The 114,095-nt window shown below is 63.7% G+C and carries 115 protein-coding genes and 1 tRNA gene (1 of these 116 running past the window's edge); 90 read left to right on the forward strand and 26 right to left on the reverse strand.

Features of this window, described 5'->3' with window-relative positions; translation table 11 throughout:
• Positions 1-56: 56 nt before the first annotated feature.
• From FM101_RS12700 to mshD, 5 genes are all read right to left on the reverse strand, one after another.
• A complete protein-coding gene (locus FM101_RS12700) occupies positions 57-815 on the reverse strand; it encodes a DUF1648 domain-containing protein (protein WP_158225901.1) in 759 nt (252 codons plus the stop codon).
• A gap of 66 nt (positions 816-881) precedes the next feature.
• On the reverse strand, positions 882-1,232 hold the full coding sequence (locus FM101_RS12705) for a GNAT family N-acetyltransferase (RefSeq protein WP_241895303.1): 351 nt from the start codon (positions 1,230-1,232) through the stop codon (positions 882-884).
• Between the two features lie 82 nt (positions 1,233-1,314).
• Entirely contained in the window at positions 1,315-2,325 is a 1,011-nt protein-coding gene (locus FM101_RS12710) for an NUDIX hydrolase (RefSeq protein WP_241895302.1), read from the reverse strand.
• The gene (locus FM101_RS12715; protein WP_087000236.1) at positions 2,283-4,493 is read right to left on the reverse strand and encodes an RNA degradosome polyphosphate kinase; all 2,211 of its coding nucleotides are present in this window, start codon (positions 4,491-4,493) and stop codon (positions 2,283-2,285) included. The genes FM101_RS12710 and FM101_RS12715 overlap by 43 nt, the downstream gene beginning before the upstream one ends.
• A gap of 95 nt (positions 4,494-4,588) precedes the next feature.
• Positions 4,589-5,572, reverse strand: coding sequence for a mycothiol synthase (gene mshD, locus FM101_RS12720; RefSeq protein WP_087000238.1), 984 nt, complete (start codon positions 5,570-5,572; stop codon positions 4,589-4,591).
• A 136-nt stretch (positions 5,573-5,708) separates the two neighbouring features.
• Here mshD and FM101_RS12725 point away from each other — a divergent pair, with 136 nt between their 5' ends.
• From FM101_RS12725 to FM101_RS12735, 3 genes are all read left to right on the forward strand, one after another.
• A complete protein-coding gene (locus FM101_RS12725; RefSeq protein WP_087000241.1) occupies positions 5,709-6,593 on the forward strand; it encodes a hypothetical protein in 885 nt (294 codons plus the stop codon).
• Positions 6,594-6,789: 196 nt separating this feature from the next.
• Positions 6,790-7,389: an FABP family protein gene (locus FM101_RS12730; protein ID WP_087000243.1), complete on the forward strand. Its 600-nt coding sequence runs from the start codon at positions 6,790-6,792 to the stop codon at positions 7,387-7,389.
• A gap of 1 nt (position 7,390) precedes the next feature.
• Positions 7,391-8,464, forward strand: coding sequence for a YgfZ/GcvT domain-containing protein (locus FM101_RS12735; protein ID WP_087000245.1), 1,074 nt, complete (start codon positions 7,391-7,393; stop codon positions 8,462-8,464).
• Positions 8,465-8,494: 30 nt separating this feature from the next.
• Here the strand turns inward: FM101_RS12735 and FM101_RS12740 are convergent, their stop codons facing one another.
• From FM101_RS12740 to FM101_RS12760, 5 genes are all read right to left on the reverse strand, one after another.
• Entirely contained in the window at positions 8,495-9,229 is a 735-nt protein-coding gene (locus FM101_RS12740; RefSeq protein ID WP_143269290.1) for a GNAT family N-acetyltransferase, read from the reverse strand.
• A 42-nt stretch (positions 9,230-9,271) separates the two neighbouring features.
• On the reverse strand, positions 9,272-10,300 hold the full coding sequence (locus FM101_RS12745) for a 6-phosphofructokinase (RefSeq protein ID WP_087000629.1): 1,029 nt from the start codon (positions 10,298-10,300) through the stop codon (positions 9,272-9,274).
• A gap of 174 nt (positions 10,301-10,474) precedes the next feature.
• Positions 10,475-10,723 carry a PspC domain-containing protein gene (locus FM101_RS12750; RefSeq protein ID WP_087000249.1) on the reverse strand — a complete coding sequence of 83 codons (249 nt, stop codon included), beginning with the start codon at positions 10,721-10,723 and terminating at the stop codon, positions 10,475-10,477.
• Positions 10,724-10,763: 40 nt separating this feature from the next.
• The gene (locus tag FM101_RS12755; RefSeq protein ID WP_087000251.1) at positions 10,764-11,135 is read right to left on the reverse strand and encodes a TIGR04086 family membrane protein; all 372 of its coding nucleotides are present in this window, start codon (positions 11,133-11,135) and stop codon (positions 10,764-10,766) included.
• A complete protein-coding gene (locus tag FM101_RS12760; RefSeq protein ID WP_179204323.1) occupies positions 11,132-12,406 on the reverse strand; it encodes a PspC domain-containing protein in 1,275 nt (424 codons plus the stop codon). Before FM101_RS12760 ends, FM101_RS12755 begins: the two co-directional genes overlap by 4 nt.
• Before the next feature lie 124 nt (positions 12,407-12,530).
• Between FM101_RS12760 and FM101_RS12765 the strand changes: the two genes are divergently transcribed.
• The gene (locus FM101_RS12765) at positions 12,531-13,859 is read left to right on the forward strand and encodes an ATP-binding protein (protein WP_087000255.1); all 1,329 of its coding nucleotides are present in this window, start codon (positions 12,531-12,533) and stop codon (positions 13,857-13,859) included.
• Complete coding sequence (locus FM101_RS12770; protein WP_087000257.1) at positions 13,856-14,530, forward strand: LuxR C-terminal-related transcriptional regulator; 675 nt, start codon at positions 13,856-13,858, stop codon at positions 14,528-14,530. The genes FM101_RS12765 and FM101_RS12770 overlap by 4 nt, the downstream gene beginning before the upstream one ends.
• Before the next feature lie 36 nt (positions 14,531-14,566).
• On the opposite strand, the gene FM101_RS12775 is transcribed toward FM101_RS12770, so the two are convergent.
• Positions 14,567-15,766 carry a pyridoxal phosphate-dependent aminotransferase gene (locus FM101_RS12775; protein ID WP_087000258.1) on the reverse strand — a complete coding sequence of 400 codons (1,200 nt, stop codon included), beginning with the start codon at positions 15,764-15,766 and terminating at the stop codon, positions 14,567-14,569.
• A 240-nt stretch (positions 15,767-16,006) separates the two neighbouring features.
• Between FM101_RS12775 and FM101_RS12780 the strand changes: the two genes are divergently transcribed.
• The 10 genes from FM101_RS12780 to FM101_RS12825 all read left to right on the forward strand — a co-directional run bounded on the left by FM101_RS12780 (position 16,007) and on the right by FM101_RS12825 (position 24,458).
• Positions 16,007-16,079: transfer RNA gene (locus FM101_RS12780), tRNA-Trp, on the forward strand.
• Between the two features lie 124 nt (positions 16,080-16,203).
• Positions 16,204-16,470 (forward strand): preprotein translocase subunit SecE, encoded by a 267-nt coding sequence (gene secE, locus FM101_RS12785; RefSeq protein WP_087000260.1) that lies wholly within the window; start codon positions 16,204-16,206, stop codon positions 16,468-16,470.
• Positions 16,471-16,567: 97 nt separating this feature from the next.
• Positions 16,568-17,407 carry a transcription termination/antitermination protein NusG gene (gene nusG, locus FM101_RS12790; protein WP_087000262.1) on the forward strand — a complete coding sequence of 280 codons (840 nt, stop codon included), beginning with the start codon at positions 16,568-16,570 and terminating at the stop codon, positions 17,405-17,407.
• Positions 17,408-17,544: 137 nt separating this feature from the next.
• Positions 17,545-17,979 (forward strand): 50S ribosomal protein L11, encoded by a 435-nt coding sequence (rplK, locus tag FM101_RS12795; RefSeq protein ID WP_087000264.1) that lies wholly within the window; start codon positions 17,545-17,547, stop codon positions 17,977-17,979.
• Between the two features lie 152 nt (positions 17,980-18,131).
• A complete protein-coding gene (gene rplA, locus FM101_RS12800; RefSeq protein ID WP_087000266.1) occupies positions 18,132-18,839 on the forward strand; it encodes a 50S ribosomal protein L1 in 708 nt (235 codons plus the stop codon).
• 207 nt (positions 18,840-19,046) lie between these two features.
• Positions 19,047-20,189, forward strand: coding sequence for a hypothetical protein (locus FM101_RS12805; RefSeq protein WP_087000268.1), 1,143 nt, complete (start codon positions 19,047-19,049; stop codon positions 20,187-20,189).
• A gap of 193 nt (positions 20,190-20,382) precedes the next feature.
• A complete protein-coding gene (locus FM101_RS12810; protein ID WP_087000270.1) occupies positions 20,383-21,672 on the forward strand; it encodes an aromatic amino acid transport family protein in 1,290 nt (429 codons plus the stop codon).
• A 311-nt stretch (positions 21,673-21,983) separates the two neighbouring features.
• Positions 21,984-22,550 carry a 50S ribosomal protein L10 gene (rplJ, locus tag FM101_RS12815; protein ID WP_087000272.1) on the forward strand — a complete coding sequence of 189 codons (567 nt, stop codon included), beginning with the start codon at positions 21,984-21,986 and terminating at the stop codon, positions 22,548-22,550.
• 68 nt (positions 22,551-22,618) lie between these two features.
• Positions 22,619-22,993 carry a 50S ribosomal protein L7/L12 gene (rplL, locus tag FM101_RS12820; protein WP_087000275.1) on the forward strand — a complete coding sequence of 125 codons (375 nt, stop codon included), beginning with the start codon at positions 22,619-22,621 and terminating at the stop codon, positions 22,991-22,993.
• Positions 22,994-23,180: 187 nt separating this feature from the next.
• Positions 23,181-24,458 (forward strand): acyltransferase family protein, encoded by a 1,278-nt coding sequence (locus FM101_RS12825; protein WP_087000278.1) that lies wholly within the window; start codon positions 23,181-23,183, stop codon positions 24,456-24,458.
• A gap of 230 nt (positions 24,459-24,688) precedes the next feature.
• On the opposite strand, the gene FM101_RS12830 is transcribed toward FM101_RS12825, so the two are convergent.
• A complete protein-coding gene (locus FM101_RS12830; protein ID WP_087000280.1) occupies positions 24,689-25,882 on the reverse strand; it encodes an acetyl-CoA C-acetyltransferase in 1,194 nt (397 codons plus the stop codon).
• A 324-nt stretch (positions 25,883-26,206) separates the two neighbouring features.
• Between FM101_RS12830 and FM101_RS12835 the strand changes: the two genes are divergently transcribed.
• The 40 genes from FM101_RS12835 to glmM all read left to right on the forward strand — a co-directional run bounded on the left by FM101_RS12835 (position 26,207) and on the right by glmM (position 63,517).
• Positions 26,207-29,713: a DNA-directed RNA polymerase subunit beta gene (locus tag FM101_RS12835; protein ID WP_087000282.1), complete on the forward strand. Its 3,507-nt coding sequence runs from the start codon at positions 26,207-26,209 to the stop codon at positions 29,711-29,713.
• Between the two features lie 132 nt (positions 29,714-29,845).
• Positions 29,846-33,736, forward strand: a complete 3,891-nt coding sequence (locus FM101_RS12840) for a DNA-directed RNA polymerase subunit beta' (protein ID WP_087000284.1) — start codon at positions 29,846-29,848, stop codon at positions 33,734-33,736.
• A 546-nt stretch (positions 33,737-34,282) separates the two neighbouring features.
• Entirely contained in the window at positions 34,283-34,657 is a 375-nt protein-coding gene (rpsL, locus tag FM101_RS12845; RefSeq protein WP_087000631.1) for a 30S ribosomal protein S12, read from the forward strand.
• Positions 34,657-35,127: a 30S ribosomal protein S7 gene (gene rpsG, locus FM101_RS12850; RefSeq protein WP_087000286.1), complete on the forward strand. Its 471-nt coding sequence runs from the start codon at positions 34,657-34,659 to the stop codon at positions 35,125-35,127. The genes rpsL and rpsG overlap by 1 nt, the downstream gene beginning before the upstream one ends.
• Before the next feature lie 83 nt (positions 35,128-35,210).
• Positions 35,211-37,325 carry an elongation factor G gene (gene fusA, locus FM101_RS12855; RefSeq protein ID WP_087000288.1) on the forward strand — a complete coding sequence of 705 codons (2,115 nt, stop codon included), beginning with the start codon at positions 35,211-35,213 and terminating at the stop codon, positions 37,323-37,325.
• A gap of 232 nt (positions 37,326-37,557) precedes the next feature.
• On the forward strand, positions 37,558-38,748 hold the full coding sequence (gene tuf / locus FM101_RS12860; protein ID WP_087000290.1) for an elongation factor Tu: 1,191 nt from the start codon (positions 37,558-37,560) through the stop codon (positions 38,746-38,748).
• Positions 38,749-39,352: 604 nt separating this feature from the next.
• Positions 39,353-42,955 carry a hypothetical protein gene (locus FM101_RS12870; RefSeq protein ID WP_087000294.1) on the forward strand — a complete coding sequence of 1,201 codons (3,603 nt, stop codon included), beginning with the start codon at positions 39,353-39,355 and terminating at the stop codon, positions 42,953-42,955.
• 415 nt (positions 42,956-43,370) lie between these two features.
• Complete coding sequence (rpsJ, locus tag FM101_RS12875) at positions 43,371-43,679, forward strand: 30S ribosomal protein S10 (protein ID WP_013349689.1); 309 nt, start codon at positions 43,371-43,373, stop codon at positions 43,677-43,679.
• Between the two features lie 18 nt (positions 43,680-43,697).
• On the forward strand, positions 43,698-44,348 hold the full coding sequence (rplC, locus tag FM101_RS12880; protein WP_087000296.1) for a 50S ribosomal protein L3: 651 nt from the start codon (positions 43,698-43,700) through the stop codon (positions 44,346-44,348).
• 4 nt (positions 44,349-44,352) lie between these two features.
• On the forward strand, positions 44,353-44,958 hold the full coding sequence (gene rplD, locus FM101_RS12885) for a 50S ribosomal protein L4 (protein ID WP_087000298.1): 606 nt from the start codon (positions 44,353-44,355) through the stop codon (positions 44,956-44,958).
• The gene (gene rplW / locus FM101_RS12890) at positions 44,955-45,260 is read left to right on the forward strand and encodes a 50S ribosomal protein L23 (RefSeq protein WP_087000299.1); all 306 of its coding nucleotides are present in this window, start codon (positions 44,955-44,957) and stop codon (positions 45,258-45,260) included. Before rplD ends, rplW begins: the two co-directional genes overlap by 4 nt.
• A gap of 29 nt (positions 45,261-45,289) precedes the next feature.
• Positions 45,290-46,129, forward strand: coding sequence for a 50S ribosomal protein L2 (rplB, locus tag FM101_RS12895; protein ID WP_087000301.1), 840 nt, complete (start codon positions 45,290-45,292; stop codon positions 46,127-46,129).
• Between the two features lie 12 nt (positions 46,130-46,141).
• A complete protein-coding gene (rpsS, locus tag FM101_RS12900; protein ID WP_087000303.1) occupies positions 46,142-46,423 on the forward strand; it encodes a 30S ribosomal protein S19 in 282 nt (93 codons plus the stop codon).
• A 56-nt stretch (positions 46,424-46,479) separates the two neighbouring features.
• Complete coding sequence (gene rplV, locus FM101_RS12905) at positions 46,480-46,845, forward strand: 50S ribosomal protein L22 (protein ID WP_087000304.1); 366 nt, start codon at positions 46,480-46,482, stop codon at positions 46,843-46,845.
• On the forward strand, positions 46,846-47,667 hold the full coding sequence (gene rpsC, locus FM101_RS12910; protein WP_087000306.1) for a 30S ribosomal protein S3: 822 nt from the start codon (positions 46,846-46,848) through the stop codon (positions 47,665-47,667). It abuts the gene before it with no gap.
• On the forward strand, positions 47,668-48,084 hold the full coding sequence (gene rplP / locus FM101_RS12915) for a 50S ribosomal protein L16 (protein WP_087000308.1): 417 nt from the start codon (positions 47,668-47,670) through the stop codon (positions 48,082-48,084).
• 2 nt (positions 48,085-48,086) lie between these two features.
• A complete protein-coding gene (rpmC, locus tag FM101_RS12920; protein ID WP_087000310.1) occupies positions 48,087-48,404 on the forward strand; it encodes a 50S ribosomal protein L29 in 318 nt (105 codons plus the stop codon).
• Positions 48,404-48,694, forward strand: a complete 291-nt coding sequence (rpsQ, locus tag FM101_RS12925) for a 30S ribosomal protein S17 (RefSeq protein WP_087000312.1) — start codon at positions 48,404-48,406, stop codon at positions 48,692-48,694. The genes rpmC and rpsQ overlap by 1 nt, the downstream gene beginning before the upstream one ends.
• 397 nt (positions 48,695-49,091) lie before the next feature.
• On the forward strand, positions 49,092-49,460 hold the full coding sequence (gene rplN, locus FM101_RS12930; RefSeq protein WP_087000314.1) for a 50S ribosomal protein L14: 369 nt from the start codon (positions 49,092-49,094) through the stop codon (positions 49,458-49,460).
• A 2-nt stretch (positions 49,461-49,462) separates the two neighbouring features.
• Complete coding sequence (gene rplX / locus FM101_RS12935) at positions 49,463-49,825, forward strand: 50S ribosomal protein L24 (RefSeq protein ID WP_087000316.1); 363 nt, start codon at positions 49,463-49,465, stop codon at positions 49,823-49,825.
• Entirely contained in the window at positions 49,825-50,397 is a 573-nt protein-coding gene (rplE, locus tag FM101_RS12940) for a 50S ribosomal protein L5 (RefSeq protein ID WP_087000318.1), read from the forward strand. Before rplX ends, rplE begins: the two co-directional genes overlap by 1 nt.
• Before the next feature lie 60 nt (positions 50,398-50,457).
• Positions 50,458-50,856, forward strand: coding sequence for a 30S ribosomal protein S8 (gene rpsH, locus FM101_RS12945; protein ID WP_087000320.1), 399 nt, complete (start codon positions 50,458-50,460; stop codon positions 50,854-50,856).
• 18 nt (positions 50,857-50,874) lie between these two features.
• On the forward strand, positions 50,875-51,411 hold the full coding sequence (gene rplF, locus FM101_RS12950) for a 50S ribosomal protein L6 (RefSeq protein WP_087000322.1): 537 nt from the start codon (positions 50,875-50,877) through the stop codon (positions 51,409-51,411).
• A 2-nt stretch (positions 51,412-51,413) separates the two neighbouring features.
• Positions 51,414-51,785, forward strand: a complete 372-nt coding sequence (rplR, locus tag FM101_RS12955) for a 50S ribosomal protein L18 (RefSeq protein ID WP_087000324.1) — start codon at positions 51,414-51,416, stop codon at positions 51,783-51,785.
• Positions 51,782-52,492, forward strand: coding sequence for a 30S ribosomal protein S5 (gene rpsE, locus FM101_RS12960; protein ID WP_087000326.1), 711 nt, complete (start codon positions 51,782-51,784; stop codon positions 52,490-52,492). Before rplR ends, rpsE begins: the two co-directional genes overlap by 4 nt.
• Positions 52,493-52,495: 3 nt before the next feature.
• Positions 52,496-52,702 (forward strand): 50S ribosomal protein L30, encoded by a 207-nt coding sequence (gene rpmD, locus FM101_RS12965; RefSeq protein WP_087000328.1) that lies wholly within the window; start codon positions 52,496-52,498, stop codon positions 52,700-52,702.
• Between the two features lie 2 nt (positions 52,703-52,704).
• Positions 52,705-53,160, forward strand: coding sequence for a 50S ribosomal protein L15 (gene rplO / locus FM101_RS12970; protein ID WP_087000330.1), 456 nt, complete (start codon positions 52,705-52,707; stop codon positions 53,158-53,160).
• Between the two features lie 247 nt (positions 53,161-53,407).
• Positions 53,408-54,712 carry a preprotein translocase subunit SecY gene (gene secY / locus FM101_RS12975; RefSeq protein WP_087000332.1) on the forward strand — a complete coding sequence of 435 codons (1,305 nt, stop codon included), beginning with the start codon at positions 53,408-53,410 and terminating at the stop codon, positions 54,710-54,712.
• Positions 54,709-55,284 carry an adenylate kinase gene (locus tag FM101_RS12980; RefSeq protein WP_087000334.1) on the forward strand — a complete coding sequence of 192 codons (576 nt, stop codon included), beginning with the start codon at positions 54,709-54,711 and terminating at the stop codon, positions 55,282-55,284. The genes secY and FM101_RS12980 overlap by 4 nt, the downstream gene beginning before the upstream one ends.
• Positions 55,285-55,407: 123 nt before the next feature.
• Complete coding sequence (gene map, locus FM101_RS12985; protein ID WP_087000335.1) at positions 55,408-56,238, forward strand: type I methionyl aminopeptidase; 831 nt, start codon at positions 55,408-55,410, stop codon at positions 56,236-56,238.
• A 239-nt stretch (positions 56,239-56,477) separates the two neighbouring features.
• Positions 56,478-56,699 carry a translation initiation factor IF-1 gene (gene infA / locus FM101_RS12990; protein ID WP_007271050.1) on the forward strand — a complete coding sequence of 74 codons (222 nt, stop codon included), beginning with the start codon at positions 56,478-56,480 and terminating at the stop codon, positions 56,697-56,699.
• 79 nt (positions 56,700-56,778) lie between these two features.
• Entirely contained in the window at positions 56,779-56,892 is a 114-nt protein-coding gene (gene rpmJ, locus FM101_RS12995) for a 50S ribosomal protein L36 (protein ID WP_087000337.1), read from the forward strand.
• A gap of 157 nt (positions 56,893-57,049) precedes the next feature.
• Positions 57,050-57,424, forward strand: a complete 375-nt coding sequence (gene rpsM, locus FM101_RS13000; protein ID WP_087000339.1) for a 30S ribosomal protein S13 — start codon at positions 57,050-57,052, stop codon at positions 57,422-57,424.
• A gap of 37 nt (positions 57,425-57,461) precedes the next feature.
• Entirely contained in the window at positions 57,462-57,863 is a 402-nt protein-coding gene (rpsK, locus tag FM101_RS13005) for a 30S ribosomal protein S11 (RefSeq protein WP_087000341.1), read from the forward strand.
• A 173-nt stretch (positions 57,864-58,036) separates the two neighbouring features.
• A complete protein-coding gene (locus FM101_RS13010; RefSeq protein WP_087000343.1) occupies positions 58,037-59,047 on the forward strand; it encodes a DNA-directed RNA polymerase subunit alpha in 1,011 nt (336 codons plus the stop codon).
• Between the two features lie 81 nt (positions 59,048-59,128).
• Positions 59,129-59,629 (forward strand): 50S ribosomal protein L17, encoded by a 501-nt coding sequence (gene rplQ / locus FM101_RS13015; RefSeq protein WP_087000345.1) that lies wholly within the window; start codon positions 59,129-59,131, stop codon positions 59,627-59,629.
• Between the two features lie 132 nt (positions 59,630-59,761).
• The gene (locus FM101_RS13020) at positions 59,762-60,700 is read left to right on the forward strand and encodes a tRNA pseudouridine synthase A (RefSeq protein ID WP_087000347.1); all 939 of its coding nucleotides are present in this window, start codon (positions 59,762-59,764) and stop codon (positions 60,698-60,700) included.
• Positions 60,701-61,025: 325 nt separating this feature from the next.
• Positions 61,026-61,469 (forward strand): 50S ribosomal protein L13, encoded by a 444-nt coding sequence (rplM, locus tag FM101_RS13025; protein WP_087000349.1) that lies wholly within the window; start codon positions 61,026-61,028, stop codon positions 61,467-61,469.
• A gap of 41 nt (positions 61,470-61,510) precedes the next feature.
• The gene (gene rpsI, locus FM101_RS13030) at positions 61,511-62,014 is read left to right on the forward strand and encodes a 30S ribosomal protein S9 (RefSeq protein ID WP_087000351.1); all 504 of its coding nucleotides are present in this window, start codon (positions 61,511-61,513) and stop codon (positions 62,012-62,014) included.
• A gap of 156 nt (positions 62,015-62,170) precedes the next feature.
• Positions 62,171-63,517, forward strand: a complete 1,347-nt coding sequence (gene glmM, locus FM101_RS13035; protein WP_087000353.1) for a phosphoglucosamine mutase — start codon at positions 62,171-62,173, stop codon at positions 63,515-63,517.
• 117 nt (positions 63,518-63,634) lie between these two features.
• On the opposite strand, the gene mscL is transcribed toward glmM, so the two are convergent.
• The gene (mscL, locus tag FM101_RS13040; RefSeq protein WP_087000355.1) at positions 63,635-64,024 is read right to left on the reverse strand and encodes a large conductance mechanosensitive channel protein MscL; all 390 of its coding nucleotides are present in this window, start codon (positions 64,022-64,024) and stop codon (positions 63,635-63,637) included.
• 72 nt (positions 64,025-64,096) lie between these two features.
• Positions 64,097-65,056 carry a type I pantothenate kinase gene (gene coaA, locus FM101_RS13045; protein ID WP_087000633.1) on the reverse strand — a complete coding sequence of 320 codons (960 nt, stop codon included), beginning with the start codon at positions 65,054-65,056 and terminating at the stop codon, positions 64,097-64,099.
• 126 nt (positions 65,057-65,182) lie between these two features.
• On the opposite strand from coaA, the gene glmS reads away from it, so the two are divergent.
• Positions 65,183-67,057, forward strand: coding sequence for a glutamine--fructose-6-phosphate transaminase (isomerizing) (gene glmS / locus FM101_RS13050; RefSeq protein WP_087000357.1), 1,875 nt, complete (start codon positions 65,183-65,185; stop codon positions 67,055-67,057).
• Between the two features lie 62 nt (positions 67,058-67,119).
• Here the strand turns inward: glmS and FM101_RS13055 are convergent, their stop codons facing one another.
• Entirely contained in the window at positions 67,120-67,695 is a 576-nt protein-coding gene (locus tag FM101_RS13055; protein WP_087000360.1) for a mycothiol transferase, read from the reverse strand.
• A gap of 147 nt (positions 67,696-67,842) precedes the next feature.
• Here FM101_RS13055 and FM101_RS13060 point away from each other — a divergent pair, with 147 nt between their 5' ends.
• On the forward strand, positions 67,843-68,193 hold the full coding sequence (locus FM101_RS13060) for a holo-ACP synthase (RefSeq protein ID WP_087000362.1): 351 nt from the start codon (positions 67,843-67,845) through the stop codon (positions 68,191-68,193).
• Positions 68,194-68,196: 3 nt separating this feature from the next.
• On the forward strand, positions 68,197-69,678 hold the full coding sequence (locus tag FM101_RS13065; RefSeq protein WP_087000364.1) for an NAD(P)H-hydrate dehydratase: 1,482 nt from the start codon (positions 68,197-68,199) through the stop codon (positions 69,676-69,678).
• On the opposite strand, the gene FM101_RS13070 is transcribed toward FM101_RS13065, so the two are convergent.
• From FM101_RS13070 to rfbB, 3 genes are all read right to left on the reverse strand, one after another.
• Positions 69,675-71,018, reverse strand: a complete 1,344-nt coding sequence (locus FM101_RS13070; RefSeq protein ID WP_087000366.1) for a UDP-glucose dehydrogenase family protein — start codon at positions 71,016-71,018, stop codon at positions 69,675-69,677. The genes FM101_RS13065 and FM101_RS13070 overlap by 4 nt on opposite strands.
• Positions 71,019-71,155: 137 nt before the next feature.
• The gene (locus FM101_RS13075) at positions 71,156-72,592 is read right to left on the reverse strand and encodes a sugar nucleotide-binding protein (protein ID WP_087000368.1); all 1,437 of its coding nucleotides are present in this window, start codon (positions 72,590-72,592) and stop codon (positions 71,156-71,158) included.
• Position 72,593: 1 nt separating this feature from the next.
• A complete protein-coding gene (gene rfbB / locus FM101_RS13080) occupies positions 72,594-73,592 on the reverse strand; it encodes a dTDP-glucose 4,6-dehydratase (protein ID WP_087000370.1) in 999 nt (332 codons plus the stop codon).
• A 74-nt stretch (positions 73,593-73,666) separates the two neighbouring features.
• Here rfbB and rfbA point away from each other — a divergent pair, with 74 nt between their 5' ends.
• The 6 genes from rfbA to rimI all read left to right on the forward strand — a co-directional run bounded on the left by rfbA (position 73,667) and on the right by rimI (position 78,091).
• On the forward strand, positions 73,667-74,527 hold the full coding sequence (gene rfbA / locus FM101_RS13085; protein ID WP_087000372.1) for a glucose-1-phosphate thymidylyltransferase RfbA: 861 nt from the start codon (positions 73,667-73,669) through the stop codon (positions 74,525-74,527).
• 48 nt (positions 74,528-74,575) lie between these two features.
• Positions 74,576-75,778 (forward strand): alanine racemase, encoded by a 1,203-nt coding sequence (alr, locus tag FM101_RS13090; RefSeq protein WP_087000374.1) that lies wholly within the window; start codon positions 74,576-74,578, stop codon positions 75,776-75,778.
• Complete coding sequence (gene tsaE / locus FM101_RS13095) at positions 75,771-76,319, forward strand: tRNA (adenosine(37)-N6)-threonylcarbamoyltransferase complex ATPase subunit type 1 TsaE (protein WP_087000376.1); 549 nt, start codon at positions 75,771-75,773, stop codon at positions 76,317-76,319. The genes alr and tsaE overlap by 8 nt, the downstream gene beginning before the upstream one ends.
• Positions 76,320-76,398: 79 nt before the next feature.
• Positions 76,399-76,896 (forward strand): hypothetical protein, encoded by a 498-nt coding sequence (locus FM101_RS13100; RefSeq protein ID WP_087000378.1) that lies wholly within the window; start codon positions 76,399-76,401, stop codon positions 76,894-76,896.
• 44 nt (positions 76,897-76,940) lie between these two features.
• Positions 76,941-77,651, forward strand: a complete 711-nt coding sequence (tsaB, locus tag FM101_RS13105; protein ID WP_087000635.1) for a tRNA (adenosine(37)-N6)-threonylcarbamoyltransferase complex dimerization subunit type 1 TsaB — start codon at positions 76,941-76,943, stop codon at positions 77,649-77,651.
• Positions 77,648-78,091, forward strand: coding sequence for a ribosomal protein S18-alanine N-acetyltransferase (gene rimI, locus FM101_RS13110; protein WP_087000380.1), 444 nt, complete (start codon positions 77,648-77,650; stop codon positions 78,089-78,091). Before tsaB ends, rimI begins: the two co-directional genes overlap by 4 nt.
• 17 nt (positions 78,092-78,108) lie before the next feature.
• Here rimI and FM101_RS13115 read toward each other — a convergent pair whose 3' ends face one another.
• The gene (locus FM101_RS13115; RefSeq protein WP_087000382.1) at positions 78,109-78,528 is read right to left on the reverse strand and encodes an Hpt domain-containing protein; all 420 of its coding nucleotides are present in this window, start codon (positions 78,526-78,528) and stop codon (positions 78,109-78,111) included.
• A gap of 197 nt (positions 78,529-78,725) precedes the next feature.
• Here FM101_RS13115 and FM101_RS13120 point away from each other — a divergent pair, with 197 nt between their 5' ends.
• The 4 genes from FM101_RS13120 to FM101_RS13135 all read left to right on the forward strand — a co-directional run bounded on the left by FM101_RS13120 (position 78,726) and on the right by FM101_RS13135 (position 81,197).
• On the forward strand, positions 78,726-79,268 hold the full coding sequence (locus FM101_RS13120) for an alternate-type signal peptide domain-containing protein (RefSeq protein WP_087000384.1): 543 nt from the start codon (positions 78,726-78,728) through the stop codon (positions 79,266-79,268).
• A gap of 61 nt (positions 79,269-79,329) precedes the next feature.
• The gene (locus FM101_RS13125) at positions 79,330-79,872 is read left to right on the forward strand and encodes a hypothetical protein (RefSeq protein ID WP_087000386.1); all 543 of its coding nucleotides are present in this window, start codon (positions 79,330-79,332) and stop codon (positions 79,870-79,872) included.
• 45 nt (positions 79,873-79,917) lie between these two features.
• The gene (locus FM101_RS13130) at positions 79,918-80,682 is read left to right on the forward strand and encodes a signal peptidase I (RefSeq protein WP_087000637.1); all 765 of its coding nucleotides are present in this window, start codon (positions 79,918-79,920) and stop codon (positions 80,680-80,682) included.
• Entirely contained in the window at positions 80,679-81,197 is a 519-nt protein-coding gene (locus tag FM101_RS13135) for a hypothetical protein (protein WP_087000388.1), read from the forward strand. The genes FM101_RS13130 and FM101_RS13135 overlap by 4 nt, the downstream gene beginning before the upstream one ends.
• Positions 81,198-81,225: 28 nt before the next feature.
• On the opposite strand, the gene FM101_RS13140 is transcribed toward FM101_RS13135, so the two are convergent.
• Positions 81,226-82,920 (reverse strand): sensor histidine kinase, encoded by a 1,695-nt coding sequence (locus FM101_RS13140; protein WP_143269291.1) that lies wholly within the window; start codon positions 82,918-82,920, stop codon positions 81,226-81,228.
• 102 nt (positions 82,921-83,022) lie between these two features.
• Between FM101_RS13140 and FM101_RS13145 the strand changes: the two genes are divergently transcribed.
• A complete protein-coding gene (locus FM101_RS13145) occupies positions 83,023-83,850 on the forward strand; it encodes a response regulator transcription factor (protein ID WP_179204325.1) in 828 nt (275 codons plus the stop codon).
• Between the two features lie 28 nt (positions 83,851-83,878).
• Entirely contained in the window at positions 83,879-84,946 is a 1,068-nt protein-coding gene (gene tsaD, locus FM101_RS13150; RefSeq protein WP_087000392.1) for a tRNA (adenosine(37)-N6)-threonylcarbamoyltransferase complex transferase subunit TsaD, read from the forward strand.
• An 8-nt stretch (positions 84,947-84,954) separates the two neighbouring features.
• On the opposite strand, the gene FM101_RS13155 is transcribed toward tsaD, so the two are convergent.
• Complete coding sequence (locus FM101_RS13155) at positions 84,955-86,097, reverse strand: glutamate--cysteine ligase (RefSeq protein WP_087000394.1); 1,143 nt, start codon at positions 86,095-86,097, stop codon at positions 84,955-84,957.
• Positions 86,098-86,173: 76 nt separating this feature from the next.
• Positions 86,174-87,418 (reverse strand): class I SAM-dependent methyltransferase, encoded by a 1,245-nt coding sequence (locus FM101_RS13160; protein WP_087000396.1) that lies wholly within the window; start codon positions 87,416-87,418, stop codon positions 86,174-86,176.
• A gap of 210 nt (positions 87,419-87,628) precedes the next feature.
• Here FM101_RS13160 and FM101_RS13165 point away from each other — a divergent pair, with 210 nt between their 5' ends.
• The 14 genes from FM101_RS13165 (at position 87,629) to ilvA (ending at position 103,615) form a co-directional block, all read left to right on the forward strand.
• Positions 87,629-87,988: a DUF6507 family protein gene (locus tag FM101_RS13165; RefSeq protein WP_087000398.1), complete on the forward strand. Its 360-nt coding sequence runs from the start codon at positions 87,629-87,631 to the stop codon at positions 87,986-87,988.
• A gap of 213 nt (positions 87,989-88,201) precedes the next feature.
• A complete protein-coding gene (locus FM101_RS13170; protein WP_087000399.1) occupies positions 88,202-89,320 on the forward strand; it encodes a hypothetical protein in 1,119 nt (372 codons plus the stop codon).
• A gap of 93 nt (positions 89,321-89,413) precedes the next feature.
• Positions 89,414-89,890 (forward strand): hypothetical protein, encoded by a 477-nt coding sequence (locus tag FM101_RS13175; RefSeq protein ID WP_087000401.1) that lies wholly within the window; start codon positions 89,414-89,416, stop codon positions 89,888-89,890.
• Positions 89,887-91,188 (forward strand): hypothetical protein, encoded by a 1,302-nt coding sequence (locus FM101_RS13180; RefSeq protein ID WP_087000403.1) that lies wholly within the window; start codon positions 89,887-89,889, stop codon positions 91,186-91,188. The genes FM101_RS13175 and FM101_RS13180 overlap by 4 nt, the downstream gene beginning before the upstream one ends.
• A gap of 124 nt (positions 91,189-91,312) precedes the next feature.
• The gene (locus FM101_RS13185; RefSeq protein WP_087000405.1) at positions 91,313-91,768 is read left to right on the forward strand and encodes a hypothetical protein; all 456 of its coding nucleotides are present in this window, start codon (positions 91,313-91,315) and stop codon (positions 91,766-91,768) included.
• Positions 91,769-91,936: 168 nt separating this feature from the next.
• Positions 91,937-92,233: a co-chaperone GroES gene (gene groES, locus FM101_RS13190; RefSeq protein ID WP_087000407.1), complete on the forward strand. Its 297-nt coding sequence runs from the start codon at positions 91,937-91,939 to the stop codon at positions 92,231-92,233.
• A 64-nt stretch (positions 92,234-92,297) separates the two neighbouring features.
• The gene (groL, locus tag FM101_RS13195) at positions 92,298-93,905 is read left to right on the forward strand and encodes a chaperonin GroEL (protein WP_087000409.1); all 1,608 of its coding nucleotides are present in this window, start codon (positions 92,298-92,300) and stop codon (positions 93,903-93,905) included.
• Positions 93,906-94,123: 218 nt separating this feature from the next.
• Complete coding sequence (locus tag FM101_RS13200) at positions 94,124-96,226, forward strand: acyltransferase family protein (protein WP_087000412.1); 2,103 nt, start codon at positions 94,124-94,126, stop codon at positions 96,224-96,226.
• Between the two features lie 113 nt (positions 96,227-96,339).
• A complete protein-coding gene (gene guaB / locus FM101_RS13205; RefSeq protein WP_087000413.1) occupies positions 96,340-97,845 on the forward strand; it encodes an IMP dehydrogenase in 1,506 nt (501 codons plus the stop codon).
• Between the two features lie 4 nt (positions 97,846-97,849).
• Positions 97,850-99,136 carry a BtrH N-terminal domain-containing protein gene (locus tag FM101_RS13210; protein ID WP_087000415.1) on the forward strand — a complete coding sequence of 429 codons (1,287 nt, stop codon included), beginning with the start codon at positions 97,850-97,852 and terminating at the stop codon, positions 99,134-99,136.
• A 132-nt stretch (positions 99,137-99,268) separates the two neighbouring features.
• Entirely contained in the window at positions 99,269-100,078 is an 810-nt protein-coding gene (locus FM101_RS13215) for a Bax inhibitor-1/YccA family protein (RefSeq protein ID WP_087000417.1), read from the forward strand.
• A 119-nt stretch (positions 100,079-100,197) separates the two neighbouring features.
• Positions 100,198-101,115 (forward strand): aldose 1-epimerase family protein, encoded by a 918-nt coding sequence (locus tag FM101_RS13220; RefSeq protein ID WP_087000419.1) that lies wholly within the window; start codon positions 100,198-100,200, stop codon positions 101,113-101,115.
• Complete coding sequence (locus tag FM101_RS13225) at positions 101,106-102,317, forward strand: AI-2E family transporter (protein ID WP_087000421.1); 1,212 nt, start codon at positions 101,106-101,108, stop codon at positions 102,315-102,317. Before FM101_RS13220 ends, FM101_RS13225 begins: the two co-directional genes overlap by 10 nt.
• Positions 102,318-102,343: 26 nt before the next feature.
• Positions 102,344-103,615 carry a threonine ammonia-lyase gene (ilvA, locus tag FM101_RS13230; protein ID WP_087000640.1) on the forward strand — a complete coding sequence of 424 codons (1,272 nt, stop codon included), beginning with the start codon at positions 102,344-102,346 and terminating at the stop codon, positions 103,613-103,615.
• Positions 103,616-103,686: 71 nt separating this feature from the next.
• Here ilvA and greA read toward each other — a convergent pair whose 3' ends face one another.
• Together greA and FM101_RS13240 are read right to left on the reverse strand one after the other, a co-directional pair.
• Complete coding sequence (greA, locus tag FM101_RS13235) at positions 103,687-104,178, reverse strand: transcription elongation factor GreA (protein WP_087000423.1); 492 nt, start codon at positions 104,176-104,178, stop codon at positions 103,687-103,689.
• A 215-nt stretch (positions 104,179-104,393) separates the two neighbouring features.
• Positions 104,394-104,837 (reverse strand): DUF4307 domain-containing protein, encoded by a 444-nt coding sequence (locus FM101_RS13240; RefSeq protein WP_087000426.1) that lies wholly within the window; start codon positions 104,835-104,837, stop codon positions 104,394-104,396.
• Between the two features lie 70 nt (positions 104,838-104,907).
• Between FM101_RS13240 and mca the strand changes: the two genes are divergently transcribed.
• From mca to FM101_RS13255, 3 genes are all read left to right on the forward strand, one after another.
• Complete coding sequence (gene mca / locus FM101_RS13245) at positions 104,908-105,825, forward strand: mycothiol conjugate amidase Mca (RefSeq protein WP_087000427.1); 918 nt, start codon at positions 104,908-104,910, stop codon at positions 105,823-105,825.
• An 82-nt stretch (positions 105,826-105,907) separates the two neighbouring features.
• Entirely contained in the window at positions 105,908-106,237 is a 330-nt protein-coding gene (locus FM101_RS13250) for a hypothetical protein (RefSeq protein ID WP_143269292.1), read from the forward strand.
• Between the two features lie 181 nt (positions 106,238-106,418).
• Positions 106,419-107,699: a dicarboxylate/amino acid:cation symporter gene (locus FM101_RS13255; RefSeq protein WP_087000642.1), complete on the forward strand. Its 1,281-nt coding sequence runs from the start codon at positions 106,419-106,421 to the stop codon at positions 107,697-107,699.
• A 130-nt stretch (positions 107,700-107,829) separates the two neighbouring features.
• Here the strand turns inward: FM101_RS13255 and FM101_RS16155 are convergent, their stop codons facing one another.
• Positions 107,830-108,567, reverse strand: a complete 738-nt coding sequence (locus FM101_RS16155) for a DUF2249 domain-containing protein (RefSeq protein WP_342744403.1) — start codon at positions 108,565-108,567, stop codon at positions 107,830-107,832.
• A gap of 65 nt (positions 108,568-108,632) precedes the next feature.
• Between FM101_RS16155 and FM101_RS13265 the strand changes: the two genes are divergently transcribed.
• Genes FM101_RS13265 through FM101_RS13275 form a run of 3 tightly spaced genes read left to right on the forward strand, consistent with a single transcriptional unit; the run spans position 108,633 to position 113,238 of the window.
• Positions 108,633-109,358, forward strand: a complete 726-nt coding sequence (locus FM101_RS13265; RefSeq protein WP_143269293.1) for a helix-turn-helix transcriptional regulator — start codon at positions 108,633-108,635, stop codon at positions 109,356-109,358.
• Positions 109,355-110,518 carry a hypothetical protein gene (locus FM101_RS13270; RefSeq protein WP_179204326.1) on the forward strand — a complete coding sequence of 388 codons (1,164 nt, stop codon included), beginning with the start codon at positions 109,355-109,357 and terminating at the stop codon, positions 110,516-110,518. Before FM101_RS13265 ends, FM101_RS13270 begins: the two co-directional genes overlap by 4 nt.
• On the forward strand, positions 110,515-113,238 hold the full coding sequence (locus tag FM101_RS13275) for a multicopper oxidase domain-containing protein (RefSeq protein ID WP_087000436.1): 2,724 nt from the start codon (positions 110,515-110,517) through the stop codon (positions 113,236-113,238). Before FM101_RS13270 ends, FM101_RS13275 begins: the two co-directional genes overlap by 4 nt.
• A gap of 35 nt (positions 113,239-113,273) precedes the next feature.
• Here the strand turns inward: FM101_RS13275 and FM101_RS13280 are convergent, their stop codons facing one another.
• A protein-coding gene (locus FM101_RS13280; RefSeq protein ID WP_087000438.1) for an MFS transporter crosses the window boundary here: on the reverse strand, positions 113,274-114,095 show its 3' portion. It continues 630 nt past the right edge of the window; the window shows 822 of its 1,452 coding nt (coding positions 631-1,452); its start codon lies off the right edge, out of view; the stop codon is at positions 113,274-113,276.

Raw genomic sequence — 114,095 nt, forward strand, 5'->3', positions numbered from 1 at the left:
AGGTCTTCCCTATTTCAACTACCCCGGAGCGTTACCAACGTCCGTGGTCAATACACCTAGGCGGTGCCCGCCGCGATGCCCAGTGACATGGCGATGGGCAGGCCGAGGATCACGAGCAGGAAGATCACGATGGCCCATTTTCCCTTCGGATTGCCGATGTTGATGGTCAACCCCGTCCCCGTTCCCTCCCGTTTGGGGACCAGGATCTGCGGGTCGACCGGATCGTTGTAGAACAGCCCGCCGGCGACCCAGCGGCGTTCCTCGGCGGCTTCGTCCTCATCCGGGTGGATGCCCAGTTCGACGACGCGGCGTTGGCCCCAGCGCGAACCCCGCCACATGGCCCAGCCGATGGGAACGAGCAGGATCGGCGCGAGGAAGACGGCAAACCAACCGCCCACGTGCTCCGGTCTGAGCCAGCCTTGAAGGGCCAGGCTGGAGAACACGGCAGCGAGGGCGATCGAGGCCACGCCCAAGGCGTTCATGGTTCCCCGGATCATCCCCTCGCGACGAACGCGGCGATATTCGGAGGCCCGGGTACGAGCCGGTGACATCGCAGGGACCACTGCGGCGATGAAAGCCAGCACGACGATGACCCCCGCGCCGATCCACAACATGCCAAAAACGGCGCCGGGGGATTTATCCGCAAAGGCGTCCGGGGCGCCGGAGGGTCCCCAGTGGGTGGGGACCGTTTCGGGCAACCCCGCATACAGGCTCAAGCCGTACAGCTGGGTGGCGAGGAGAAGCAGCAGCCCCACCAGATAGGTCAGCCAAATTCCTCCACGACCGCGGGTCAACTCTTTGTCAGTGATCGTCATCCCCATGCCTTCGATCCTAGGGGGTCCGGCGTTGGCTGCCCGCCTGCTGACGTCGTTCTGATTCGGTTATTCGAGGACCAGGTCCTGATATTCGGGGTAGCGATCCAGATAGTCCTGGATGTAGCTGCATTCGACGATGACTCGGCGCCGTGCCGCACGTAGCTCGTCCAGCACCAGGGTGACCAGGGCCCGGGCATACCCATGGCGGCCATGGGCCTCATCGATGATGGTGTGCTGCAGCGTCACGATCCCGCTCTGCGGGTCGGTGCTGTAGCCGAGGAAGCCGATGAATTCCTCGCCCTGCCAGAGCGCATACCGGCCGCGGTCCGCGTCATGTTCCAGACGCAGACCCTCATGGACGATCTTTTCCGGACGCCAGCCCGGCACTGCGGGCTGTTGCTCGTGGTCGGCGGTCACATTACCTCCTGGAACGGCGGATAGCTGTTCACCGAGCCTACTCGGCGCCCCGCCCGGGCACTACCTGCCCAACGGCCGGGTATCAGTCATCGAAGGTTTCAAAGACCTCAACGGATACCGGTTTACGGAGTTTCGTCACCGGCAGATGCAACACAACCATGGCACCGGGGCGCAGATAAGGGTCTGCGGCCGGCAGGAAACGGGCCAAGGGCCCGGGGAGCCGCTCGGCCAACGCGTCGAACACGAGGGGCAAGACCGGGCGGTGGGTGCACACGGCCTGCGGGACACCCTTATTGAGCAGCTTCAACACTGCCTTGCGTGCCGTGGACGGTCGGCGTTTGGCCTCATGCTCGGTCAACGCAGGAACCAGCTTCACGCCCAGGTCGTGGCGTTTCAAATACGGGGAGACGGTCTGGATGCATCGTGTCCAGGGGCTGCTGGCGACCCGTTCGGGGCGCCAGGAGGACAGGAGTGCGTCCACTTCCAATGCCTGTCGCTTACCGGTGGCGGCGAGCGGGCGTTTGCCTTCTTCCTTCGTCCAGCTCGACCTCGGCTTCGCCTTGGCATGGCGGACCACGATGAAGGGGACCGTGGCCAGACGGCCATTGATATAGGCGCCCTCGAGGGTATCCAGTGGGTCGATATCCGAAGGGTTCGTCAGCTGGCGCCTTGCCTCGGCGCAGGAAACCCAGCGTGCGGCATCGACTTCGTGGCCATCGGGCGCGAAGTGCTCGCTGGGGACGTGGGCCGCCCAGTAGTAGACGACCTTCTGTCCGGCTTTCACGGGGTAGCGGATCGCCGGAAGCGGGATGCCCAGGGTGATCCGGAGGCCCACTTCCTCCTGCACTTCCCGGACGGCGCACTGCGGGAGGGTTTCACCATCGTCGAGCTTGCCCTTGGGCCAGGACCAGTCGTCGTACTTCTCCCGGTGAATCAGGAGAACCTCGAGGTTTCCCTCGGAGATCCGCCAGGGGATCGCCCCGCCCGCGAGCACCTTGACGGTCCCGCCGGTGACGAGGGGGTCATCGGAAGAGCGCAGTACCAGTGACATCAGCGGCGGGCCGTCCAGCGCTGGCGGGATTCCAGCAGCCACGACTGCACGTCGGAGAGCGGTTCCCCGTCCGGGCCGAGGTGGTGGCGGGTCCAATCACCGTCCGAGTCAAGATGCCAACTGGCGGTCCCCTCGTCCAGATACCGGTCCAGGATGCGCTGCAACTCTGCGACGTCCTCCTGATTGGAGATTCTGACCAGGGCCTCTACCCGGCGGTCCAGGTTGCGGTGCATCATATCTGCAGAGCCGATGTAGATCACCGGGTCCGCATCATTATGGAAGGCAAAGACCCGTGAATGCTCCAGGAAACGGCCCAAGATGGAGCGGACCCTGATGTTTTCGCTCAGCCCGGGTACCCCGGGGCGCAGCGAACAGATGCCCCGGACGATCACATCGACCTTCACATCGGCCTGGCTGGCCCGGTAGAGGGCATCGATGATGGCCTCGTCGACCATGGAGTTGACCTTGATGACCACCCGGGCCTCACGCCCCGCCTCGCGGTGCTGAATCTCCTGGTCGATGCGGTCGATCAGTCCGGAACGAAGTGATCGGGGAGCCACCAGCAGGCGTTTGAAGGTCGAACGCGGAGCATAGCCAGAGAGCTGATTAAACAGCCGGGAGAGATCCTCTCCGACCTGCTCATCGGTGGTCAATAGGCCGAGATCCTCGTAGTACCTGGCCGTGCGCGGGTGGTAGTTGCCGGTGCCGATATGGCAATAGCGACGCAGCCGGTCACCTTCACGACGGATGACCAGGGACAGCTTGGAATGGGTTTTTAGGCCCACGATCCCGTACACCACATGGACGCCCGCCTCTTCGAGCTTCCGGGCCCACGAGATATTTGCCTGTTCGTCGAACCTGGCCTTGATCTCCACCAGGGCCAAGACCTGCTTGCCCGCCTCGGCGGCGTCGATGAGGGCATCGACGATCGGGGAGTCCCCCGAGGTGCGGTACAGGGTCTGTTTGATGGCCTGGACCTTCGGGTCGGAGGCTGCCTGTTCGAGGAAGGCCTGCACCGAGGTCGAGAATGAATCGTAGGGGTGGTGCAGCAGGATGTCCCGGCGGCGCATCGCAGCAAACACATTGGCGGCCTTCGAGGTCTCCGACGGGTTCAAATCGCGGCTGGTGTGGGCCAACTGCTTGGGGTAGTGCAGGTCGGCGCGATCAATGTTGGCAATCACCGAAAGACCACGCAGGTCCAAAGGCGCGGGTACCTCGAAGACCTCGTCCTCCTCGACCCCGAGCTCCCGCACCAGCAAGTCCCGGATGGTGGGGTTGATGTCGCTGGCGACTTCGAGGCGGACCGGAGGGCCGAAGCGACGGCGCAGCAGTTCCTTCTCGAGGGCCTGCAACAGGTTTTCTGCGTCGTCCTCCTCGACTTCAAGGTCCTCGTTTCGGGTCACCCTGAACGTGTGGTGTTCGACGACCTCCATCCCCGGGAAGAGGTATTCCAGGTGTTGGGCGATGACATCTTCGAGGGGGATGAACCGGGCCAGTCGTCCTGCAGTGTTCCCGGCGCGGGGCCCGTCCACCGAAATCAGCCGCGGCAGCATATCGGGGACCTTCAGCCGGGCGAAGAGCTCCTTGCTGCTGACCGGGTTGCGCACGATCACCGCAAGGTTCAACGACAACCCCGAAATATAGGGGAACGGGTGGGCCGGATCCACGGCCAGGGGAGTCAAAATCGGGAAGACTTGGGCGACGAACCACCGCCGCATCTCCTCTTGTGCCGGCTGGTCCAGCTGGTTCCAGCGGGTGATCTCGATCTGTTCGGCGGCCAGCGCAGGACGCAGCGTCTCGGCGAAGACCCGGGCATGACGCAACTGCAGATCCTTGGCCATCACCAGGATCTCCTCGAGCTGGTCGATGGGGCTCACCCCGGCGGCCGAGGGGACCGCCAAACCGGTCGCGATCCGGCGTTTGAGGCCGGCGACGCGGACCATGAAGAACTCGTCGAGGTTGGAGGCGAAAATCGACAGGAAGCTGATGCGCTCCAGCAGGTACAGGTCGGGATCCTCCGCGAGCTCGAGTACGCGGGCATTGAAATCCAGCCAGCTGACCTCACGGTCCAGGAAACGGTCGAGAGTGAAATCCCCCTCAGGACCCAGCGGCGGATCGAAGAGCGGTAGTTCGATGCGGTCCTGGGTCGCCCGGGCCGATGGCACATCACCGTCGCCAAAGCTCGCTGCGGCTACGGAGGTGCTGTCCATCGGGTCCGTCCTAACGTACAAATGTGTGGAGTTGCGACAAGCTCCGGGGCGCCCACGATTCCGGCGCAGGCGCGACGGTGCGTTCCTGCTTTACTTTACCCGGCGGCCGTCGTGCCGTGCGCGTACATCACGTCCACGTCCCAACGGGTGAAACCGAGCTTGTTATAGAGCCCGACGGCGGCGGTGTTGTCGGCATCGACGTAAAGCATGACGGCCTGGAGGCCACGAGAGCGCAAATGCTCGATGCCGGCAATGGTCAGGGCCCTGCCCAACCCGGTGCCCTGGGCTGCGGGGACCACACCGACCACATAGACCTCCCCCAGGCTCTGGTGCGCTCCGGTGGCACTGTCCTTCAACGGCGGGTGGACCTTGGTCCAATGGAAGCCGGCGATCGAACCGTCCCCAGCCTCGGCGAGCAGGAAGCCCTCGGGGTCGAACCAGTCCTCGTCCATCCGGGCCAGCAGGTCAGCCCGGGTCATCGAACCCTGCTCCGCATGGTCCACGAATGCCGCGGCATTGGCCGCCAACCAGGCTTCCTCGTCCTGTCCGGGAACGAACCGGCGCAGCCGGTACCCGGGAGGCATCGCGGCGGCCGGAAGCCCTGCGTCGTGCATCAAACGCATACGCCATAGCTCACGAATGGGCACGAACCCGTGGCGCTGCGCCAGACGGGACGCAGCAGCATGGTTGCCGTGCGACCACGCCTGCATCGCCTTCAAGGGGGAACGGGCATCGAGGGAGGCCAGCAGTGCGGCACCGATCCCATCGTTACGGTATTCGGGGTGGACCACCAGCTCAAGGGTCCCGGGGGTCGGATCGTCGGTGGAAACAGCCACGGCGACGCCCACCAACTCCCCGGAAACCGCGCCATCGTCGTCGCAGAGCCAAGCGGTGACAACCATGAGGCCCTCGGAGGCCTCCCCGGTCCGCAGTTCCACGATCGTCTGGTCGCTCAGCGGCGGATTACCGTCGCTGTCCTCGGCCTCCGCCGCTAGGGCGGTGATCCGCCGCAGCAGGTCCTGATCAGGCCTGCCGTTGGCAAGGGTGATGGTCCAATCGGTGTTCTGGGTCGCGCTCATGCACCCAACATATCCCCGCTGGACCTGCTTGTGCAGTCCGCGACCCCTGTCGGGGCGCGTCGTGGTTCGACGTCACCTCGGAGGCCAGCACACCGTGCTGGCCACGACCGGGCTCATATAGGGCAGGATATAAGGCGTGAGAACCAAAACCTTTGCCGCAGCGTCGCTCGTGGCGGTCGCCGCACTTGTCGCCTCCAGCTACATCGGCCCGGACCGAGCCGGTAGCTGGGCCATCTGGGCGGTGGTCTGTGCGTGCATCCTCGTGTTTGCGTGGGGATATCCCCGTCTGGTCGGGATGCCCGCCCCGCTGCCCGTGAGCACGGTGATCGCGCTCGCCGGCATCGGAGCGGCAACGGCGGCCACCGTGGCCCCGATGCCCTCTCCGCTGCAGTGGATGGGGGCCTTCGGCGCCGTCGGGGTGATCTTGGTCTTCGTGACCCAACTAGTACGCGGGACGGGCCAGCGGCAACGCCTCGAATCGACCCTGGGCGGCTGCGCGGGCGTCCTCGTGGTGGTCTTCGGCAGCGGATGGGTCGCCGCCGACCGGCTGACCCCCAACGCCACCAACGGTTCCATGATGCTGCTCTCGGGACTGAGTATTGCCTCCGCCGTCCTGGTCAGCGCGATTCCGTGGCCCGAGCGACTCACGGCGCCGCTGGGCCTGCTGGCCGCCATCCTGGTCGGTGGGGTCGCCAGTGTTCTGGTCGCTGATGTTCCCGTGATCCCTGCCGTGGTGGTGGGGGCCGTGGTGGGTTCGGTCGTCGTCTGCTTCCACGTGCTCGTGGTTTCGGAGGCCCAGGTGCTGCGGGCAGGCTCCTTCTCAACCGTGGCCCCGGGGGTCCCCGGTGCCCCTGCCGGGGCACCCGATGAAGCCGCCGGCACTCCGGGTTCTTCGCCGATGGGCGCGACGCTGGCGCCCTCCGGCGTCCTGGGTATCTGGGGGGCCATTGCCGTGGGCGTGGCCTCGGTCATCGCCTCGGGGTCGCTGGTCTACTACGTGGAGCGTCTGCTCCTGCACTAAGTGGCGACCCGCGTGCCGGACACCGAATCCCTTTCGTGCCGACACGGCGTTAGGATGGTGGCATGGAATCGAATTACATGGCACTAGAGATCTTCTTCATCACCCTGCTGGTGGTTGCCGGGCTGGGGATGGCCGGCTTTGCCGGTCTGGTCGTCACGCGCCTGTTCAAGGGCCAGAGGTAGCAGGACCACGCTGCATGCCCATTGAGCTACCTACCGACCTGACCCCCGAGCTCGTCCCGCTCTCCTGGCTGATTGGCACCTGGGAAGGTGCCGGTCGACTGGGCGAAGGCGAGGGCGAGGACGCCCACTTTGTGCAGCGTGTCGAGTTCACCCACGACTCCACGCCCTATTTGTCCTACCGGGCCGAGAGCTGGCTGAGCGACGAAAAGGGCAATAAGCTGCGCCCGCTGGCCACCGAACAGGGCTATTGGGGGCTGGACCGCCCGCTGGAGGACTCCGACGGCGGTCCCGGCCTGATCCCCGGCGATATCGTTCCCACCCTGCGCACCGCCGACGACGTCGAGGCGCTCCGCGCGCCCGAGGGCGGGTTCAATATCGTGGTGAACATCGCCCACCCGCGTGGAGTGTGTGAGCTGTACTACGGCAGCATCAACGGGCCGCGCATCGAGTTGGCCACGGATATGGTGGTCCGCGGTTCGAACTCCAAGGAGTTTTCTGCGGCCACGCGGATGTTCGGTTTGGTCAACGGACAGCTGTTCTGGCGTTGGGATGTCGCGGCCGGCGGTACTGCCTTGGCGGCGCATGCTTCTGCAGCCCTGACGAAAGAGGCATGACATGACGTGGAAATCGCCGTTGCTCGGACGTGACGGGGCCATCGAAGGCACGGGAATCGACGCAGGTGTCGCCGCCCATTATGGCGAACCGCTGCCCGAACAACGCCGACTCGACGAGGGCGACGCCGTCGTCGATCTGTCACATCACGGGGTCGTCACCGTCGCCGGTGTCGACAGGCTCTCGTGGCTGAACACCCTCTCGAGTCAGCTGCTGCTGGGCCTGGCTCCGGGAGAAGGCGCCGAAACACTGCTGCTCACCGTGCAGGGACGCATCGAGTACGCCTGCCACGTCGTCGACGATGGCGAGACCGCCTGGCTCTTGGTGGAGGCTGCCGATGCCGCTCCACTGGCCGCATGGCTGGACTCCATGCGCTTCACCTTGCGCGTCGAAGTCCACGATGCCACGGCCGATTGGGCTGTTGTCGGCGCGGGGGCCCCCATCGAGTCGTTGGCCGGTTTCACCGCCTGGCATGACCCCTGGCCCGGTATCAGCGCCGGCGGCTACGCCTACTCGACCCCCGACCATCCGGCGGCCGGCCGGGTATGGATCGAATATCTGGTTCCGCGGGTCGAACTGGAAGTCGCCGTCGGTCAGCTCCGGCTGTCCGGGACGATGGCAGCCGAAGCGCTTCGCGTGGCGGCATGGCGCCCGCGGGTGGCCGTGGACGCCGACGAAAAGACGATTCCCCACGAACTGGATCTGCTGCGCACCGCGGTCCATATGGATAAGGGCTGCTATAAGGGCCAGGAGACGATCGCCCGGGTTCACAACCTCGGCCGTCCACCGCGGCGTGTGGTCTTCCTCCATCTGGACGGCAGCATGCACTCCCATCCTGCCGCCGGGAGCGAGGTGAAGCTGGGGGAGAAGACCGTCGGCAAGGTCACTTCCGTCGCCTGGCACTACGAAGCCGGGCCGGTCGCCCTGGCCGTCGTACGCCGCAATACCGACCCCGAAGCGGTCTTGACCGTGCTGGACGGTGAAGAGGAGTACCCGGTGAACCAGGAAACCATCGTGACTCCGGACGCCGGTCAAGTAGTGGGCCGGGCTACCGGTTTCCTTCGCCCGCGCCGCTAGGCCTTCCGCGGCGCTCCGTCGTCGTCCGTGTCATTCCCCGCCCAGGCTCGCCCGGGTGAGGGAACCGGAAAGCACGAGGCCCAACGCATCGGCCAGCCGCTGGGCACCCTTATGGTTCACATCGGCGGAGAACTGGGCGACGAACCCCTCACTGAGGGCATCGTCGGCGGCCACCGCTGCGATATAGGTCCCCAATCCGTGCCGGCGCAGGGAGGGCGCCGTGAGGACCGCCAGATCTGCGATGAGACCCTCCCACACCGAATACCCGGCGCCTGCTAGTGGGGCTTGGCCCTCTTCGGAGACGAGGGTGAAGGATTTGTCCTGGTGGGAGAGACGCACCCCGGCGAGATCGTCACGGGGGCACAACTCCTCGAGCTCGACGGCGGTGGATACCTCATCGGAGACGAGGGTCGTGGTTGATTCCACGATTTCCGGCGGCTGGTCGGCATGGTACAGCAGCGATTCGCCCAACCCCCTGGCCGACACATCGCCGTGGTCGCGCAGCAGGCCCAGCAGGACCGCTTCGGCCGCCAGCTCCTCATCCGAGGTCTCGGCGGCGGCCCGGAGTAGCCAGTCGGGACCGCAGAGCACCGACCCGGCACCGAAGCGCAGGAACGTCACCGTTGAGGATTCTTCGTCGAGGTGGTTGATGCGCAGCGGGGTGTCACCGCCCATCGCCACGGAGGCGAGGGCGGAGTCCTCCATGTTCAGTCGTCGGGCCCACGCCAACGCGATGATGGCCAGCGTTCCGGTCTCCAGTTCCATGATCACCACATTACTGATCGCCGGGCCTTCAGTCCCATTGGGCTAGCCGAAAAGCAGCGAGGCCTCGTCGTAGCGTTGTTGCGGAACCCGTTTGAGGTTGTTCAGGGCGGCCTGGAAGGGAACCCGGTGGATGTTGGTGCCGCGCAGGGCCACCATGTTCCCCCAAGCCTTCTCCTCCACGGCGTCCACCGAGGCCATGCCCAGCCGGGTGGCCAGAACCCTGTCGAAGGCGCTGGGAACGCCACCCCGTTGGATATGTCCGAGGACGGTAGCCCGGGTTTCGATGCCGGTGTCTGCTTCGATGCGGTAGGCCAACTGGTCGCCGATCCCGCCCAGCCGGGGGCGGCCGACGGAATCGTGGCCGCGATCCGAGTAGGCCTCTTCAGAGCCTTCGGGGACGAATCCCTCGGCGACGACGACCAGCGGAGCACGCCCGCGGTCCCGGGCCTCGAGGACCCAGGCGTTGATCTGCTCCATGGTGGTGTGCTGTTCGGGGATGAGGATCGCATGGGCACCAGCGGCCATGCCACAGTGCAGGGCGATCCAGCCCACATGCCGTCCCATGACCTCGGCCACCATGCAGCGGTGATGGGATTCTCCGGTGGTCCGCAGCCGGTCAATGGCCTCGGTGGCGATGGCGACGGCGGTGTCGAAGCCGAAGGTGTAGTCCGTGGCGTCGAGGTCGTTGTCGATGGTCTTGGGGACCCCCACGATGTTCAGCCCGGCATCGGTCAGTCGTTTGGCCCCGGCCAGTGTTCCTTCACCGCCGATGGCGATCACTGCGTCAATACCGAGCCGGTCCAGGGTCTGCTGGATCCTCTCGGGTCCACCATTTTCCCCATCGAAGGGGTTGGTGCGTGAGGTGCCCAGGATGGTGCCGCCCTGTTTGGAGATGCCACGAACGCGTTCGCGCGGCAAATCGACCACATCACCTTCGACGACTCCGCGCCAGCCGTCGAGGAAACCGACGAATTCGTGGTGGTGGCTCTTGATGCCGTTCAGGACCGCCCCGCGGATGACGGCGTTCAGCCCCGGGCAGTCTCCGCCGCTAGTCAGGATTCCGATGCGCATGGTGATGTGTGTGCTTTCGTCGGGTTCTCGTCCCACTGTGGGACCTTCAGGGGAGCGCGACGTTGAGCTCAACACCTCGATGCTAGCAACTGGCCCATGAGACGGCCACCACAGCGATGTCGGAACACGTCATACTGCCCTGCCCCGTTCAGCGGGGCAGGGCAGCCGGCGACGCTACGAGCGGGCCGTTTTGATGATGCGCTCCAGTGGGATGCTGTCGTCGTGGAAGGGCAGGATGAGCCACAGCACGAGATACAGCGGCACCCCGATGAACGGGAGCAGGAAACTGAGCAGGATGGCGATCCTGACGATCGTCACATCCCAGCCGGTGGCCTGGGCGATTCCGCCGGCGATGCCGCCGGCCATCCGCTTCGGTCCGCGGCGGAAGCGGATGGCCCGGAGGGACTGATAAACGGATTCCATGGGGATTCCTTTCGAGGTGTGCTGCTGGACTGTGACGGTATCAGGAGCGGGTGGGGTGTGTCCGGGAGGAACGGCGTGCGGCCACCAGGCCTCCGCCGATCAACACCAGACCAGCACCGAGGAACAGGATGATGGCCACCGTACTTCCGCTCAGGGTGATGTTGTAGAAGACCGAAACCAGGATCAACAGTCCGATGGCCATGACCACGAGCCCGAAGACGAACGTCCCCAACGGCATGCCGTGGTTCTCTGGGGCCATCGGCGGTGCTTCTTCGGCAGGGACGCCCAGCGGCCCGGTACTGCCGATCGGTGTCGTCGGATGTTCAGGGGGGCCGATGGGACGGGTCGGCTGCTCCGGCTGAGATTCTTCCGGGCCCTGTTCGGGCTCATGTCCGGTACTGGGATCGCTCATGGTGTGACCTCCTTGGAGGTGATGTCGATGGAATTGAAGGCCCCGTCGATGTCGAGGTGCAGGACCGGGCCATCGGCTTCTGGGTTGATGTTGATGGTGTCTCCACTGGCAATCCCCGAGTATTTTCGGACCCCCTCGCCGTCAGGTACCTGCAGCGAGTAGAAGGCTGAGTCGGCGGTGATTTTCACCGGGAGGTTGTCCGGAACGATGACCTTCAGGCTGCTGAAGACGTTGTTCACCTTCAGTTTCGTGTCCTCCGTCATGTCCTGCCCGTACCGACTCAGGTCAAGGGTTCCGTTGTTGAAGACGTAGGTGTATTCGTTGCCGGAGCGCTGCACGACTGGTCCAGGCCAGCTGGTGCTCGGAGCGTATTGGGTGCCGATTCCGCCGACCAGGAGGGTGGGGACGAGCAGCGCGATCGTGAATCCGGTCAGGGCCCCGCCACGCAACGAGCGCAGGGCGGCGCCGACCAGGCCGGCGCCTAGTACCGTCAGTGCGGCAGCCAGAGCCACTGTGACCTCGCGGCCGCCGTAGTCCAAGATCCCCTCCATCGCGGTGAGGATGATGGCCCCGGCCACCAGAACGGCCACGCCCAGCAAGATCGCGACATGGTGACCCGGAATGGCTGGGCGGACCCGGGATGGCCGGGGCTGGCGGTTCTTGGCCGTGGGGGCCTTTCCCGGGTGGGTGATGCCCGTATTCATTTCGGAGTCCGCACCCGCGCCAGCCTGAGGAGTCGCAGCGGACCTGGAGGGGCCCTGGGTGGGGTCCGTACCGGGCGCAGGCTGGCCCGGGACGCCGTCGGCCGGGAGGCCCTGATGATCCAGACGCTTCTGTCGACGCGACGACCGTGTGGAGAAGAACCAGATGATGGCCCCCACCCAAACGGCGGTCCAGATGAGGCTGCTCCACCACGAATCGCTGGTGTCGAAGCGCCATCCGCCCAAGAAGGAGGGCCCGTTGACCAGTCCGATGACCACGAAGATCAGCGCTCCGGTCATCCCGCTGCTCCACTGCCCGCGTCCTGCCTGCTGGAGGTGGATACCTCCATCGGGGCCCGGCAGCAGGGCCCACGCCAACCCATATAGCAGGAGCCCGACTCCGGAGAAGATGACGACGATCAGCAGCAGGCCGCGGGCCAGGGCTGGGTCGATGCCGAAGCGCCGCGCCAGGCCCGAGGAGACGCCACCAATCCAGTGATGTTCACCGCGCTCGACGCCCAGCCCCCGGAGCCAACGGAAGAAGGAATTTTCTACAGGTGCGTGATTCATGTTTTCATCCTTGCCTGTTAGGGCTCCTGCCACCATCGGGGTCTGCCCTGAACGGCCCCTGATCCTTCCCCCGATTCCCCTGAGTGGGACCAGCGAACGGTCCGGGGCATGTTTGTATGGGGTCATGACCGAAACGCGCAGCCGCCCGCCCCTGTTGCGTGCTGAACCTCGCGTGCTGGGCGGAGTCTGCGCCGGATTGGCGGTCCACCTGGAGTACCCGGTGCGCAATATCCGGTTCGGGATGGCTCTGCTGACCCTCTTCGCGGGTGCCGGGATTGTCCTGTATGGCTGGCTGTGGGTCATGGTCCCCTCACGGGAGGACGCCCTCGAGGATGCCGAACGCTCCCGTGCCGGGGCGCCGATCTCGTTGGCCACCGACACCGGGGGCTTCCTCGGGACCGGGGCAGGAGGGGAACAGCAGGCTACCGGCGATCCTGGCACCCCGCAGGGGACCGGTGCCTGGCTGCACTGGCGTCTAGGCGGCCTGGCAGGCCGCCAGGTCCTGGCCGGGGCCGGGCTGCTGTTGCTGAGCCTGTTGCTCTTCGCCCAGATGCAGGGCCTGCCGGTGGCGTGGGGGCTCATCTGGCCTGCCGTGCTGATTATCGCCGGTGCCGTTCTGGCCTGGCTGCAGCTCGACGGAGTCCGCCGGCAAGGTTTACGCAAGGCCGCCGGGGCCGAGCGGGCAGCAGGAGTGGTGCGCTTGGTGGGCGGTGTTGCCCTCGTCGTGCTGGGACTGATCTTCCTGGTCTCCGGCGCCGTCAGCCTGGACGCGTTGTGGAACGGGGTCTTCGTCGCGGTCATCGTCCTGGCTGGGGTGTTGCTGGTCCTCGCCCCGTGGGGCCTGAGGTTCTGGAGGGACTATGAATCCGAACGGGCGAGTCGGGTCCGAATCGGGGAACGAGCAGAAATTGCCGCACATCTCCACGATTCGGTCCTGCAAACCCTGGCCCTGATCCAGATGCGCGCCGGAGACGAGGCCCAAGTACTCCGGCTAGCCAGGGCCCAGGAACGGGAGTTGCGTCAATGGCTCTACCGGGACACCCCGCGGGCGGAGGGCGGTATCTGTGAGGACATCCGCGTCGAAGCTGCCCGGCTAGAGGAGTCCCATGACGCGGTGATCGACGTCGTCGCCGTGGGGGACCTCGAAGGTCTCGAAGGGCACGATGCCGTGGTGCAAGCGGCACGCGAGGCCATGCTCAATGCTGCCAAACATGCCGGGGGGACGGTTGCCGTCTATGTGGAGGCCTCGCCGAGAAGGGTCGATGTCTTCATCCGTGATCGCGGACCCGGCTTCGATCCAGAGGATCTGGAACAGGACCGGCTGGGGGTGCGGGAATCAATTATCGGCCGGATGCAACGCAACGGAGGTACCGCCACGATTTCCAGCACGACCGGGGGCACCGAAGTGCACCTGGCCATAAAGCACGAACCGATGGAGGAGCAGAACCGGTGAATACCCTCGAACCGACAGCGGCAGCTCGGCAGATCAGTGTCGTGGTGGTCGATGACCACGCGATCTTCCGTTCCGGGTTGAAATCCGATCTGGACGATCGGCTGCGGGTGGTCGGCGAGGCCGCCACCGTGGAAGAGGCCATCCGGACCGTCAGCGAGCGACGTCCAGACGTCGTCCTCCTCGATGTGCACCTGCCCGGCGGCCGTGGGGGCGGAGGTGCGGAAGTCTTGGCGGGATGCTCAGAACTACTCGGCGACGTGCGTTTCCTGGCCCTCAGCGTCTCCGATGCGGCCGAAGACGTCGTGACCGTCATCCGGGCAGGGGCCCGCGGCTACGTGACCAAATCGATTTCCGGTGCCGAGATCTCCGACGCCGTGATCCGGGTTTCGGCAGGAGACGCGGTGTTCTCCCCGCGACTGGCTGGCTTCGTTCTGGACGCCTTCGGCACCCAGGCCGGCGTCAGCGCCGAGGACGAACTGGACCTGCTGTCCGACCGGGAGCTGGAGGTGATGCGACTCATCGCCCGGGGATACACCTATAAGGAAGTGGCCAAGGAACTATTCATCTCCGTGAAGACCGTGGAAACCCACGTCTCCAAGGTCCTGCGGAAGCTGCAGTTGTCCAACCGTCACGAACTCACCCGATGGGCCGTGGACCGCCGGATTCTCTGATCCTGGGCTCCACGGCCCGCCCGGGGACCGGTGCACCTAGGCGGCGCGGCCCAGGAGGGTGGCGATCCGACCGATGCCTTCGGCCAGATCGTCATCACCGAGCGCGTAGGACAAGCGCAGGAAACCCGAGGGACCAAAGGCCTCGCCGGGGACCACGGCCACCTCGGCCTTTTCCAGGATCAAGGCGGCCAACTCGGCAGATGTCTGCGGGCGGACGCCGTCAATCTCCCGGCCCAAAAGACCGCGGACATCGGCGTAGACGTAGAAGGCGCCCTTCGGGGTGGGGCATTCCACCCCGTCGATGGCATTCAGCCCAGCAACGATGGCCTTGCGCCGACGGTCGAAGGCAGTCCGCATCTCATCCACGGCATCCAACGGGCCAGCGACGGCAGCCAAAGCTGCCATCTGGGGGACGTTGGCGACGTTCGACGTCGCATGGGACTGCAGGTTGGTGGCCGCCTTGATGACATCCGAGGGGCCGATCATCCAGCCCACCCGCCAACCGGTCATCGCATAGGTCTTGGCCACGCCGTTGAGGATGACGACCCGGTCACCTAATTCCGGGGCTGCGGTGGCGATCGAGGTGAACTTCGCGTCGTCGTAGGTCAGATGTTCGTAGATCTCGTCGGTGACGACCCATAGGCCCTTCGCCGCGGCCCACCGGCCGATTTCGGCGACCATCTCCGGAGGGTAGACGGCGCCGGTCGGGTTGGAGGGGGAAACGAAGACCAGGATCTTGGTGCGCTCGGTCAGCGCTGCCTCGAGCTGCTCGGTTGTCACCAAGTACCCCTGCTCGGGACCTGCGAAGACCTCCACCGGCACGCCGCCCGCCAAGCGGATCGCCTCGGGGTAGGTCGTCCAATAGGGGGTGGGGACGATGACTTCGTCGCCAGGATCCAACAGGGTCGCAAACGTGTTGTACACCGCCTGCTTGCCACCATTGGTGACCAAGACCTGGGAGTCCTCCACGGCATAGCCCGAATCCCGCAGGGTTTTGGCTGCTATGGCTGCCTTCAATTCCGGCAGGCCCGAGGCGGGGGAATAGCGGTGGAATCGTGGGTTGCGGGCCGCTTCGATCGCGGCCTCCACAACATAGTCGGGCGTCGGGAAATCGGGTTCGCCGGCACCGAACCCGATGACGGGACGCCCGGCGGCCTTAAGCGCCTTGGCCTTGGCGTCCACGGCGAGCGTGGCTGATTCGGCGATCGATCCGATGCGTCGGGAAATGCGTGACATGGGTTCGCTTCCTGGGGTCGAGGGCGTGGGGCCTAGCTGATTCCAGCTTAGCCGCGCTCCGCCGGGCGGCACAGAATGCGTCAGCAGGCCCATGGAAGTCAGGCCAAGACAGTCGGTCCGCGACGTCGATCCGGTTCGACTTGTGGGTGGTCAATGCGTAGACTGTTCCCTCGGTGTTGGATTACGCCTCGACGCGGTGTGCTTGAAGGGCAACCACGGCGGGACGGACGACCAATCCGAAGGGTAGTGGCGCAATTGGTAGCGCAGCGGTCTCCAAAACCGCAGGTTGCAGGTTCGAGTCCTGTCTGCCCTGCGCAGTGGCAACCCACATCTTGGATGTGGGGGGTCGGCGAAATCCACGTCACGGTGTGTTGCGGCCGACAGGCCGCGGTACACCGTGATTGTTTCAAGATGCGAAGAACTCGAATCGAGGCACAGTGACCGAAGCAACAACGGGACGCTCCACGGGCTCCCCCCGAGGCGGCAAGCCCGCCAAGGGCGGTTTCTTTGCGCGTATCGCCTTGTTCTTCCGCCAGGTCATTTCCGAGCTGAAGAAGGTCGTCACCCCGACCCGTAGCGAGTTGGTGAACTACACGCTGACCGTTCTGGGTTTCGTGATCCTGGTGATGCTGATCGTTAGCGGGCTGGACCTGTTGTTCGGAAACGGCGCGATCCTGGTCTTCACCAACCCACCGGAGCAGTAGCGGCTGCCGACGCCCCCGAAGAGGGCGATGTCGGTATCCCTCGGCCCAGCCACGATGAAATGTTCTGGTTTACCAGTCAAAGAAAGCAGGAACCGCAGTGTCCGAGCAGGAACTCGAACCGCAGGCCAACGACGACGCCGTTGAGCAGGCAACCGAGGCCGACGCCGTAGAGGCGCCGGTCGATTCCGTCGTTTCGGAACAGACCCCGGCCGCCGAGGCGTCCGAGGAAACCGCGGACGACGCCTCCAACGCCGATGAATCCACCGCCACGGGCGAGGACGAAGCAGCAGGGGCTCCCGAACTGTCCCCCGAGGAGGCCGTTGCGGCCGCCAAGGAGGAATACCGGACCAAGCTGCGCCGCCAGCCCGGTGACTGGTACGTCATCCACTCCTACGCCGGTTATGAGAACCGTGTGAAGGTGAACCTGGAGACCCGCGCCCAGACCCTGGGCATGGAGGATTTCATCTATGAAATCCAGGTCCCCATGGAAGAGGTCGTGGAAATCAAGAACACGACCCGGAAGATCGTTCGCCGCGTGCGCATCCCCGGCTACGTCCTGGTGCGCATGGAGCTGACCGACGAATCGTGGGGCACCGTACGTCACACCCCCGGTGTCACAGGTTTCGTGGGCAACGCCCATGACCCGACACCGCTGAGCCTCGACGAGGTGTTCTCCATGCTCGAGCACACCATCGTGACCGAGGAACCCGCACAGGAAGGCGGCTCCTCGAAGCCGGGGCGCGCCCCGATCACCGAGGTCAATGTCGACTTCACCGTGGGGGAGTCCGTGACCGTCAACGATGGTCCGTTCGAAACCCTCCCGGCAACGATCAGCGAGATCAAGCTCGAATCCCAGCAACTCGTGGTCCTCGTGTCGATCTTCGAACGCGAGACCCCGGTGACGCTGTCGTTCAGCCAGGTCACGAAGATCCAGTAGGGATCACCGAAGACTTCGTTCCCAGCGCGGCCGCTTTCCGCAGCTGGAAACGACCAAGGCCGTCGCGCCACGGCGGCCACCACCCCGGAACACGCTCCTGTGTTCCGCGGGAAACGCAATGAGAAGAAGGTCCCGATATGGCCCCGAAGAAGAAAAAGGTTTCCGGCCTCATCAAGCTGCAGATCCAGGCAGGTGCCGCCAACCCGGCCCCGCCGATCGGTCCGGCACTTGGTCAGCACGGCGTGAACATCATGGAGTTCTGCAAGGCGTACAACGCCGCCACGGAATCCCAGCGCGGCAACGTCATCCCGGTGGAGATCACGGTCTACGAAGACCGTTCCTTCACCTTCATCACCAAGACGCCGCCGGCTGCTGAGCTCATCAAGAAGGCCGCGGGCGTTGCCAAGGGCTCGTCCACGCCGCATACCGATAAGGTCGGCAAGCTCTCCGCCGCACAGGTCGAGGAGATCGCCAACACCAAAATGGAGGACCTGAACGCCAACGACGTCCAGGCCGCCGCAAAGATCGTCGCCGGCACCGCCCGCTCCATGGGCATCACCGTCGAAGGCTAAGACCGCCTCACCGTTTCCGCCCCGGCGGAAACACCCACCAAACATCAAAGAACGACGTCGGAAGCCTCCAACCGGTGGCAGCCACCGGCGTCCTAGTGGCAGGGTCCAGCGCGATCCACGAATGACCACGACTGCATAAGGAGAACAAGCAGATGGCAAAGCGCAGCAAAGCATTCCAGGCAGCTGTCGCCAAGATTGATGGCGACAACCTGTACTCCCCGACCGAGGCCATTGCCTTGGCCAAGGAAACCGGCTCCGCGAAGACGGATTCGACCGTAGAGGTCGCCTTCCGCCTGGGCGTCGATCCCCGTAAGGCCGATCAGATGGTCCGCGGTACGGTCAACCTGCCCCACGGCACCGGCAAGACCGCCCGCGTGCTGGTCTTCGCCAACGGCGATAAGGCCGAAGCGGCCATCGCCGCCGGCGCCGACTTTGTTGGCTCCGACGACCTGATTGAAAAGATCCAGGGCGGCTGGACCGACTTCGACGCCGCCGTGGCCACCCCTGACCTCATGGGCAAGGTTGGACGTCTGGGCAAGGTCTTGGGTCCGCGTAACCTGATGCCGAACCCGAAGACCGGCACGGTGACCATGGACGTCGCCAAGGCCGTCAACGACATCAAGGGTGGCAAGATCGACTTCCGCGTCGACAAGCACTCCAACCTGCACTTCATCATCGGCAAGGTGTCCTTCGACGCCGATAAGCTGGCGGAGAACTACGCAGCAGCGCTCGAAGAGGTTCTGCGCCTGAAGCCTTCGGCTTCCAAGGGCCGCTACATCTCGAAGGCGACCGTGGCCACCACCTTCGGCCCCGGCATCCCGGTGGACCCGAACGTGACCAAGGTCATCGCCGACGCCTAATTGGCAGAGGCTCCCCGATCAGGGGAAACCGCAGGAACCCCCGCACCTCACGGTGCGGGGGTTTTTGGGTTAACCCGTGCGAGCGCAAAGTGGATCGGCTGGCCCCTTTACCCGGGAGGGCCGGACTCGCTAGACTATTGATTGAGAAGTACCAATCAGTGGTTTGATGTAGCTGTCTGCCGCTCTCACCACCAGCGGAAGGCCGCCATGCCAGAACAACTCACGCTTCGAGAGCTGCCCATTCCGGCCACCCTGCAAGGGCCCGGCGGCGCCGAGTTCTCGGCCATCCGCAGCCTCTTCCGCCAGTCGGGAATTGAAGAGCTCGGACACGATGACCTGGTCACCGGGGACGCCGTCGAAATCGCCCGTATCCAACCCAGCGCCTACGGCAGGCATATGATCCACATGATTGGTGACGGGGAGGAGCCGGGAGCGGACATTATTGCTGCGGCCATCGTTTTCCTGCCGCTGGCCGAAAACCGCCAGTCGGCCGACATCGATCTCGTCGTGGCTGGGCCGAGGCGGTGCCACGGACTGGGCAGCCGGCTCCTTCGGCGGGTTGCCGACCTCTGCCTGGAAGACAACCGCACCGTACTGAACCTCTATACCGGAGTCTCGCTGGAAAACGGCGGCGAGGGGGTGGCCGCGGACCCTGCGGAGGGAATCCTGAGGCCGGATTCGGGGGCCGGATGGATCAGCACCGCGGCGCCGGGGCCCGCCTTTGCCCACCGGCACGGCTTCACGCTGGGCCTGGTGGACCGCGGCAGCCGAGTGGGGATCAGCGCATCAGACGGTGCTTCGTTGGTGCGCCTGGAAAAGCAAGCTGCCGTCGCCGGGCCCGGGTACGCTCTCGAATCCTGGACGGGACCGGTTCCCGAGGCCCACGTGGCAGATTACTGCAGGATTATTGAGCGAATGGATATCGACCCTCCAGCAGGTGGACTGAGCTTCGAGCCCTCGCGCTGGGACGGCGATCGGCTGCGCACGATGGAGGCGAGGCGACGGAAGCAGGGAACCACCTCCGTGGTCACGGTCGCCCGGGACCTCGCCAGTGGGCAACTCGTGGCCTATACGGAGCTGGTGGTCTTCGACGGGCAGGAACGGATCGCCTTCCAAGAGGGGACACTCGTTCTTCCGGAACATCGGGGCCACCGCCTCGGTTTACGGGTCAAGGCGGCCAACCATCGGCGGATCCTGGACGCCTTGCCCCGGGTCGAGCGCATCTATACCTGGAATGCTGCGGAGAATTCCTACATGCTCCACGTCAATGAGGCCCTCGGGTTCGCCGCCTGCATGGTCGAAGGCGAATGGACCCGGACCTCGGGGGTGCCCCTGCCCCGCAACGGCTAAATGGCGTTCAAGGCCCGTTCTGGGGGAAGATGACAGCGGAGCCTTCTGCGACCCAATGCTGCGGCATCGGTCAGATCCCGAGGTCCCACACCACCGGCAGATGAAAGTCCCCTTGCTGCCCAGGCCCAACACTCTGTTGGTCTTCGGGGCTCCATGCCAAATGTTGAAGAACCGCCAACGGAGGAGTTCTCCCATGTCAACGAGCCAACCACCCGTCCCTCCCGAGAAGACGGTTTCCACCAGGCGGGCCGTCGTTCCGGCCTGGAACCGGTTCGACACCAGCTGGACTCTGGGCCTGTTCGGTACCGCGGTCGGCGCAGGCATTCTCTTCCTGCCCATGAACGCCGGGTTGGGAGGGTTATGGCCGCTACTCATCGCTACAGTGTTGATCTGGCCGATGACGTACTACTCCCACCGGGCGCTATCCCGTATCGTTTGCGCCTCGCCAAACCCGGACCAGGACATCACCGGGGTAGTGCGGACCTACTTCGGGGAGAACGCCGGCCGCGTGGTCACGTTCTTGTACTTCCTGGCGATCTACCCCATTGTGCTGATCTATGGGGTGGGCATCACCAATACCGTCGAAAGCCTGATGGTTAATCAGCTCGGGATGGACCCGTGGCCTCGCTGGCTCTTGGCCGGGCTGCTCATCCTCCTGCTGTCCTCGGTGATGGTCGCCGGTCAGAAAGTCATGCTGGTCGTCACCCAATGGCTGGTCTACCCGCTCATCGCCGTGCTCTTGGCGGTCACGCTCCTGCTCATCCCGTCCTGGTCCTTCGAAGGGTTCGGTGCGTTTCCCGCAGTTGGCGACTTCGCGATGTCGCTGTGGCTGATGATTCCTGTCCTGGTCTTCTCCTTCAACCATTCCCCGGCCATCTCCCAGTTTTCCGTGTCTTTACGCGAACGCTACGGCGTCGGGTCGGTGGATAAGGCGTCATCGATCCTGCGCGGCGTCGCAACCCTGCTGGTCGTCTTCACGATGGGCTTCGTATGGTCATGCGTCCTGGCCCTCGGCCCGGCGGGGCTACAGGATGCCAAGGATGCGAATCTGCCGGTCCTTTCCCACTTGGCCAATGTCATGGACCTGCCGATCATTGCCTGGCTGGGCCCAGCGGTGGCCATTGCCGCCATCGCCTCGTCCTTCTTCGGCCATTGGCTAGGTGCCGCCGAAGGAGCCACGGCGATCGTCCGGACCATGGTGGACCCGCAACAGAAGCGCATCAGCGACCGTGCCCTGAAAATCGGGGTGAGCACCTTCCTTATCGTCACGACCTGGGTAGCGGGCATCCTCAATCCGAGCATCCTGTCGCTGATCGAATCGTTGGCTGGCCCCGTGATCGCCGCTGTGCTCTACCTGATGCCCATGTACGCCATCCACAAGGTTCCCGCCCTGGCCCGGTTCCGGGGGAGGGCCTCCAACGTCTTCGTGGTCATTGCAGGCATCGTCGCCGTCGGCGGCATCCTCATTAGCCTGCTGCGCTGATGGATGGGGTGGCGCCCGCGGAACCTCGACGGCGCCACCCAGGCCCGATTTGGTACTCGGGTACGTCTACAGATAAACTAAACGGACCAAAGACCGTCGGTCGGTGGTAACCCGTGCCAGCATGGGAAACCATCCGAAAGTCCCAGCTTCTGGGCGGCCTACGCAGGTGAACGAAGCCTTTCTTTTTCTGGTCGGTTACCCGTCGGAAAAAGCCAAGCCCCGTGCATCTGCGCGGGGCGTTTTTTATGCCAGCCCTTCCGGGCTCGTGGACCGGTCAGACCGACTCATAAACAATCCCCGGAAGGAGGGTTATGGCAACGCAAATCAAGATTTCAGCAGTTCAGGAAATCATCAACGACTTCAAGGAGTCGAGCGCCGCTGTCCTGACCGAATACCGTGGGCTCAGCGTTGCACAGCTCCAGGAGTTGCGCCGTGCGCTTGGTGCAGACACCAAGTTCTCGGTTGTGAAGAACACCCTGACGGGCATCGCAGCCAAGGAAGCCGGCATCGATTCGTTCGATGGCCAGCTGGCCGGCCCGACCGCCATCGCCTTCATCAAGGGCGATGCAGTGGCCGCGACCAAGAGCCTGACGGATTTCGCGAAGTCCAACGAAAAGCTGATCGTCAAGTCCGGCTACTTCGAGGGTGCGTCCATGGACGCCGCTCAGGTGGTCGCCTTCGGTGCGCTTGAGTCCCGCGAACACCAGTTGGCCCGCATCGCCGGTGTCCTGCAGGCTCCGACTTCCGCCGCAGTCCGCACCATCGATGCACTGCGCGCCAAGCGCGAAGAAGGTGGTGCAGCGTCGGCTCCGGCCGAAGCTTCTGCCGCCGAGGCCGAGGAAGCACCTGCTGCCGACGCTGCCACCGAAGAAGCCTAAAGGCTCTTCAAACCACCAAAAATCTCGTGGCACCATAGCGTGCCGCCCCACTGAAAGGACGCCACATCATGGCGAAGCTCAGCACAGAAGAGCTCCTTGAGGCCTTCAAGGAAATGACCATCGTCGAGCTCTCCGAGTTCGTTAAGACCTTCGAAGAGACCTTCGACGTCACCGCTGCAGCCGTTGCTGTTGCCGGCCCGGCCGGCGGTGCCGCTGAGGCAGCCGAGGAGCAGAGCGAATTCGACGTCATCCTCGAAGGCCCCGGCGACAAGAAGATCGCAGTCATCAAGGAGGTCCGCGCACTGACCTCACTGGGTCTGAAGGAAGCCAAGGACCTCGTTGACGGCGCCCCGAAGGCCGTCCTGGAAGGCGCATCCAAGGATGCTGCCGACAAGGCCAAGGAAGCCCTCGAGGCCGCCGGCGCTAGCGTTACTCTCAAGTAACCAGCAAGCAACATGAGCGTTGCCCCGTCCACCGACCAGGTGGGCGGGGCAACGCTGTTTAACCGGTGGCCAGAAGGAGCCAGCCCTCGTGACGCCCGTCATATTGTTGAAGAAGTTCTACTCCGCTTTGCTAGCGTGACATGTAACGACTTGATAACGTAGACGGAGAGCGACAGGAGTGGGCGGCATGGACTACGGCACGGCAACACTCCAAAAGCAGGCCCCCACCGGGGTTGTCACCACGGCAGCCGAGGCTGGCAGTACTCCGCCGGATCCGGGGCAAGCTCCCCGCGGCAAACCTCGTATGGCTTTGCTTGACGGGCTACGTCTCGTAGCCGCCGTGGGAGTGATCCTCTACCACTACACCGCATGGCACCATGGCTACTGGGGCGTCGAGCCGGCCAAGACCGCCTGGCCAAATCTCTCCCGTCTGTCAGTATTCGGGAACATGGGAGTCCAGCTGTTCTTCGTCATCAGCGGCTTCGTCATCCTGCTCTCGGCCTATGGGAAGCGGCCGGCACAATTTATCGGTTCACGTGTCGGCCGGCTCTTTCCCGCCTACTGGGTGGCGGTGCTCGCCACCGGGGTGCTCATCTTCTTCATCTGGCCAGTGATGGGCAAGCGGCTTTCCTTCTCCGACTGGGCCGTGAACCTGACGATGATGCAGCGCGGCTTCAACGTCCCGTATGTCGACGGCGTCTACTGGACCCTTTGGGCCGAAATGCGCTTCTACGGGCTGGTCCTGTTGTTGATGATGTTGGGCTGGGTGACCTGTCGTCGGATTCTGGCGTTTGCCGTGATCTGGCCGCTGGTCGGCCTCCTAGCTCCACTGATTCCCAGCAACTTTGTTCGGCAGGCGCTGATCCCCGAACATGCTGCTCTTTTTGCTGGCGGCATTTGCCTCTTCCTCATCTACCGGTTCGGCCACACGCCGATGCGATGGGCTGCCTTGGGGGTGAATGTGGTCCAAGCTGCGGTGCTGACCGGTCAGAAGGGGGCGGAGGAAGCCGCCAGCCTTGTCGGATACCAGATCCCGGAACAGGCCTACTGGGCTATCGTCGTCGGCATCTTCGCCCTGATCGCCCTGCTGACGTTGACGCCCTTGAGTCGGGTCAATCTTCCTGGACTCGCGTTGGCGGGGGCGCTGACGTATCCCATCTATTTGCTGCACGAGATCTGGGGTTGGTGGATCATCGACCAGCTCAGCGGATACCTCCCGCGGCCGGTGGTCCTGATGATCGCCATGGGGGCCGCGGCGGTGGCCGCCTATCTGGTGTATCGGTTCGTCGAGCAGACACTGGGCCGGCGCCTCGGCAAAGCCGTCACCGCGCGGGTCGATGACCTGACAGTCTTGCTGGACAGGGGGAGGGGACTCGCCGAACGGGTCAATCGAGCCGACGCCCGGCGCCAGTCGGCCGCCCGCGCGGTTCCCCATACCCAAGGAGGAGTCACTCGGGGCCTTTAGGCGGAGTGGTGATGCGGAAAGGGGTAACGGCGCAAGGCGTTCACCCCGGCAGCGTTCCGCCACCGCATCGAGCCGGACCAGCCGAGGCCGGACTGGAAGGTTGGCGGTCCCGGGGTGCCGTGGCCATGCACCGGCCGGGGAGGCCAGGAACTGAAAAGAAACTGAAAGCGGTCCGCGACAACCAGCCGCGGACCGCTCCCTGACGCCCGAAGGCGGAATGCTCCTACAAATCAGGCATCACGGAAGAGCAGCAGTGCCTCGCCCTGGCCTCCGCCGCCGCAGAGGCTAACAGCTGCCTTGCCCGCACCTCGGCGTTGCAGCTCGAGTGCTGCATGCAAGGCCAGCCGGGCACCCGAGGCGCCGATCGGGTGGCCCAAGGCGATGGCGCCACCGTGGAGGTTGGTCTTCTCCAGTGGGTAGTCCAGATCCTTGAGCGACTGGCAGGCGACCGAACCGAAGGCCTCGTTGATTTCAATGAAGTCCAGGTCCGATACCGTCCAGCCGGCCTTGCCCAGGGCCGCAGTGATGGCATTGGAAGGTTGTGAGTGCAAGGACGTATCCGGGCCGGCAACCTGTCCCGGAGCGCCGATGACCGCCAAGATCTCTAGGCCATGTTTTTCCGCGTATTCGCGCGATGCCACCACCACTGCCGCGGCACCATCGGAGAGCGGGGAGGAATTTCCGGCAGTAATGGTGCCTTCCTTGGCGAAAGCCGAGCGCAGGCCACCGAGCTTCTCGGCCGTGGTGTCCGGCCGGATACCCTCGTCGGAGTCGACCGTGAGCGGATCGCCCTTGCGTTGCGGAACGGAGAGCGACAGGATCTCTTCGTCGAAGATACCGGCTTCACGGGCAGCTGCTGCCCGGGTGTGGGACGCGGCGGCGACCTCATCCTGTGAGGCCCGATCGATGCCGAGTTCGCCGTTCCGGGTCTCGGTGCTGACGCCCATGGACTGGCCGTCGAAGGCGTCGGTGAGCCCATCGTGATCGACGGAGTCAATGGCCGTGAAACTTCCGTAGTTCCACCCCTTGCGGCTGCCGGGCAGAATATGCGGGGCATTGGTCATGGATTCCTGACCGCCGGCCACAACGACGTCTGCTTCACCCAGGCGGACCATGCGGGCGGCGTCGGTGATCGCGGCCAGGCCCGAAAGGCAGACCTTGTTGATGGTCACGGTGGGCACATCCCATCCAATGCCTGCCTTGATGGCCGACTGCCGGGCAGGGTTTTGTCCGCAGCCGGCCTGGACGACATGGCCCATGATGACCGACTGCACATCGGCGGCCGGAACGCCGGCCTTCTCCAGGGCGCCGGTGATGGCGGCAGCGCCGAGCTCCACGGCGCTAAAGCCCGCAAGCTGGCCCTTGAGGCGGGTAAAGGGGGTCCGGGCTCCTGAAACGAGGACTGCCTCACGTGGATCGGACATGGTGGTGCTCGCTTTCGCTGGGGGAACTACTTCATGTTCAATTATCGTGACGTGGAGCATAAAGACCAAAGCGGGCTGCTTCGCTCAGAGATGGCGCAGACTGAAGGTGGGGTCGAAAATTATTTTTCCGGCCTACGGGCATTTTTTGCGAGCATCTAGTATGGTAGACAGATTCTCTACGGACGTGTACTGTGGATCTTTGCGTCTTCCCTCTTTCCAATCGGCCTTCATATAGCGGTGGGCCCGATGTTCGGTGGTGTTCCGGGTTCCTCATCCCGGGCGGGGTTGGCGCCGGAAACCTGACGGTCTGTGGAAGGATCCCTCTTGGTCGCCTCGAGCACCTCAAATCATCAAACCGCTAGTTCGGCTCGTACCGCTGAAGCGGCTGGCCGAATTTCATTCGCAAAGATCCACGAACCTCTGGATGTGCCGAACCTGCTGGCATTGCAGGTCGAGAGCTTCGATTGGCTCGTCGGCAACGACAACTGGAAGGCCCGTCTGGAGACGGCGCGTGCCGAGGGCATCACCAGTGTCGCCGACACGTCCGGTCTGGCAGAGATCTTCGAAGAGATCTCCCCGATCGAGGACTTCCAGGGCACCATGTCCCTGAGCTTCTCGGAACCGGAGTTCGCGGACCCGAAGTACACCGAAGCCGAGTGCAAGGACCGCGACGCCACGTTCGCCGCGCCATTGTACGTCAAGGCAGAGTTCATGAACAACAACACGGGCGAAATCAAGCAGCAGACCGTGTTCATGGGTGACTTCCCGCTGATGACCGGCAAGGGCACCTTCATCATCAACGGCACCGAGCGTGTCGTGGTCTCCCAGCTGGTGCGGTCCCCGGGCGCCTACTTCGAGCGCACCCCGGACAAGACCAGTGACAAGGACATCTTCACGGCGAAGATCATCCCGTCCCGTGGTGCTTGGTTCGAACTCGAAATCGACAAGCGCGATCAGGTCGGCGTGCGTCTGGACCGCAAGCGCAAGCAGTCAGTGACCGTACTGCTGAAGGCCCTCGGCTGGACCGAAGGCCGCATCCTCGAGGAGTTCGGCCAGTACGACTCCATCCGCGCGACCCTGGAAAAGGACGCGACGGAAACCAAGGAGGAGGCGCTGCTGGACATCTACCGCAAGCTGCGTCCGGGTGAGCCGCCGACGGTCGATGCCGCTGAAGCGCTGCTCGACAACCTCTACTTCAACTCCAAGCGTTACGACCTGGCCAAGGTTGGTCGCTATAAGATCAACCACAAGCTCGGCGTGGAGACCGCGCTGGACGCTGCTGACGCATCGGTGCTGAACATCGACGACATCGTCGCGATGATCAAGTTCCTCGTTGCTCTGCACGCCGGTGAACCCACCGTTCCTGGCGTCCGCAAGGGCGTAAAGGCGGATATCCGGGTCGAGGTCGATGACATCGACCACTTCGGCAACCGTCGCATCCGCGCCGTCGGCGAACTCATCGAGAACCAGGTCCGGACCGGCCTGTCCCGCATGGAGCGCGTCGTCCGTGAACGGATGACCACCCAGGACGTCGAGGCCATCACGCCGCAGACGCTGATCAACATCCGACCCGTGGTCGCTGCGATCAAGGAGTTCTTCGGAACCTCACAGCTTTCGCAGTTCATGGACCAGAACAACCCCCTCGCCGGACTGACGCATAAGCGTCGGCTGTCCGCGCTGGGCCCGGGTGGTCTATCCCGTGACCGCGCCGGCATGGAAGTCCGTGACGTGCACCCGTCGCACTACGGCCGCATGTGCCCCATCGAAACCCCCGAAGGCCCGAACATCGGCCTGATCGGTTCGCTGGCTACCTACGCCCGCATCAACAACTTCGGCTTCATCGAGTCCCCGTACCGCAAGGTCGTCAACGGCCAGGTCACCGACCAGGTCGACTACCTGACCGCCGACGAGGAACTCGAAAGCATTATCGCCCAGGCGAATGCACCGATGACCGATGACCTGCGCTTCGCCGAGGACCTGGTCCTCTGCCGTGAGCGTGGCGGCGGCGGCGAGCCCGTGCTCGTCGAACCGGCCGAAATCGACTACATGGACGTCTCCCCGCGCCAGATGGTCTCCGCGGCCACCGCGCTGATCCCGTTCCTGGAGCACGACGACGCCAACCGCGCCCTCATGGGTGCGAACATGCAGCGCCAGGCCGTGCCGCTGTTGGCTTCGGAAGCCCCGTTGGTGGGTACCGGCATGGAGAAGTACGTGGCGGTCGACGCCGGCGACTCCATCACCGCTGCCAAGCCGGGTGTGGTCACCGAGGTGTCCGCCGATCTGGTCACCGTCATGAACGACGACGGAACCGATTCCGCCTACCCGATCATGAAGTTCGCCCGTTCAAACCACGGCAACGCCTACAACCAGCGGGTGCGGGTCTCCGAGGGTGAGCGTCTGGAATACCAGTCGATCATCGCCGACGGACCCTCCACCGATAACGGTGAGTTGGCCCTGGGCAAGAACCTGCTGGTGGCCTTCATGTCCTGGGAAGGACATAACTTCGAGGACGCCATCATCCTGTCTCAGCGGATGGTCTCCGACGATGTCATGACCTCCATCCACATCGAAGAGCACGAGGTCGATGCCCGCGACACCAAGCTTGGTGCCGAGGAAATCACCCGCGACATCCCGAACGTCTCCGAGGAGATCCTGGGCCAGCTCGACGAACGTGGCATCATCCACATCGGTGCCGAGGTCGAGGCCGGGGACATCCTGGTCGGCCGTGTCACCCCCAAGGGTGAAACGGAATTGACCCCGGAAGAGCGCCTGCTGCGGGCCATCTTCGGCGAGAAGTCACGCGAAGTGCGTGACACCTCTCTGAAGGTTCCCCACGGCGAATCCGGCACCGTCATTGGTGTTCGGATCTTCGAACGCGACAACGACGACGAACTGCCCCCGGGCGTGAACCAGTTGGTCCGCGTCTACGTGGCCCAGAAGCGCAAGATCGCCGACGGTGACAAGCTGGCCGGGCGTCACGGCAACAAGGGCGTCATCTCCAAGATCCTGCCGGTTGAGGACATGCCGTTCCTGGAGGACGGCACCCCGGTCGACGTCGTCTTGAACCCGTTGGGTGTTCCTGGCCGTATGAACGTCGGACAGGTCCTGGAAATCCACCTTGGCTGGGCAGCGAAGCAGGGTTGGAAGATCGAGGGTGAGCCGGACTGGGTGAAGGAACTGCCCAACCTGCCCCGCGAATCAGGCCCCACGACCGTCGCCACTCCGGTGTTCGACGGTGCAGAGGAAGACGAGATCCGCGGACTGCTGGACCACACCAATGTCACCCGGGATGGCGATCGCCTGATCGGCAACTCCGGCAAGGCCAAGCTGTTTGACGGCCGTTCCGGACAGCCCTTCCCGGACCAGGTGTCCGTGGGCTACATGTACATCCTGAAGCTGCACCACCTGGTCGACGACAAGATCCACGCTCGTTCGACCGGACCGTACTCCATGATCACGCAGCAGCCGCTGGGTGGTAAGGCACAGTTCGGTGGCCAGCGCTTCGGTGAGATGGAAGTCTGGGCCCTCGAGGCCTATGGTGCGGCGTACACGCTGCAGGAACTGCTGACCATCAAGTCCGATGACATCCACGGCCGCGTGAAGGTTTACGAGGCCATCGTGAAGGGCGAGAACATCCCGGAACCGGGTGTTCCGGAGTCCTTCAAGGTGCTCATCAAGGAAATGCAGTCACTCTGCCTCAACGTGGAGGTCCTCTCCACCGATGGCAATCCCATTGAGATGCGGGACTCGGACGAAGAAGTGTTCCGGGCTGCGGAAGAGCTGGGCATCGACCTTTCCCGGGCCGAGCCAAGCTCCGTCGACGAGGTTTAGCACGACGGGTGGGGGCCCGGCATCCATGCCGGGCGTCCGCCGTCGACCGCTTTCCTTTTCCCCACCCCAGCGGGCCTAGTGCCCGCCGCGGAACATTAGACTTCTTCAGAACAAGAGAGAGACAGGGACCATATGTCCAGCGAATCCTCATTTGGAAATATGCGCATTGGCCTGGCCACCGCGGAAGAGATCCGCGATTGGAGCTACGGCGAGGTCAAGAAGCCGGAAACCATCAACTACCGCACCCTGAAGCCGGAAAAGGACGGTCTTTTCTGCGAAAAGATCTTCGGTCCTTCCCGCGACTGGGAATGCTCATGCGGCAAGTACAAGCGTGTTCGTTTCAAGGGCATCATCTGTGAGCGCTGCGGCGTCGAGGTGACCCGTGCCAAGGTGCGTCGTGAGCGGATGGGTCACATCGGACTCGCCGCCCCGGTCACCCACATCTGGTACTTCAAGGGCGTGCCCTCGCGTTTGGGCTACCTGTTGGACCTGGCACCGAAGGATCTTGAGAAGATCATCTACTTCGCCGCCTACATGATCACCTCGGTTGACGAGGAGCGTCGTCACGCTGAGCTGCCGAACCTGCAGGCCCAGCACGACGTCGAGCGCAAGCAGCTCGTGGACAACCGGGACTCCGATATCGCGGCCATCGCCCGCGACCTGGAGAACGATCTCGCGCGGCTTGAAACCGAAGGTGCCAAGGCTGCCGAGAAGAAGAAGGTCCGGGACCTCGCCGATAAGACCATGGCCCAGGTGCGCAAGCGCGCCGACGCCGAGATCGAGCGTCTCGAGCAGGTCTGGGACCGCTTCAAGAACCTCAAGGTCGCCGACCTTGAAGGCGATGAAGGGCTGTTCCGTGTCCTGCGCGAGAAGTACGGCCTGTTCTTCGAAGGGTGCATGGGTGCCGAGGCGATCCAGAAGCGTCTGGCCTCCTTCGACATGGAAGCCGAAGCCGAACTGCTGCGCGACATCATCAAGAACGGCAAGGGGCAGCGCAAGACCCGCGCCTTGAAGCGTTTGAAGGTCGTCAACGCGTTCCTGACCACGACCAACAGCCCCATGGGCATGGTCCTGGACGCCGTCCCGGTGATTCCGCCGGAGCTGCGCCCGATGGTCCAGTTGGACGGTGGCCGTTTCGCGACCTCCGACCTGAACGACCTGTACCGTCGCGTGATCAACCGCAACAACCGCCTGAAGCGACTGCTGGATCTCGGTGCTCCCGAGATCATCGTGAACAACGAAAAGCGCATGCTCCAGGAAGCTGTTGACTCGCTGTTCGACAACGGCCGTCGCGGTCGCCCGGTCACTGGACCGGGCAACCGTCCGCTGAAGTCGCTCTCCGACATGCTCAAGGGCAAGCAGGGACGCTTCCGCCAGAACCTTCTCGGCAAGCGTGTCGACTACTCCGGCCGTTCGGTCATCGTGGTCGGCCCGCAGCTGAAGCTGCATCAGTGTGGTCTGCCCAAGCAGATGGCATTGGAGCTCTTCAAGCCGTTCGTGATGAAGCGCCTGGTGGATCTGAACCACGCTCAGAACATCAAGAGCGCCAAGCGCATGGTCGAGCGGTACCGCCCGCAGGTCTGGGACGTGCTCGAAGAAATCATCACCGAACACCCGGTGTTGCTCAACCGTGCACCCACCCTGCACCGTCTGGGTATCCAGGCCTTCGAGCCGATGCTGGTGGAGGGCAAGGCCCTGCAGCTGCACCCGCTGGTTTGTGCCGCGTTCAACGCCGACTTCGACGGTGACCAGATGGCAGTGCACCTGCCGCTGAGCCCCGAGGCCCAGGCCGAGGCACGGATTTTGATGCTCTCGAGCAACAACATCCTCAAGCCCTCCGATGGACGCCCCGTGGCACTGCCGTCGCAGGACATGATCATTGGACTCCACCACCTGACGACCAAGCGTCCCGGGGAAGCCGGCGAAGGCCATGCCTTCAGCTCGGTGGCTGAAGCGATCATGGCCATGGACCGTGGAGACCTTCACCTGAACGCCCTGGTCAAGATGCGCGTGGATGGCTTCGTGCCTTCTTCCGAGCAGCCGGCCCCGGAAGGTTGGGAAGAAGGCACCCCGGCACTGATCGAGACCTCCCTCGGACAGGTTCTGTTCAACGAGACGCTCCCCGCCGACTACCCCTGGGTTGCCCAGGTCACCGGCAAGGATGTGCTCTCGGAGATCGTCAACGATCTAGCCGAGCGGTACCCGAAGAACGTCGCTGCGGAAACGCTGGACAATCTCAAGGACTCCGGCTTCAACTGGGCGACCCGCTCGGGGATCACCGTGGCCATCTCTGACATCACCTCGAACATGGACAAGAAGTCCATCCTCGCCCCGTACGAGGAGCAGGCGCTGAAGGTCCAGTCGCAGTATGACAAAGGTCTGATCGCCGATGACGAGCGTCGCTCGGAGCTGATCGATGTCTGGACCAAGGCCACCGACGAGGTAGCCGAGGCCATGCAGGCCGGCATGGAGGAACTGAACACCATCAACCGCATGGTGACCTCGAAGGCTCGTGGTAACTGGCTGCAGCTGCGCCAGATCGCAGGTATTCGTGGACTGGTGTCGAACCCGAAGGGTGAGATCATCCCGCGGCCGATTAAGTCCTCCTACCGTGAGGGTCTGTCGGTTCTCGAGTACTTCATCGCTACCCACGGTGCCCGTAAGGGGCTCGCGGATACCGCGCTGAAGACCGCTAACTCGGGCTACCTGACGCGTCGTCTGGTGGACGTCTCGCAGGATGTCATCGTCCGTGAAGCGGACTGTGGCACCGAACGCGGCCTCAATGTGCCGATTGCCTACGTCGACGAGATCGGTACCGTGCGTATGCACGAGACCGTTGAGAACTCGGCTTACACCCGCACCTTGGCCGTCGACGTTGTTGGCGACGATGGCAAGGTGCTGGCAGCGTCCGGCGCTGATGTGGGCGATATCCTCATCGACGAACTCTTTGCTGCGGGCGTCCAGGAGATCAAGGTCCGTTCGGTTCTGACCTGCGAATCTGCCGTCGGCACCTGTGCCCTGTGCTACGGCCGTTCGTTGGCCACCGGCAAGACCGTGGATATCGGCGAAGCGGTGGGCATCATTGCCGCACAGTCGATTGGTGAGCCGGGCACCCAGCTGACCATGCGTACCTTCCACACCGGTGGTGTCGCCTCCGCGGATGACATCACCCAGGGTCTGCCCCGTATTCAGGAACTCTTCGAAGCACGGACCCCCAAGGGTGTCGCGCCCATCGCTGAAGTTGCTGGTCGAGTCACCATCGAGGACGCCGAGAAGCAGCTGCGGATCGTCATCACCCCCGATGACGGCTCCGAGGAAAGCGCCTACCCGGTGCTTCGGCGTTCACGTATGCTCGTGGCCGACGGAGATTCGGTGGCGGTGGGCCAGCAGTTGGTGGCCGGCGCCATCGACCCGAAGCAGGTGCTGCGTGTCCTCGGACCCCGCGAGGCCCAGAAGTTCCTGGTCCGCGAAGTCCAGGAGGTCTACCAGTCCCAGGGTGTGGGCATCCACGATAAGCACGTGGAAGTCATCGTGCGCCAGATGCTTCGCCGCATCACGGTCATCGAATCCGGCGACACCGGGCTGCTGCCGGGCGAGTTGGCAGACCGTGCCCGCTTCACCAGCGAAAACCGCAAGGCGGTTTCCGAAGGGAAGGCTCCGGCATCGGGTCGTGACGAGCTCATGGGCATCACCAAGGCCTCGTTGGCCACGGATTCCTGGCTCTCGGCTGCTTCCTTCCAGGAGACGACGCGTGTTCTGACTCAGGCCGCGATGGAAGGCAAGAGCGACCCGCTGTTGGGCCTGAAGGAAAACGTGATCATCGGTAAGCTGATCCCGGCCGGTACCGGCTTGGAACGCTACACGCAGGTCTCGGTGGAACCGACGGAGGAAGCCAAGGCCAACCTCTTCACGGGTCCGAGCGCCTTCACGGGCTTCGATTATGAAGGTGTCGAGCCGGGTATGAGCCCGGAGTTCCACGCCATCCCGATGGATGACTACGATCTCGGCAACGATTTCCGCTAGGCACCATCTGATCAGCTGATCGGCATCATGGCCGGCATCCCTCGCGGGGTGCCGGCCATAGTCGTTTGTGGGTGCGGGGAGGAAACTGTCCCGGGTTCCGAGCCTTCCACGTACCGGGACCCTGGCAGCGGCCTGGACGCGGTGCCGAGCGAACAGCTACCTGCGAATCACAACACATCGCATGGATAGGGGAGTAGTCCACTGGATGTAAAGAAGACTACTCATCATCAACGTCACGAAGGGCGGTGGATGATGAATGAAATGCGACCCGTGATGGTGATGGTGCCCAGCGGCGGCCGTGATCGAGGCCTCGTGATTGCTGGTTACGGTCGGGCTGGACGGCGTGATAAGCTATGACTAATTGTTTTTATGTGTGGCAAATGGACACGGTCCGGGTTGCGGGGAACTTGCGCAACAAATGCCACACTTTTGCACGCCTACGGTCGACTCCGCAAGCGCTGCGATGAAACGACCAAAAGCGCAGTGTCCGGAACGCCGCATGTGGGCGTCGGGCGCAGCAGAACCAAGAAACCGGAGGACACGAAAGTGCCTACTATTCAGCAGCTGGTCCGGAAGGGCCGCTCGCCGAAGGTCAACAAGACCAAGGCCCCTGCCCTGAAGGGCAACCCGATGCGTCGTGGCGTGTGCACCCGCGTGTACACCACCACCCCGAAAAAGCCGAACTCCGCACTGCGTAAGGTTGCCCGTGTGCGCCTGGCCGGCGGCGTGGAAGTCAGCGCGTACATTCCCGGTGTCGGCCACAACCTGCAGGAGCACTCCATCGTGCTCGTTCGCGGCGGTCGCGTGAAGGACCTCCCGGGTGTCCGTTACAAGATCGTCCGCGGCGCGCTCGACACGCAGGGCGTGAAGAACCGTCAGCAGGCTCGTTCCCGCTACGGCGCCAAGAAGGAGAAGAAGTAATGCCTCGTAAGGGTCCGGCGTTCAAGCGCCCCCTCGTTTCCGATCCCGTCCACGGATCACCGCTCGTCACCCAGCTGATCAACAAGGTCCTGGTCGATGGCAAGAAGTCCACCGCCGAGCGCATCGTCTACGGCGCCCTCGAAGGCGTGCAGGCCAAGACCAATGCCGATCCGGTGGTTGCCCTGAAGAAGGCCATGGACAACGTCCGTCCTTCCATTGAGGTCAAGTCCCGTCGCGTTGGTGGCGCAACCTACCAGGTGCCGATCGAGGTCAAGCCGGGCCGCGCGACGGCTCTGGCGTTGCGCTGGCTCGTTGGCTACTCCAAGGCCCGCCGCGAGAAGACGATGGTAGAGCGTCTCATGAATGAGATCCTGGACGCCTCGAATGGTCTCGGTGCCGCTGTTAAGCGCCGCGAAGACACTCACAAGATGGCTGAATCCAACAAGGCATTCGCCCACTACCGCTGGTAAATCGCCTCTTGTACGACGGCGAGGCGAGGCACCCCGGTGCCTCGCCGCCGTGTGACTCGAAACCATAGACAAAGGGAGACAACGTGGCACAGGACGTGCTCACCGACCTCACGAAGGTCCGCAACATCGGCATCATGGCGCACATCGATGCCGGTAAGACCACTACTACGGAACGCATCCTGTTTTACACGGGTGTGAACCACAAGATCGGCGAAACGCACGACGGTGCATCGACGACTGACTGGATGGAGCAGGAGAAGGAACGCGGTATCACGATCACGTCTGCCGCCGTGACTTCTTTCTGGGACGACAACCAGATCAACATCATCGACACCCCTGGCCACGTTGACTTCACGGTCGAGGTCGAGCGCGCTCTGCGTGTACTCGATGGCGCCGTTGCCGTCTTCGATGGCAAGGAAGGCGTCGAGCCGCAGTCAGAGACCGTCTGGCGCCAGGCCGATAAGTACGTCGTTCCGCGCATCTGCTTCGTCAACAAGATGGACAAGCTGGGCGCTGACTTCTACTACACGGTCGACACCATCGTTAAGCGTTTGGGTGCCAAGCCGCTGGTCATGCAGCTGCCGATCGGCTCCGAAAGCGACTTCATCGGTGTCGTTGACCTGATCAAGATGAAGGCACTCGTGTGGCCTGGCGACTCCAAGGGTGATGTCACCATGGGTGCCGCCTACGAGACCCGCGAGATCCCCGAGGACCTGCAGGAGCGGGCCCAGGAGTACCGGGCCAAGCTGATTGAGGATGTTTCCGAGTCCTCCGATGAGCTCATGGAGAAGTACCTCGAAGGTGTGGAAATCACCAACGAGGAACTGGTGGCCGGCATCCGTAAGATGACTGTCAACTCAGAGGCCTACCCGGTCTTCTGCGGTTCAGCATTCAAGAACCGTGGCGTCCAGCCGATGCTCGATGCCGTCATCTCCTACCTGCCGTCACCGATCGACGTGCCGCCGATGATCGGGCACGATCCTCGCAACGAGGAAATCCCGATGACGCGCAAGCCGAGCGAAACCGAGCCGTTCTCGGCGTTGGCGTTCAAGATCGCAGCGCACCCGTTCTTCGGTCAGCTGACGTTCATCCGCGTCTACTCCGGCAAGGCATCCCCGGGTGTTCAGGTCATGAACACCACCAAGGGCAAGAAGGAGCGCATCGGAAAGCTTTTCCAGATGCACGCCAACAAGGAAAACCCGGTCGAGGAAGCACATGCCGGGCACATCTACGCAGCCATTGGCCTCAAGGACACCACTACCGGTGATACCTTGTCGGCCCTGGATGCGCCGATCGTGCTTGAGTCGATGTCCTTCCCGGACCCGGTGATCTTCGTGGCCATCGAACCGAAGACCAAGGGTGACCAGGAGAAGCTCTCCACCGCCATCCAGAAGCTCTCGGCCGAGGACCCCACGTTCACCGTTTCCTTGAACGAAGACACCGGCCAGACGGAAATCGGCGGCATGGGAGAACTCCACCTGGATATCCTGGTGGACCGCATGAAGCGCGAGTTCCGTGTGGAAGCCAACGTGGGCAAGCCCCAGGTTGCCTACCGCGAAACGATCAAGTCTTCGGTCGCGAAGGTCGACTTCACCCACAAGAAGCAGACCGGTGGTTCCGGCCAGTTCGCTAAGGTCCAGATGGCTTTCGAGCCCTTGGACACCAGCGACGGGACCTTCTACGAGTTCAAGAACGCTGTCACCGGTGGACGTATCCCTCGCGAATACATCCCCTCGGTTGACGCAGGCATCCAGGACGCCATGCAGTTCGGCATCCTGGCCGGCTACCCGATGGTCGGGGTCAAGGCAACGCTTCTCGATGGTGCCTTCCACGACGTTGACTCGTCGGAGATGGCCTTCAAGATCGCCGGATCCCAGGTATTCAAGGAGGGCGCACGTCGTGCCAACCCGATCATCCTGGAACCGCTGATGGCCGTTGAGGTCCGCACTCCTGAGGAGTACATGGGTGACGTCATTGGTGACTTGAACTCCCGTCGTGGCTCCATCCAGTCGATGGAAGACGCATCGGGCGTAAAGGTCATCAAGGCCGGCGTTCCGCTCTCGGAGATGTTCGGCTACATTGGCGACCTGCGGTCCAAGACCCAAGGTCGTGCCGTGTACTCGATGAAGTTCGAGAGCTACGCAGAGGTCCCCAAGGCAGTTGCCGAGGAGATCATCCAGAAGTCCCGCGGCGAGTAATCACCCCAGGGAACTAAACTAGTCGCAGGCCGAAAGGTGAGCGACACCGGGTTTGCCAGCCGGGCAGCAATGTCCGGCTGGCCTCCCCAAGGCGAACGAAGGGTTCCCATAGCGGGGCCGGACGGAAACCGCAATTTCAAAAAGTAAACAAGCCCCCAGTAGACTTTATTAAGTTTCGCCTGCGAACCGCGCAGGCGGGGTAAGTCTTCTGAAAACGTTCTAGGAGGAACCTGTGGCGAAGGCAAAGTTCGAGCGGACTAAGCCGCACGTTAACATCGGCACCATTGGTCACGTTGACCACGGTAAGACGACGTTGACGGCTGCCATTTCGAAGGTGCTTGCTGACAAGTACCCCGATCTCAACGACCAGCGTGATTTCACGGCGATTGACTCCGCCCCGGAAGAGCGCCAGCGCGGCATTACGATCAACATCTCGCACATCGAATACCAGACGGAAGCGCGTCACTACGCACACGTCGATGCGCCGGGTCACGCTGACTACATCAAGAACATGATCACCGGTGCCGCCCAGATGGATGGTGCGATCCTCGTGGTTGCAGCAACCGACGGCCCGATGGCTCAGACCCGCGAACACGTTCTGCTGGCCCGCCAGGTTGGTGTCCCCACCCTGCTGGTCGCGCTGAACAAGTCCGACATGGTCGAGGACGAGGAGCTGTTGGACCTCGTGGAGATGGAAGTTCGCGAACTTCTGTCCTCGCAGGAGTTCGACGGCGACAACGCCCCGGTCCTGCGTGTCTCCGCGCTGAAGGCTCTTGAAGGCGACCCGCAGTGGGTCAAGTCCGTCGAGGACCTGATGCAGGCAGTGGACGAGTACATCCCGGACCCGGTCCGCGATAAGGACAAGCCGTTCCTGATGCCGGTTGAAGACGTCTTCACCATCACGGGTCGTGGCACGGTCGTCACCGGCCGCGCCGAGCGTGGCACGCTGAAGATCAACTCCGACATCGAGATCGTCGGTATCCGTCCGATCCAGAAGACCACGGTCACCGGTATCGAGATGTTCCACAAGCAGCTCGACGAAGCATGGGCCGGCGAGAACTGTGGCCTGCTGCTCCGCGGCATCAAGCGCGACGATGTCGAGCGTGGACAGGTTATCGTCAAGCCGGGCTCGATCACTCCCCACACGGAGTTCGAGGCCAACGTCTACATCCTTTCCAAGGATGAAGGCGGACGTCACAACCCGTTCTATTCGAACTACCGCCCGCAGTTCTACTTCCGCACCACGGACGTCACCGGTGTCATCACCCTGCCCGAGGGCACGGAAATGGTTATGCCTGGCGACAACACCGAAATGAGCGTTGTGCTGATCCAGCCCATCGCCATGGAAGACGGCCTCGGCTTCGCCATCCGTGAGGGTGGCCGCACCGTTGGCTCAGGCCGCGTCACGAAGATCACCAAGTAGTCACTACCTAATGATCTGACCATCGGTCAGAAAAGGCCCCGCTGTTTCGACAGCGGGGCCTTTTCGTGTCTGTGTGCCTGACCATCTTGAACAGGGCCCATCCGTGGCCGGGGCGCTGTCCTCCGGTATCCCCACGAGTCAAGGTAGGGTTTCACTAGTCTTGTGAATAAATATCTTCGACGGCGTGGGAGTCTGCGTGGGATCCGTTCTGGTTTTGGTGGCCTTAGTGGCCTTAGTGGCCTGTGGCTTCGTTGGATGGCTGTTGGGTTCCCGGCATGGCAAAGCGCAGGTCACCTCCGGCGGCAGCCAGCCGTCTGCACTGGCGCAAGCCTGGCAAGAGGGACGCGACTCCGCTCTCCGTGAAGAGGCCTCCGCGTCTTTGCCGACTGCAGACACAGGTGCCCCCGGCGACCTCACACCAGCCACCGCCCTGGCCAAAGATGGCGACTTCCTTCCCGTCCTTCCGCGCCCAATAGAAGACGGGCCAGAACCGGTGCACGCTATGGCGAACGTCGACGGAATTGCTGCTCAGCGGTATCAGACCCATCCGTCTCCCCTAGCTCCGAGCCATCATCGTGTTCCCGCGCCTGGACACACGCCTCCCATGGTGGGCGTTCGGCAGCCACCTCCACCGCGGTCCGCGCAAGAACGTGAGAGGGCCACGCTGCGCAACATCAACATCACTCTCTACGCGGCCTCTCTGCTGTTGGTGGCAGCAGCCTCGCTCTTCATCGGTCTGGCCATGCCGCCGTTGGCGAAGTTCGGCGGGCTGGTCGCCGTAACCACCATGTTCTATGTCGGAGGACTACTGATCCACGCGTTCAGTGAGCGGCTTCGCCCCGCAGGCATGGCCTTCGCCGGGACGGGTCTGGCCTTGATTCCCGTGAGCGGTCTGGCACTTTCTGCCCTGGTGGTGCATGACCCGGTGACGGCGTGGTGGGTCACGTCGCTCGTGGGGACCGCCGCGTTCGTTTATGCTGCCGCCAGACTGGACAGCCGCGTCGTGGCCTATCTCAGCCTCACCTTCTTGGTCTCCTCGGCATGGTCGGGTGGTGCGGTGCTGAACCGGGGGCTGTTCTGGTATTTCATGTTCTCCATGGTGCTGGCCGCGGTTGGCACGGCGTTGGCCTACGGGCGCCCGGGCTGGCTGGGCAACTTGTATCTCAGGGCCTTCACCGAGACCCATCGCTTCCTCGCACCTGCCACCCTGCTCGCCGCAATTCTTCTGGGGCAGACGCTCGGCGCCGAGGACCTGAGCCTGCTCCTGATCGCGGGCACCATATACTACGTGGCGGTGACCATTTTCGGCCCGGCCGCAGAACGCGCCCTGAATCTGGTCGCTGGACGGGTCTGTGCCACCGGAGCCATCGTGCTGCTCGCATACGTGTTTGGTGCTGGCCCCTGGGGGATGGCACGTACCCTGGGGATCGTCCTCCTGCTCCAAGCCGTCGCCGTGCACTATGCGGGGGAGCGGTACCGGCGCTTCGTGGCCCCGCAAGTTCGCGCGCTGGTTGGCATCGAAATCCAAGGGTTGCTCGCCGGGGCAGCGGCATTGGTGCTCGTGCTGAACGAAGCATTCAACGGCGGTGGTTCCACCGGCTGGGCCTCGATCAACTACTTGCTCCTCTTGGTGGCGCTGAGCTCGGCGGCACTGAGCGTGCGGGGCAGAAAATTCCTTCCATGGATTGCCCTGTCCATGGGGCTGGCAGGCCTTCTGGAACCCGGCGTTGTGCTCTCACCGTGGCGCCAGGTGGCATTCTTGGTGGTGGGGCTGGCCTGCGCGGTCCCCGGTCTCCGGCTGGCCGTTGGCCGCCATTTCCTCAGGCTTCGTCGTGGAATCCTCGCCGTCCTGCCGATCGGGCTCGCAGCGATCGGCGCCTGGGCCGCCAGCGGATTCCTCGTCACGACCTCAACATCGGGACCGAGCCTGACTGCCTGGTTCTTCGGTGACCCCAGCCGGTGGGCCGAAGGGGGAACTGAGACCCGAGACCTCATGATCATCGCCATCCTCATCTTTGTGATCTCGTGGATGGCCCTCGCCGCACTGGCGGCCTGGACGTTGGAAGCTGGCTTCATGTTGAGCAGCTTGGTCGTGGTGGTCGTCACCGAAGTCCGACTGAGCTCGCTGGAGTCCGGCAGTGACCCGTGGACGACAGCCGTGGCCCTGGCCGCTCTGGTGCTGTCCGTCCTCGGCTCCAACACCCTTTTGGAAACACTCTCCAGGGGGAGAGGACGTGCCGCGCGACGCAAGAGCCTCATCGCCCAGGGCATGGCACCACTGGTCATCGTCGGCACCTGGTTGGCAAGCTTCGAGATCGAGAACCGGTGGCTGGTTCTTGCCGTGTGTCTGACAGCACTGTCTCACGCTGCCTGGCGTTTGTTCCGAGCCGTCGGGGCGACGGAACGACTGGCTTATGCCGTGACGGCGCAGCTGTTCTTCTCCCTCTCGATCCTCGAACTGTCCTACCAATTACATGCTGACGCACACGTACGGTGGGCTGTATTTGCCATCAGCCTAGCCGTGGGGCAGACGGCACGGCTCTGGATGCGTCGGCGGGGCGATGGGACCCCGTCGACCTACGGCTCGACGATTTCGAACGCGACCCTCGTGCTGCTGTTCCTGGGGCCTCTGGTGTACTTCGGAATCCATGGTGGCCAGGGATCCGGGGTGGATATGGTCTCGCTTCTGGTGCAGTACTTCTGTCTGCTGTCCGTGGGGCTGCTGAAGTGGCGCACCGATGTGGCGGCGCCGAACACCGCCTCGAGCATGTGGCGGGCCGTCACCAGGATGCAGATCCTGGTGGTTGCCTATGCGTGGGTCTGGCTGCTGCTCATTCCCTCGGGCCTGATTTCCTTACGCCAAGGTGGTTGGTTGACGGAGGCGCTGTGGAACACAAAGGTATTGCTGGTCTTGCTGCTCATGTTCTCCGTGCTCATGATGGGTTTCGAAGCGCTGGCTCCCGATACTGCCCTACGCCGACGTGTCACCTCGCTCCTGGCAGGAAGGGAAGGGGCTGGATTGCTGGGCCGATCCGGCCCCGGCCCCGAGAACAGCGCCCATCCGATGGCGAGGGCTATTGCCGTGGCCGGCTATTTGGGCTTCGCCGCCGCAGTCGTCCTCGGCGGCTCAAACACCTCTGAAGGTTCCAACCCGGCAACGGTTCCGGGGGGCGACCTCTGGTTTGCGGCGATCTTGTTGGCCGCAACCGCCGGTTGTGTGGTCTTCGCGGTGACGAGGGGACTGCCGTTGCTGCTCTCGGGGGCCATCGTGTTCCTGCCGTGGGCGGTATCCTTGGCCTTGGCCCAGTGGGCCGGGGATCCCGAAAGTAGGGTGGTCCTGTCGAAGGTGTACATGATCTCGGCGGTGTCATCGGCCGTCCTGCTTTATGCCGCCGGATGGTTACAGCGTCCACAGACGCGGGATGAATCGGGTCTCATCACCGCACCGCGCAGCTGGTCCTGGTTACATGCTCGTTTCTTGACGGGCGGGGCGATCGTTGTGTTGCTCATTGACGGTTTCGAAGCCAACGTGATGCAGTCCCGTGAGGGCCCCGTAGGACCAGCAACGACACTGGCCTACATCGGGACCTTCATGATTGCCGTTGCCGCAGTCGCTACCGTCGCGGAATTCCCCCGCAGGCACCGTGAACGAAGCGGCGAGGTCGCCGCCCTGGTGATTGCCGGTTGTGCCCAACATGCCTGGCATCTGGCCTACGGGCAACCCGGCTGGTTCTGGATGACACAGTATTGGGTCATCCTGTTCGCTCTGCTTGCGGCCTACGAAATCAGGGCCGGTCGACGCAAGGACGCCGACTACCCACTGATCGCCTCGGCGGTATTGCTCTCCGGCTCGGCACCCTTCGGTCTGGCTCTGGAACAAGGGTGGGGACAGGCCTGGCTTCTCTTGGCTCATGTCCTGCTGCTGGCAGCCGGACTCCTGCTCAACCGACGGTTGTATGTGGTGTGGGGTGCCGTTGCCGCTGCACTGATGATCCTGTGGTTCCTGCGTGGATTCACGATCCTGCTGCTCGCGTTCCTGGCTGCCGGGTTGATTGCGCTGGCTATCTGGCGACTCCAACGGCTGGGGAAGGACAAGGAAGTGCCGCAGGCTCCCGTCCCGGAACCGGAGGGACCGGATTCGGTGCCACCGGCTCCCACGCAGGAAAAACAAACGGGCGTGCCGGCCCCGGAGCAGCAGAAGAGGTAGACGGCCGCCAGACGAAGAGCTAGACCCCCAACGTCGCCTGATTGGTAAATCCAGCGAACTTCTGACACACTGGATAAGTTGTTCAAGCGCCTCTTTGTGCCTTGTGCTCGCCGATCGGTTCGCCGATACCGGGGCAGGGGCCGGTTTCGACCGAGATTGCGTCCCGTCCGGGATAATGCCCGGAGCAGGGGCGGATACGACGGAAACATCGAGGACCAAATATGACCCGCCCCCATTCCTGTGGAGCGTGAAGCCAAATCTAGGCGACACGCCCGACCGCGGGGGTCGGAGCTTCGGCGGGGTGAGGAACCCGGGTCTACCCGGATTCAGCCCGTGCGAGGTGTGCCGGTCCGCAAGGGCCCGTTAGTGCACAGTAACTGTACAGAGAGTGCTACTTAGAAAGAGGCATGACGCCATGGCGGGACAAAAAATCCGCATCCGGCTGAAGTCGTATGACCACGAGGTCATTGACGTTTCTGCCCGGAAGATCGTTGAGACGGTCACGCGCGCAGGCGCAACCGTAGTCGGCCCAGTGCCGCTGCCGACGGAGAAGAACGTGTACTGCGTGATCCGTTCGCCCCACAAGTACAAGGACAGCCGTGAGCACTTCGAAATGCGCACGCATAAGCGTCTGATCGACATTGTCGATCCGACCCCGAAGGCTGTTGATTCGCTGATGCGTCTCGACCTGCCGGCGGACGTCAACATCGAAATCAAGCTTTAGGGGAGGTGCTGAGAAACTATGACCGCAACCCGTAATGTAAAGGGCCTGCTGGGCACGAAGCTCGGCATGACCCAGGTCTGGGATGAGAGCCACAACCTCATCCCCGTCACTGTCGTGCAGGTAGATTCCAACGTCGTCACCCAGCTCCGCAATGCGGAACGGGATGGCTACTCAGCGGTTCAGATCGGCTACGGCCAGATCGACCCGCGTAAGGTCACCAAGCCGTTGGCCGGCCACTTCGAGGCCGCAGGGGTCACCCCGCGTCGCCACGTTGTTGAGCTGCGCACCGCGGATGCCGATACGTACAGCCTGGGCCAGGAACTGGCCGTGGACGTCTTCGAATCCGGCCAGAAGGTCGACGTCGTGGGCACCTCCAAGGGCAAGGGCTTCGCCGGCGTCATGAAGCGCCACGGTTTCCACGGTGCCAGTGCCTCGCACGGTGCACATAAGAACCACCGCAAGCCCGGTTCCATCGGCGGGGCATCCACGCCCGGCCGCGTTTTCCAGGGACAGCGCATGGCTGGCCGCATGGGCAACGAGCGCGTGACCACGATGAACCTCACGGTTCACGGAGTCGACGCCGAGAAGAACCTCCTGTTGATCAAGGGTGCCGTTCCCGGCGCCCGCGGCCGGGTCGTCCTCGTGCGCACCGCCGTGAAGGGAGCATAAGCAAATGGCTAACACAGCACTCAAGGTCGAGCTCCCGGGCAAGATCTTCGATGTCCAGACCAACATTCCGCTGCTGCACCAAGTCGTCGTAGGTCAGCTTGCTGCCGCCCGTCAGGGTACGCACAAGACCAAGACCCGCGCCGAGGTTTCAGGTGCAGGTCGGAAGCCGTTCAAGCAGAAGGGCACCGGCCGGGCTCGTCAGGGCTCCATCCGTGCACCTCAGATGACCGGTGGTGGCATCGTCCACGGACCGACGCCTCGCGATTACTCGCAGCGCACCCCCAAGAAGATGAAGGTCGCCGCCCTGCGCGGAGCCCTCTCGGACCGTGCCCGTCACGATCGCGTTCACGTGATCGAGAACTTGGTTGCCGGCACCACGCCGTCCACCAAGGAAGCACTGGCCACCCTGCGCGCTCTCACCGAGCGCAAGAACCTGCTCGTAGTCATCGACCGCGCCAATGATGTTGCAGCACTCTCCGTGCGCAACCTCGTGGACGTCCACGCTCTCTACGTCGACCAGTTGAACACTTACGATGTTCTGGTTGCCGATGACGTGGTATTCACTAAGGCCGCATTCGATGCCCTGGTCAACAAGGAGGACGCCAAGTGAGCGCCACCTTCTCCAAGTCCCCGCACGACGTCATCCTGGCGCCGGTCGTTTCGGAAAAGAGCTACGGCCTGATCGACGAAGGCAAATACACCTTCTTGGTCGACCCGCGCTCGAATAAGACGGAAATCAAGCTGGCGGTGGAGAGCATCTTCTCCGTCAAGGTTGACTCCGTCAACACCATCAACCGTGCAGGTAAGCGCAAGCGCACCCGCTTCGGATGGGGAGCCCGCAAAGCTACCAAGCGAGCGATCATCTCCCTTAAAGAAGGCACGATCGACATCTTCGGCGGTCCGCTTTCATAAGCGGAGACCACTTTAACGAGGAATAAAACATGGCAATCCGTAAATACAAGCCGACTACCCCGGGCCAGCGTGGCTCGAGCGTGGCCGACTTCGCAGAAATTACCCGGACTACCCCGGAAAAGTCGCTGCTCCGCCCGCTCACCAAGACCGGTGGACGCAACAGTTCCGGCAAGATCACTACCCGTCATAAGGGTGGTGGACATAAGCGCCAATACCGTCTGATCGACTTCCGTCGTCATGACAAGGACGGCGTGCCGGCCAAGGTCGCTCATATCGAGTACGACCCGAACCGCACCGCCCGCATTGCGCTGCTGCACTACATTGATGGAACCAAGCGGTACATCATCGCTCCGAATAAGCTCTCCCAGGGAGACTCGGTTGAAGCCGGCCCGAACGCCGACATCAAGCCGGGCAACAACCTGCCGCTGCGCAACGTTCCGGTCGGTACCGTGCTCCACGCAGTGGAGTTGCGTCCAGGCGGGGGTGCCAAGATGGCACGTTCGGCTGGCGCTTCGGTCCAGCTGGTTGCCCGTGAGGGCCGCTTCGCGCAGCTCCGCCTGCCTTCCGGCGAAATCCGGAACGTGGACGTTCGCTGCCGTGCGACGGTCGGCTATGTCGGCAACGCCGAACAGTCGAACATCAACTGGGGCAAGGCCGGCCGCATGCGCTGGAAGGGAGTTCGCCCGACCGTGCGTGGTGTGGTTATGAACCCGATCGACCACCCGCACGGTGGTGGTGAGGGCAAGACCAGTGGCGGTCGTCACCCGGTCAACCCGAACGGCAAGCCGGAAGGCCGTACCCGCCGTCCGAACAAGGAAAGCGACAAGCTCATTGTGCGTCGTCGTCGTACTGGCAAGAACAAGCGATAGGAGCCTGGAGACATGCCACGCAGCCTGAAGAAAGGCCCCTTCGTCGATCAGCACCTTTTTGTGAAGGTAGCTGCTGAGAACGAAAAGGGCACCAAGAACGTCATCAAGACGTGGTCCCGCCGTTCGATGATCATCCCCGACATGCTCGGGCACACGATCGCCGTACACGACGGACGCAAGCACATTCCCGTGTTTGTCACTGAGTCGATGGTCGGGCACAAGCTCGGCGAATTCGCCTCGACGCGGACATTCCGCAGCCACGTAAAGGACGACAGGAAGGGTAAGCGCCGCTAACCCGCAAGGGTTATTGAGCGCTGAGCATCCCTTTGATAGACGAGAGAAGGAAAGCAATGGAAGCCAAGGCAATTGCGCGCCATATCCGCGTAACGCCTATGAAGGCCCGGCGCGTCGTCGACCTTGTTCGTGGCAAGCAGGCGAATGAGGCTCTGGCGATTCTGAAGTTTGCCCAGCAGGGTGCTTCGGAGCCGGTACTCAAGGTAGTTGCGTCGGCCGTGGCAAACGCCCGTGTCGCCGCCGACCGTGATGGTGTTGCGTTCAACGAGGACGAGCTGTTCATCAGCGAAGCCTTCGTTGACGAAGGTGCGACGATGAAGCGGTTCCAGCCGCGGGCCCAGGGCCGCGCCTACCGCATCAACAAGCGCACCAGCCACATCACCGTGGTTGTTTCAAGCCCGGAGAAGGGTGGGGAAAAGTAAATGGGACAGAAGATCAACCCAAACGGGTTCCGTCTCGGCATCACCACGGACCACGTGTCGCACTGGTTCGCCGACGGTAACAAGCCGGGTCAGCGCTACAAGGATTTCGTCCGCGAGGACGTCAAGATCCGCGAGCTCATGACCACCGGCATGGACCGTGCCGGCATCGCCAAGGTGGAGATCGAGCGCACCCGCGATCGTGTCCGCGTTGACATCCACACCGCCCGCCCGGGCATCGTCATCGGCCGCCGCGGCGCCGAAGCCGATCGCATCCGCGGCGAGCTGGAGAAGCTCACCGGCAAGCAGGTTCAGCTGAACATCCTCGAGGTCAAGAACCCCGAGATCGAAGCTCAGCTGGTTGCCCAGGGCATCGCCGAACAGCTTGCTTCACGCGTGGCTTTCCGCCGTGCGATGAAGAAGGCCATGCAGTCCGCCATGCGGTCAGGCGCCAAGGGCATCCGTGTCCAGTGCGCTGGCCGTCTGGGCGGTGCGGAAATGTCCCGCAAGGAGTTCTACCGCGAAGGTCGTGTGCCGCTGCACACCCTGCGCGCGAACATCGACTACGGCAAGTTCGAAGCGAAGACCACCTTCGGCCGCATTGGCGTGAAGGTCTGGATCTACAAGGGCGACCTGACCAGCAAGGAACTTGCTGCACAGAACGCTGCTGCCCCGGCCCGTGGCCGTGGCGAGCGTGGCGGTGGACGTCCGGGTGGACCGGGTGGAGATCGCCGTCGTCGTAACGACCGCAATACCGGCGCTCCGGCAACCGAAGCTGCTCCGGCGGCTCAGGCTCCGGCGTCCGCAGAAGGAGGACAGGCTTAAATGCTGATCCCACGCCGAGTAAAGTTCCGCAAGCAGCACCACCCGGATCGTTCGGGCATGGCTAGCGGCGGCACCACGGTCTCCTTCGGTGACTACGGAATCCAGGCCTTAACACCGGCCTACGTGACCAACCGTCAGATCGAAGCTGCCCGTATTGCCATGACCCGTCACATCAAGCGTGGCGGTAAGGTCTGGATCAACATTTATCCGGACCGCCCGCTGACCAAGAAGCCTGCCGAAACCCGTATGGGTTCCGGTAAGGGTTCACCTGAGTGGTGGGTTGCAAACGTCAAGCCGGGACGGGTTCTCTTCGAACTCTCCGGTGTTACCGATGAGGTAGCTCGCGAGGCCCTGCGCCTGGCGATCCACAAGCTGCCGCTGAAGGCACGCATCGTGCGTCGTGAGGGTGGTGAATAGGTATGGCAATCGGATCCAAGGATCTCGCCACCGAACAGCTGGATGGCTACGATAACGCCCGTCTGGTCGAGGAACTGAAAAAGGCGAAGGAAGAGTTGTTCAACCTTCGTTTCCAGTCCGCCACCGGTCAGCTCGAGTCGCATGGTCGTCTGAAGTCGGTCAAGCGCGATATCGCACGCATCTACACCGTGATGCGCGAGCGTGAGCTCGGAATTCGTGCGGAGGTTTCGACCCCCGTCGAGGAAGTCAAGGCCGATAAGAAGGCCAAGAAGTCCTCGAAGACGGCCGAGCCGGCCGATGCACCTGAGGAAGCCAAGTAATGAGCGAGAAGGAGAACGCAGTGGCTGAAGCAGCAGAAGCTCGCGGTTACCGCAAAACCCTCCGCGGGTACGTGGTTTCCGACAAGATGCAGAAGACCATCGTCGTTGACGTCGAGGACCGTGTGAAGCACGCCTTGTACGGCAAGGTCATGCGTCGTAATAAGAAGATCAAGGCTCACGACGAAGCCAACACCGCCGGCATCGGCGACTTGGTGATCATCGCTGAGACCCGCCCCTTGTCCAAGGACAAGAACTGGCGCCTGGTCGAGATCGTGGAGAAGGCCAAGTAGCCTCCTCCCGGTCCGCAGGGATCTAAAGCACGACGCCGGTGAGCGCCCCGAGAGGGGAGCGCACCGGCGTCGTGCTTTTGTTAAGAGGCCGCTTGCGTGGCCCCCATATCACGGGTTTGGTCCTCAGTGCACCTCTGGCGTAGACTCGACAGCCTGTGCGCTCTGTTGCGAGGACTATCCACCTTCATGGCAGGCATTCGTGCGCGGCCCGGTCTGATCCGGGCTCGGTGCGCGGCACGGCTCTGCGGCATTTCGCCTCGGCCCGATTTCCCCAGCAGCATCGGATTCCCCGTGAATCCTGCCTGTGTTGGAGATGGGGGTAAGCGAGCGTCGCAGATGGACCATATCCGTTCCGCAAGGCTCCCTAGGAGAACCGGCGAGACGACAGGAGTTGAAAGTGATTCAGCAGGAGTCGCGACTCAAGGTGGCTGACAACACCGGTGCTAAGGAAATCCTTACCATCCGTGTTCTCGGTGGATCCGGACGTCGCTACGCAGGCATCGGCGACACTATTGTCGCCACCGTCAAGGATGCAATCCCTGGCGGCAACGTCAAGAAGGGCGATGTGGTTAAGGCCGTCATCGTCCGCACGAAGAAGGAACGTCGCCGCGTCGACGGTTCGTACATCAAGTTCGACGAGAACGCAGCGGTCATCCTCAAGGCGGACACCGAGCCGCGGGGTACCCGTATCTTCGGTCCCGTCGGGCGTGAACTTCGCGATAAGAAGTTCATGAAGATCGTTTCGCTGGCTCCGGAGGTGCTGTAACCATGGGCGCAAAAATCAAGAAGGGTGACCTGGTTCAGGTCATCACCGGCGCCAAGGCCGATCGCGGTGGAGACCGCGGCAAGCAGGGCAAGGTCCTGAAGGTGTTCCCCGAGGCGAACCGCGTGCTCGTCGAGGGCATCAACCGCGTCACCAAGCACACTCGGGCCGGCCAGACCGAAAGCGGCGCCTCCACGGGCGGCATTGAGGTCGTTGAGGCTCCCCTCCACGTTTCGAACGTCGCGGTCATTGACCCCGAGTCGAAGAAGCCGACCCGCGTTGGCTTCCGCGAAGAAACCGTGGAAACGAATGGCGTGAAGAAGACTGTGCGTGTTCGTTACGCCAAGGCTTCCGGAAAGGCACTCTAATGACTGAAACAGCAGTAAAGGTTCAGCCGCGCCTGAAGGCGAAGTACCGCTCCGAGGTCCGCGAAGCTCTGCAGACCGAGTTCAGCTACACGAACGTGATGCAGGTCCCGAACCTGGTCAAGGTCGTTGTGAACATGGGTGTCGGCGAGGCAGCCAAGGATTCCAAGCTCATCGAAGGCGCTGTTCGCGACCTGACGGCCATCACCGGCCAGAAGCCGCTCGTGACCAAGGCCCGCAAGTCGATCGCACAGTTCAAGCTGCGCGAGGGAATGCCGATTGGCACCCACGCCACGCTGCGCAACGATCGCATGTGGGAATTCGTTGACCGCCTGGTCACCTTGGCTCTGCCGCGTATCCGCGACTTCCGCGGTCTGAACGGCAAGCAGTTCGACGGAAACGGCAACTACACCTTCGGTCTCACGGAACAGGCAATGTTCCACGAAATCGACCAGGACAAGGTTGACCGGGTCCGCGGCATGGACATCACTGTGGTGACCACCGCCAAGACCGACGAAGAAGGCCGCGCGCTCCTCAAGGCGTTGGGCTTCCCGTTCAGGACCGACGATAACTAGATCAACTACGTTGCAGGTCCGCGGGAGCGGAAACCGTAGCGAGGAAGGGCCTCAGCCCAAATGACAATGACAGATCCTGTCGCAGACATGCTGACTCGTCTGCGCAACGCGAACTCGGCATACCACGACACCGTGTCCATGCCGTCTTCAAAACTGAAGGTGCGCGTTGCCCAGATCCTCAAGGCGGAAGGCTACATCGGCGACTTCGTCGAAGAGGCCGCCGAGGTAGGCAAAAACCTGACCATCAACCTGAAGTTCGGTCCGAGCCGTGAGCGTTCCATCGCTGGCGTCCGCCGTATTTCCAAGCCGGGCCTCCGCGTTTACGCGAAGTCCACCAACTTGCCGCATGTCCTTGGTGGACTCGGCATCGCCATTCTGTCCACGTCCTCGGGTCTCCTGACGGACCGCCAGGCAGCCAAGAAGGGTGTAGGTGGGGAAGTCCTCGCCTACGTCTGGTAACGGGAAGGGAGAAGCACCATGTCACGTATTGGACGACTTCCAATCACTATCCCTGCCGGCGTCGACCTGAAGGTCAACGGATCCGAGATTGCCGTCAAGGGCGCCAAGGGCGAGCTCAACTTCACCGTTGTCTCCCCGATCACGGTTGCCCTGGAGGACAATGTCCTCACGGTGTCGCGTCCGGATAACGAGCGCGAATCGCGTTCGTTGCATGGCCTGACCCGCACGATGATCTCCAACATGATCACCGGGGTCACCGACGGCTACTCCAAGAAGCTGGAAATCCACGGCACCGGTTACCGCGTGCTGGCCAAGGGCAGCAACCTGGAGTTCGCTCTGGGTTTCTCGCACCCGGTCCCCGTTGAAGCTCCGGAGGGCATCACGCTCGCCGTTGAGGGCAACAACAAGGTGATTGTCTCCGGCATCAACAAGCAGCAGGTTGGCGAAGTTGCAGCCAACATCCGCAAGCTCCGTCGGCCGGATCCCTATAAGGGCAAGGGCATCCGCTATGAAGGCGAAGTTATCCGCCGCAAGGTCGGAAAGGCTGGTAAGTAAACATGGCTCTTTCAATTAAGGGTAAGAGCAAGGCCGCAGCTCGCAGCCGTCGCCATCTGCGCGTCCGCAAGCGCGTCACCGGTTCGGGCCTGCGCCCGCGCCTGGTGGTCAACCGTTCGGCTCGCCACATCTTCGTCCAGGTTGTCGATGACAGCCAGGGCGTCACGATGGCATCCGGGTCCACCATGGAAGCGGACCTTCGTTCCTTCGACGGTGACAAAACCGCCAAGGCCAAGCGCGTCGGCGAACTGATCGCTGAGCGTGCCAAGGCCGCAGGCATCGATACCGTGGTCTTTGACCGCGGAGGCAATAGGTACCACGGCCGAGTGGCCGCGGTAGCGGACGGCGCGCGGGAAGGTGGGCTGGCACTGTGAGCGAAGCTACTAACGAGAAGGAAACTCAGGTGTCGGAAACCACTGAGGCAGCTACGACCACGACGGAGAACACCTCCGCCGGTCGTCGCAACGAAAAGAGCGGCGAAAAGGGCGGTCGTGGCGAAAGCCGTGGCCGTGGCGAGGGACGTGGCCGCGGCCGCGATTCCAAGGACAGCCGCAACGATGACAAGGACAAGTTCCTTGAGCGCGTGGTAGCTATCAACCGCGTGTCCAAGGTCGTCAAGGGCGGCCGCCGCTTCAGCTTCACCGCACTTGTTGTGGTGGGCGACGGCAACGGCATGGTCGGCGTCGGATACGGCAAGGCCAAGGAAGTTCCCGCGGCCATCGCCAAGGGCGTTGAAGAAGCCAAGAAGTCGTTCTTCCGCGTTCCCCGCGTCGGCACCACCATCCCGCACCTGGTGCTGGGTGAAGCCGCCGCTGGCGTTGTGCTCTTGCGTCCGGCTGCTCCGGGTACCGGCGTTATCGCCGGTGGTCCGGTGCGTGCCGTGCTCGAGTGCGCTGGTATCCATGACGTTCTGTCGAAGTCCATGGGCTCCGCCAACCAGATCAACATTGTTCGCGGCACCGTCGCGGCGTTGAAGGCCCTGGAGGAGCCGGCCGCAGTTGCTGCGCGCCGTGGACTGCCGATGGACGAAGTCGTGCCGGCCCAGATGCTGCGCACGCTCAACCAGAAGGCAGGTGCGTAAGCTGTGGCGAAGAACATTGTCGCGAGCAACGCGAAGCTGGTAATCACCCAGACCAAGTCCGTCATTGGCGGCAAGCAGAACCAGCGTGACACCTTGCGGTCACTCGGCCTGAAGCGTATGCACCACACAGTGGTGCGTGACGCCGATGCCGTGACCGTCGGTATGGTCAACAAGGTTCAGCACCTCGTAACGGTTGAGGAGGCGAAGTAATCATGGCCAGTAACGAAAAGTCACTGAAGGTACACCACCTGCGTCCCGCCGAAGGCGCTAAGACCAGCAAGACCCGTGTGGGTCGCGGTGAAGCGTCCAAGGGCAAGACCGCAGGCCGTGGCATGAAGGGCACCAAGGCCCGCTACCAGGTCAAGGCTGGCTTCGCAGGCGGGCAGCTGCCGCTGCATATGCGCCTGCCGAAGCTGCGCGGCTTCAAGAACCCGTTCCGTATCGAGTACCAGGTCGTGAACCTGGACAAGATCTCGGAGCTGTTCCCCGAAGGCGGCGACATCACCGTCGACAACCTGGTCGAGAAGGGTGCGGTTCGTAAGAACCAGCCCGTCAAGGTCCTGGGTTCCGGCGACATCACCGTCAAGGTGAACGTCAAGGCCGACGCCTTCTCGGCGTCAGCCGCGGACAAGATCGCTGCCGCCGGCGGCTCGGTGACCTCGCTCTAAGGTCCCGATGAAAGCACGGCACAGCTGAAAGGTCCCCAACGCCCGGGCAGGTCCCGGCGCGCTGGGGACCTTTCGCATCCCGCCCCACGGAACGATGGGAGAACCCCACCACCTGCCGGGCACCTAGTTCCGGGGCCACTTCACGGTGGCACCGGCCGTCCCACTGCTTCGAACAGTCCCGAGAACCGGTAGACTCTCAGAAGTCCATTACGGCATCAGGCCGAAACCACACCTTTCAGGAGGACGCTTGCTCAGCGCCATTGCCCGGGTCTTCCGGACGCCTGACCTGCGACGTAAGTTGCTGTTCACGCTCAGCATCATTGCCATCTACCGTCTCGGCGTCTACATTCCCGCGCCAGGGGTCGACTACGGCAACGTCCAACAATGCCTTGAAATGGGCGATACTTCCGGTGGGCTCTACCAGTTCGTCAACCTCTTCAGTGGCGGCGCCCTGTTGCAGGTCTCGATCTTCGCCCTCGGGATCATGCCCTACATCACCGCTTCCATCATCGTGCAGCTGCTGCGCGTGGTCATTCCCCGGTTCGAAGACCTTCATAAGGAAGGCGCGGCCGGTCAAGCGACCCTGACGCAGTACACCCGCTATCTCACGATCGCCCTCGGACTCCTGCAGGCCACCACCCTGGTGTCGTTGGCCCGCAGCGGAAACCTCTTCCAAGGCTGCCAGTTGCCGATCATTCCCGATCAGAGCATTGTGCACATCCTGCTCATGGTGATCGTCTTGACCGCCGGCACAGGCATGATCATGTGGCTCGGCGAACTCGTCACCGAAAAGGGTGTTGGCAACGGCATGTCCATCCTGATCTTCGTGTCGATCGCTTCGGGCTTCCCCTCCTCGATGGGCTCCATCGCCAGCACCCAGGGGTGGGGCGTCTTCACCGGAGTCATCATCATCGGGCTGTGCGTCGTGGCCTTGGTCGTCTTCGTCGAGCTGTCCCAGCGTCGTGTGCCGGTGCAGTATGCCAAGCGCATGGTGGGTCGACGCACCGTCGGGGGCAGCTCCACCTACATCCCGATCAAGGTCAACATGGCCGGCGTGATCCCGGTGATCTTCTCGTCATCAATGTTGGCGCTGCCGCAGATGCTCATCCAGTTCAATATGAACCCCGATGGTTCGCTGCCCGGCTGGGCCGCCTGGATCCAAACCAACTTCAGCGGTAGCAGCCCGTTGTACATGCTCGTCTACCTGCTGCTGACCATATTCTTCACCTACTTCTACGTCGCGATCACGTTCAACCCGATCGAGGTCTCGGACAATATGAAGAAGTACGGTGGATTCATTCCGGGTATCCGTGCCGGCAAGCCCACGGCGGACTACCTGTCCTACGTGCTCAGCCGCATCACGTTCCCCGGAGCCATCTATCTTGGCCTGATCGCACTGACGCCATTGATCGCCTTCGTCCTGATCAAGGCCGATCAGAACTTCCCGTTCGGCGGCGTCTCGGTCCTCATCATGGTTGGTGTGGGACTGGAAACGGTTAAGCAAATCAACGCCCAGATGCAACAGCGACACTACGAAGGACTTCTGCGATGACCAGACTTTTGATCATTGGCCCGCCTGGTTCGGGCAAAGGAACGCAGGCAGCACGTATTACGGAGCAGCTGGGGATCGTTGCGATCTCCACGGGCTACATCTTCCGTGCCAACGTCAAGGGCGGAACCCCGTTGGGGATCGAAGCCAAGCAATACATGGACGCCGGAGACTATGTCCCCGATTCGGTCACCAACCGCATGGTGCGTGACCGTCTCAAGCAGGATGACGTGGCCGAAGGTTTCCTCTTGGACGGTTACCCGCGCACCTCGGCCCAGGTCGACGAACTCGACGCGATCCTAGAGGAAAACAAGACCTCGTTGGATATCGTCCTGCAGTTGACCGCCGACTCCGATGAGCTGGTGGCCCGCTTGCTCAAGCGAGCCGAGGTCGAAGGCCGGGCAGACGACACCGAGGAAGTCATCCGGCACCGCCTAGATGTCTACGAAAAGCAGACCCAGGTCGTCGTGGACCGTTACCTCGAACGGGGTATCGTCCGCCACGTCGACGGGCTGGGCGACATCGACGAGGTCACCCACCGTGTGATGAGCGCCCTCGAAGGCGACGCGTCCTAACGTCACCGGCCTGAACCGACGGCCGCTCCACGTGATCTCTCGCGTGGGGCGGCCGTCGCGGCATTTCAGGGGTGTTTACCGAGAAGCACCCCGCAGATGAACAACGAAACAAAGGAACACCGCATGGCATTCGGCCAGCCCAAGATCGAGTACAAGTCCAACGCACAGATCCGTAAAATGAGAGAAGCCGGACTGGTGCTGGCCGAAGCGTTGGACACCGTGGTTGACGCCGCACGTATCGGGACCACGACGGCAGAACTCGATGCGCTCTTCGAAGGGGTGCTGGAACGTCACGGGGCCACCTCGAACTTCAAGGGCTACTATGGGTTCCCTGCCACGATCTGCGCTTCGGTGAACGATCAGGTCGTTCACGGGTTCCCCTCCGACTACGTACTCGCCGATGGGGACGTTCTGAAAATTGATGGTGGGGCCATCATCGATGGCTGGCATTCAGACTCCGCGCGGACCATTTTGGTGGGTACTCCTGACCCCGCCGACCAGCGGCTCTCCGATGTCACCGAGCAAGCCATGTGGCGGGGAATCGCCGCCCTGGCCAACGCACGATTCGTTGGCGCCATCGGAGAAGCCATCGACGACTACGTCAGTTCCGTCGAAGGTGAGCCGTTGGGGATTCTGGAGGATTATGTCGGCCACGGCATTGGCACGGAGATGCACCAGGCCCCGGACGTGCTCAACTACCGGTCCGGGGACCGCGGCGCACGGGTAAAGCCGGGCATGTGCCTGGCCATTGAGCCGATGTTGGTCCGCGGGGGCATCGAAACCCGCACGTTGGATGATGACTGGACGGTCGTGACCACCGACGGGTCGAGAGCCTCGCAGTGGGAGCATTCGGTGGCGGTACACCTGGGAGGGATCTGGGTACTATCGGCGCACGACGGCGGTGCGGCCGGCCTGGCACCCTTCGGGATCACCCCGGCACCGCTCCAGGACTAGGTGCCGCGGCAGAAGAAGGGTCCCCGTCGAGGGGCACTATCACTCTTCCGGCAGGTGCGCGGTGATCAAACCGGGGATTTCGCATATTGGGTTCCAGAGCGTAGGATTATTTGTTGGTTGTCTCTACGTTTGTGCCCAAAAAACACGCGGTCTTATGCTGCTGTCGGGCACGGGCGCTCGTCAGCCACGAACATACACGTCGGAAGCGTCAGCGACCGGCACAAACGTTAGCGGAGGATATGGCCAAGAAAGAGGGTGTCATCGAGGTAGAAGGCGCCGTGTCAGAAGCACTGCCCAACGCGATGTTCCGCGTTGAGCTGCCGAATGGACACGTGGTACTTGCCACTATCTCGGGAAAGATGCGTCAGCACTACATTCGAATCCTTCCTGAGGATCGCGTAGTGGTGGAACTCAGCCCGTACGACCTCAATCGCGGACGCATCGTCTACCGCTACAAGTAGGGACTTCCGTCCTCCCGGTCTTCCGGGGGAGCGAAGGTCGTTATCGTTCCACTGAAACCGCAACCGCAAAGGAAATACCGTGAAGGTTCACCCTAGCGTGAAGCCGATCTGCGAGCAGTGCAAGGTGATTCGCCGTAATGGGCGGGTCATGGTGATCTGCGCAAATCCACGCCACAAGCAGCGTCAGGGCTAAGTCTCCTTCGGGAATCTCAACCTGCGCGTAGTAATCGAATATCGGCAGTACGGCGTCCATTACGCGGGACGCATACCCCCGGGCACGGAGGCCGGGGACCTGGAAACGGGATGTGCTGCCTCCAGACCTCCGAAAATCATGTAAGGAAGACACCAATATGGCTCGTCTTGCAGGCGTAGACATCCCGCGCGAAAAGCGTGTTGTCATTGCGCTGACATACATCTACGGCGTGGGTAGAACCCGTGCAGAACAAACTATTGCCGAGACCGGGATCACCCCGGAAACTCGTGTGAAGGACCTCAGTGACGACCAGCTCCTGCAGCTGCGCGACTACGTTGAGGGCAACTTCAAGGTCGAGGGCGATCTCCGCCGCGAAGTTTCGGCCGACATCCGCCGCAAGGTAGAGATCGGCTCCTACGAGGGCATTCGCCACCGCAAGGGCCTGCCGGTCCGCGGACAGCGCACCAAGACCAACGCTCGCACCCGCAAGGGCCCGAAGCGCACCGTCGCCGGTAAGAAGAAGACCCGCTAAACAGCGGTCCCAGCCAAATACTTCGTAGGAGTTAGCAATGCCCCCAAAGACTCGTGGAGCGGTCCGCAAGCCGCGTCGCAAGGACAAGAAGAACATCGCGCTTGGTCAGGCGCACATCAAGAGCACCTTCAACAACACCATCGTGTCCATCACGGACCCGACCGGTGCCGTCATCTCGTGGGCCTCGGCCGGAGAGGTCGGATTCAAGGGTTCACGCAAGTCGACCCCGTACGCCGCGCAGATGGCAGCCGAGTCGGCCGCCAAGCGTGCCCAGGAACACGGCATGAAGAAGGTCGACGTGTTCGTAAAGGGACCGGGTTCGGGTCGCGAAACCGCCATCCGCTCACTGCAGGCCACCGGCCTCGAAGTGGGATCCATCCAGGATGTTTCCCCGAGCGCCCATAACGGTTGCCGCCCGTCGAAGCGCCGCCGCGTCTAGTTTGACCCAGTTATAGGCCTGTGCCGCCGTCGTCTCCGTATATTCCGGGGACGACGGCGGCGCGCGCCAACTGCGGATCATTCGCCCGATCTAGACGGACGCCTGACGGCAGACGTCGTTTCCACCCACATGTGTTGCGTCATATAGCGGATGCTCGCTGAAAGGAAATGTAAGTGCTTATTGCACAGCGCCCCACCCTTACCGAAGAAGTAGTTGCCCCGAACCGTTCACGGTTCACGATTGAGCCCTTGGAGCCGGGTTTCGGCTACACCCTGGGCAACTCGCTGCGCCGCACGCTGCTGTCCTCGATCCCTGGTGCAGCTGTCACCAGTGTTCGCATCGACGGCGTGCTGCACGAGTTCACCACCGTTCAGGGTGTGAAGGAAGACGTCACCGAACTGATCCTGAACATCAAGAACCTTGCTGTGTCCTCAGAGCATGACGAACCAGTCGTCGCCTACCTGCGCAAGCAGGGCCCCGGCGTCGTCACGGCCGCGGATATCACCCCGCCGGCCGGCGTCGAGTTCCACAACCCGGATCTGCACATCGCGACGTTGAACGCGAAGGGCAAGTTCGATATGGAACTCACGATCGAGCGTGGCCGCGGCTACGTTTCGGCGGCTCAGAACAAGAGCCTTGATGCCGAGATCGGCCGTATTCCGGTCGACTCCATCTACTCACCCGTTCTGAAGGTGACCTTCCGTGTGGAGGCCACTCGTGTCGAGCAGCGCACCGACTTCGACAAGCTCATTGTCGACGTCGAGACCAAGGACTCCATCCTGCCCCGCGACGCCGTCGCTTCGGCAGGTACGACCCTGGTTGAACTGTTCGGACTCGCCCGCGAGCTGAACTCGGCCGCCGAAGGCATCGAGATCGGCCCGTCCCCGACGGACGCCGCACTCGCCGCCGACATGGCTCTGCCGATCGAAGATCTCGAGCTGACCGTCCGGTCGTACAACTGCCTCAAGCGCGAGGGAATCCACACGGTAGGCGAGCTGGTTGCTCGCTCCGAGGCCGACCTGATGGACATCCGGAACTTCGGTGCCAAGTCCATCGACGAGGTCAAGGCCAAGCTGATCGAGCTGGGTCTGTCCCTGAAGGATTCACCTCCAGGGTTTGATCTGGCCGCGCGTGTAGCCGCCAGTGACGAGGACGACGCCGAATTCGGTGACGAAGAGGCCTAAGGCCGCCTTCAAAGTAATGTACTTTGCCCCAAGGCCCGCGCCGTTGCGCGGGGCGGCGGGCTCCATCTAGGAGAAAAAACAATGCCTACCCCACCTAAGGGAAAGCGCCTCGGAGGCGGAGCAGCCCACGAGCGCCTCATGCTGGCGAACCTGTCGACCCAGCTCTTCGAGCACAAGTCGGTCACGACGACGGTGACGAAGGCCAAGCGCCTGCGTCCCTACGCCGAGCGCCTGATCACCTTCGCGAAGCGCGGAGACCTGTCCTCGCGTCGTCGCGTCCAGGCGGCTATTGCCTCGCGCAACCGGACCAACAAGTCAGTGGTGCACGAGCTGTTCACCAACATCGCCCCGGCCATGGCCGAGCGTGAAGGTGGCTACACCCGCATCACCAAGATCGGCAACCGCAAGGGCGACAACGCCCCCATGGCTGTCATCGAACTGGTACTCGAGCCCGTTTCCCCGAAGCAGGCCGTCGTGAAGGAAGCCACCAAGGCTGCCGAGACGTCCGCTCCGGTTGCCGAGCCCGAGGTCGCCGAGACCGAGGCTCCGGCGGAAGCCACCGAGGCATCCGACGATAAGTAAGGTTAGGCCCTAAGCCGACTCCTCTTCAGAAGGGGCCGGGACCATCCCACGGGATGGTCCCGGCCCCTTCGTCGTGAGCGGCGTGCCCCACCCAAATGGCGCCACAGCGTGCACCGCTTCTAGACTCGGTTCATGGACTTCCCCCTCGACACCGCCAGCGGACGTGTGCCCGACGCTGGAAGCGGCGTGGCCGGGGCCAACACCGTGGAACCCGCGACCGTGCGCATCCGCCTGCGCTTGGCCTATGACGGCTCTGGTTTCTCCGGCTGGGCCACCCAACCGGGGCGGCGTACGGTCCAGGGGAGCCTTGAGGAGGCTCTGGGGCTGCTCTTTCGGCGTGCCGTCCGCACCACGGTCGCCGGCCGGACGGATGCGGGAGTCCACGCCAGGGGACAAGTCGCCCATTTTGATCTGACCGAAGCCGAATACCGGGCCCTGCCCCGCGGAAAGAACCTGACCGAAGACGAGGCGCTGCTGCGACGCGTCCGCGGTGTCACGTCCCGCATCGGGGGAGAGGTCTTCGTCCACGAGGCGAGGGCCGCAGCCGATGGTTTTGACGCCCGATTCTCCGCACTGTGGCGCCGATACAGCTACCGCATCGCCGACGGGCAGCATCGGTGGGATCCACTCACCCGGTCCACGACGTTATGGCATCCGCGGGAGCTGGACCCGGGGCTCCTGAACGCCGAGGCGCAGGTTGCCCTCGGCCGACATGATTTCCTGTCCTATTGCCGGCCCAAGAACTTCGCCACCACCATTCGGACCCTGGAAGCATTTACCTTTACCCGGGCCGAGGACGGCACATTAGTGGCCAGCCTCCAAGCCGACGCGTTCTGCCACAACATGGTGCGCACCCTCATCGGCGCGGTCCTGCGGGTCGGCGATGGGGAGGAAGCTCCGGGATGGGTGGAACGTCGGATCGCGGAGCCGATCCGAGACCATCGGACCCGCATGGCCGCACCGCACCCGCTGGTGTTGGAACAGGTGGCCTACCCGGAAGACGACCAGCTGGGCCTGCGTGCCGAAACCACCCGCGCGCGGCGTCGTCCCGAAGACCTGCAGAGATCCTGAGGCGCCTGGGCGCCTGGGGGCCCAGGACAGGGGAGCAGTAAAGGCCCGGTATCGCGGCTTTTGGTGCCGGGCCGCGCATACGGTAAAGTAGGCTGCTGTTGTGCATGTCCTATGCCTGACACAACTTTTTCCGCGTGACGGCCCAGTTGCAGGGCCCTGGTCTGTGGAGACTGCAGGCAGCTGATGGATGGCCGGTTAGATTCAGACCTCACCTGAAGAACTGGTACAGCGCATCGATAACACAGTGCTCTTCCCTGCTGGTGGATCTCACAGCTACCGCAGGTGGAACGCTTGACCAGTATCCAAGGAAACGAAGGCAATAAACGTGCGTACGTACACTCCGAAGCCCGGCGACGCAGATCGCCAGTGGCACGTCATCGACGCCACTGACATCGTGCTGGGCCGACTCGCCAGCCAGACCGCAACCCTGCTGCGCGGCAAGCACAAGGCCACCTATGCAGCTCATATGGACATGGGTGACTTCGTCGTCATCATCAACGCCGAGAAGGTTGCCCTCACCGGCGCCAAGCTCGAAAAGAAGCGCGCCTACCGCCACTCCGGTTTCCCGGGTGGTCTGAGGTCCGTCAGCTACGCCGAACTGTTGGAAAAGAACCCGGTTCAGGCAGTTGAGAAGGCCATCAGGGGCATGCTTCCCAAGAACTCCCTGGCTGCTCAGCAGCTGGGCAAGCTCAAGGTCTACCGCGGAGCCGAGCACCCGCATGCTGCCCAGCAGCCCAAGACCTTCGAAATCACCCAGGTCGCGCAGTAGCGCTGGGCCCCGAAACAAGAGACTAGTTTTCAAGGAGAATCGTGGCTCAGAACACTGAAGAGCTGAATGAAACCGAGGGTGCGGCTCCGTCCGCTTACACCTCCGAGTCGTCCCCGGCGGCCGAAGAGACCGTCGTCAAGGAACGTCCGGCACTGACTGTCGGTGGCTCCGCCGTCGGCCGTCGCAAGCAGGCTATCGCCCGCGTTCGGTTGTCCCCGGGCACCGGCCAGTGGACCGTCAACGGTCGCACGCTGGAGGAGTACTTCCCGAATAAGCTGCACCAGCAGGAAGTCAACGATCCGTTCAAGCTCCTGGAGCTCGACGGTGCGTATGATGTGATCGCCAACATCCACGGTGGCGGGCCTTCCGGCCAGTCCGGCGCACTGCGCCTGGGTGTTGCTCGCTCATTGAACGAGATTGACCGCGAGAACAACCGTCCGGCCCTGAAGAAGGCCGGCTTCCTGACTCGTGACGCCCGCGTCATCGAGCGCAAGAAGGCTGGCCTCAAGAAGGCACGCAAGGCCTCGCAGTACTCGAAGCGTTAATCTGCTTCCCTGGAACCCCAGGGTTCCCACCGAGGGCCCCACGGCATATGCCGTGGGGCCCTCGGCCGCTTAATGGGGCCGTGTGAGGGTGAAAGTGTGGCCGGATCGTTGCCAGTCGCCTCATTTTTATCGTTTCCGGGCGATAAGATGGGCTGGATGGCTAGATTATTTGGCACCGATGGTGTGCGTGGAAAAGCAAACGAACTGATCACCCCGGCACTCGCCATGAACTTGGCGCAGGCAGCAGCAGTGGTGCTTGGTCTGCGAACTGTTGCCGAGGGAACCCGCCCGGTGGCCGTGATCGCACGTGACCCTCGAATCAGTGGTGATTTCATTTCCGCAGCCATCGAAGCTGGTTTCGCCTCCGTGGGGGTCGACGTCTTCGATGCCGGCGTCCTGCCGACTCCGGCGGCCGCCTACCTCATCGCCGATATCGAAGCGGACTTCGGTGTTGTGATCTCCGCTTCGCATAACCCGGCACCCGATAATGGCATCAAATTCTTGGCCCGCGGAGGCCAGAAGCTCTCCGACGCTCAAGAAGATGCCATCGAAGCCGAGCTGGATCGGGAGTCCCCCCGGCCGCTCGGCGCGGACGTGGGCCGGATTCAACGCTTCGCGGATGCGGAGGACCGCTATGTGGTCCATCTGCTCAAGACCATGCCGCACCGTCTTGAAGGGCTGAAGATCGTCTTGGATTGTGCCCATGGCGCGGCTAGCGGTTGCTCGCCGGATGCCTTCGCCGCCGCTGGGGCAGAGGTGGTGGTGATCGGGGCGAATCCCGATGGAAACAACATCAACGACGGTTGCGGCTCGACCCATTTGGAGATGCTTCAGGCGAAGGTCCTGTCTGAGGGGGCCGACCTGGGTATTGCCCACGATGGGGACGCCGACCGGTGCCTGGCCGTTGACAACGAAGGCAGCGTCGTGGATGGGGACCAGATCATGGCCATCATGGCCGTGGCGTTCAAGGAGGCCGGCAAGCTCAAGGATGACACGCTCGTGGCCACGGTCATGAGTAACCTGGGGTTGAAGATGGCCATGGAAGCCGCGGGCATCACCATCGCCGAAACAGGGGTGGGGGACCGCTACGTTCTGGAGGGCATGCGCGACGGCGGGTTCACCCTCGGTGGCGAACAGTCAGGGCACGTGATCTTCTCCGACTTCGCCACGACCGGTGATGGCGTACTGACCGGTTTGCAAATCGCCGCGCGCGTGGCAGCCACGGGGAAGACCCTGAAGGAATTGGCGGCCGTCATGGAGGTCCTTCCACAGGTGCTGATCAACGTGAAGGGCGTGGACAAGCACGCCGCGCACTCCAACGCAGCGGTCTCATTGGCCGTCCAAGGCGCGGAAAACGAATTAGGCGGTGCCGGACGGGTTTTGCTGCGTCCCTCCGGTACCGAGCCGGTCGTCCGGGTGATGGTCGAGGCGACCGACCACCTCGTCGCCGACGATGTGGCCAGCCGGTTGGCCGGTGTCGTCAAGAACGAATTGGCGCTCTGACCACAGAGACCGGCAGGTCGAACAGAGCCTAGCCATGAAAATCGAGCGGGCCCCGTCCTGAGACGGGGCCCGCTGGGTTTATCCGGTTGCAGGTAGCAGCCGGTCCTTCAAAGAAGACTAAGTACGCGGCTGGAGGGAGTCGCGGATTTCGGTGAGCAGGAGGACTTGTGGATCGATTTCCTCCTCTTCGGGAAGAATGCCCAGACGGGCGTTGCGGCGTTCAATCATCTTGTTCATGGGCATGACCACGACGAAGTAGATTGCCGCAGCGACGAGCAAGAAGTTGACGACTGCGGTGAGCAGGACGCCGATCTTGATCGCGTGCTCCGGGCCGACGGCCAGGAAGTTATCGAAGTTCGGGGTGCCGACGAGCACCGAGATCAACGGCATCAGAACGCTGTTGACTAACGCATCGATCACTGTGGCGAAGGCGCCACCAATGACGACGGCGACGGCAAGGTCAACGACGTTGCCCTTCATGATGAATTCCTTGAATCCCTGTAACATGCGAACAACTATACAGATGTCTGCCGGGCACGTGGGGATTTAGATCCAATGGTTTTATTGATGACCTGTTGGTCAGATTTTGCGCAGCAGCATGCGCCGGATTGAATGATCGCTGTCCTTGGTGAGCACCAACTGGGCGCGGCCACGGGTGGGAAGGACATTCTCCCGGAGGTTTGGTTCGTTGATCCGGCGCCAGATCCCCAAAGCGGTTTCGCGGGCTTCATCGTCGGACAGGCTGGAGTACCGGTGGAAGTACGAGGCAGGATCCGCGAAGGCGCCGCTGCGCAGTTTCATGAACCGCTTGACGTACCAGTTCTCGATCGCCTGGGTCTGGGCGTCAACGTAGACGGAGAAATCGAAAAAGTCGCTGAGCGCCAAACCGGCCGTCCCATCGCTTCTGACCTGGGCCGGGGCCAGCACGTTCAGTCCCTCCACGATGAGCACGTCGGGGCGGTGAACGACGACTTCCTTGCCGGGGACGATGTCGTACGTCAGATGTGAGTACCAGGGGGCACGAACCTCCTCGGCACCGGACTTCACCGCCGAAACGAAACGGAGCAAGGCCCGCCGGTCGTAGGCCTCAGGAAACCCCTTGCGATGCATCAGCCCGCGGCGTTCCAACACTTCGTTGGAGTGCAGGAACCCGTCGGTGGTCACCAACTCGACATTGGGGGTATCCGGCCACCGGCGCAACATCTCCTGGAGTACGCGGGCCGTTGTGGACTTCCCGACGGCCACGGAACCGGCAACGCCGATGACGAAGGGGGTGCGGCGGGTCGATTCGCCCAAAAAGGTGTTCGTGGCTTGATGTAACTGTCCGGCTGCCTGCACATAGAGGTTCAGTAGGCGGGAAAGGGGAAGGTAGACGTCCTTGATCTCCTTGAGATCAAGTTTTTCACCCAACCCACTGAGCCTGATCAGATCCCCCTCGTCGAGCGGTTGGGTGATCTCGTTGGACAGTCGTGCCCAGGTCTGCCGGTCCAGTTCCACAAAAGGGGAGACTCCGGCGTCGTGGTCTCGGGGGGCGCTCACCACTGAATTGTGCCAAGCAGGTCCTCGTATTCCCAAACCGGAGCGCAGTTACCAGCCGTGGCGGCCACTCGTTTCGGGGGCCGGAAATGATCAATATCGGTTCTTCGGCGCGGTATTCTTGTGCGCATGTGTGGAATTGTTGGCTATGTAGGCCGTCCAGAAAAAACGACCGGTAACCATGGGGCCCTTGACGTGGTTCTGGAGGGGCTGCGCCGGTTGGAATACCGTGGCTACGATTCCGCAGGGATCGCGGTGATCGGAGAAGCAGGGCTCGAATCGCGCAAGAAGGCCGGCAAGCTGGCCAATCTGATCGGCGAACTCGAAGCCCGTCCGCTGCCGCCGTCGCTGACCGGCATCGGCCACACCCGGTGGGCCACCCATGGTGGACCCTCTGACGTCAATGCTCACCCGCATCTGGCTGACGGCGGGAAGCTGGCCGTCATCCACAATGGCATCATCGAAAATTTTGCAGATTTGCGCGCTGAACTCCTCGCCGCTGGCCATGTCTTCGACTCGGAAACCGACACCGAGGTTGCCGCCGTGCTGCTGGGCGATATCTACGCTCACGCCGGCGGCGGGGATCTGGCCCGCTCCATGCAGCTGGCCTGCCAGCGGCTCGAAGGCGCGTTCACTCTGTTGGCCATCCATGAAAGCCAGCCCGGCGTGGTCGTGGCCGCACGACGGAACTCGCCGCTGGTCCTCGGGCTCGGGGAGGGCGAGAACTTCCTGGGCTCCGACGTCTCCGGCTTCATTGACTTCACCCGGCGTGCGGTGGAACTGGGGCAGGACCAGGTGGTCACCATCACCCCGGATCATCACGTCATCACCGACTTTGAAGGCAACCCTGCCGAAGGCACCGAATTCCATGTTGATTGGGACGCGGCAGCCGCGGAAAAGGGTGGATTCGATTCCTTTATGGAGAAGGAGATCTTCGACCAGCCGGCCGCCGTCGCCGATACCCTCCTGGGCCGGTACGACGCCGAGGGCCGGATGACCCTCGACGAATTGCGGATCGATTCCGCGGAGCTGGCCGATATTTCCAAGATCATCGTGCTGGCCTGCGGAACCTCCGCCTATGCCGGCTCCGTCGCCAAGTACGCGATCGAACATTGGTGCCGTATCCCCGTGGAGGTCGAACTCAGCCACGAGTTCAGGTATCGGGACCCGATCGTGAACGCCAACACCCTGATTGTCTCCATCTCCCAGTCGGGGGAGACCATGGATACGTTGATGGCCGTGCGCTATGCGCGCGAACAAGGGGCCAAGACGCTGTCGATCTGCAATACCAACGGTTCCACGATCCCGCGCGAGTCAGACGCCGTGCTGTACACGCACGCAGGCCCCGAGATCGCCGTGGCCTCGACCAAGGCCTTCCTGGCGCAGATCACCGCCACCTACGTGCTGGGACTCTATCTGGCCCAGTTGCGCGGCAACCTGTTCACCGGCCAAATCAAGGACATCCTGGCCGACCTGCAGGACATCCCCGCCAAGATCCAGGACATCCTTGACCGGGCGGAGGAGATCAAGACGCTGGCCCGGTCGATGTCAGAGGCCAGCTCGGTGCTGTTCCTGGGACGCCATGTCGGTTACCCGGTAGCCATGGAAGGGGCCTTGAAGCTCAAGGAGATCGCCTACATCCATGCCGAAGGTTTCGCCGCGGGCGAGCTGAAGCACGGGCCTATCGCGCTGATCGATGACGGCCAGCCGGTATTCGTCGTCGTGCCCTCCCCGCGGGGACGGCATTCACTGCATTCGAAGGTCGTCTCTAATATCCAGGAGGTCAGGGCGCGAGGAGCCAAGACCTTGGTGATCGCCGAATCCGGGGACGAAGCAGTCAGGGACTACGCCGAATTTGTCTTCTACGTTCCGGAGACTCCGACGTTGTTGATGCCGCTGCTGGCCACCGTGCCGCTGCAGCTCTTTGCCTGTGAACTGGCCAGTTCCAAGGGCTTTGACGTCGACCAGCCCCGCAACCTGGCGAAGTCCGTCACGGTCGAGTAGGCAGATCCGCACCCGCTGAAGGAGCCCGACGTGTTCATGCACCGGGCTCCTTCGCTGATCACCTACCCCAACGCCCGTTCGGCGAGTCCGCGCACATAGGCTGCCTGACCGGCATGCTGGGTGGTGTCGTTGAGAACACTCACCCAACGGGAGGCGGCCGTCACCGGAGGCTCCCACCGCGTATCGACGATCCGTTCGAAGTCCCCGCTACCGAGGGACTCGAGGATCTGCAGGGTGCGGTCGTGGACCGCCTGATGGTAGGCGGAGAGAAGGCCCGAATCGCCGTTGTCGAAGGCCCGGACTTGCTCGGCGTCATGTCCGAACCCGGTGTCCGACTCCTCATAGGGCAGCGCCAGACGGTGCGCCCAGCCATGTTCGAGCCATAATTGCCCCGCTGGGATGTGCTGTGCCGCACCGGGGGAGGAAGCCTCTGCACCGCCGAGCACGGCAGCGAGGTCCGCCATATGGTCGTCCTGCACACGGGTCAGATGCCAGATCAGCCACGCGGCATGATTCGACTGGGGGTCGGGCTGATACAGCAGAACGCTGGCATCGGTACCGCTGGTGACCGAACGGACGGTCTGCGCCACACGATCGAATCCGTCGCGTAGAAGTTCCCGGGCAATATTCGCGCTCATCGGTGGTCCTTTCATGGGCTGCTCTTCCGGCACGATGGCGGCCGGCAGGTATGTCAGCGACGCTACGCCTGGAACCGGTTCAGCGATAGCGCGCGTCACCTGCGCATGAGCACCATATGAGGACTCCGAAACCGATAGGCTGGGGGAATGATTGTGGGCATTGGAGTGGACGTCGTGCAGGTTTCCCGTTTCACGACGCAATTGGAACGAACCCCGGCGTTATGTGAGCGACTTTTTGTGCCGGCAGAGCGCGCGCTGAACATGCGGTCGTTGGCGGCACGCTTCGCAGCGAAGGAAGCGGTCGCCAAAGCTCTCGGTGCTCCGGCCGGCATGAACTGGCAGCATTGCCAGGTCGTCATGGACGCCGCAGGTGCCCCACAAGTGAAGATCGACGGCACGGTGGCCGAGGTCGCTGAAGCCAAGGGTGTCCGTCATTGGCACTTATCCCTCAGCCACGATGGAGACCTGGCCACGGCCATGGTCATTGCGGAGCGTTAGAACATGATTAATGCCTATACCGGAACCCAGATCCGTGCTGCCGAGGCCGGGCTCCTCCAAGGGCAGGACGGGGCATCCCTGATGCGTCGGGCGGCCCACGGGCTGGCCCACCACATCATGGCCCTGCTGCGTGCCCGCTACGGGGGCGTCTACGGTGCCCATGTCGCCGCCCTGATCGGCACCGGCAACAACGGTGGCGACGGCCTCTACGCGATGGCACGGCTGGCCGGGCGGGGAGTGGCCTGCACCGCCATCCTCTTGGGCGGGCACGCCCACCCTGAGGGCCTGGAGGCCTTCACCCGTTCCGGGGGCCGGGTCGTATCCGGCGGGGGGACCCCCGATTCGAGCGCCCGAGCTCAGGCGCGCCGCTTCCGCGAAGCCAGTGAGGCGTTGGCCGACGTGGACCTGGTCATTGACGCTGTTCTGGGCACCGGAGCCCGGGGTGCCATCGCACTGCCGGAGATCCCCGCAGATGTACCTGTGGTCGCCTGCGACCTGCCCTCGGGGGTCGACGCCGATACCGGTGCCGCCTCCGACGGGGTCCTTGCCGCCGACCTGACGGTCACCTTCGGTGCCCTGAAAACCGGGCTCTGCGTCGGGGCAGGTCGACGATTGGCAGGAAACATCGAGGTCGTCGACATCGGTCTTGAAGACCTCCTGGGCCAACCCGACCTGCGGGTTCTCACCTCAACGGACGCCGAGGCCGCCACACCGCGGCCAACATCCCAAGACCATAAGTATTCGCGCGGAGTGCTGGGGCTGATCGCCGGGTCGCCATGCTACCCGGGGGCCGCCGTCCTGGCGGCCACCGCTGCGGTGAACACCTCGGTGGGGATGTTGCGCACGCTGGCCCCCGAACGTGCCGCCGAGCTCATCACCCAGGCGGTGCCCGAAGCCGTGCCGGCAGACGGAGCCGATGTCCGGGTCGATGCCTGGGCCATGGGACCAGGGATCGATGACGACCCAGCCCAGCTCGCCGCCGTCGAGCAGGTGCTCGGGGCGGGACTTCCTGCCATCGTCGACGCGAGCGCCCTCCGGACCTTGCAGCCGGGCCAGGGCCATGCCCGGCTCATCCTCACCCCACACGTCGGGGAACTGGAAGACCTGCTGGTTCGGGTCGGTGTCCGGGTCACCGCGGCAGATATCAGCGAGGATCCTGTCCGGTGGGCCCGCTGGGCGGCTGTCGGCTACTCCTCGGTGGTGTTGCTCAAGGGGCATACGACGATCTGTGTGGCCCCCGACGGCTACACCATCATCAACCTCAACGGGCCGGCGCCATTGGCCACCGCAGGCAGTGGTGACGTCCTCACCGGAATGCTGGGGGCCATGTTGGCCACCTCCCATGCCGGCGGGGGAACCCGGGCACTGGTCGAACTGGCCGCCACGGCCGCCTACCGTCACGGGGACGCGGCTCGGGTGGCCGGCCAGCACGGGGGATTCGGGGCCGGACAGTTGGCGCGGGTCGCCGGGCAGGGCAGCTTCTAGAGTTGCCCTGCGGGGTCCGGGAACATCCTGCCCAAGGCGGCTACGGTCCAGCCGGCCTCCGTCCACTGCCCATGGTCTAGGACATTGCGTCCGTCGATCAGCCGCATGCCGCGGACCCTGGGGCGAAGATCAGCGGGCGTCAGCTCCTTGAATTCCTTCCATTCGGTGAGCAGAAGGACCAGGTCGGCATCCTGGGTTGCCTCGGCAACGGAGTCCGCGTATCCCAGCCGGGGGAACCGGCGTCGGGCATTTTCATTGCCCTGCGGGTCGTAGACGATGACCTCGGCGCCGTCGTTGAAGAGTCGGCCGGCCACATCCAGCGCGGGGGAGTCCCGGACATCGTCGCTATCGGGTTTGAAGGCCACACCCAAGACGGCAATCCGTCGCCCAACCACCTCATGATCGAGGATCTGATGTGCCAAGGAGACGACTCGATCGCGGCGGCGCAGATTGATGTCGTCGACGTTATGCAGGAAATCCATGGTGTGGTTCAGCCCGAGTTCGCTGACCCGGGTCTGGAGGGCGCGGATGTCCTTGGGCAGGCAGCCCCCACCGAAACCGATCCCGGCGTTGAGGAACTTGCGGCCGATGCGCTCGTCGTAGCCCAAGGCGTCGGCCAAGGTGCGGATGTCTCCGCCCACGGTTTCGGTGACCTCGGAGAAGGCGTTGATGAAGGAGATCTTGGTGGCCAGGAACGCGTTGGCAGCGACCTTGACCAGCTCGGCGGTCTCGAAGTCGGTGACGATCAGTGGAGTGTCCTGGCCCAGCGCCTGGGCGTAGACCTCACACAGCTGGTCAGTGGCCTTTGCGGATTCGACGCCGAACACCAGCCGCCCCGGAGCCAACGTATCCTTCACCGCAAAACCCTCACGCAAGAATTCGGGGTTCCACGCCACCTCGAGCTCGACACCTTCGCGGGATTCCTTGGCGAGCAGTTCGGCCAGCCGGCGGGCGGTGCCGACAGGAACGGTGGACTTGCCCACCACGAGCGCGTCTCGGGTGATGTGCTGTGCCAACGACCGGGCGGCGGCATCGACGAAACTGATGTCCGCCCCGCCATCGGCGATCCGCTCAGGAGTGCCGACACCGATGAAATGAACATCGGCCCATCCCCCGACCTCGGCATAGTCGGTCGTGAAACGTAAACGCCCCGATTGGACATGTTTGACCAGCAGCTCCGGCAGACCGGGCTCATGGAAGGGCAGATCGCCAACGGAGAGACGCTCGATCTTCTGCGGGTCCACATCCACGCCGATGACGTCGAAACCGAGCTCGGCCATGCACGCGGCATGGGTTGCGCCGAGGTATCCGGTACCGATCACTGAAATCTTGAGCGTCATTTGCGCCTAACTGTTGGGGCCGTACCTTGAGGGGCTTTGACCATGCTAACGACACCTGACGGAAAGCCGTTGAAACGACGTGCTGTGCGACGGGTGCTGTCGACACGTGACCGTGGCCGACTGGGTGGGTCGAGGACTTAGCGGGGCTCGTCCACGGTGGGGTCCAGATAGCTGCGCAGGGCTGCGAAGTGGTCCCCGGGACTGAAACCGGTGGCCCGGATCCGGCCCAGGTCCAGCAGGGAATTCAGCGGTCGGGGGGCCGCCTCCTTGCCGGCGAAGTATTCGGCGGTACTGACCCCGGTCACGGCGCCACGCTCGCGCCCGGCAACGGCGAAGACTTCGGAGGCGATATCGGCCCAACTAGCTGACGGCCCGCCATTTGTCAGGTTATAGGTGCCGTACTCGGCCCCACTGTCGAGCAGGTGGGCGATACCATCGGCGATGGTCTCGGTGAAGGTCAGCCGCCCGTACTGGTCGTTGACCACCGCTGGTTCGATACCTCGTCTGGCCAGGGAGAGCATGGTCTTCACGAAGTTGTTGCCCTCGCCGATCACCCAGCTGGTGCGAATCAGATAATGGCGCGGAACCGTGGATGCTGCTAGATCTCCGGCGGCCTTCGATTGTCCGTACACCCCCAACGGAGCCAACGGGGCCTGCTCGTCATAGGCACCGGCTGCTGTCCCGTCGAAGACATAGTCGCTGGAGAGGTGCACCAGGGTCAGGGAATTCTCGGTGCAGATCCGGGCCAGGGCGGCGACGCCAGTGGCGTTGGCTGCCCAGGCCTCTACCCTTCCGGCAGCGGTTTCGGCTTCGTCGACGCGGGTGTAGGCGCCGGCATTGATGACCGTGGAGTAGCCCGACCAGTCGTGGCCTGCCAGAGCTGTGGCATCGGTGAGGTCGAGTTCGGTGCGGGTGGCGAAGTCCACGTCGTCTCGGCCGGTGAATCGTTGCCGTAAGGCAGTCCCCAGCTGACCTCCCGCCCCGAGGACCAGCATCTTCAGGGGGGTGACCGCGGTGACGTCGGCCAAACGGGGATGCTTGCGGTCCTTCTCGGAAAGCTCGGCTTGCTCCAGTGCGATCGGCCAGTCGATGGCTGCCGTTTCATCAGCGAGGTTCACGAACGCGTACTTCTCGAGGGCTGCGGCCGACCAGTGGTCGTTGACCAGGTAGGTGTAGGCGGTATCGGGTTCGAGGGTCTGGAAGGCGTTGCCGACCCCGCGGGGCACGAAGACTGCTGTGGAGGAATCCACCTCCAGGGTGAAGACCTTCCCGAAGGATTCCCCGGCGCGTAGATCCACCCACGCACCAAAAATCTTGCCGGTGGCGACGGAAACGTATTTATCCCAGGGCTCGGCATGGATGCCGCGGGTGGTGCCCACGGCGGCGTTGAAGGAAATGTTGTTCTGGACGGGCCCGAAGTCAGGTAGTCCCAGGGCGACCAGCTTCGCCCGCTGCCAGTTCTCCTTGAACCAGCCGCGGTTGTCCCCGTGAACTGGCAGGCGGACCACCAACAGGCCGGGAATCGTCTCCGAAGCGGTGACCAGTGGGGCCGTCGGGGGTTGAGGCGTCGTCATCTCAGTGCCCGGCTGCCCGATAGGTGGCTTCGGTGGCGGCCTTCTGGGGGCGCCACCAGGATTCGTTGTTGCGGTACCAGTCCACGGTGTCCGCCAAACCTGAGTCGAAATCCGCGTGGGCGGGGGTCCACCCCAGTTCGGTGCGCAGTTTGGTGTAGTCGATGGCATAGCGCAGGTCGTGGCCGGCACGATCGGTGACGTGGTCGAAGTCGTCGGGATCCCGGCCCATGATGTCCAGGAGCGACTGCACCACCTGAAGGTTATTGCGTTCCCCGTCGGCACCGATGAGGTAGGTTTCCCCGATCCGGCCTGCGGTCAGGATTCTCCACACGGCGCTGGAATGGTCGTTGGCATGGATCCAGTCGCGTACGTTCTCCCCGCTGCCATAAAGCCGCGGGCGGACCCCGTCGATGAGGTTGGTGATCTGGCGTGGGATGAACTTCTCCACGTGCTGGTAGGGCCCGTAGTTATTCGAACAGTTGCTCAGGGTGGCCCGCACCCCGAAGGAACGCACCCACGCCCGGACCAGCAGATCCGAGCCCGCCTTGGTCGAGGAGTAGGGGCTGGAGGGGTTATAGGGGGTGTGCTCGGTGAACCGTTGGGGCTCATCGAGGGCCAGATCCCCGTACACCTCGTCGGTGGAGATGTGGTGGTAGCGCACATCATGGGTGCGGGCGGCCTCCAGCAGCGTGTAGGTGCCGATGATGTTCGTGTCCAGGAAGGGGCGCGGGTCGCGTAAGGAATTGTCGTTATGCGATTCCGCCGCATAGTGCACGACGGCGTCCGCCTCACCCACCAGCTGGTTCACCAGGGCCGCATCGCAGATATCGCCCTCGACCAGCCGAAAGCGTTGGGGGTCCAGCCCCTGCAGTGAGGCCCAGTTGCCGGCATACGTCATCTTGTCCAACACGGTGATCTGGGTATCCGTGTTCTCCATCAGATAGTGCACGAAGTTCGAACCAATGAAACCGGCGCCACCGGTGACCACAAGTTTGTCCATGAGATTCAGGTTACCCGGTGGCGCCGGCGTCGTGCTCTTCCGCATTCGCCTCGTGGCAACGTAGCGTAAGGCCCATGAGGGGAATTATTCTGGCCGGTGGTACGGGGTCGCGGCTGCACCCGATCACCCAGGGCATCAGCAAACAACTCGTTCCGGTCTATGACAAGCCGATGATCTACTACCCGCTGGCGACCCTGATGTTGGCCGGTATCAAGGACATTCTGTTGATCACCACACCCCAGGACGTGGAGCAGTTCCGCAGGCTGCTGGGGGACGGGTCGCAATGGGGGATCACCCTGGATTTCGCCGTCCAGGAATCCCCTGACGGCCTGGCCCAGGCCTTCCTGATCGGGGAAGAACATATCAACGGCGGCAACGTGGCGCTTGTCTTGGGCGATAACATCTTCTACGGCTCCGGCATGGGCACCCAGCTGCAGAAGCTCGCCGATCTGGAAGGCGCTGCCATCTTCGGGTACCAGGTGGCCGATCCGACCGCCTACGGTGTCGTCGAATTCGATACCACGGGCCGGGCCGTCTCGCTGGAGGAGAAACCCGAGAAACCGCGCAGCAAATATGCGATCCCGGGACTGTATTTCTATGACCACCAGGTCGTGGAGATCGCTCGGGGGCTGAAACCATCGCCGCGCGGGGAACTGGAGATCACCGACGTCAACCGACGCTACCTGGAGATGGGCCAGCTGCAGGTTTCCGTGCTGGCCCGCGGTACGGCGTGGCTAGATACCGGGACCTTCGAATCACTGAACGATGCGTCGAACTACATTCGCACGGTGGATGCCCGGCAGGGGCTGAAGATCAGCGCCCCGGAAGAGATCGCATGGCGGCAGGGGTTCATTTCCGATGCCGAGCTCGAAGCGCTGGCCCGCCCGCTTCTCAAGAGCGGATACGGGGCCTACCTGCTGGAATTGCTGCACTGAGACGCCTCGCTGAGCCCGCGGCCGCAGGCCAAGTGCGAGAATGGAACCGTGACTGCGAACCTTGACCCCCTCACCGGGCCCGGCGTTGCCGGAAGTCCCGGGACTGCCCCCGGCTTCGAACGCCGCGCCGAAATCGACCTCTCGGCCATCCGAGACAACGTCAAGCGGGTGATCGAATTGGCGGCGCCGGCCACCGTGATGGCGGTGGTGAAAGCCGATGCCTACGGCCACGGAACGATCCCCGTCGTCCAGGCTGCCCTGCAGGCAGGAGCCGGGTGGATCGGGGCCGCCCACATCAGTGAGGCGCTACCCATCCGCGCTGCCGGCGTGACGGCGCCGCTGTTGGCGTGGCTGCACACCGTCGACTCTCCGTTCGCCGAAGCCATCACCGCCAATATCGACCTGGGAGTTTCCAGCGGCTGGGAACTGGAATACATCGCTGCGGCAGCCCAACAGGCCGAGCTGCCCGCCCGGGTGCACCTGAAAATCGATACCGGTCTGGGCCGCAACGGTTGCCCGCCGGACCGCTGGGATGAACTACTCGGCGCCGCAAATGCCTACCAGGAGGAAGGCTTGCTGCGCGTGGTGGGGGTCTTCACCCACCTGGCCGTTGCCGATGAACCTGACCGCGAAGAGACCGATGAACAACTGGCGGCCTTCCGTGAGTCCGTCAGCCTGGCAGAAGACGCAGGTTTCGACCTCGAGGTCAGGCATGCGGCGAACACCCCGGCCATTCTGTCCCGTCCGGATGCGCACTTCGACCTGGTCCGCCTGGGCTTGGGCATGTACGGGCTGAGCCCCTTCGCTGACCAGAGTTCGGCTGAGTTGGGGTTGCGCCCTGCCATGCGTTTGGTCGCCCGGGTGACGAACGTGAAGAAGGTGCCGAAGGGCCAGGGGGTGTCCTACGGGCTGACCTACCGCACGGGGGAAGCCACGACGCTGGGGCTCATCCCGCTCGGTTACGGTGACGGGGTGCCGCGTTCAGCGGTGGAGGCGCCGGTGCTGGTGGACGGACGAGTCTTACCCAGCCGCGGCAGGATCGCCATGGACCAGTTCGTTGTTGACCTGGGTCCCCTCGAGGATCCTGAATCCCTGGTGGGAACCGAAGCCGTCTTGTTCGGCGGTGACGGGCCAGCAGCCGATGCCTGGGCCACCGCGGCGGGCACCATCAACTACGAGATCGTCACTCGGGTCTCCCAACGCGTCCCGCGGGTCTACGTTGAGGGCTCATGGGGGCCAGCCGATGGCTGAACCGGCAGTGGGGACCCTCCCGGTCTGGACCGTCGAGCTGACCGCCCAGTCGGCGACGGCGACCCAAGAACTGGCAGCCAGCTTGGGAGAACAGCTGGAAGCCGGGGACCTGATCCTGCTCAACGGTGAACTCGGTGCCGGGAAAACGACGTTCACCCAAGGACTGGGTGCCGGTTTGGGGGTGCGGTCGGGGATCATTTCGCCGACCTTTGTGCTCTCACGGATCCACCCGTCCACCCGTGGCGGCCCCGATCTGGTCCACGTGGACGCCTACCGCCTCGGAACGGCCGCCGAACTCGACGACTTGGACCTGGACCAGGGCCTGGAATCGGCGGTCACCGTGATCGAATGGGGCGCCGGTAAAGCCGAGCAGCTCAGCGACTCACGCCTGGAGATCGCCCTGCTGCGTGCCACCGGCGAAACCATGGCCGAACCGGGCGGCGAACTCGTGCTGGACTACTCCGAAACAGAGGACGAGGATCCGCGGACCCTGACCATTGCCGCCTTCGGGCCCCGGTGGGCGGACCACCGACTGTTCTGAAGCCACCGGATGGGGAGTTCTCCCCATCGCGGGTTCCGGGCCGCCGCCCTAGGGTGGATCGGATGGAAGCCGGACGGAAATGTTGAAGGTCAGCGCGCAGCTGCCAGCGGGCTGGCAGCAGATCGAGACCGCAGGATGCCGCTTTCTGGCTTTTCATACCGGAGCCCCGCCGCCAGCGGAACACACCCAACTGTTCGTGGGCAGCGACGCTGTGCCGGTCACCGTCCACGGGCTGGACATCATGGACTCGATCAGCAGGGAGCTCGATTCCCGACGCCCCGAATCCACGGCACTGCCCAGCACGATCATCGCCGTCGAATACCCCTCCCGGGACCTGCTGGAGGGGATCGAGGGGCTGCACATCATCGAGGAGGCCGCCTCCACCATGGCCGGCCAGCAGGCGTGGAGGATGGATCTCACCCACAGGCATCGCGGGGTGGCCCTGTTCACCCGGCGGTGGGTCATCGACGCCGGGGCGACCACACTGGAAATTGCGGCGACCTGCACGCTGGATCATTTCAGCCACTTCATCGGCGACTTCGATGCACTGGAAGAGCGGATGGTGTGGGCCGCCTGAGAGCCCGGCTGACACGTGGGGCCGGACCGGCATACGATGGACCGGTGCTCATTCTGGCCATAGATACGTCCGCAGCTGCCTCCGCGGCAGTGCTCTCGCAACCTTCCACCGACTGTCCCTCCGAGGTGCTCGCCTCCTTCGAAACCACGGAAACGAACACCCACTCCGAGGTCCTGGCCCCCGGCATCGACTCCTTGCTGACCGAGGCGGGGATTGCCGGCACCGAACTGGATGGCATCGTCGTCGGTGTCGGCCCCGGGCCCTTCACGGGGTTGCGTGTGGGCATTGCCACCGCCCGCACCCTGGGTTTCGTCTGGGGAATACCCGTCCACGGGGTCATGAGTCTGGACGCGATCGCCTGGGACGTGATGTCCGAAAGGGTACGTGGTGGCCGGGCCGCATCAGGTGACGGCGGATTCTGTGTCGCCATCGACGCCCGGCGCAAGGAACTGTATTGGGCCCGTTACACAGCAGCTGGCGAACTGGTTGATGGGCCACAGGTCGGAACCGCGGAGACTCTGCCGGCACTGCCGATGCACGGTGCCGGAGCCGGGCTGTATGCGGAACGGTTGGAAGCCGTCGGGGCGAGGGTGGATCCTGGCTTCGCCGAGCGCCGGCCCGCGGCAGCCTCGCTGGGCGCCTGGGCCATCCGGGTCCTGGGCCGGGGCCAGGAGCTGCTGTCCACCACCCCCTTGTACCTGCGCGAATCCGATGCCAAGGTGCCGCGGCAGATGAAGGGGACCCCCGCCTCATGAAGTTCCGCGAGATGACCGAAGCAGATATCCCGGCCGTGTGGGAGATGGAACGAGAGCTCTTCCCCGAGGACGCCTGGCCGTTGCGCATGTTCCATGAGGAGTTGAGACAGACCGGAACCCGACGCTACTGGGTGGCGGAGGACGAAGGGCGAATAGTGGCTTACTGCGGCATGATGTGCGTGCTGCCCTTGGCCGATGTCCAGACCATTGCCGTCCTTCCCGCCTACGAGGGGCGCGGGATCGGAGCCACGCTGCTGCGTGGACTCATCTTCGAGGCCACCGAACGTGGAGCGAAGGATGTCCTGTTGGAGGTGCGTGCCGATAATCCTCGCGCCCAGGGACTCTACGAACATTTAGGGTTCGAGCACATCCACACCCGGCGCGGATACTATCCCGGCGGTGTGGACGCCAGGATCATGAAACTGGGCCTGAGTGGCTGAGCCTGTCCGGCCGTTGATCAGCCGTGGCCTTTTTCGTCGGCGGACATGAGGCTCCGACGCAGCCGGTCGATGTCGGAGATCGTCTCGTTGCCCAACTGATCGAGCTCGTCCAACATAGCCGCCACATCCCGCCACGCACCTGGGGTGTTTGCCGAGGAAATCCCCTCATGCAGGCGCGAAGCGAGAGCCCCCAAGCTGCTGGCTCCCGCCATGGAGGCGGCGGTGCTCAGTGAAAGCGCCGCATCCAGTCCTGCTTCGGCGTCGTGCTGATTCACCGCCCGGTGCAGGCGGTGGCACCGCTGGGGCCACAGTCCGATGAACCGGTCCATGAAGGCCGCGGCTTCGCCCTCGCCCACCTGATCGGCCAAGGCCCAGAGCACTGACGGGCAGACCCGCCCGCTGGGCCCCGAGCGCTCCGGACGGTGGTTGTCGGTCATGCTCCCATGTTGGGCCTCGCTCCTACCGAAACCGCTCAAGCAATGCTCAAGATCTGCTCAAGATCAGGCACGACAGGACAGCGCTGATCTTGTGTAAAACTTTTGTCAATTCAGGGGCTGTTCTTGATGCACCCCGATGATGCTGGTTCCAACAGCCGGGGAAACAGGTCGCCGGTAGCGGTTATGAGGGAGACACCATGAACAAGATGAGCAAGGGTGCACTGGCCACCGGACTCGGCGTTGCACTATTGATCGGTGGAGGTGGATCGCTGGCCGTGTGGAACACCAGCGCCCAGGCAAACGCCGGAACGATCGTCTCCGGGGACATGGGACTGAAGGCCGAAGCGGCCTCCTGGACGAACTCTGCCGGAACCAACGTCACCGCCAAGGTCAAGGACGGAACCTACAAGATCGTTCCGGGGGACTCGCTGAAGTTCACTCAGCCGGTCGAAGTCACTCTGACGGGGGCCCTGCTGAAGGCACAGCTCAGCGTCACAGATACCGCGCTGACCGGGGACCGAACCTTCAACGCTGCGAACTACACCGTCAGTGCCGTGGACATCAAGGACTCTTCTAGCAAGAGCGTGATCGGCCAGGAGCTGACCCAGGACGGCCGCTACACCGCCTCGGTGACCTTCGACTTCAAGGCCAGCACCTCTGGCCTGAGCGACACGAACGCGAAGTACGACTTCAGCAAGGTCGGCTACAAGCTGGACCAGATCGCCTCCTCCAGCGACTAGGACCGCGTCGCGGCCCATCACACCGAAGCACGCCACACCACCGAAGGTCCGGGAGGATCACATGAGAACGACGTCGGCGCTGAAGACAGCAGCACTGCTCATTGTCTCCGTCGTTCTTGCCCTCGGCAGCGTGCAGGGAAGCCTTGCCGTGTGGAACACCGCTACCGGGTCGGGGGCTGGGACGGTCCAGGCTGCGGACTTCGCGGTCTTGGTCAAGACCGCCTCGGGGAACGAGCAACGCCTATCCGCCAACGGCGTGCCAGCGACGGTCACCCTTCCGGCAGTCACCAACCTGCAACCAGGGGAGACCCGCACTCTGCCGGTTGCTGTCACGAATGCGACCAACGCCGGCAGTGGCGCGTTCAGGATTCGGCTCACGGCTTCGCCAGCCGTCGTTTCCGGGGCGAAGACCCCCGGATTGGCGGCAACGGCCGGGATTTCCACGACGGGCAACTGCTCCGGGCAGACCAGTGCCACCGTTGACTTGGCGCAAAATGGCCAAGCCACCCTGTGCGTGAAGGTGACCTTGCAGGACAAAGTCCCGGCAACGTCGGGCGGGCAGACGAACAGTGTCAGCGTCAAGCTCGCAGCCACCCAACTCTGAGCCCCACCCACTCGTTCCCCGTTGGACCCCACAGTGAAGGACACCATGGCACAGCACGCAGCTTCGAAAACCACGAACCACGGCTCCCCGACCTCCCTGCTGGGCAGCGCATTGAGTCTTGTCGCGCTGGTTCTTGCTGTCTTCGCTGCGGCGGTACTGATTATCGTGCCGATGGCGACCGGCTCGCAGACCTACTCCGTACTGACCAACTCGATGCGGCCTCATCTTCCCCCAGGGACCTTGCTGATCTCCCGGCCGGCGGCGTTCGGAGACCTCTCGGTGGGGGATGTGATCACCTACCAGCTCGAATCCGGGCAAGCCGACGTGATCACCCACCGCATCGTTTCGACCAGTGCCGACCAGCAGGGAAATACCTTGTTGATCACCCAGGGGGACAACAACTCCCTGCCCGACGAGGAACCTGTTCGTGAGGTCCAGGTCCGCGGGAAACTCTTCTACGCCGTGCCCTACGCAGGGTTTCTGGCGAACTGGCTGGGCAACCAGGACCGCGGTCTGGGCGCACAGATCGCCGCCCTGGCCCTCATCGGCTACGGCGGGTGGAACGTGGTTGGCGGAATCCTGACCCGGCGGCGGAAGTCCAGCAAACCGGCAGAGGCGGCCGGCGAGCAGATCCTGGCTGAGAACGAAGCCATGGCGAACCCGGATGTTGCTGCCGAAGCCGCTGTTTCACTCGGCCACTCGTGGCCTGAACTCGAAACACCACCGGTGGTCCGTTCAACCCGCACCGTCCATTCAATAGATGGGCCGCGTCCGCGTGGACGCAGCCGCCACGAAAGGGTCTCCCGATGAGCTGCAAGCAGGCCTCCGCGACCGTCACGGAAACCACCCGCAAGTCCTCACGAGTACGTCTGGCAGCCATCGTGTATGCCGTTGTCGTCGTCATGGGTATTACCGGGACCGGTGCACATGCCCTGTGGAGCCAAAACGGCACGGCAGTCACCAGCGTGACTACCGGCGTATGGGCACCGCAATTGATGGCAGGCGCATCAGTGAAGTGTTCTCCTGACTTTAGTTGGCCGAAGAGCGAAGGCATCCTGAATGTCGCCTTCACCCCTCCCGTGGATGCAGATCTAGTAGAAGTGACCATCATTGATGTGGCGCAGACAGTTCATACCGAAAAGGTGAAAGTCAACAAAGGCGGACAAGCGACCGCCAAGCTCCCCGTGACTAGTGAGTGGTTGAAAACGACCAGCTTCTCCCTTTCCCTGACTCCCTCATATCTGGGGATCGCCACCGAACCAGTCCAGAAGACAGTCACGGTAGATATGCGATTCTTGGGCAATATCAAGGCTTCTTGTGGTTAGGGACCAAAAATCATCTCGTGACGGCGTTCTAAGTTTGAATATCTAGGTCGGGGAACTGCACCTTGAACGTGCTGCCGATCCCCGGCTCGCTGCTGACGCTGATTGATCCGCCGTGTTCTTCCACCAGTTCCTTGGTGATCGACAGTCCCAGACCGGCCCCCGGGATGGCGGACCTCCGGACCGTGTCGGTCCGGTAGAAACGGGTAAAAAGGCGTTCCAACTCGTCCATGGTCATGCCCTGGCCCGTATCCGTAACCTCCAGTATCGGATCACCGGTCACGGAGCGATACGTCGAGACGTTGACGGAGCCGCCTGCAGGGGTGTATTTGAGTGCGTTGGAGAGCAGATTATCCACGATCTGTCCGAGCCGACGCTCGTCGCCGAGCAGATCAAGTCGGTTCGTCACCTTGGCGCTCAAACTGACAGCCAGCCGTTCAGCACGCGCGCTATGCGTGGGCAGGCAACCCTCGAGCACTTCCGTGAGATCCACCGGTTTCCTCGAGATCTCCACTTTGCCGGCGGCGGCATCGAGCAAATCCCCCACGAGGGCCAGTAAGCGTTCGGCATTGCGTTCGGCCACTCGCAGGTACACCTTCACCGCTGGGTCAAGATCCGCGGACTCGGAGGCCATCTCCAAGTATCCGACGATGGAGGTCAGCGGGGTACGCAGTTCGTGGTTCACCGTGGCCAGGAATTGGTCTTTGGCAGCGAGGGCCTCCAGAAGGTCGGTGACGTCGTGGAAGGCGATCACCGCTCCATGGTGTTGGCCATCGAGGAGCATCTGGCTGGCGGAGGCGTTGAACGCGCGCATTGCCTCTGGTCGGCCTCCCCAGACCAGTTGGCCCGAGTAGTCCTCTCCGAGGACTGCGCGGCGGACCGGGCGCTGGTCCGCCGGTAGCGGTGTGGTCCGGTCGGCACCGAAGATCAACAGCCCCGCCTCATTCGGATCACTATCGTCCTCGGGGATGAGGGAGTCGTGGATGGTTCGCTGGGTGTCGTTCATCATCAGATCGTGGCCGCCTTCGTCGACCACGACGACGCCGACGTTGGCTGTATTGAGGACCGTGTTGACTAGCACCGCGTGTCTTTCCGCCTTCTCCAGCGCGCGGCGAGCGCTCCTTTGGGCCCGGGCGACGGCCAGGGACATGACGGCAATGGTCATCGTGAAGGCAAAGAGAACGACGGGGACTAGCAGCGGTTTGATGAGGGCCTTTGTTGAAAGCTCCGAACCCGCGAGGATCGTCTGGCCCCAGACCACGCCGAGTGGCAGGAGGAAAGAGACCGCCAGAACGAGGCCGGTCCGATAACGGGACCACGCCAACCAGAACAACGGCAGGGCCATCAGAATCGAAATACCGGTCAAGGTCTTAAAGCCAGCGAGCGACATCACGAAGAAGGCCAGCATGTCCATCAGCGGTACGAGGAGCACGACTGGCTCGGGCCAGCGCGTCCACGGCAGCACGGATGCGGCGACGGTAGCAGCAGCTATGGCGACAAAGCCGATCCACACACCGGGGGCCGAGAGCGCCGCCTGAGTATCGGCCACCAAAAAGAGGACGATGACGATGAGTGCGGCAATCGCCGAGGGGAGCTGGTTCACCGAGGCGAGCCCCCGGGCTCCCATTGCGGGAAGAGGTTCACGGAGGAAGCCGATGCGCAGAACGCGTCGGAGGCGAGCGGCAGGGGAGAGGGGACGGGCTGGTGCATCAACGCGTTCGTTCACCCAATCAGCCTACGGGGTACCGGAGCCCGATCTGTGCCGCAGGGCACAGGCTCCGACGATAGACTGAAGGCTCGCATCGCCGTCGATACTGGGGAGTTCGTTGTGCAGGAAAATCGCGTGGCCGTCGTTGTCGAGGATGACGAAGATATCCGGGGACTTTTGGAGGCCGTGCTGTCGCAATCCGGATTCGTTGTTCACGCCACGGCATTGGGAAACGACGGCGTGGAACTGGTGAAACGGAATGCACCCGATCTGGTCACGTTGGACCTGGGCCTGCCCGATATCGACGGTTTCGAAGTGGCTCGCAGGATCCGGTACAGTTCAGATGCCCATATCGTCATGCTGACCGCCCGAACGGATGAGATCGACACGATTTTGGGGCTAGAGACAGGAGCGGATGACTTCCTGACCAAGCCCTTCAGCCCCCGGGAACTGAGGGCCCGGGTCGAAGCCATCATGCGCCGTCGAGAACGTCACCGGGTATACGGTGAAACCTCGGCAACGACGGGCGCACCAGCCGCGCCAGCTGTCGCCGAACCACTATCGGGCCAGCAAGTGGCCGCAAGAGAACCGGAGGCGTCGACAACGTCTGTGGGCCTCAATGGATTGGTGCTGGATTCTGCCTCCTACTGCATTGAAGCGGAGGGCACGGAGATCGCAGTGACCCCTACCGAGTTCGCCTTGCTCCAAGCCATTCTGGTTGGCGGGCGCACGGTACGGACCAAGACTTCACTGGTTAGAAGACTGCGTGATGAGGATGCCGACGCCGGTACGTTCGTCTCCGAAGCAGACGAGCGCAGCGTGGAAGTCCACATCGGGAACCTTCGGCGCAAGCTCGCGGACAACGCGAAGGCGCCCCGCTGGATCGAAACGGTCCGTGGCATCGGCTACCGTGCCGCCCGGCCCCGCCAGTCCGCAGGAGGGGCATGATCCCAGTTCAAGACACTAAACTGGAGCCATGACTTCCGTGGCACCCCTGGTTCTGGGCATTGAATCCTCCTGCGACGAAACCGGCATCGGGATCGTCCGGGGCGCCGAACTACTGGCCAACACGGTCTCCTCCTCCATGGACGAACACGTCCGCTTTGGCGGTGTCATCCCCGAAATCGCCTCCCGGGCCCACCTGGAGGCCTTCGTGCCGACACTGGAGGAAGCCCTCTCCACTGCCGGCGTGCGCCTGGCCGACGTCGACGCGCTCGCCGTCACCTCGGGCCCCGGTCTCTCCGGGGCGCTCATGGTCGGAGTGGCCGCAGCAAAAGCCTTGGCCCTGGCCTCGGGGAAACCGCTGTATGCCATCAACCATTTGGTAGCCCATGTGGGGGTGGGGGTGCTCGACGGCGGGGCTCTGCCCGACCGGCTGGGTGCCTTGCTGGTCTCCGGGGGACATACCGAGATCCTGCGGGTGAATTCGCTGGCCTCCGATGTGGAGCTGCTCGGGGCCACCATCGATGATGCTGCCGGAGAAGCGTACGACAAGGTGGCCCGACTCCTGGGGTTGGGCTATCCGGGCGGACCTGTCATCGACACGATCGCCCGTGAGGGCGACCCGAAAGCCATCCGCTTCCCCCGCGGGCTTTCGCTGCCGAAATTCACCGGTACCGCCGAATCCCCGGGAAAACACCGCTACGATTTTTCGTTCTCGGGACTCAAGACCGCGGTGGCCCGTTGCGTGGAGCAGTACCGGGCCCGCGGCGTAGAACTCCCGGTGGCGGACATCGCCGCCTCCTTCCAGGAAGCGGTGGTCGACGTGGTGACCAAAAAAGCCATCATGGCCTGCACCGAACACGGGCTGGACAACCTTCTGCTCGGTGGTGGCGTCGCGGCGAACTCGCGCCTGCGTGAACTACTTGCCGCCCGGTGCACCTCTGCCGGCATCACATTGAGGGTTCCGCGGATCGGGTTATGCACCGACAACGGGGCGATGGTGGCGGCGCTGGCCTCACAACTGGTGATGGAGGGGGTCGAGCCCACCGGCCTAGAATTCTCCGCCGATTCCGGCCAACCGGTGTCGGCCATCAGCCTGTAGCCCGCTGCTCAGGCGATGTGCATTCTGGCGATGTTGTCTTTCACCACGGCGCGCAGGTCCCCTGAGTTGGCGGCAGCGATCTTGCGTTGCCACTGGTAGCCGGCTCCACCCCGGATGATGCGTTCGACGTCGGCGAGTTCATCACTGCACCCCAGTTTGCGGGCCACCGGCTCCAACCGGTTCAGCTCTCGCATCAGGTGGTCGGTGACCAGCATTTCATCACCGGCGGCATTGAGGATGATGATCGCGTCCATGCCATAGCGGGCGGCCCGCCACTTATTTTCCGTGCGATGCCAGGGAGGCATCACGTCGATGCTGCCGCCGTGATCCAAAGTAGTGGACATGTCATCCACCAGGCACTGGGTGAGGGCGGCAATGGCGCCGATGTCCTGCAGCGAGGACAAGCCATCGCAGATCCGCATCTCCACGGTTCCGAACCGGGGGACCGGGCGGACATCCCAGCGGATTTCGGAGATGTCGTCGATGACGCCGGTGTGCAGCATGTCAGCGACGTAGCCTTCGAATTGCGACCAGGTCTCGAAATGGTAGGGCAGTCCCGCGGTGGGCAACTGCTGGAACATCAGGGCCCGGTGGGAAGCGTAGCCGGTGTCTTCCCCGCCCCAGAACGGGCTGGAGGCCGAAAGGGCTTGGAAGTGGGGCTGGTAGTTGATCAGGCCATCGACCACGGGTAGAGCCTTCTCCCGACGATCCAGACCGACGTGGACATGCACCCCGTAGATCACCATCTGCTGGCCCCACCACTGAGTGCGATCGATGAGCTTGGCGTAGCGCTCCTGGTCGGTGACCGGTTGCAGCTTGGGGGAGGCGAAGGGGTGTGAGCCGGCGCTATAGAGGTCGATCCCCAGGGGGTCGGTGACCTCGCGGATGACCCCGAGGTTCTCGTGGAGCTGGGTCTTGGCCTCGCTGACCGTTTCACAGACTCCGGTCACGATCTCGACCGTGTTCAACAGGAGCTCCTGCTTCACATGCGGGTGCTCCTCATCGGGATCCAACCCGCCATGGGCAGCATGAATGCCCTCCAACACCTGTTGGGCTACCGATCGCAGGTCCCCACTCTCGTGGTCCACGAGCGCAACTTCCCACTCGACGCCGAGCGTTGATTGCCGGGAGTCGGCGAAATCGATCTGCATCCGCGTTCCTGACGTCGGTGGGTATGAGTACCGGCTCAGTCTAGCTGTGGGGGACCGGCCGCTGGGGACAACCAGCTCACAGCGGTGTGACCTCGATGGCCACACGGCGATCGCCGATCCGAGTGAGGACCAGCGTCGCCCGGCGTTTGGCTTTCTTCCCCACGCCGGCCAACAGCATCTTGCGTAGTTCCTCCGGTGCGACATCGAGCCCGCGTTTCTTGATGTCCAATATGCCGATCCCTTCGGACTTTGCCCACATGCGCAACGCCTTGACGTTATAGGGGTGGACACGTGTCACTTCGTAGGCCCGGGCAAAGGGGGTCTGTACATGTTCGGGGGCGCAGAAGTAGGCAATATGCGGGTCCACCAGGTGGCCGCCGACCTGCTGAAGCGCCTCGGCCACCAGTCCGGCCCTGATGACCGCCCCATCGGGTTCGTAGAGGTAGCCTTCGATGTCGCCGACGGGAACCTCGCCGCGCAGTGAGGCCCCGGCGTCGTGGTCCGTGGAGGAGGTCAGCTCGTGGGAACCCGCGGTGCCCAGCACCAGGGCGGCCCGGCGGATCCCGGCGCGGGCCAGGGGGCCGAACCACAGCGCGACTTCGGTGACATCGCCGTTAACCGAAACCCATTGGGCTTCGCAGTTGGCCGGGAGCGACTCATGGGGGATCCCGGGACCGAGCTTCACGCCGACGGGCAGCCCGCGGTCGGCCAATGCTTCGACATGGGATAACGGGGGGCTGAACGCTTCGGGGTCGAAGAGCCGAGAGGTGCCCGACGACGAGGTGGTGCGCCGTGCCGGATCCAACCAGACGGCGTCGAAGCCTTCCAGGTCGAAGGTGGTGGCATCCGTGTTGACCACTCGGGCATTGGGCCAGGGCATGAGGTTCACCGTGGCCGCCGCGGCGGTTGTCTCATCGAGTTCGACGGCGGTGACGTCTAGTTCCAGGGAGGCCATGGCCATGGAATCGACGCCCAGCCCGCAACCGAGGTCGGCCACCTTCGAGAATCCGGCACCGACGAACCGTTGGGCATGCAGGGCGGCGATATTGAGCCGGGTGGCCTGTTCGAGCCCGGCGCGGGTGAAGATCATGTGCTCGGCGAACGGGCCGAGCTTACTGGTCCCTTGGGCGCGGAGGCGGGCCTGGTGGACGACGGCGGTGACCAGTTCGGGATCGTGCCCCTCCTTGCGCAGGCGCAGGTTCAGATCCAACGCCTCTTGGTCTGTGGTCGCTGCGTCGACTGGCAGGGAATTGAGCAGACCGAAACCCTCGGGCGAGAGGACGGCGGCAATATTTTCCGAGGCAGGAGCGGGGGATGGCATGGAAACCAGCCTAGTCGCCGGTTGCCTCGTCCGATCGCGTTCAACAAGGGTAGTGGGGTCGTCGAGTCAACGGTGCTCGGTGCGCGCCATGGGGAGTTCTCCCCATGGCGTGGCCGCAGGAGGTGGGGATAAGTTGGTGGTTGAGTAAGTTCGGGGACCGGCTGAGAACTCGGATGGTTGCCGGTATCAGGAGTAGAGGGGCAGATTCAGATGAGCGGTGTGCACGGGTACGAGATCGTCCCGGCGACGGTGCGCGGCGCGTTGCGACAAGTCAGAAGTGAACGGGAGGACCTGGATACTCAGCGCGAAGCACTTTTGGGACGGATGGAAGACCTGATGGAAGCGACGAAGATGCGGGCCGTTACTACCGCCTTGTCCTCGGTGTGGAACGATATGATCGCGTTGCAGGCGGAAGCGGCAGGGACACGCATCGACAATGCGGTCACCGGCATGGAGGAATCGGTACAGGCCTTCGAACAAGGCGATGCCACGATGATGGACAGCGCACAAGGCTCAATGCAGCAGAGTGTTGTTTTGGACATCGACGACGCACTGACCGTGGAGGAATAGGTATGGTCATTGACGCGACCGGGCTTGAGGGCTGGCCGGAGCCCGCAACTATCGACTCTGCTGCTTCGGCTGTCGCCAAGAAGGGCAAGGACCTCTGCGAAAAGGTGGAGGATTGCGAGACCGCGTGGAAAGGCTTGTACCCGGGGTTCACCACGAAACCCGAGACGGCGCAGGAAAAGGTCAGAGAGTTATTTGACCTGATCACGACCCACGGTGCGGCAGTCAAGGGGTGCCACGTCCCTCGTCAAGGATGCCACGGAGGACTTCGCGTCGAAGATCCGCGAGTTGGAAACCCGCAAGACGGAGGCCCGGCTGCGCATCTCCGAACACGATAAACTCGTTGCCGCGGGAACGGAGGTCACCGCAGGCATCTACACGACGGACATGGTTCAGGAATACGTCAATATCCTCGTGGGAGACTTGGTGAAGGCGGCAGAGAACTGTTCCTCCACGCTGGAAGGCATCGACGGACAGGCCATTGAAAGCGCCGGGTTATTGAAACCGGAATTGGGCGCGGGTGACTACGTCACCATGGCCGCCTGGACGACCTTCGACTCGGTGGTCTACAACTACACGGTTCCCACTGCGGTCGAGGTTCCCTTGTGGGACTACAGCACTACTGCTCCGAGCGCCGATTGGGTAGTCGACGTCGACGGCAATATCAGCCGGGCACCATTCGTCAGTGGACGTGAGCAGGTGGGCTCACGCGTAGAAATCCAGGACGTTGAACATACCGGGACCAAGAAGACGTGGACCGGCATGCGAACCCCGGTCAACCAGTGGGCGTACGACCATTTTCCTTGGTACAAGGATCGGGTTAGAACCCACTCTTCTCTCTATACCGACGCTGGGCCGCGTATCTGGGACGTGAAGGGGCGGATCCTCGACTTCGAAGATGCGATGCGCAATGGTGGCAAGCTCACCAAGGCCCTGCGTGTGGCCGGTCCGATTGCCACCGTTGCCACGATAGGACTCACCTATAAGGGCGAGTACGACCAGGCCGAGGCCGAGCTGGCCGTAGACCACCCTGATTGGACCGAAGATGAAATTTCAGCTCGCGCTCGAGAAATGGCTGGTGTCCAAGGAACCGTCCAGGTTGGCCTAGACATTGGTGCCGGGATGGCGGGCGCTGCGATCGGCACCGCGATTGGTGGCCCCGTGGGCACTGTGATCGGTTTCGGGGTCGGCATCGGCCTCAGTTGGGTCTTGAACGAATCCGGGATCGCGGATGGAATCAAGGACGGTGCCCAAGACATCTGGGATGGTGGCAAGGATCTCGCTGAGGGCGTAGGAGATAAGATCAGCGACGCGTGGAATTCAGTGTTCGGATAGCCTGTAGCCCGTCTGCGGATACGGGGAGCCAGGATCTCGAGCGTGGTCCAGCCACGTTGCCGACCGGCAGAACGAACGACAAGGAGACCACAAATGACCGCAGAACAATGGGCACCCTGGGTGTCCTTCGTGTTCGGGTTGCTGAACTTTATCGCCGGGATCCTGGCTTACCGTGGCCGATACCAGGCCTGGTTGATACTCAAGGGCTCGTTGCTACCCGGCTGGCCCGGATTGGCTTCCTTGTACCTCGGGGTGGCCTTCATGATGATCGGCGTGGGGCCACTGGTCCTGGGGTACGCGCCTCCCTTGCTCCAGCTGGCCCATTTTTTCCTGTTGTTTCCCTGCCTGGTCGTGGGCATCATCTCCGTGTTCTGGCTGCCCTCCTTCATGATTCCGGCCTGGATCAAGGAAACACGCAGAAGAATGCGAGCAGGAGAGGACCAATACTCCAAGGACATGGCCCCTGGTGGGGTCCTTCATGGTCGTCTCGGCGTCGCCGCCCGGCACCAAAACGGGGGACAGGGCGGGCCCCGGGTTGCGAAACCTGATGCCGACGGGAGGAACCGATGAATACCGACACCTCGACAGGGAAGTGGCGCCGGGAAAACCATCAGACCGTTAACCTGCCTTGCCCACCGGAATGGGTCAGGCTCGCAGGGGAGGCCGACGCCATGGTGTTGGCCTATCCTGAGGTCTCCCTAGATACGTTCCGGCCGAACATCGTGGTGCGCAGCCATCCGACATCCGGTTCTCTTCCGGCACTGGGCGCACAGTCGCTCGCCGGCATGCTGGGTGGGGTGCCCGGCTCCCATTGCATCGCACACGACCGCGGGGAGGTGGCTGATCGGCCTGCACGTGGACAATTATTCACGTTCTCCACCGACGAACACACGGTACTGGTTGACCGCTGGTTGTTTTTCGCCGGGGCAAACGCCGTGGAAATCGCAGCCCACTACACCATGGAACAACAGGAGGACATTGCTCCGCTGTTCGCCGAGATCCTTGCCGGGGCGATCATCGATGACGCAGTAGCCGATGGGTCGATGCCCGAACCCCTGCGTGAACCGCCGCTGGACTCGTACCTCCAAGAAACCTCAGGAATCCGTGCCGAAGCCGTGGACCGGGTTTGCCGGATCCAGCCGTATCGACCGGCGGGCCCCGTGTTGACTGATGCGGCCTTCCGTCTGGTCATGGACCATGCCGGGCAGAAGCGGCTGGGGAAGATGCAGATGATGGCCGCGGCCGGAGAGTGCGCAGAACTAGTGTCCGTAGGACTCATGGAACCGGACGGCGCCTTCACCCGCGCCTTCGAGCTGTTGTCGGTTCCCCTTGGTTCGGCCCGACGACGGTTTGTCGTCGAAGGCCAGTACGGTACCCAAACCACTCAGCTTGATGCTTGGGCAGGGGGAGGAGGTGTGCTGGTGGCCACACGGCCCTCGCATGCGCAGCTGGTGCTCGGTGAGACGGAAAACGCCGTCCCGCCGGGGGCTGTACGCCTGGACGTGATTCGTGAGGGCAGCCTGCCCGGTGCCATCGCTGCCTGGGCCGGCCTGGGGCCCGCGTGGAGCGTGCTGGGAACCGTGGACCAGGTTCCCATGGGGGCCTTTGAAAACCGGGTTGAGGGTTCCGGGGCCCCGCCTGCGGGAGCGGATCGCGCTTTGGAGAGAGCATGGGCCCAACCTTGGTTCGTGTGGCGCTTTCGGATGCCGGATCTGGACATGGAACGGGCGTGGCTTAATGCCGCGAGCGCCGGACACTTTGCGATTGGCCGCTCCCCGGAAGGGACCATGAAGGTCCAGGCAACGCCATCGGCACATGTCTGGAAAACCATGAGCCAGGAGATCGGGCTGGCTCTTCAACTTCACTAGCTTCATCGAGGGTTGCGGCGGTGTACTTCACGGTGACCTTGGCGGGGATTTCCGCGCCCGCACCGCGGAATGTCAATGAAGAGCCGGGGGCGCGCGCAAAGTCGGTGGCAGGTACCGTTGGATCATGAACCCCGCCGATGAATTCCCCACCCCCTCACCAGGTGCCCCGGCTACTTCGATCCCGGGGGACGGGAAGGCAGCTGAGGGCCTCCCTGAAACCGGTGAAGGACTTCTGGACAGCTTCCCGGAAGCCCTGGCAGCCGGAGACGTCGACGCGGGGGAGGCCATCTGGCCCCGTGGTTCGGCTCTCGGATTCCGGGTCGTCCTCTATGCAGCTTTGTCCATCGGCGTGGTGGCCGGACTGTCTCTCATCGCGGCCTGGGGCATCCAAGCAGTATTGACCGGCTCCTATCTCCGCGGCGGAGGCGAATACTTCGGCTCCGGTATCGAGGCGAGCGCGGCGAGGGAACTGTTGTCCTTACCGGTCGGGGGATTCATCTCGGTCCTTCTGCTTTGCCTCATCGGCATGTGCGTCGGGGTCTGGGGCATCCAGCGCGGCAAGGCTGCTCACAGTGTCTGATTTGGCACTCGCCTTGACCGAGTGCCAGCGACCTCATAGAGTCTGTATTAGCACTCGAAGACATCGGGTGCTAAAGCCTGAGGTACTTGCCAGCTGGCACCGCGACGACGGTTGGTACACCCCAACGGCCCCGTAACCATTGGTAACTCACGCAAAGGAGAGATCCGCATGTCGGTCTCCATCAAGCCTCTCGAGGATCGCATCGTTGTTCAGCCGCTCGAGGCAGAACAGACCACGGCTTCCGGCCTGGTCATCCCTGACACCGCCAAGGAAAAGCCCCAGGAGGGCAAGGTCGTGGCAGTGGGCCCGGGTCGCGTTGACGACAACGGCAACCGCGTTCCCGTCGACGTCGCCGAGGGCGACGTCGTCATCTACTCGAAGTACGGCGGCACCGAGGTCAAGGTCGGCGGCGCCGAGTACCTCGTCCTCTCCGCCCGCGACGTTCTGGCCATCGTCGTCAAGTAGTTCCCGAGCGTGAAGCCCCGGCCCCAGCGGCCGGGGCTTCACGCGGTGAGCAAGGAGTAGCAACATGGCAAAGCAGCTTTCATTCAACGACGACGCCCGCAAGGCGCTCGAGGCCGGCATCAATAAGCTGGCCGATACCGTCAAGGTCACGATCGGCCCGCGCGGCCGCAACGTGGTCCTGGACAAGAAGTGGGGAGCCCCCACGATCACCAATGACGGCGTGACCATCGCCCGCGAGATCGAGCTTGACGATTCCTACGAGAATCTCGGAGCCCAGCTCGCCAAGGAGGTCGCCACCAAGACCAACGATGTCGCCGGTGACGGAACCACCACCGCCACGGTGCTCGCTCAGGCACTGGTCAAGGAAGGGTTGCGCAACGTCGCGGCCGGCGCTGCGCCGGGCGAGATCAAGCGTGGCATCGAGGCCTCGGTCCAGGCCGTGACGGCCCGTCTGGCAGAGAACGCCCGCCCCGTTGAAGGCGAGGACGTGGCCAACGTGGCCGCGATCTCCGCCCAGGACGACGAAATTGGCGAGCTGCTGGCCAAGGCATTCGGCACGGTCGGCGCCGAAGGCGTCATCACGATCGAGGAATCGAACACGACCTCGACCGAAATGACCATCACCGAGGGCATGCAGTTCGACAAGGGCTACCTGTCCCCGCATTTCGTGACCGACCCGGAACGTCAGGAAGCCGTCCTCGAAGACGCCATGATCCTGATTCACTCCGGCAAGATCTCCGCCGTGCAGGACTTCCTGCCGCTGCTGGAGAAGGTCCTGCAGGCCAATAAGCCGCTGTTCATCATTGCCGAGGACGTTGAGGGCGAAGCCCTGTCCACGCTGGTGGTCAACAAGCTGCGTGGCACGCTGAGCGTCGTGGCCATCAAGGCCCCGGGCTTCGGCGATCGCCGCAAGGCCATGATGCAGGACATTGCGATCCTCACCGGTGCCCAGGTCGTGTCTCAGGACCTCGGCCTGAAGCTGGACCAGGTCGGTACCGAGGTTCTCGGTTCCGCCCGCCGCATCACGGTCACCAAGGACAACACCACGATTGTCGACGGCAACGGCGACACCGCGGATGTCGATGATCGCGTGGCCCAGCTCAAGGCGGAAATCGGTCGCACCGATTCCGAGTGGGACAAGGAAAAGCTCCAGGAGCGTCTGGCCAAGCTCTCCGGCGGTATCGGCGTGATCCGCGTCGGCGCAGCCACCGAGGTGGAGCTCAAGGAACGCAAGCACCGCATCGAAGACGCCGTCTCCGCCACGCGTGCAGCGATCCAGGAAGGCATTGTCGCCGGTGGCGGTACCGCCCTGGTCGACGCGCTCTCCGTGCTGGACACCGACCCGAACGTGACCGCCCTCGAGGGCGACGCCGCCGCTGCGGTGGGCATCGTCCGCCGTGCACTGGTTCAGCCGCTGCGCTGGATCGCCCAGAACGCAGGCTTCGATGGCTACGTCGTGGCGAACCACGTCTCCGAATCGGCGGTGAACTCGGGCTTCAACGCCAAGTCCGGTGAGTACGAGGACCTGCTGGCAGCCGGTGTCATCGACCCGGTGAAGGTGACGCGTTCAGCACTTCAGAACGCCGCTTCGATCGCCGCCCTGGTGCTCACGACCGAGACGCTGGTCGCCGATAAGCAGGAAGACGACGACAGCGACGGCCATCAGCACTAGGTCGTCACGCGACGCAGGACCCTCTCCCCGCATCAGCTGCGGTGGGAGGGTCCCCTGCGTTAATGGGGTGGGCTGCGCGGCCTGAACAGTGGTGGCCCTCGGTGGGACCCACCCGGCCTGTAACAGTTCGGTAACGGCAGGCTGCTAAAGTAGTGGACGCCGCGCAGGGACGGACCCCGGCCATAGTTAGGTACCAGCCACAGGAAGGCGGCGAAACCATGTCTGATCCACGCCGCTACCGACCCGGAACCGAAACTCCGGCCCCGAGCAAACCGCATTACCGCCCCGAAGTTCAGGGCCTTCGCGCTTTCGCCGTACTCATGGTGGTCACGTACCACGTCTGGTTGGGACGCGTCTCCGGAGGCGTCGATGTCTTCCTGCTGATCTCGGCGTTCCTGCTGACCTCATCGTTCGCCTATAAAGTGTCCGCAGGGAAGCCGATCGGGCTGCTGAGGTACTGGTTGCACCGGTTCAAATCACTGTTGCCGGCAGCCGTCGTCGTCCTCTTGGCCGTTCTTCTAGCTACCGCGGCACTGCTGCCCAGGACCCGGTGGGGCGAGGTCTTCGAACAGACCTGGTCGACTCTTTTCTATACGCAGAACTGGACGCTGGCGCGGGAATCGGTGGACTATTACGCCGAAAACCATGGAGCCGCCAGCCCCTTGCAGCACTTCTGGTCGCTGTCGATCCAAGGGCAGGTCTTCATTCTGTGGCCGCTGATCATCGGAGCGGCGGCACTCGTCTGGAAACTGCTCCGCAAGGCTCGTCCACAGCTAGGATTCGGCTCCGTCCTAGCGGTGGCCTTCGGCCTCGTCTTCATCGGTTCCTTGACGTACTCGATCCACATCACGAGCACCAGCCAGTCCTGGGCCTATTTCGACACCGGGGCCCGGCTGTGGGAGTTTGCTCTCGGGTCCTTGCTGGCCGTGCTCCTTCCCCATATCGGCCAACTGCCGATGGCGGTGCGTGTGGCCCTGGGGTGGGCTGGCCTGCTGGCGATGCTTTCCTGCGGCATCCTGCTGCAGGTCCAGCAGCAGTTTCCCGGATACATCGCCCTCTGGCCGACCTTGTCAGCTGCGGCGATCATCACCGCCGGACGGACGGGACATCCGTTCGGCGTCGACCGGTTGTTGGCGGCCCGCCCGCTGACCCGGCTGGGGGACCTTTCATACGCGCTGTATCTCTGGCACTGGCCCATCCTGGTGATCTACCTGTCGGTGAATCGACTCAATGAACCCGACTTTCTGGGTGGTCTTGGCGTCATCGGACTGTCCTTGGGGCTGGCTTGGGCGACGACCAAGGGCGTTGAGACCCCATTCCACGGCTGGCGTTGGCCCACGCTACGGCGCCGACGGCTCGGACTCATCGTCGGTCTGCTGGTGGGCATGGTCGCGATGCCTCTGAGCGGCTGGCAGGCTCGGGTTGCCGCCGACGAAACGGCAGCCCAGTCCCAACCGAAGCTGGACAACCCCGGTGCCGCATCCTTGACACCGGGCTACGAGCCCACGGGAGACCCCGAAGCCATGGTGCGTCCACTAGCGACCCAACTCTCGGGGGAGTGGGCGAACTACGGCGGTGAATGCGGCCAGGGCTATGAACTCACGGACCCGGTCATGGAATTTTGCCAAATGGGCGGGGATCCGCAGACCGCCGACCAGACCATCATCGTCCTGGGGGATTCGCACGCCCAGCATTGGACCAGCGCACTGGACCAGGCGGCCCAGAAGAACAACTGGGCGTGGGTGCTGATCAACCGCAACGCCTGCCGGTTCGGCGCCGAGGACCCCAGCCGTGATGCCGAATGCAACGAATTCAACGAGGTCGCCACCGACTACGTGCTGAACCACGAGGCCGACGCCGTACTGACGCTGGGTACTCTCACGCAGGCCTACGGGTCCACCGATGAGCGCACCCCTGCCGATGAGGAGACCGTCGTCCCTGGCTACGAAGAAGGAATCCGGCCCTTCCTCGAACAAGGAAAACAGGTCATTGCGATGCGCGATACCCCCCGCTTCGGGCTCGGTGTGCCCGAATGCGTGGACCTCAACGGGCCGGACTCCGAACAATGCCAGGTCCCCCGAGATGAGCTCATCGCCGCCGACTCCCCGCTGGATGACCTCCACGCCGAAGCCATGAGGGGAGAACTCCCGGGCGACCTGGGCTTTTTGGATATGACCAGCGAACTCTGCCCGGACGGAATCTGCCGCCCCGTCATCGGCAACGTGTTGGTCTACCTCGACAAATCCCATCTGACCAAGACTTACGCGCGCAGCACCTCCGAGGTGTTCGAACGCCGGCTGAAATCGGCCCTGGACTGGTAAAGGCACCCCGCCCCAGGGTTGCGTTGCACACACCACCGGAGCTAAGGCGTGTCAGTCGGGCGCCGAAGGTCCTAGGATGTAAGCAATCCTCTGACGGCTTCGAAAGGTTCCCCGTGTCCGAGTTCAATCCCTTTGCCCTTGAAGGCCTCACCTACGACGACGTACTGCTGCTGCCCGGGCCCACGGACGTCATCCCTTCGGAAGCGGATACCTCCACGCGGCTGACCAAGCGGATCAACATCAACATCCCGTTGCTCTCCGCGGCCATGGATACGGTCACCGAGGCGCCGATGGCGATCTCGCTGGCCCGCCAAGGCGGCATCGGCATCATCCACCGCAACCTCTCCATCGACGACCAGGCCCGCCAGGTCGATCAGGTCAAGCGCAGTGAATCAGGGATGATCACCGACCCGGTGACCATCAGCCCGGATGCTACCTTGCAGGAGCTGGATGACCTCTGTGGCCACTACCGGGTCTCCGGACTGCCGGTCGTGGATGCGGAAAAGAAGCTGCTGGGCATCATCACCAACCGGGACACCCGTTTCATCCCCCTCGAACAGTTCCTGACCACCAAGGTCTACGAGGCGATGACCGCGATGCCGCTGATCACCGCGAGGGTCGGGGTTCCCCGCGATGAAGTCATTGCACTGTTGAGCAAGCACCGCATCGAGAAGCTCCCGCTGGTCGACGACGCAGGCGTCCTGCAGGGCCTGATCACGGTCAAGGACTTCGATAAGGCCGAGCAGTACCCGCTGGCGACCAAGGACGAGGAAGGACGCCTGCGCGTTGGTGCAGCCGTCGGTTTCTTCGGTGAAGGTTACGACCGCGCCATGACCCTGGTTGATGCAGGGGTTGACGTCCTGGTCGTGGATACGGCCAACGGCCACAGCCAGGGTGTGCTGGATATGATCGCCCGGCTGAAGAAGGACCCGGCAGCAGCCCATGTGGATGTCATCGGCGGTCAGGCCGCCACCCGTGAGGGCGCCCAGGCGATCATCGATGCCGGCGCGGACGCGATCAAGGTCGGGGTCGGTCCAGGCTCGATCTGCACCACGCGTATTGTCGCCGGCGTCGGCGTCCCGCAGATCACCGCCATCTACGAATCCGCCAAGGCGGCCATCCCCGCAGGCGTTCCGCTGATCGCCGATGGCGGTCTGCAGCATTCGGGGGATATCGGCAAGGCCCTGGTCGCCGGCGCCGATTCGGTGATGCTCGGCTCTCTCTTGGCCGGCACGGCCGAATCCCCGGGTGAACTGGTCTTCATGAACGGCAAGCAGTTCAAGGCCTACCGCGGCATGGGCTCCTTGGGCGCCATGCAAACCCGGGGGAAGAACACGTCCTTCTCGAAGGACCGCTACTTCCAGGCCGACGTCCCCTCGGACGAGAAGCTGATCCCCGAAGGCATCGAAGGCCAGGTTCCCTATCGCGGCCCGGTCGCAGCCGTCGCACACCAGTTGGTCGGCGGGTTGCATCAGACCATGTTCTACGTCGGCGGGCGCACCATCCCGGCCCTGAAGGAACGCGGGAAGTTCGTGCGCATCACCTCAGCCGGTCTCAAGGAATCGCATCCGCATGACATCACCATGACCGTCGAAGCCCCGAACTACCGGTCGCGCTAGGAACGTGCCCCAGCCCAAACAGCTCAAGAAGCTCGCCCGCGAACGCATGGTCCGCACGGGGGAGTCCTATACGAGCGCGCGCAAGGCCATTCTGGACCACCGCCCCGAACGCCCCTCGGCCCGCCCTGCCCCGGCAGGCTCGGCAGCGTCGGGGCGGGAGGCAGCATCGGCAACGGAGTCGGAGGCCGCGCTGCCCGAGGGGGAGCTGCCCGAGTATCCGGCGCCGGAACAGGTCACCCAGTACGACGCCGGGCTCTGGCATCGGGTGCTGACCCAGGCAGGGGTGGCCCACCCGCTGACCGGCCAGCCGCTCAGCGAGGCACTGCTGGCCGGCCTGGCCGGTGGCATCGGTTTCATGGAGTTCGTCTTCGACGATGCATCGACCACGACCGCCACGGTCGTCACCCGGGCCCACCCCGAGCCCTATACGGCGAATCTGTTAACCCGCAGTGGGACGAAGGTTCGCGAGCAGAAGACCGGCAGCGCCCGGCTGGCTGCCCAATACTTGGACGCCGGACTGGACGCCGGCCGTGCCGTCGTCGTCCGGGTCAGCAGGGCTTCCCTGCCGTGGATGGAGATCGGCATCGCCGATGAGGACGAACCAGTGGATGTGGCGGTACTCGGCGAACATGACGAGGGGGAGCTGATCATCGATGACGGCTCCGGCGAACTGCAGCTGATGGGCCCCGAAGCCTTGGCCGCTGCCCGCAGTCGACTCAAGGCCCTCAAGAACTGGCAGGCATGGGTGCCTTCTTCCGGCGGACCCGATGTTGAAACGCTGAAAAGAAACATCCTTCAAGCCATCGAAGAGACCACCGGGCGTCTGCTGGGGACCAGCGATTTGAACGACCTGCCGGCACACTTCGCCCCACAGGTGGGGATTACCGGCCTGCGCACTTGGGCCGGGCAACTGCGTGACACCACTTCGGCTCAGGGTTGGACCGGGCTCCTCTCCGAACCGGGCCGGCTGGCCCACGCCTTGGACACGGTCGTCGAGTTCCTCACCGATGGACGCTACGGAGGCCCGGGGGGACTGCGGGGACTCTACGCAGACTTCCTCGACGAGGCCTCGGAGCTGCCGGGCCTTGAACGGCTGGCCGAGTGCAGCCCCGACTACCGGGCTGTGGCCGGACAGTGGGATGAGCTGACCGACATGATTGATCCCGATATCGACCCGGATGAACGAAGCGGGCATTTCGCAGCCATCGCCGACCGGGTGGAGCCGCTGGCCGTGGCCGAGGAAAACGCGGCAACCCGACTCGTCGAGGTGCTCGCCACGATCAGCGAGTAGGCGGCGTCCGTGGCGGAGCGGTGACGGCGGGAAGAGCGCCGGGAAACCCGTTGTCACTTCGGGGATCATTTTTGTCGGCCCATGCGTTGTACCCGGTAGGATCAGTGAAACGAACTTATTGAGGAGAACACCATGGCCCGTGGGGGCAACCCGATGTTCCAGTCCAAGGCGTTCCGCGAGCAAATGCGGCCCGAGGGGAACACGACCACCAGTGACCAGCGCACGGCCGAGCCGATGAGCTCGCAGTCCCTGCAGGATCTCTACAACTCACCGTCAGCCTCACCGGCCCAGACCGGACGGCTGACCTATAACGACGTGGTCTCCAAGACCGTGCTGATGTGGGGCCTGCTGGTCATCACGGCGGTGATCGGCTGGCAGGTCCCGGCGCTGATGCTTCCCGGGATGCTCGTCGGCTTCGTGCTGGCGCTGGTCAACATCTTCAAGCGCGAGCCCTCCCCGGTGTTGATCATGCTCTACGCCGCGGCAGAAGGCGTGTTCCTCGGTGCCATCTCGGCGGTGTTGAACGGCATGTATGACGGCATTGCCGTCCAGGCGGTACTGGCCACCTTCTCCGTCTTCGCGGTGACCCTGCTGCTCTACCGCTCCGGCAAGTACCGGGCGACCCCGAAGATGACCAAGATGTTCACCATCGCCATGGGCGCCTACCTGCTGTTCAGCCTGGTGAACCTGGGGCTGATGCTCTTCGGCGTCACGGATTCCATGTTCGGACTCCGTTCGGGATGGATGGGCCTCGCGATCGGTGCGCTGGCCGTCCTGCTGGCCACCTACTCACTCGTGCTGGACTTCACCCAGATCCAGCGCGGCGTCGAACAGGGCGCCCCGGCGAAGTTCGCCTGGACCGCAGCCTTCGGCCTGACCGTGACCATGGTCTGGCTGTACGTGGAGATTCTGCGCATCATCGCCATCATGCGAGAACTCTAGGCACGAATCCATCACAGACGACGGCGGTGCCCCTCAGGGTGCCGCCGTCGTCATGTATGCGGCACCCGGTTCCCCGCGACGATATCGTAGGAGAACATCCAGCCAGGAAGGGAACAGCGATGAGTGAGACCACGGCCACGCCCACGGGCCGGCAGTTCACGATCCGCGGCGGCGGAGCCGAAGCCGTCGTCACCGAATTGGCTGCGGCCCTGCGCATCTACCGTCGGAACGGCATCGACCTGGCCCAGCCCTTCGGCGAACACGAATTGCCGCCCTCCGGCTCGGGAATCCTGCTGGCACCCTGGGGTAACCGGATCCGTGACGGGCGGTGGGAACTGGACGGGCAGACCCAGCAACTGGACCTGACCGAGGTGGCCAACGGCAACGCCATCCACGGCCTGCTGCGCAATACCGGATATCGTCTGGACGCCTCCAGCGAATCGTTGATCTGCCTGTCGGCCGAGATCTTTCCCCAGCACGGTTTCCCCTTCAGGATGACCCATACCGTGACCTACGCCCTCGACGCAGAAGGCGGGCTCTCGGTCACCCAGGATTTGCTGAACCACAGTGAACGCAAGGCCCCCGCAGCACTCGGGGCCCACCCCTATCTCCGGTTGGGGGAGGTGCCCACCGAAGAACTGCTGGTGACCGTGCAGGCCGACACCGTCCTGGAAACCGACGAACGACTCATCCCCACCGGGACCTCGCCCGTGGCCGGGGATACTGATCTGCGCGCCGGACGCCGCGTGGGAGACCTGCGCATCGATATCGGCTTGACCGGACTGACCCTGCACGACGACGGGGTACACCACCACCGTCTCACCGCGCCCGACGGGCGGGCCGTCGGGCTGTGGGCCGATGCCGGCTTCGGGTACGCCCAAGTCTTCGTCACCGAGGGGTACGCCGGCCAGCCGTTGGCGGTGGCCATCGAGCCGATGACGGCGCCGGCGAATGCCTTCAATTCAGGTGACGGACTGACCTGGTTGGCCCCACATGAGCACCTGATCGGGCGTTGGGGCATCGAATCATGGCTCTAACCCCCGAGCCGGGTCACCGCAACGTCACCGGGGATCTTCCGTATGGTGTGCGGATGGCCGCAGCCTGGAGCTGGCGAGTAGCCATCATCGTGGCCACGACGGGCCTGATGCTCTGGCTCCTCAGCCACGTTTCCCTGCTGGTCATCCCCCTGATGATCGCTGCCCTCCTGGCCGGGTTGCTGATGCCGGTGGTGCGGTTGCTCCGGCGGTGGAAGCTCCCCAACGGGTTGGCCACCGGGGTCACCATGTTGCTGTTTTTGGCCGTCATCACCATTTTGCTTTCGCTGGTGGGGCGGACCATGGCCCGGGGCATGATGAGCCTATGGCAGCAGGCACTGGCCGGCGTTTCCCAGGTCCAGCACTGGCTATCGGACGGGCCACTCCAGCTGAGCAGCCAAGACCTGGATCGATACCTCGACGGGGCCCTGAGTCAGCTGCAATCCAATAGTGACACGATCCTCAGCGGTGCCGTGTCCTGGGGCAGTGCGCTCGGGCACGGGGCCGCCGGCCTGCTGCTGGCCCTCTTCTCGTTGGTCTTCTTCCTCCTCGAAGGCGAACGCATCTGGACGTTCGTGGTGGGGCTGATGCCCCGTCGGGCCCGCGCCGCGACCGACGGCGCCGGACGCCGGGGCTGGATCAGCCTGGTCAACTACACCAGGGTGCAGCTCTTTGTCGCCTTCATCGACGCCGTCGGTATCGGTGTTGGTGCCGCCATCCTCGGGGTACCGCTGGCCTTTCCGTTGGGTGGACTGGTCTTCCTGGGCTCGTTCATCCCCATCATCGGTGCGCTGGCCACCGGCGCCCTGGCCGTCCTCTTGGCCCTGGTGGCCAACGGCTGGATCAACGCGCTCGTCATGCTCGCCGTCGTCCTGCTGGTCCAGCAGGCAGAATCTCATATCTTGCAGCCGTTGGTCATGGGCAGGGCGGTGAGCCTCCACCCCTTGGCCGTCGTCTTGGCCGTGACCGGCGGCACGCTCACTGCCGGTATCACCGGCGCCCTGTTCGCCGTGCCGGTGATGGCCGTGCTGAACACCATGATCCGCTATATTTCGGCGCGCGGCTGGGAAACCCCCGGGGCGTGGGCCGTAGATGGCGATCCGCCCCCGGGTCCCAGCGCGCCATTCACTGCGCCGGCAGACCTCGACGGCGAAACCGATGCCGTGGCCTCGCCCGGCCCCCGCACCGGAGAACCACCCCGGTGACCGACTCCCTTGATGAAAGCGTCCCCATGCAGCAGCCACCCGATACCACCACCCACCAGACCCTGCCCGTCACCCTGGCCGATATCGAAGCAGCCGCCGAACTCCTGGAGGGCGTCATCGCGCACACCCCGGTGGAACACTCCCGTGCCTTGGGAACCTTGACCGGCAGCGATGTCTACCTCAAATGCGAGAACCTCCAGCGTGCCGGTTCCTTCAAGGTCCGTGGCGCCTATGTGCGCATGGCCCGGCTGAGCGAGGAAGAGAAGGCCCGCGGTGTCGTCGCCGCTTCGGCCGGCAACCACGCCCAGGGTGTCGCCGTGGCCGCCGCACGACTGGGTATCACCGCCAGGATCTATATGCCGTTGGGTGTGGCCCTGCCCAAACTCACCGCGACCAAGGATCACGGTGCCGAAGTGATCCTGCACGGGCATAACGTCGATGAGGCGCTTGCGGAGGCCCAACGCTATGCCGACGCCACCGGAGCGGTGTTTGTGCACCCCTTCGACAACGCCGACATCATTGCCGGTCAGGGAACCATCGGGTTGGAGCTGCTGGAACAACTGCCCGACGTCGACACCGTGCTCATGGGGGTCGGTGGGGGAGGCCTGCTGGCCGGCGTGGCGACGGCGGTGAAAGCCAAGGCCCGCGAACAGGGCCGGGAGATCCGGGTCATCGGCGTCCAAGCCGAGAATGCTGCCTCCTATCCGCCCTCGCTGGCCGCCGACGCGCTCGTGCCCTTGGAGAAGGTTTCCACGATCGCCGACGGCATCGCCGTGGGCCGTCCGGGCCAACTGCCGTTCACGATCATCCGTGAGCTGGTGGACGACGTCGTGACGGTCAGCGAAGATGCGCTGGCCCGGGCCCTGGTGTTCTTGCTGGAGCGCTCCAAACTCGTGGTGGAACCGGCGGGCGCCGTCGGGGTCGCGGCCCTGTTGGAGGGCAAACTGGCCGAACTGGGCATCGATTCTCGGCGCACCGCCGTCGTCCTCTCGGGAGGCAATATCGACCCGCTGCTGCTGCTGAAGGTGATCCAGCGTGGCCTCGCGGTCGCTGGACGCTACCTGACGGTGCGGATGATGCTCGATGACCGGGCCGGAGAGCTGGCCACGATTTCCCGGGTGATCGCCGAATCCGATGCCAACGTCACCGGAGTGGACCACACCAGGATCGGTGGTTCGCTGTCGATGGGGGATGTGGCCATCACCATTGATATGGAGACCAAGGGTCACCTGCATTCCGAACAGGTGCTGGACAACTTGCGCGCGGAAGGGTTCCAGCCGCTCATCATCACCACCTGAGCAGGTTTTCTGGTTAAAGACCTGCGGCCTGCATCTCCCCCGGGGGAGATGCAGGCCGCAGCGGCAGGTACTTAGCCGACGTAAGGCGTCGCGGAAATGATCTCCACGTCGATCGACTTACCGTTCGGCGCGGTGTAGCTGAGCTTATCGCCAACCTTCTTGCCATGGACGGCAGCGCCGATGGGTGACTTTTCGCTGTAGACCTCGAGACCCGAGTCGCCGGCGACTTCGCGGCTGCCGAAGAGGAAGGTGGTTTTGTCGCCGGCGATATTCGCCTCGACGAGCATGCCGGGCTCCACCACGCCATCATCGGCCGGGGCGTCGCCGACTTCGGCTTTCTGCAGGAAGTCCGAGAGGTACTGGATCCGGGCTTCGGCTTTGCCCTGTTCCTCCTTGGCGGCATGGTAGCCACCATTTTCTTTCAGGTCGCCCTCGGAACGGGCCTGCTCGATCTTGTCGACGATCTCAGCGCGGCCGGGACCCTGCAGGTGCTCAAGTTCAGCGGACAAGCGGTCGTATGCCTCCTGGGTGAGCCAGAGAGCCGGTTCATGGTTGGTGGTCAACGTACTTCTCCTTGTAGTAAATGGGCCGGTCGGATGACCGGCCACTGAACTGCAGTGTTTGCCCCGCCCGAGGCGATGCAAGCAAAGACCCCGCCATACGTGGTGAAGAACCGCGGTCCGTCACCAGTTCAAGGCGGGGTGGATCGTATGTGAACGATTTTAGCCATTATCCGGCGAAACCCCAAGTGGCCCACCCCACGGTGGTCATACTTGGCCTAGCCGGCGACCCAACAGGTGGTCACTCCACCGGTGACTCCGAGCGATTCGGTGCGCAGGTCAAAGTCCTTGATGATCGTTTCGCGTCCGGTGCCTTCGGTGGCCCCGAACGTGACGGTCTTCCAACCGACGACGGCGTAGGACTCATTCATCACCCGCACATTGCATGAAACGGTGTCCCGGGGCTTCTTTTCCAGCTGGATGGTGACGTTGGCGCTCGTGTTTGAGGTGATGTCGAACGCAACATCTTTGCTCGAATAGGGCTTGACGTTCCACCAGGCGACCACGCCTGCGGCGATGATCGCCAGGACGAGGGCCACGGAGATCATGACGATTTTGCGCCGCCGGGTCAGGCCGCGCTTGGGTGCGCCATAACGATTGGCTACGCTGGACGGTGGCGCGTCGTCCGTTGAAGGAGGGGGCGCCGGCTGCTGGGTGTTCATCCCCACCAGTCTAGGTCTTTTCGCAGGACGGCAAACCGGCCGTCCTGATGGCATTGAGGAGCAGCTCATCGTGGAAGAATCCCGGGTCGTTCCCGTCCCGCCGTCAGAGGGTTTCCGACTCCTGGCCGTCCATGCCCACCCGGATGACGAGTCCAGTAAGGGTGCGGCCATGATGGCCGCCTACGCCCATGCCGGGGCGCGTGTCATGGTGGCCTCCTGCACCGGTGGGGAACGCGGAGACATTCTCAACGCGTCCGCAGGCGAACTGGCCCACGCCCACCGGGATCTGGCGGGCCTGCGTCGCAAGGAAATGGCCGAAGCCGCCGCCGCGTTGGGCATCGAGCACCGGTGGATCGGTTTCGTGGACTCGGGCCTTCCGCAGGGGGACCCGCTGCCACCGCTGCCTTTCGGGTCCTTCGCCACCCAGAGCCTCGAGCGGGCTGCCGCCCCGTTGGTGAAATTGATTCGTGAGTTCCGTCCGCAGGTGATGACCACCTACGACGAAAATGGGGGATACCCGCATCCGGACCACATCATGACCCACCGGGTATCCGTCGAGGCTTTCGAAGCAGCTGCCGATCCCGCCCGCTACCCCGAACTGGGTGAGCCGTGGGAGGTCTCCAAGCTCTACTACGACCGTGCCTTCAGCCCGGACCGTATTCGCACCTTGCACTACGCCATGGTGGAGAACGGCATTGATTCCCCCTACGAAGAGCGGGTCAAGGCCTTCGAAGCGCACCCCGACGAAGAGATGTTCCGCTGGGTCAGCCCGCACGAGACCACGACGCAGATCGCCTGCTCCGACTTCTTTGAAGCCCGTGACCGCGCCTTGGTGGCACACCGGACGCAGATCGACCCGGAGGGCTTCTTCTTTGCCGTTCCCACATGGGTCTACGAAAAGTATTGGCCCTGGGAGGACTACACGCTGGTCACCTCCCGTGTCGAAGCCCCGACACCCGAAACAGACCTTTTCGCGGGTCTACGCTAAGTCTGCCGTTGTCCGCCTCACGGGTAGACTAGGCGGGCCGGCCAGGGCCGGTACCCACCAAGAAAGAGCAAAAGTGAACCTGTTGTCTTCAGTGCTGGTCGCCGCCAGCTCCGCCCCGGCTGTCCCCACCGGAGATGCCGCCCGTGAGATCGGCCCGGGCTTCGCGGGTTTCGTTGCCACCGCGGCGATGGTGATCGTGGTGATCTTCCTGATCAGGGACATGACACGGCGCATCCGGCGGGTCCGTTATGCCGGAACCGCTGAGGAACGCCAAAACGAATTGGTGGAACGCGGGCGCGAACGCCAGGCGGCCAGCGACGAGTTCCCGCCACGCAGCAACCCGGGACCGGATGGCAGTATTCATTTCGGCGACGGGACCGAGAACGACGACGGCCAGGGCCCGGCCCGCTGATCCGCGGGATCTGACGTTCCCTCGCGGTTCCGGCCCGGGCGGGAACCAGCCGCGGTCAGCAGGGCCCTCTGCTGGATTGTGTGTTTTGCTACGCTCCGTCTAATATTGCCGAGGCGTGGCCTGCGCCACAATCGCGTCGTGCATTCCGGCGCGCTGTAATTCAGTTGACCGGAGGACCGTCATCAAGTTGCTCAAATCATTCCCGCTGCTCGGCTGGGTCATCATCGCCATCGTCTTGGGAGTCCTGACCGGCCCCGTGATGCCTGTCTGGCTCGGCGGGGTCTTCATGACCTACAACTCGATCTTCTCCGGCTTCCTGGGCTTCATCGTGCCGCTGATTATCCTCGGGCTCGTCATGCCCGCGATCGCCGAACTCGGTAAGGGCGCCGGCAAATGGCTGGGGGTGACGGCGTTGATCGCGTATGGCTCCACGGTGTTGGCTGGACTGCTGGCCTACTTCGTGAGTCGTTGGCTGTTCACCTCGTCGCTGGCGGGCGGGGGCCTGGATACCATCGGCGAAGATTCCGGATCCGGTTTCAGCCCCTACCTCACGGTGGTGGCCAGCGCAGGAGACTCTGCCACGGAAATCGTTCTAGAACCGGTCATCGGTGTCATGAGCGCGCTGGTCCTGGCTTTTATCATCGGCATCGGCCTGACGGCATTCCGCAGCAAGGTGCTGTTCCGTGGAGCCGTCGAGTTCCGCACCATCATCGAGATCGTGATTCGGCGCATCATTGTGCCGGCACTGCCCCTGTTCATCTTCGGGATCTTCATGGATCTTTCCGCCAGCGGCTCCGCGGTCACGGTCCTCACGAAGTTCCTGCTCGTGGCAGTGGTCTCCTTCGCCTTGACCTTCGTCGTGCTGCTGGCGCAGTACTCGGTGGCCGGCGGAATGGCCGGGGTGAACCCGTTGAAGGCCCTATGGAATATGCGTGACGCGTACTTCACCGCGCTGGGTACCTCCTCGTCGGCGGCGACGATTCCGGTGACCCTGGCCTCGACGAAAAAGAATAACGTCTCCGACTCCATTGCGGGCTTCGTGGTTCCGCTGTGTGCCACCATCCACCTCTCCGGGTCGATGGTGAAGATCACCTGTTTCTCGTTCGCCGTCCTGCTACTCACGGGCGGGGAAACCAGCTTCGGTTCCTACCTGCCGTTCATCCTGATGCTGGGTGTCATGATGATTGCCGCTCCGGGCGTGCCCGGCGGGGCGATCGCCGCGGCTGCCGGGCTGCTCACGCAGATGCTCGGGTTCGGCGAGGCAGAGGTGGGGCTCATGTTCGCCGCCTATATTGCCCTGGACAGCTTCGGCACGGCCACGAATGTGACCGGCGATGGCGCCATCGCGATGATCATGAATAAGCTCACCAGCGGCAACCTTGGCGCGCAGGCACAAGATCCGGCCGATGAGGACGTCGCAGCGGGAGAAGCCCCGGGGGCGACGGCCCACACCCTGGGGTAGCAAACCCTTCCTATGGTCGGGAAGCGGCATCCGGAAGGCTGCCAAAACCATTCCGGGCACTACTGATCAAGATCAGTAGTGCCCGGATTTCTTTGGTTGCTGGCGTTCCCGTGGGAGCGCCGGTGGGGGACTAGCGGCGGATCATCGACAACCGGTAGGTCTCCGGCCCCTCCTCGACATACTCCACGGCAAACTGACCGGCGGCACGCTGCTCCAGTTGGGCCAAGAGCGGCAACGGGTTGTGGTTGGCGATCAGCAAGATGCCCCGGCCCGGGGCCAAGCCCTCCAATGCACCAAAGATCGTCGCATGGCGGATGGCATGCGGGATGACCCGGGTGTCCAGCTCCGCCAGACCTTCCTCGTCGTGTCCACCGCAGGCACAACCCCCGCCGGCGGGCGCCGAAACAGCTGCGACACCGCCGTCGGACTCCTCCTGGGTTGCGGAGTCCTTTGAGGGGGCGGAAAGATCGGCCAGTACGCGGTTGAGGTCTACCTCCGGGCAGGCGGCCAAGACCGGAAGAGCCTCCGTGGAAGCCATCTCCAATGCCGTGACCGCAGCCTGCGCCGCAGCACCTGCCCGGCCTTCGGAGGGCTGTTCGGCGAGCCGGGTGGAAGCCGTTGCGGCCGCCGTGGTGGCGAGGTCCAGCAACCGGGCGACCAAGGCGGTATCGGTTTTGTTGCCTGCGGCGGCCAAGCTGCGGGTCAGGGCGCCCAGTCCTGGATCAATATCGGAGGTGAGTGTCCGCTGCAAAGCGGCGGGATCCCCTGACTGGGAGGCCACCTTTGAAGACCACTCGGCCAGTAGTTGACGGATCGATTCGAGCGCGGTGGCCGAGGTCTGCGATGAGGCCAAAGTGAGGTTCTCCACGGTGTTCTCCTGGGTTGACGGGAGGCGAATGGTGCCCTGAGACGAACTTTACTACAATATATTCCGTGGTAAATAATAATCCGAATAACCTCGTCGCCCGGTCAGGGAAGGGCCCCCGCCCGGCCGCCGTGGAGGAACCACAAGCCATGTCTCGGGCCCGGCGAGACCTGCTCACCCGGTTGGGTGAATACGGCGGGGCGTGCCCCGTTGATCAGCTCGCACGTTCCTGCGGACAACATCCCAACACCGTTCGCGAGCATCTGGAAGCACTCGTCGAATCCGGTCACGTACAGCGCGCCCCGGCGCCGCAACCGGCCGGTCGAGGTCGCCCGGCCCGGCTCTACCAGGTCGCGGAGCAGGCCACGGTACCGGCGGCCGCCGCCACCCTGGCCTCGGTGCTCGCCGCACAACTGGCGGCACGCCCCGGCGCCCCAGCGGAAGGCGTCGCCGCAGGCCGTGCCTGGGCCGCATCACTGCGCATCGGGCCACCGGAAGCGATCCCGAATCACCGCCCGAGCGTCCAGGAGGTCAGCGAAAACATCGCCGGCGCACTGACCGAAACCGGGTTCGCCGCCGAACAGTCCGCCGAGGACGCCACGGTGCTGCGCTTGACCCGCTGCCCGTTGCTGGATGCGGCGCGGGAACACCCCGACGTCGTCTGCTCCGTCCATCTCGGATTGGTGCAGGGGCTCCTGGATGACGCAGGTGCCTCCGGAACACGGGCACAACTGCTGCCTTTCGCCGCCAGCGACGCGTGCCTGCTGCGGCTGGACCCGCCGAGTGCCTCATGAGCCGTGCCATTGCCGTCCCGGTACGGGGCCGACTGTTCCGCCGTCCAGGGGTCCGGCTGCTGTTCCTCGCACCCGGCGGGGCGGCAATGCTGCTGGGGCTGAACGCCGCGCTGTTCCTGCTGGGACTGCCACATCTGCCGTTCGGCCAGCACCTGGCTGCCAGCCACGGCATGCTCCTGGTCTTCGGGTTCATCGGTACCGTCATCGCCCTGGAACGAGCCGTCGCGTGGGGAAGGGCCCCGGGATACCTGGCACCGACGCTGCTAGGGCTCGGAGGCCTGGCCCTGGTATCGCCCCTGCCACTGGAGGTCGGCAAGACCCTGCTGTTGTCGGGAAGCCTTGGACTCTTGTGGGTCTACATCCCGCTCTGGCGGCGACAGCGTGAAGCAGCGGTGCTCATCCAGATTCTCGGGGCGGCTTCCGCCATCGCGGCCACGGCCCTGTGGCTGCGTATTGCCGATACGGCACCGCTACTCCCACTGCTCGTCGTCTTTGTGGTCCTGACCATTGGTGGGGAACGGCTTGAACTAGCACGCATCCACATTCGATCCTCTGCAGCGGAACCCCTTCTGGTCGGGCTGTCGACCTTGCTGTTGGCTGCCGGTCTGGGCACCGTCCTGTGGCCCCGAGCCGGAACGGTGCTGTTCGGTCTCGCCTTGGGGGCTCTGGTGGTGTGGCTGACGGTGTATGACGTCGCCCGACATACGATCCGCGCCACCGGCCTGCCACGCTACATCGCCTGGTGCCTGCTGGTTGGCTATGGCTGGTTGGCTGTGGCCGCCGCCGTCTTCTTGGTGGCCGGACTTCGCGGGGGGCCCCTGGGCGGGGCCGGCTATGACGCGGCGACCCATGCGGTGTTCCTGGGCTTCACCTTGTCCATGATCATGGCCCACGCCCCCGTGATCTTGCCCGCCGTGCTGCGCCGGCCCCTGCCCTACCACCCGGTCCTGATCCTGCCGGCGGTCCTGCTGCATGGCTCTCTCGCGCTGCGGGTCTTCGTCGCCGACGTCCTGGATGACGGGGCGACGCGACAATTCGCCGGCGTGCTGAACATCATCGCCGTCATGCTCTTCGCCGGTTTGGCGGCGGGCCTGGTGATCTCCGGCAACCGGAGCGCATCACGGACAGCAGCTCGACGAAAGGGTTCCGGCACCGCATGAAGATCCCCACAGTCCCCGGGGCATCCCCACCTGGATCCCGGCCGACCCCCGGGCCGGATCCGGCGCGGTTCTCCCGTGCGCAGTGGCATCTGCGGGCCAATGCCCCGATGCTGTTCTGGCTGATCGCCCTAGCGGTCGTCGTCGCGGCCCACCGGTTCCTTCCGGTGGCGACCTGGTTGATGGTGCACCTGCTCCTGCTGGGAGCGATCGGCAACGCCATCATGGTCTGGAGTTCGCATTTTGCCCAGGCACTGCTCCGGGGCCCGGATCATGGTCGCGTCTATCTGACCTGGAGGCTGGTCGGGCTGAATGCCGGGGTGATCGCCACCGTCGTCGGCATGGTCACCAACCTGTGGGTGCTGGTACTGATCGGGAGCATCCTGGTCGGCGCCGCCTTCGCCCTGCACGGGATCTCCTTCGCCGTGCGGGCCAGCAAGGCCTTGCCCTCGCGTTTCGGCGCCACGGTGAATTACTACATCGCCGCCAGCTGGTTATTGCCCGTTGGTGCGGCGCTCGGTGCCCTGCTGGCCGCCGGGTACGGCGGCGAGATCCGTCAGCGGCTTCTGGTCGCCCATGCGGTGATCAACGTCCTGGGGTTCGTGGGGCTGACCGTGTTGGGCACCTTGGCGACCCTGTTACCGACCATGCTGCGGACCCGGGTGGCCGAGGGGGCGGAATCGGCGGTGCGCCACGGTTGGCTCCCGCTGCTGGGCGGCGTCGCCGTGGCAGGGGCAGGGTCGGGCCTGGGGTGGATGTGGTTGGTTGCCGCCGGCTTGGTGATCTACATCGGGGGGATCATCCATTCGGCGCTTCCGGTGATCCGGGCGATCCTCGGCAAACCACCGACGGACTTTGCTCCACTCTCCGCGGGCGCCTCCCTGCTGTGGCTGACCGGTTCGGTGGCGGTCCTGGCCGTGATGGCCGGGAGGGGGCCCTCGTGGGAGACGCTGTACGAACAGGTCCAGTCGGTGGTCCCGGCGCTCGCTGCAGGTTTTGCGTCCCAGGTACTCCTCGGGGCGCTGAGCTATTTGCTGCCGGTGGTCCTCGGTGGGGGACCCGCGGTGTTCAAGGTCCGCGCAGCTGTGTTCAACTCAGCAGCCGGGGCCCGACTGGTCTTGTTGAATCTCGGCCTGGGAGTGGCGCTGCTGCCCGTGCCGAGCTGGGTCAAGGTCACCACATCCACCCTGGTGCTCGTGGCCCTGGTGTGGTTCCTGATCCTGGTGCTCAAGGGCCTCCGGGCAGGAAAGGCCTCCACGGTCGCCCCGCAAGAAGTAGCTGGCAGTGAGCAGCCCGGGAAACGGTTGATGATGAGCGCGGTGGCCGGGGTGACCGGCGTCGTCCTGGCTGTTGCCCTCGGGATCGTCGCCGACCCGGCAGCTGCAGGAGTAGGGGCCAGTGCCACCACCGAGGGGGAGTCAGGTGCCGGATCGGCCCAGCAGGGGCCTGCGGCCACGGGGGACACCACCCACGTGCAGATGTCCATGGAGGATATGCGCTTCACCCCCGACACTGTTCATGTTCCCGTTGGGGACCGGCTGGTCATTGACGTGGTGAATCAGGACGACAGGGTCCACGACCTGCTGACGGCCAACGGTGCCGCCTCGGGCAGGGTGGCTCCCGGAGCCCATCGAAAGGTCGACGCCGGGGTGATCACCGCCGATACCGAAGGCTGGTGTTCGCTGGCCGGACATCGGCAGATGGGCATGGTGTTCACCATCATTGCCGATGGTGCGCAGGACTCTGCCGCGGCGGACTCGGAGCCCCTGAAGAGGATGGACTCGAAGGACCATGGCGGCCACGGAGGCTCAGCTGAGGACGCATCGGGCACCGCCGGGAACCCGGCAGCAGGGTTCGACCCGATGCGCGCCCCTGGCCAGGGGTTCGTCGCCCGCGATGCCCGGTTGCCGGCAGCCTCGCGGGCCCCCACGCATCACTACACCCTGACCGCCCAGGACACCGAACGTGATGTCGGCGCCGACTATGCGCAAACGCTCTGGACCTATAACGGCACGGCCCCGGGGCCGACGCTCCGGGGCACAGTGGGGGACAAATTCCGCATCACGTTGCGCAACGAGGGGACCACCGGGCACTCCATCGACTTTCACGCCGGAGCACTGGCACCGGACCGGCCCATGCGGACCATCGAGCCGGGAGAGGAGCTGACCTACACGTTCACCGCCACCCGTGCTGGCGCCTGGCTCTACCACTGCTCCACGATGCCCATGTCCTTGCACATCGCCAACGGCATGTTCGGTGCGGTGATCATCGACCCGCCCGATCTGGCCCCCGTGGACCATGAATTCATCATGGTCCAGAACGAGTTGTACCTCGGGAAACCGGGCGGGACGGCTGAGCAGACAAAAATCGATGCCGAAACCCCCGACGCGGTGGTCTTCAACGGGTACGCATCCCAGTACGCCTTTGACCCCCTCCACGTGAAAGTGGGCGAGCGGGCGCGATTCTGGGTTGTGGCGGCCGGACCGAACCGGGGCTCGGCATTCCACGTGATCGGCGGCCAATTCGACACCACCTATCGGGAGGGACGTTACCTCCTGGATGGTTCGGACCCCCATGCCGGATCCCAGACCCTGGACATCGGGGTGGCGCAGGGCGGCTTCGCGGAACTCGAATTCACCGAGGCGGGGAACTATCCGTTTGTTTCCCACTCCATGGTCGACGCCGAACGCGGCGCCCGGGGCATCATCAAGGTGACCCGCTAGCCGGTGCTCTGCTGGCAGAACTCGCAGATCCGCGGTTAGGCCTTGATGCTTTCGCGTTCCGCGCCCACAGCTGCAGGGGTCTCGCGCGTCTTTCGCGGGATGAGTGCGGCAAAGAGTGCAGCCAATAAGGCAGCACCGATTGAGAAGGCGAAGGTGACGCGGAAGCCTTCGAGGGTGGGGACCTGCGCCGCACCCAGTGACATGGTCATACTGGCCAGAACCACGCCCATGACCGCTGCCGCTGCCGAGGAACCCACAGAACGCATCAGGGCGTTCAAGCCATTGGCCGCCCCGGTATCGGTCAGCGGGACTGCGCCCATGATCAGGGCAGGCATGGCAGCGTAGGCCAGTCCGATGCCGCCGCCGACGATGATGGAGGCCACGAGGATCTGCCAGGTTTCGGAGATCAGGAAGAACGCCATCACATACCCCAAAGCGATGACCAAAGACCCGAGGATCAGCGTGGCCTTGGGCCCGTAGCGTGCCGAAAGGCGGGCCGAGACCGGGGAGAGGAGCATCATGACGAACCCACCGGGCGTTAGCACCAGCCCCGCCATGACCATGGAGTGACCCAAACCATAACCGGTCCCTGCCGGAGCCATCAGCAACTGCGTGAAGGTCAGGCTCATGGCGTACATGGCAAACCCGACGGTCATCGAGGCGAGGTTCGTGAACAGGACCTGTGGACGGGCCGAGACGCGAAGATCGACCAACGGTGCCTTGACCCGAAGCTGGTAGACGCCCCAGAGGACCAGGATGATCGCCGCAGCAGCAAAGAACCCCAGCGTCAGTGGGCTGGTCCAGCCCCAGTCGCTGCCCTTGGTGATGGGCAACAGCAGCGAGACCAGGCCGGCGGC

It is taken from the genome of Arthrobacter rhombi (assembly GCF_900163545.1).
In the GTDB taxonomy this organism is placed as follows: Bacteria; Actinomycetota; Actinomycetes; order Actinomycetales; family Micrococcaceae; genus Arthrobacter_H; species Arthrobacter_H rhombi_A.

What these genes read in the sequence shown, in the direction of transcription:
- FM101_RS12700 (WP_158225901.1), bottom strand. Translation starts at nt 815, where the DNA reads ATGACGATCACTGACAAAGAGTTGACCCGCGGTCGTGGAGGAATTTGG.
- FM101_RS12715 (WP_087000236.1), bottom strand. Translation starts at nt 4,493, where the DNA reads ATGGACAGCACCTCCGTAGCCGCAGCGAGCTTTGGCGACGGTGATGTG.
- mshD (WP_087000238.1), bottom strand. Translation starts at nt 5,572, where the DNA reads ATGAGCGCGACCCAGAACACCGATTGGACCATCACCCTTGCCAACGGC.
- FM101_RS12730 (WP_087000243.1), top strand. Translation starts at nt 6,790, where the DNA reads ATGCCCATTGAGCTACCTACCGACCTGACCCCCGAGCTCGTCCCGCTC.
- FM101_RS12735 (WP_087000245.1), top strand. Translation starts at nt 7,391, where the DNA reads ATGACGTGGAAATCGCCGTTGCTCGGACGTGACGGGGCCATCGAAGGC.
- FM101_RS12740 (WP_143269290.1), bottom strand. Translation starts at nt 9,229, where the DNA reads ATGGAACTGGAGACCGGAACGCTGGCCATCATCGCGTTGGCGTGGGCC.
- FM101_RS12745 (WP_087000629.1), bottom strand. Translation starts at nt 10,300, where the DNA reads ATGCGCATCGGAATCCTGACTAGCGGCGGAGACTGCCCGGGGCTGAAC.
- FM101_RS12750 (WP_087000249.1), bottom strand. Translation starts at nt 10,723, where the DNA reads ATGGAATCCGTTTATCAGTCCCTCCGGGCCATCCGCTTCCGCCGCGGA.
- FM101_RS12755 (WP_087000251.1), bottom strand. Translation starts at nt 11,135, where the DNA reads ATGAGCGATCCCAGTACCGGACATGAGCCCGAACAGGGCCCGGAAGAA.
- FM101_RS12760 (WP_179204323.1), bottom strand. Translation starts at nt 12,406, where the DNA reads ATGAATCACGCACCTGTAGAAAATTCCTTCTTCCGTTGGCTCCGGGGG.
- FM101_RS12765 (WP_087000255.1), top strand. Translation starts at nt 12,531, where the DNA reads ATGACCGAAACGCGCAGCCGCCCGCCCCTGTTGCGTGCTGAACCTCGC.
- FM101_RS12775 (WP_087000258.1), bottom strand. Translation starts at nt 15,766, where the DNA reads ATGTCACGCATTTCCCGACGCATCGGATCGATCGCCGAATCAGCCACG.
- rplK (WP_087000264.1), top strand. Translation starts at nt 17,545, where the DNA reads ATGGCCCCGAAGAAGAAAAAGGTTTCCGGCCTCATCAAGCTGCAGATC.
- rplA (WP_087000266.1), top strand. Translation starts at nt 18,132, where the DNA reads ATGGCAAAGCGCAGCAAAGCATTCCAGGCAGCTGTCGCCAAGATTGAT.
- FM101_RS12805 (WP_087000268.1), top strand. Translation starts at nt 19,047, where the DNA reads ATGCCAGAACAACTCACGCTTCGAGAGCTGCCCATTCCGGCCACCCTG.
- FM101_RS12810 (WP_087000270.1), top strand. Translation starts at nt 20,383, where the DNA reads ATGTCAACGAGCCAACCACCCGTCCCTCCCGAGAAGACGGTTTCCACC.
- rplJ (WP_087000272.1), top strand. Translation starts at nt 21,984, where the DNA reads ATGGCAACGCAAATCAAGATTTCAGCAGTTCAGGAAATCATCAACGAC.
- rplL (WP_087000275.1), top strand. Translation starts at nt 22,619, where the DNA reads ATGGCGAAGCTCAGCACAGAAGAGCTCCTTGAGGCCTTCAAGGAAATG.
- FM101_RS12825 (WP_087000278.1), top strand. Translation starts at nt 23,181, where the DNA reads ATGGACTACGGCACGGCAACACTCCAAAAGCAGGCCCCCACCGGGGTT.
- FM101_RS12830 (WP_087000280.1), bottom strand. Translation starts at nt 25,882, where the DNA reads ATGTCCGATCCACGTGAGGCAGTCCTCGTTTCAGGAGCCCGGACCCCC.
- FM101_RS12840 (WP_087000284.1), top strand. Translation starts at nt 29,846, where the DNA reads ATGTCCAGCGAATCCTCATTTGGAAATATGCGCATTGGCCTGGCCACC.
- rpsG (WP_087000286.1), top strand. Translation starts at nt 34,657, where the DNA reads ATGCCTCGTAAGGGTCCGGCGTTCAAGCGCCCCCTCGTTTCCGATCCC.
- FM101_RS12870 (WP_087000294.1), top strand. Translation starts at nt 39,353, where the DNA reads ATGGTGGGCGTTCGGCAGCCACCTCCACCGCGGTCCGCGCAAGAACGT.
- rpsJ (WP_013349689.1), top strand. Translation starts at nt 43,371, where the DNA reads ATGGCGGGACAAAAAATCCGCATCCGGCTGAAGTCGTATGACCACGAG.
- rplC (WP_087000296.1), top strand. Translation starts at nt 43,698, where the DNA reads ATGACCGCAACCCGTAATGTAAAGGGCCTGCTGGGCACGAAGCTCGGC.
- rplD (WP_087000298.1), top strand. Translation starts at nt 44,353, where the DNA reads ATGGCTAACACAGCACTCAAGGTCGAGCTCCCGGGCAAGATCTTCGAT.
- rplB (WP_087000301.1), top strand. Translation starts at nt 45,290, where the DNA reads ATGGCAATCCGTAAATACAAGCCGACTACCCCGGGCCAGCGTGGCTCG.
- rpsS (WP_087000303.1), top strand. Translation starts at nt 46,142, where the DNA reads ATGCCACGCAGCCTGAAGAAAGGCCCCTTCGTCGATCAGCACCTTTTT.
- rplV (WP_087000304.1), top strand. Translation starts at nt 46,480, where the DNA reads ATGGAAGCCAAGGCAATTGCGCGCCATATCCGCGTAACGCCTATGAAG.
- rpsC (WP_087000306.1), top strand. Translation starts at nt 46,846, where the DNA reads ATGGGACAGAAGATCAACCCAAACGGGTTCCGTCTCGGCATCACCACG.
- rplP (WP_087000308.1), top strand. Translation starts at nt 47,668, where the DNA reads ATGCTGATCCCACGCCGAGTAAAGTTCCGCAAGCAGCACCACCCGGAT.
- rpmC (WP_087000310.1), top strand. Translation starts at nt 48,087, where the DNA reads ATGGCAATCGGATCCAAGGATCTCGCCACCGAACAGCTGGATGGCTAC.
- rpsQ (WP_087000312.1), top strand. Translation starts at nt 48,404, where the DNA reads ATGAGCGAGAAGGAGAACGCAGTGGCTGAAGCAGCAGAAGCTCGCGGT.
- rplX (WP_087000316.1), top strand. Translation starts at nt 49,463, where the DNA reads ATGGGCGCAAAAATCAAGAAGGGTGACCTGGTTCAGGTCATCACCGGC.
- rplE (WP_087000318.1), top strand. Translation starts at nt 49,825, where the DNA reads ATGACTGAAACAGCAGTAAAGGTTCAGCCGCGCCTGAAGGCGAAGTAC.
- rpsH (WP_087000320.1), top strand. Translation starts at nt 50,458, where the DNA reads ATGACAATGACAGATCCTGTCGCAGACATGCTGACTCGTCTGCGCAAC.
- rplF (WP_087000322.1), top strand. Translation starts at nt 50,875, where the DNA reads ATGTCACGTATTGGACGACTTCCAATCACTATCCCTGCCGGCGTCGAC.
- rplR (WP_087000324.1), top strand. Translation starts at nt 51,414, where the DNA reads ATGGCTCTTTCAATTAAGGGTAAGAGCAAGGCCGCAGCTCGCAGCCGT.
- rplO (WP_087000330.1), top strand. Translation starts at nt 52,705, where the DNA reads ATGGCCAGTAACGAAAAGTCACTGAAGGTACACCACCTGCGTCCCGCC.
- FM101_RS12980 (WP_087000334.1), top strand. Translation starts at nt 54,709, where the DNA reads ATGACCAGACTTTTGATCATTGGCCCGCCTGGTTCGGGCAAAGGAACG.
- map (WP_087000335.1), top strand. Translation starts at nt 55,408, where the DNA reads ATGGCATTCGGCCAGCCCAAGATCGAGTACAAGTCCAACGCACAGATC.
- infA (WP_007271050.1), top strand. Translation starts at nt 56,478, where the DNA reads ATGGCCAAGAAAGAGGGTGTCATCGAGGTAGAAGGCGCCGTGTCAGAA.
- rpsM (WP_087000339.1), top strand. Translation starts at nt 57,050, where the DNA reads ATGGCTCGTCTTGCAGGCGTAGACATCCCGCGCGAAAAGCGTGTTGTC.
- rpsK (WP_087000341.1), top strand. Translation starts at nt 57,462, where the DNA reads ATGCCCCCAAAGACTCGTGGAGCGGTCCGCAAGCCGCGTCGCAAGGAC.
- rplQ (WP_087000345.1), top strand. Translation starts at nt 59,129, where the DNA reads ATGCCTACCCCACCTAAGGGAAAGCGCCTCGGAGGCGGAGCAGCCCAC.
- FM101_RS13020 (WP_087000347.1), top strand. Translation starts at nt 59,762, where the DNA reads ATGGACTTCCCCCTCGACACCGCCAGCGGACGTGTGCCCGACGCTGGA.
- glmM (WP_087000353.1), top strand. Translation starts at nt 62,171, where the DNA reads ATGGCTAGATTATTTGGCACCGATGGTGTGCGTGGAAAAGCAAACGAA.
- mscL (WP_087000355.1), bottom strand. Translation starts at nt 64,024, where the DNA reads ATGTTACAGGGATTCAAGGAATTCATCATGAAGGGCAACGTCGTTGAC.
- glmS (WP_087000357.1), top strand. Translation starts at nt 65,183, where the DNA reads ATGTGTGGAATTGTTGGCTATGTAGGCCGTCCAGAAAAAACGACCGGT.
- FM101_RS13055 (WP_087000360.1), bottom strand. Translation starts at nt 67,695, where the DNA reads ATGAGCGCGAATATTGCCCGGGAACTTCTACGCGACGGATTCGATCGT.
- FM101_RS13060 (WP_087000362.1), top strand. Translation starts at nt 67,843, where the DNA reads ATGATTGTGGGCATTGGAGTGGACGTCGTGCAGGTTTCCCGTTTCACG.
- FM101_RS13065 (WP_087000364.1), top strand. Translation starts at nt 68,197, where the DNA reads ATGATTAATGCCTATACCGGAACCCAGATCCGTGCTGCCGAGGCCGGG.
- FM101_RS13070 (WP_087000366.1), bottom strand. Translation starts at nt 71,018, where the DNA reads ATGACGCTCAAGATTTCAGTGATCGGTACCGGATACCTCGGCGCAACC.
- FM101_RS13075 (WP_087000368.1), bottom strand. Translation starts at nt 72,592, where the DNA reads ATGACGACGCCTCAACCCCCGACGGCCCCACTGGTCACCGCTTCGGAG.
- rfbB (WP_087000370.1), bottom strand. Translation starts at nt 73,592, where the DNA reads ATGGACAAACTTGTGGTCACCGGTGGCGCCGGTTTCATTGGTTCGAAC.
- rfbA (WP_087000372.1), top strand. Translation starts at nt 73,667, where the DNA reads ATGAGGGGAATTATTCTGGCCGGTGGTACGGGGTCGCGGCTGCACCCG.
- tsaE (WP_087000376.1), top strand. Translation starts at nt 75,771, where the DNA reads ATGGCTGAACCGGCAGTGGGGACCCTCCCGGTCTGGACCGTCGAGCTG.
- FM101_RS13100 (WP_087000378.1), top strand. Translation starts at nt 76,399, where the DNA reads ATGTTGAAGGTCAGCGCGCAGCTGCCAGCGGGCTGGCAGCAGATCGAG.
- rimI (WP_087000380.1), top strand. Translation starts at nt 77,648, where the DNA reads ATGAAGTTCCGCGAGATGACCGAAGCAGATATCCCGGCCGTGTGGGAG.
- FM101_RS13115 (WP_087000382.1), bottom strand. Translation starts at nt 78,528, where the DNA reads ATGACCGACAACCACCGTCCGGAGCGCTCGGGGCCCAGCGGGCGGGTC.
- FM101_RS13120 (WP_087000384.1), top strand. Translation starts at nt 78,726, where the DNA reads ATGAACAAGATGAGCAAGGGTGCACTGGCCACCGGACTCGGCGTTGCA.
- FM101_RS13125 (WP_087000386.1), top strand. Translation starts at nt 79,330, where the DNA reads ATGAGAACGACGTCGGCGCTGAAGACAGCAGCACTGCTCATTGTCTCC.
- FM101_RS13130 (WP_087000637.1), top strand. Translation starts at nt 79,918, where the DNA reads ATGGCACAGCACGCAGCTTCGAAAACCACGAACCACGGCTCCCCGACC.
- FM101_RS13135 (WP_087000388.1), top strand. Translation starts at nt 80,679, where the DNA reads ATGAGCTGCAAGCAGGCCTCCGCGACCGTCACGGAAACCACCCGCAAG.
- tsaD (WP_087000392.1), top strand. Translation starts at nt 83,879, where the DNA reads ATGACTTCCGTGGCACCCCTGGTTCTGGGCATTGAATCCTCCTGCGAC.
- FM101_RS13155 (WP_087000394.1), bottom strand. Translation starts at nt 86,097, where the DNA reads ATGCAGATCGATTTCGCCGACTCCCGGCAATCAACGCTCGGCGTCGAG.
- FM101_RS13160 (WP_087000396.1), bottom strand. Translation starts at nt 87,418, where the DNA reads ATGCCATCCCCCGCTCCTGCCTCGGAAAATATTGCCGCCGTCCTCTCG.
- FM101_RS13165 (WP_087000398.1), top strand. Translation starts at nt 87,629, where the DNA reads ATGAGCGGTGTGCACGGGTACGAGATCGTCCCGGCGACGGTGCGCGGC.
- FM101_RS13175 (WP_087000401.1), top strand. Translation starts at nt 89,414, where the DNA reads ATGACCGCAGAACAATGGGCACCCTGGGTGTCCTTCGTGTTCGGGTTG.
- FM101_RS13180 (WP_087000403.1), top strand. Translation starts at nt 89,887, where the DNA reads ATGAATACCGACACCTCGACAGGGAAGTGGCGCCGGGAAAACCATCAG.
- FM101_RS13185 (WP_087000405.1), top strand. Translation starts at nt 91,313, where the DNA reads ATGAACCCCGCCGATGAATTCCCCACCCCCTCACCAGGTGCCCCGGCT.
- groES (WP_087000407.1), top strand. Translation starts at nt 91,937, where the DNA reads ATGTCGGTCTCCATCAAGCCTCTCGAGGATCGCATCGTTGTTCAGCCG.
- groL (WP_087000409.1), top strand. Translation starts at nt 92,298, where the DNA reads ATGGCAAAGCAGCTTTCATTCAACGACGACGCCCGCAAGGCGCTCGAG.
- FM101_RS13200 (WP_087000412.1), top strand. Translation starts at nt 94,124, where the DNA reads ATGTCTGATCCACGCCGCTACCGACCCGGAACCGAAACTCCGGCCCCG.
- FM101_RS13215 (WP_087000417.1), top strand. Translation starts at nt 99,269, where the DNA reads ATGGCCCGTGGGGGCAACCCGATGTTCCAGTCCAAGGCGTTCCGCGAG.
- FM101_RS13220 (WP_087000419.1), top strand. Translation starts at nt 100,198, where the DNA reads ATGAGTGAGACCACGGCCACGCCCACGGGCCGGCAGTTCACGATCCGC.
- FM101_RS13225 (WP_087000421.1), top strand. Translation starts at nt 101,106, where the DNA reads ATGGCTCTAACCCCCGAGCCGGGTCACCGCAACGTCACCGGGGATCTT.
- ilvA (WP_087000640.1), top strand. Translation starts at nt 102,344, where the DNA reads ATGCAGCAGCCACCCGATACCACCACCCACCAGACCCTGCCCGTCACC.
- FM101_RS13240 (WP_087000426.1), bottom strand. Translation starts at nt 104,837, where the DNA reads ATGAACACCCAGCAGCCGGCGCCCCCTCCTTCAACGGACGACGCGCCA.
- FM101_RS13270 (WP_179204326.1), top strand. Translation starts at nt 109,355, where the DNA reads ATGAGCCGTGCCATTGCCGTCCCGGTACGGGGCCGACTGTTCCGCCGT.
- FM101_RS13275 (WP_087000436.1), top strand. Translation starts at nt 110,515, where the DNA reads ATGAAGATCCCCACAGTCCCCGGGGCATCCCCACCTGGATCCCGGCCG.